108 protein-coding genes, 1 tRNA gene, 1 other RNA gene, 3 pseudogenes and 1 riboswitch (1 of these 114 only partly in view) are annotated in these 110,677 nt (G+C 72.9%); of the genes and pseudogenes, 59 read left to right on the top strand and 54 right to left on the bottom strand.

Annotation, left to right across the window (positions count from 1 at the left end; all coding sequences use genetic code 11):
• The 7 genes and pseudogenes from ACIRFH_RS07980 to ACIRFH_RS08010 form a co-directional block, all read right to left on the bottom strand.
• Positions 1-420 (bottom strand): annotated as a pseudogene (locus tag ACIRFH_RS07980) (hypothetical protein); the annotation flags it as partial.
• The gene (locus ACIRFH_RS07985; protein WP_403517995.1) at positions 417-1,034 is read right to left on the bottom strand and encodes a GTP-binding protein; all 618 of its coding nucleotides are present in this window, start codon (positions 1,032-1,034) and stop codon (positions 417-419) included. The gene ACIRFH_RS07985 and the pseudogene ACIRFH_RS07980, both read right to left, overlap by 4 nt.
• Entirely contained in the window at positions 1,015-1,371 is a 357-nt protein-coding gene (locus ACIRFH_RS07990) for a DUF742 domain-containing protein (protein ID WP_403517996.1), read from the bottom strand. Before ACIRFH_RS07990 ends, ACIRFH_RS07985 begins: the two co-directional genes overlap by 20 nt.
• On the bottom strand, positions 1,368-1,787 hold the full coding sequence (locus ACIRFH_RS07995; protein ID WP_403517998.1) for a roadblock/LC7 domain-containing protein: 420 nt from the start codon (positions 1,785-1,787) through the stop codon (positions 1,368-1,370). Before ACIRFH_RS07995 ends, ACIRFH_RS07990 begins: the two co-directional genes overlap by 4 nt.
• A 117-nt stretch (positions 1,788-1,904) precedes the next feature.
• A complete protein-coding gene (locus ACIRFH_RS08000) occupies positions 1,905-3,734 on the bottom strand; it encodes an ATP-binding protein (RefSeq protein ID WP_403517999.1) in 1,830 nt (609 codons plus the stop codon).
• 1,023 nt (positions 3,735-4,757) lie between these two features.
• On the bottom strand, positions 4,758-5,864 hold the full coding sequence (locus ACIRFH_RS08005) for a M23 family metallopeptidase (RefSeq protein WP_403518001.1): 1,107 nt from the start codon (positions 5,862-5,864) through the stop codon (positions 4,758-4,760).
• Positions 5,865-6,263: 399 nt separating this feature from the next.
• Complete coding sequence (locus ACIRFH_RS08010; protein ID WP_403518003.1) at positions 6,264-6,857, bottom strand: TetR/AcrR family transcriptional regulator; 594 nt, start codon at positions 6,855-6,857, stop codon at positions 6,264-6,266.
• A gap of 121 nt (positions 6,858-6,978) precedes the next feature.
• On the opposite strand from ACIRFH_RS08010, the gene ACIRFH_RS08015 reads away from it, so the two are divergent.
• The 3 genes from ACIRFH_RS08015 to ACIRFH_RS08025 all read left to right on the top strand — a co-directional run bounded on the left by ACIRFH_RS08015 (position 6,979) and on the right by ACIRFH_RS08025 (position 9,583).
• Positions 6,979-8,028 (top strand): zinc-binding alcohol dehydrogenase family protein, encoded by a 1,050-nt coding sequence (locus ACIRFH_RS08015; protein WP_403518004.1) that lies wholly within the window; start codon positions 6,979-6,981, stop codon positions 8,026-8,028.
• Positions 8,029-8,201: 173 nt separating this feature from the next.
• Positions 8,202-8,549: a PadR family transcriptional regulator gene (locus ACIRFH_RS08020; RefSeq protein ID WP_403518006.1), complete on the top strand. Its 348-nt coding sequence runs from the start codon at positions 8,202-8,204 to the stop codon at positions 8,547-8,549.
• Complete coding sequence (locus tag ACIRFH_RS08025) at positions 8,546-9,583, top strand: hypothetical protein (RefSeq protein ID WP_403518007.1); 1,038 nt, start codon at positions 8,546-8,548, stop codon at positions 9,581-9,583. The genes ACIRFH_RS08020 and ACIRFH_RS08025 overlap by 4 nt, the downstream gene beginning before the upstream one ends.
• A gap of 92 nt (positions 9,584-9,675) precedes the next feature.
• On the opposite strand, the gene rnpB is transcribed toward ACIRFH_RS08025, so the two are convergent.
• From rnpB to ACIRFH_RS08050, 5 genes and pseudogenes are all read right to left on the bottom strand, one after another.
• Positions 9,676-10,089: RNase P RNA component class A (gene rnpB, locus ACIRFH_RS08030), an RNA gene on the bottom strand.
• A 70-nt stretch (positions 10,090-10,159) separates the two neighbouring features.
• A pseudogene (locus ACIRFH_RS08035) lies at positions 10,160-10,987 on the bottom strand (DMT family transporter); the annotation flags it as partial.
• A 22-nt stretch (positions 10,988-11,009) separates the two neighbouring features.
• Positions 11,010-11,870, bottom strand: a complete 861-nt coding sequence (locus tag ACIRFH_RS08040; RefSeq protein WP_403518009.1) for an AraC family transcriptional regulator — start codon at positions 11,868-11,870, stop codon at positions 11,010-11,012.
• Positions 11,871-11,897: 27 nt separating this feature from the next.
• Positions 11,898-12,473, bottom strand: a complete 576-nt coding sequence (locus ACIRFH_RS08045) for a Uma2 family endonuclease (protein WP_403518010.1) — start codon at positions 12,471-12,473, stop codon at positions 11,898-11,900.
• Positions 12,474-12,589: 116 nt separating this feature from the next.
• Entirely contained in the window at positions 12,590-12,967 is a 378-nt protein-coding gene (locus ACIRFH_RS08050; RefSeq protein ID WP_403518012.1) for a hypothetical protein, read from the bottom strand.
• A gap of 102 nt (positions 12,968-13,069) precedes the next feature.
• On the opposite strand from ACIRFH_RS08050, the gene yaaA reads away from it, so the two are divergent.
• Together yaaA and eda are read left to right on the top strand one after the other, a co-directional pair.
• The gene (gene yaaA, locus ACIRFH_RS08055; RefSeq protein WP_403518014.1) at positions 13,070-13,852 is read left to right on the top strand and encodes a peroxide stress protein YaaA; all 783 of its coding nucleotides are present in this window, start codon (positions 13,070-13,072) and stop codon (positions 13,850-13,852) included.
• Between the two features lie 72 nt (positions 13,853-13,924).
• A complete protein-coding gene (eda, locus tag ACIRFH_RS08060; protein WP_403518016.1) occupies positions 13,925-14,584 on the top strand; it encodes a bifunctional 4-hydroxy-2-oxoglutarate aldolase/2-dehydro-3-deoxy-phosphogluconate aldolase in 660 nt (219 codons plus the stop codon).
• Here eda and ACIRFH_RS08065 read toward each other — a convergent pair.
• The 3 genes from ACIRFH_RS08065 to ACIRFH_RS08075 are packed head-to-tail and all read right to left on the bottom strand — an operon-like array spanning position 14,559 to position 17,614.
• Positions 14,559-15,956 carry a bifunctional RNase H/acid phosphatase gene (locus ACIRFH_RS08065; RefSeq protein ID WP_403518259.1) on the bottom strand — a complete coding sequence of 466 codons (1,398 nt, stop codon included), beginning with the start codon at positions 15,954-15,956 and terminating at the stop codon, positions 14,559-14,561. The genes eda and ACIRFH_RS08065 overlap by 26 nt on opposite strands.
• 60 nt (positions 15,957-16,016) lie before the next feature.
• Positions 16,017-16,760, bottom strand: a complete 744-nt coding sequence (locus ACIRFH_RS08070; protein WP_403518260.1) for a zinc ribbon domain-containing protein — start codon at positions 16,758-16,760, stop codon at positions 16,017-16,019.
• Positions 16,757-17,614 (bottom strand): Nif3-like dinuclear metal center hexameric protein, encoded by an 858-nt coding sequence (locus ACIRFH_RS08075; RefSeq protein ID WP_403518018.1) that lies wholly within the window; start codon positions 17,612-17,614, stop codon positions 16,757-16,759. The genes ACIRFH_RS08070 and ACIRFH_RS08075 overlap by 4 nt, the downstream gene beginning before the upstream one ends.
• A gap of 198 nt (positions 17,615-17,812) precedes the next feature.
• Between ACIRFH_RS08075 and ACIRFH_RS08080 the strand changes: the two genes are divergently transcribed.
• Together ACIRFH_RS08080 and ACIRFH_RS08085 are read left to right on the top strand one after the other, a co-directional pair.
• Positions 17,813-18,985 carry a hypothetical protein gene (locus ACIRFH_RS08080; RefSeq protein ID WP_403518020.1) on the top strand — a complete coding sequence of 391 codons (1,173 nt, stop codon included), beginning with the start codon at positions 17,813-17,815 and terminating at the stop codon, positions 18,983-18,985.
• Positions 18,986-19,082: 97 nt separating this feature from the next.
• Positions 19,083-19,250: a hypothetical protein gene (locus ACIRFH_RS08085; RefSeq protein WP_225639020.1), complete on the top strand. Its 168-nt coding sequence runs from the start codon at positions 19,083-19,085 to the stop codon at positions 19,248-19,250.
• 128 nt (positions 19,251-19,378) lie between these two features.
• On the opposite strand, the gene ACIRFH_RS08090 is transcribed toward ACIRFH_RS08085, so the two are convergent.
• Positions 19,379-20,269: a MaoC/PaaZ C-terminal domain-containing protein gene (locus tag ACIRFH_RS08090; protein ID WP_403518022.1), complete on the bottom strand. Its 891-nt coding sequence runs from the start codon at positions 20,267-20,269 to the stop codon at positions 19,379-19,381.
• 470 nt (positions 20,270-20,739) lie between these two features.
• Between ACIRFH_RS08090 and ACIRFH_RS08095 the strand changes: the two genes are divergently transcribed.
• The 6 genes from ACIRFH_RS08095 (at position 20,740) to ACIRFH_RS08120 (ending at position 25,927) form a co-directional block, all read left to right on the top strand.
• A complete protein-coding gene (locus ACIRFH_RS08095; RefSeq protein ID WP_403518024.1) occupies positions 20,740-22,479 on the top strand; it encodes an MFS transporter in 1,740 nt (579 codons plus the stop codon).
• 110 nt (positions 22,480-22,589) lie between these two features.
• Positions 22,590-23,240 (top strand): class I SAM-dependent methyltransferase, encoded by a 651-nt coding sequence (locus tag ACIRFH_RS08100; RefSeq protein ID WP_403518027.1) that lies wholly within the window; start codon positions 22,590-22,592, stop codon positions 23,238-23,240.
• Positions 23,241-23,275: 35 nt separating this feature from the next.
• Positions 23,276-23,539, top strand: a complete 264-nt coding sequence (locus tag ACIRFH_RS08105; RefSeq protein ID WP_403518028.1) for a hypothetical protein — start codon at positions 23,276-23,278, stop codon at positions 23,537-23,539.
• Between the two features lie 33 nt (positions 23,540-23,572).
• Positions 23,573-24,562 (top strand): N-acetylmuramoyl-L-alanine amidase, encoded by a 990-nt coding sequence (locus ACIRFH_RS08110; protein WP_403518030.1) that lies wholly within the window; start codon positions 23,573-23,575, stop codon positions 24,560-24,562.
• Between the two features lie 157 nt (positions 24,563-24,719).
• A complete protein-coding gene (locus tag ACIRFH_RS08115; protein ID WP_403518032.1) occupies positions 24,720-25,544 on the top strand; it encodes a hypothetical protein in 825 nt (274 codons plus the stop codon).
• Between the two features lie 95 nt (positions 25,545-25,639).
• Positions 25,640-25,927 carry a hypothetical protein gene (locus tag ACIRFH_RS08120; RefSeq protein WP_403518033.1) on the top strand — a complete coding sequence of 96 codons (288 nt, stop codon included), beginning with the start codon at positions 25,640-25,642 and terminating at the stop codon, positions 25,925-25,927.
• Positions 25,928-25,943: 16 nt separating this feature from the next.
• Here ACIRFH_RS08120 and ACIRFH_RS08125 read toward each other — a convergent pair whose 3' ends face one another.
• The 4 genes and pseudogenes from ACIRFH_RS08125 to ACIRFH_RS08140 form a co-directional block, all read right to left on the bottom strand.
• Positions 25,944-27,032, bottom strand: coding sequence for a prenyltransferase (locus tag ACIRFH_RS08125; protein WP_403518035.1), 1,089 nt, complete (start codon positions 27,030-27,032; stop codon positions 25,944-25,946).
• Positions 27,029-27,763, bottom strand: coding sequence for a class I SAM-dependent methyltransferase (locus ACIRFH_RS08130; RefSeq protein ID WP_403518037.1), 735 nt, complete (start codon positions 27,761-27,763; stop codon positions 27,029-27,031). The genes ACIRFH_RS08125 and ACIRFH_RS08130 overlap by 4 nt, the downstream gene beginning before the upstream one ends.
• Complete coding sequence (locus tag ACIRFH_RS08135; RefSeq protein ID WP_403518038.1) at positions 27,757-29,142, bottom strand: glycosyltransferase family 4 protein; 1,386 nt, start codon at positions 29,140-29,142, stop codon at positions 27,757-27,759. Before ACIRFH_RS08135 ends, ACIRFH_RS08130 begins: the two co-directional genes overlap by 7 nt.
• 243 nt (positions 29,143-29,385) lie before the next feature.
• A pseudogene (locus ACIRFH_RS08140) lies at positions 29,386-29,533 on the bottom strand (aminoglycoside phosphotransferase family protein); the annotation flags it as partial.
• Positions 29,534-29,648: 115 nt separating this feature from the next.
• A riboswitch (cobalamin riboswitch) is annotated at positions 29,649-29,733 on the top strand.
• Between the two features lie 130 nt (positions 29,734-29,863).
• Here ACIRFH_RS08140 and ACIRFH_RS08145 point away from each other — a divergent pair.
• From ACIRFH_RS08145 to ACIRFH_RS08170, 6 genes are all read left to right on the top strand, one after another.
• Positions 29,864-31,111, top strand: a complete 1,248-nt coding sequence (locus ACIRFH_RS08145; protein ID WP_403518040.1) for a prenyltransferase/squalene oxidase repeat-containing protein — start codon at positions 29,864-29,866, stop codon at positions 31,109-31,111.
• Positions 31,108-31,764, top strand: coding sequence for an SCO2322 family protein (locus ACIRFH_RS08150; protein WP_403518041.1), 657 nt, complete (start codon positions 31,108-31,110; stop codon positions 31,762-31,764). The genes ACIRFH_RS08145 and ACIRFH_RS08150 overlap by 4 nt, the downstream gene beginning before the upstream one ends.
• 172 nt (positions 31,765-31,936) lie before the next feature.
• On the top strand, positions 31,937-33,124 hold the full coding sequence (locus ACIRFH_RS08155; protein ID WP_403518043.1) for an energy-coupling factor transporter transmembrane component T: 1,188 nt from the start codon (positions 31,937-31,939) through the stop codon (positions 33,122-33,124).
• Positions 33,121-34,797 carry an ABC transporter ATP-binding protein gene (locus tag ACIRFH_RS08160; RefSeq protein WP_403518045.1) on the top strand — a complete coding sequence of 559 codons (1,677 nt, stop codon included), beginning with the start codon at positions 33,121-33,123 and terminating at the stop codon, positions 34,795-34,797. Before ACIRFH_RS08155 ends, ACIRFH_RS08160 begins: the two co-directional genes overlap by 4 nt.
• Positions 34,798-34,886: 89 nt before the next feature.
• Positions 34,887-35,699: an ECF transporter S component gene (locus tag ACIRFH_RS08165; RefSeq protein WP_403518261.1), complete on the top strand. Its 813-nt coding sequence runs from the start codon at positions 34,887-34,889 to the stop codon at positions 35,697-35,699.
• 254 nt (positions 35,700-35,953) lie between these two features.
• A complete protein-coding gene (locus tag ACIRFH_RS08170) occupies positions 35,954-36,367 on the top strand; it encodes a transglycosylase SLT domain-containing protein (RefSeq protein WP_403518047.1) in 414 nt (137 codons plus the stop codon).
• 311 nt (positions 36,368-36,678) lie between these two features.
• On the opposite strand, the gene ACIRFH_RS08175 is transcribed toward ACIRFH_RS08170, so the two are convergent.
• From ACIRFH_RS08175 to ACIRFH_RS08185, 3 genes are all read right to left on the bottom strand, one after another.
• Positions 36,679-36,903 (bottom strand): type II toxin-antitoxin system HicA family toxin, encoded by a 225-nt coding sequence (locus ACIRFH_RS08175; RefSeq protein ID WP_403518049.1) that lies wholly within the window; start codon positions 36,901-36,903, stop codon positions 36,679-36,681.
• Complete coding sequence (locus tag ACIRFH_RS08180; protein WP_403518051.1) at positions 36,900-37,115, bottom strand: type II toxin-antitoxin system HicB family antitoxin; 216 nt, start codon at positions 37,113-37,115, stop codon at positions 36,900-36,902. The genes ACIRFH_RS08175 and ACIRFH_RS08180 overlap by 4 nt, the downstream gene beginning before the upstream one ends.
• A 156-nt stretch (positions 37,116-37,271) precedes the next feature.
• Positions 37,272-38,309 carry a BtrH N-terminal domain-containing protein gene (locus tag ACIRFH_RS08185; protein WP_403518053.1) on the bottom strand — a complete coding sequence of 346 codons (1,038 nt, stop codon included), beginning with the start codon at positions 38,307-38,309 and terminating at the stop codon, positions 37,272-37,274.
• Between the two features lie 129 nt (positions 38,310-38,438).
• Here ACIRFH_RS08185 and ACIRFH_RS08190 point away from each other — a divergent pair, with 129 nt between their 5' ends.
• Positions 38,439-40,076, top strand: a complete 1,638-nt coding sequence (locus ACIRFH_RS08190) for a hypothetical protein (RefSeq protein WP_403518054.1) — start codon at positions 38,439-38,441, stop codon at positions 40,074-40,076.
• Here the strand turns inward: ACIRFH_RS08190 and ACIRFH_RS08195 are convergent.
• Positions 40,030-42,141, bottom strand: coding sequence for a bifunctional glycosyltransferase 87/phosphatase PAP2 family protein (locus ACIRFH_RS08195; protein ID WP_403518056.1), 2,112 nt, complete (start codon positions 42,139-42,141; stop codon positions 40,030-40,032). The two genes, ACIRFH_RS08190 and ACIRFH_RS08195, sit on opposite strands and share 47 nt — an antisense overlap.
• A gap of 531 nt (positions 42,142-42,672) precedes the next feature.
• Between ACIRFH_RS08195 and proP the strand changes: the two genes are divergently transcribed.
• Both proP and ACIRFH_RS08205 read left to right on the top strand, forming a co-directional pair.
• The gene (proP, locus tag ACIRFH_RS08200) at positions 42,673-44,070 is read left to right on the top strand and encodes a glycine betaine/L-proline transporter ProP (RefSeq protein WP_403518058.1); all 1,398 of its coding nucleotides are present in this window, start codon (positions 42,673-42,675) and stop codon (positions 44,068-44,070) included.
• A gap of 199 nt (positions 44,071-44,269) precedes the next feature.
• Positions 44,270-44,941: an O-methyltransferase gene (locus tag ACIRFH_RS08205; RefSeq protein ID WP_403518059.1), complete on the top strand. Its 672-nt coding sequence runs from the start codon at positions 44,270-44,272 to the stop codon at positions 44,939-44,941.
• Positions 44,942-44,958: 17 nt separating this feature from the next.
• Here the strand turns inward: ACIRFH_RS08205 and ACIRFH_RS08210 are convergent, their stop codons facing one another.
• Entirely contained in the window at positions 44,959-45,351 is a 393-nt protein-coding gene (locus tag ACIRFH_RS08210) for a hypothetical protein (protein ID WP_403518060.1), read from the bottom strand.
• Positions 45,352-45,445: 94 nt separating this feature from the next.
• On the opposite strand from ACIRFH_RS08210, the gene ACIRFH_RS08215 reads away from it, so the two are divergent.
• Positions 45,446-45,853 carry a DUF1992 domain-containing protein gene (locus ACIRFH_RS08215; RefSeq protein WP_403518062.1) on the top strand — a complete coding sequence of 136 codons (408 nt, stop codon included), beginning with the start codon at positions 45,446-45,448 and terminating at the stop codon, positions 45,851-45,853.
• Positions 45,854-45,863: 10 nt separating this feature from the next.
• Here ACIRFH_RS08215 and ACIRFH_RS08220 read toward each other — a convergent pair whose 3' ends face one another.
• Together ACIRFH_RS08220 and ACIRFH_RS08225 are read right to left on the bottom strand one after the other, a co-directional pair.
• Positions 45,864-46,472 carry a hypothetical protein gene (locus tag ACIRFH_RS08220; protein ID WP_403518064.1) on the bottom strand — a complete coding sequence of 203 codons (609 nt, stop codon included), beginning with the start codon at positions 46,470-46,472 and terminating at the stop codon, positions 45,864-45,866.
• 5 nt (positions 46,473-46,477) lie between these two features.
• Positions 46,478-47,143 carry a hypothetical protein gene (locus ACIRFH_RS08225; protein WP_403518066.1) on the bottom strand — a complete coding sequence of 222 codons (666 nt, stop codon included), beginning with the start codon at positions 47,141-47,143 and terminating at the stop codon, positions 46,478-46,480.
• 163 nt (positions 47,144-47,306) lie between these two features.
• Between ACIRFH_RS08225 and ACIRFH_RS08230 the strand changes: the two genes are divergently transcribed.
• Positions 47,307-47,810 carry a GNAT family N-acetyltransferase gene (locus ACIRFH_RS08230; protein WP_403518068.1) on the top strand — a complete coding sequence of 168 codons (504 nt, stop codon included), beginning with the start codon at positions 47,307-47,309 and terminating at the stop codon, positions 47,808-47,810.
• Positions 47,811-47,816: 6 nt separating this feature from the next.
• Here the strand turns inward: ACIRFH_RS08230 and ACIRFH_RS08235 are convergent, their stop codons facing one another.
• On the bottom strand, positions 47,817-49,865 hold the full coding sequence (locus ACIRFH_RS08235) for a DHA2 family efflux MFS transporter permease subunit (protein WP_403518070.1): 2,049 nt from the start codon (positions 49,863-49,865) through the stop codon (positions 47,817-47,819).
• A gap of 199 nt (positions 49,866-50,064) precedes the next feature.
• On the opposite strand from ACIRFH_RS08235, the gene ACIRFH_RS08240 reads away from it, so the two are divergent.
• The gene (locus tag ACIRFH_RS08240) at positions 50,065-51,180 is read left to right on the top strand and encodes a peptidoglycan-binding protein (protein ID WP_403518072.1); all 1,116 of its coding nucleotides are present in this window, start codon (positions 50,065-50,067) and stop codon (positions 51,178-51,180) included.
• 249 nt (positions 51,181-51,429) lie between these two features.
• On the opposite strand, the gene ACIRFH_RS08245 is transcribed toward ACIRFH_RS08240, so the two are convergent.
• Both ACIRFH_RS08245 and ACIRFH_RS08250 read right to left on the bottom strand, forming a co-directional pair.
• Positions 51,430-52,092: an HAD-IA family hydrolase gene (locus ACIRFH_RS08245; protein ID WP_403518074.1), complete on the bottom strand. Its 663-nt coding sequence runs from the start codon at positions 52,090-52,092 to the stop codon at positions 51,430-51,432.
• Between the two features lie 171 nt (positions 52,093-52,263).
• A complete protein-coding gene (locus ACIRFH_RS08250) occupies positions 52,264-52,845 on the bottom strand; it encodes a TMEM165/GDT1 family protein (RefSeq protein ID WP_403518076.1) in 582 nt (193 codons plus the stop codon).
• Positions 52,846-53,244: 399 nt separating this feature from the next.
• Here ACIRFH_RS08250 and ACIRFH_RS08255 point away from each other — a divergent pair, with 399 nt between their 5' ends.
• The 4 genes from ACIRFH_RS08255 to ACIRFH_RS08270 all read left to right on the top strand — a co-directional run bounded on the left by ACIRFH_RS08255 (position 53,245) and on the right by ACIRFH_RS08270 (position 57,400).
• A complete protein-coding gene (locus ACIRFH_RS08255) occupies positions 53,245-53,889 on the top strand; it encodes an HNH endonuclease family protein (protein WP_403518078.1) in 645 nt (214 codons plus the stop codon).
• Positions 53,890-53,991: 102 nt separating this feature from the next.
• Positions 53,992-55,692, top strand: coding sequence for an alkaline phosphatase D family protein (locus ACIRFH_RS08260; protein ID WP_403518080.1), 1,701 nt, complete (start codon positions 53,992-53,994; stop codon positions 55,690-55,692).
• 393 nt (positions 55,693-56,085) lie between these two features.
• Entirely contained in the window at positions 56,086-56,538 is a 453-nt protein-coding gene (locus ACIRFH_RS08265) for a DoxX family protein (protein WP_403518082.1), read from the top strand.
• A gap of 214 nt (positions 56,539-56,752) precedes the next feature.
• Entirely contained in the window at positions 56,753-57,400 is a 648-nt protein-coding gene (locus ACIRFH_RS08270) for a DedA family protein (protein ID WP_403518084.1), read from the top strand.
• A 32-nt stretch (positions 57,401-57,432) separates the two neighbouring features.
• Here ACIRFH_RS08270 and ACIRFH_RS08275 read toward each other — a convergent pair whose 3' ends face one another.
• Positions 57,433-57,660 carry a DUF2277 domain-containing protein gene (locus tag ACIRFH_RS08275; protein ID WP_403518085.1) on the bottom strand — a complete coding sequence of 76 codons (228 nt, stop codon included), beginning with the start codon at positions 57,658-57,660 and terminating at the stop codon, positions 57,433-57,435.
• A 115-nt stretch (positions 57,661-57,775) separates the two neighbouring features.
• Between ACIRFH_RS08275 and ACIRFH_RS08280 the strand changes: the two genes are divergently transcribed.
• Positions 57,776-58,120, top strand: a complete 345-nt coding sequence (locus ACIRFH_RS08280) for a hypothetical protein (RefSeq protein ID WP_403518087.1) — start codon at positions 57,776-57,778, stop codon at positions 58,118-58,120.
• A gap of 76 nt (positions 58,121-58,196) precedes the next feature.
• Here the strand turns inward: ACIRFH_RS08280 and ACIRFH_RS08285 are convergent.
• Positions 58,197-58,271 (bottom strand) — tRNA-Val (locus tag ACIRFH_RS08285).
• Positions 58,272-58,487: 216 nt separating this feature from the next.
• Here ACIRFH_RS08285 and ACIRFH_RS08290 point away from each other — a divergent pair.
• The 3 genes from ACIRFH_RS08290 to ACIRFH_RS08300 all read left to right on the top strand — a co-directional run bounded on the left by ACIRFH_RS08290 (position 58,488) and on the right by ACIRFH_RS08300 (position 61,016).
• Positions 58,488-59,258, top strand: a complete 771-nt coding sequence (locus ACIRFH_RS08290; protein ID WP_403518089.1) for a DUF4097 family beta strand repeat-containing protein — start codon at positions 58,488-58,490, stop codon at positions 59,256-59,258.
• Positions 59,259-59,329: 71 nt separating this feature from the next.
• On the top strand, positions 59,330-60,736 hold the full coding sequence (locus ACIRFH_RS08295; protein WP_403518091.1) for a hypothetical protein: 1,407 nt from the start codon (positions 59,330-59,332) through the stop codon (positions 60,734-60,736).
• 55 nt (positions 60,737-60,791) lie between these two features.
• Entirely contained in the window at positions 60,792-61,016 is a 225-nt protein-coding gene (locus tag ACIRFH_RS08300) for a zinc ribbon domain-containing protein (RefSeq protein WP_403518093.1), read from the top strand.
• Positions 61,017-61,118: 102 nt separating this feature from the next.
• Here ACIRFH_RS08300 and ACIRFH_RS08305 read toward each other — a convergent pair whose 3' ends face one another.
• Positions 61,119-61,763, bottom strand: a complete 645-nt coding sequence (locus tag ACIRFH_RS08305; RefSeq protein WP_403518095.1) for a response regulator — start codon at positions 61,761-61,763, stop codon at positions 61,119-61,121.
• Positions 61,754-62,896, bottom strand: a complete 1,143-nt coding sequence (locus ACIRFH_RS08310) for a sensor histidine kinase (RefSeq protein ID WP_403518097.1) — start codon at positions 62,894-62,896, stop codon at positions 61,754-61,756. Before ACIRFH_RS08310 ends, ACIRFH_RS08305 begins: the two co-directional genes overlap by 10 nt.
• Before the next feature lie 132 nt (positions 62,897-63,028).
• On the opposite strand from ACIRFH_RS08310, the gene ACIRFH_RS08315 reads away from it, so the two are divergent.
• Entirely contained in the window at positions 63,029-63,865 is an 837-nt protein-coding gene (locus ACIRFH_RS08315) for a DedA family protein (protein WP_403518099.1), read from the top strand.
• Here the strand turns inward: ACIRFH_RS08315 and ACIRFH_RS08320 are convergent.
• The 3 genes from ACIRFH_RS08320 to ACIRFH_RS08330 form a co-directional block, all read right to left on the bottom strand.
• Positions 63,783-64,595, bottom strand: coding sequence for an HAD family hydrolase (locus ACIRFH_RS08320; RefSeq protein WP_403518100.1), 813 nt, complete (start codon positions 64,593-64,595; stop codon positions 63,783-63,785). The two genes, ACIRFH_RS08315 and ACIRFH_RS08320, sit on opposite strands and share 83 nt — an antisense overlap.
• Positions 64,595-67,186 (bottom strand): phosphoribosyltransferase domain-containing protein, encoded by a 2,592-nt coding sequence (locus ACIRFH_RS08325; RefSeq protein WP_403518263.1) that lies wholly within the window; start codon positions 67,184-67,186, stop codon positions 64,595-64,597. The genes ACIRFH_RS08320 and ACIRFH_RS08325 overlap by 1 nt, the downstream gene beginning before the upstream one ends.
• 105 nt (positions 67,187-67,291) lie before the next feature.
• Positions 67,292-68,458 carry an HpcH/HpaI aldolase/citrate lyase family protein gene (locus ACIRFH_RS08330; protein WP_403518102.1) on the bottom strand — a complete coding sequence of 389 codons (1,167 nt, stop codon included), beginning with the start codon at positions 68,456-68,458 and terminating at the stop codon, positions 67,292-67,294.
• Positions 68,459-68,678: 220 nt separating this feature from the next.
• Here ACIRFH_RS08330 and ACIRFH_RS08335 point away from each other — a divergent pair, with 220 nt between their 5' ends.
• Entirely contained in the window at positions 68,679-69,641 is a 963-nt protein-coding gene (locus tag ACIRFH_RS08335; protein ID WP_403518104.1) for a TerD family protein, read from the top strand.
• Between the two features lie 108 nt (positions 69,642-69,749).
• Here the strand turns inward: ACIRFH_RS08335 and ACIRFH_RS08340 are convergent, their stop codons facing one another.
• The 6 genes from ACIRFH_RS08340 to ACIRFH_RS08365 form a co-directional block, all read right to left on the bottom strand.
• Positions 69,750-70,487, bottom strand: a complete 738-nt coding sequence (locus ACIRFH_RS08340) for a Tellurium resistance (protein ID WP_403518106.1) — start codon at positions 70,485-70,487, stop codon at positions 69,750-69,752.
• Between the two features lie 149 nt (positions 70,488-70,636).
• Positions 70,637-71,776: a DUF475 domain-containing protein gene (locus ACIRFH_RS08345; protein ID WP_403518108.1), complete on the bottom strand. Its 1,140-nt coding sequence runs from the start codon at positions 71,774-71,776 to the stop codon at positions 70,637-70,639.
• Positions 71,777-71,852: 76 nt separating this feature from the next.
• On the bottom strand, positions 71,853-72,428 hold the full coding sequence (locus ACIRFH_RS08350; protein ID WP_077795968.1) for a TerD family protein: 576 nt from the start codon (positions 72,426-72,428) through the stop codon (positions 71,853-71,855).
• A gap of 129 nt (positions 72,429-72,557) precedes the next feature.
• Positions 72,558-73,133: a calcium homeostasis/redox stress adaptation protein gene (locus ACIRFH_RS08355; protein WP_403518110.1), complete on the bottom strand. Its 576-nt coding sequence runs from the start codon at positions 73,131-73,133 to the stop codon at positions 72,558-72,560.
• 141 nt (positions 73,134-73,274) lie between these two features.
• On the bottom strand, positions 73,275-73,733 hold the full coding sequence (locus ACIRFH_RS08360) for a peroxiredoxin (protein WP_403518112.1): 459 nt from the start codon (positions 73,731-73,733) through the stop codon (positions 73,275-73,277).
• 125 nt (positions 73,734-73,858) lie between these two features.
• Positions 73,859-74,296 carry a DUF3052 domain-containing protein gene (locus ACIRFH_RS08365; protein ID WP_403518113.1) on the bottom strand — a complete coding sequence of 146 codons (438 nt, stop codon included), beginning with the start codon at positions 74,294-74,296 and terminating at the stop codon, positions 73,859-73,861.
• A 377-nt stretch (positions 74,297-74,673) separates the two neighbouring features.
• On the opposite strand from ACIRFH_RS08365, the gene aceE reads away from it, so the two are divergent.
• Positions 74,674-77,421 (top strand): pyruvate dehydrogenase (acetyl-transferring), homodimeric type, encoded by a 2,748-nt coding sequence (aceE, locus tag ACIRFH_RS08370; protein ID WP_403518115.1) that lies wholly within the window; start codon positions 74,674-74,676, stop codon positions 77,419-77,421.
• 120 nt (positions 77,422-77,541) lie between these two features.
• Here the strand turns inward: aceE and ACIRFH_RS08375 are convergent, their stop codons facing one another.
• Both ACIRFH_RS08375 and ACIRFH_RS08380 read right to left on the bottom strand, forming a co-directional pair.
• A complete protein-coding gene (locus ACIRFH_RS08375; protein ID WP_403518117.1) occupies positions 77,542-77,850 on the bottom strand; it encodes a small hydrophobic protein in 309 nt (102 codons plus the stop codon).
• A gap of 245 nt (positions 77,851-78,095) precedes the next feature.
• Positions 78,096-79,712, bottom strand: coding sequence for an MFS transporter (locus ACIRFH_RS08380; RefSeq protein ID WP_403518119.1), 1,617 nt, complete (start codon positions 79,710-79,712; stop codon positions 78,096-78,098).
• Between the two features lie 144 nt (positions 79,713-79,856).
• On the opposite strand from ACIRFH_RS08380, the gene ACIRFH_RS08385 reads away from it, so the two are divergent.
• The 3 genes from ACIRFH_RS08385 (at position 79,857) to ACIRFH_RS08395 (ending at position 82,748) form a co-directional block, all read left to right on the top strand.
• Positions 79,857-80,537: a TetR family transcriptional regulator gene (locus tag ACIRFH_RS08385; protein WP_403518121.1), complete on the top strand. Its 681-nt coding sequence runs from the start codon at positions 79,857-79,859 to the stop codon at positions 80,535-80,537.
• Positions 80,538-80,609: 72 nt separating this feature from the next.
• The gene (locus ACIRFH_RS08390; protein ID WP_403518123.1) at positions 80,610-81,827 is read left to right on the top strand and encodes an alpha/beta hydrolase; all 1,218 of its coding nucleotides are present in this window, start codon (positions 80,610-80,612) and stop codon (positions 81,825-81,827) included.
• Between the two features lie 66 nt (positions 81,828-81,893).
• Positions 81,894-82,748, top strand: a complete 855-nt coding sequence (locus ACIRFH_RS08395) for a DUF4429 domain-containing protein (RefSeq protein WP_403518125.1) — start codon at positions 81,894-81,896, stop codon at positions 82,746-82,748.
• Positions 82,749-82,786: 38 nt separating this feature from the next.
• Here ACIRFH_RS08395 and ACIRFH_RS08400 read toward each other — a convergent pair whose 3' ends face one another.
• Positions 82,787-83,314 (bottom strand): MerR family transcriptional regulator, encoded by a 528-nt coding sequence (locus tag ACIRFH_RS08400; protein ID WP_403518127.1) that lies wholly within the window; start codon positions 83,312-83,314, stop codon positions 82,787-82,789.
• Between the two features lie 96 nt (positions 83,315-83,410).
• Between ACIRFH_RS08400 and ACIRFH_RS08405 the strand changes: the two genes are divergently transcribed.
• Together ACIRFH_RS08405 and ACIRFH_RS08410 are read left to right on the top strand one after the other, a co-directional pair.
• Positions 83,411-83,881: a GNAT family N-acetyltransferase gene (locus tag ACIRFH_RS08405; protein WP_403518129.1), complete on the top strand. Its 471-nt coding sequence runs from the start codon at positions 83,411-83,413 to the stop codon at positions 83,879-83,881.
• Between the two features lie 18 nt (positions 83,882-83,899).
• Entirely contained in the window at positions 83,900-84,721 is an 822-nt protein-coding gene (locus ACIRFH_RS08410; RefSeq protein WP_403518131.1) for a serine hydrolase domain-containing protein, read from the top strand.
• On the opposite strand, the gene ACIRFH_RS08415 is transcribed toward ACIRFH_RS08410, so the two are convergent.
• On the bottom strand, positions 84,687-85,133 hold the full coding sequence (locus tag ACIRFH_RS08415) for an ATP-binding protein (protein WP_403518133.1): 447 nt from the start codon (positions 85,131-85,133) through the stop codon (positions 84,687-84,689). The two genes, ACIRFH_RS08410 and ACIRFH_RS08415, sit on opposite strands and share 35 nt — an antisense overlap.
• Positions 85,134-85,228: 95 nt before the next feature.
• On the opposite strand from ACIRFH_RS08415, the gene ACIRFH_RS08420 reads away from it, so the two are divergent.
• Together ACIRFH_RS08420 and ACIRFH_RS08425 are read left to right on the top strand one after the other, a co-directional pair.
• A complete protein-coding gene (locus ACIRFH_RS08420) occupies positions 85,229-86,077 on the top strand; it encodes a helix-turn-helix transcriptional regulator (protein WP_403518134.1) in 849 nt (282 codons plus the stop codon).
• On the top strand, positions 86,037-86,234 hold the full coding sequence (locus ACIRFH_RS08425; protein ID WP_403518136.1) for a DUF397 domain-containing protein: 198 nt from the start codon (positions 86,037-86,039) through the stop codon (positions 86,232-86,234). The genes ACIRFH_RS08420 and ACIRFH_RS08425 overlap by 41 nt, the downstream gene beginning before the upstream one ends.
• 136 nt (positions 86,235-86,370) lie before the next feature.
• Here ACIRFH_RS08425 and ACIRFH_RS08430 read toward each other — a convergent pair whose 3' ends face one another.
• On the bottom strand, positions 86,371-87,021 hold the full coding sequence (locus ACIRFH_RS08430) for a pirin family protein (protein ID WP_403518265.1): 651 nt from the start codon (positions 87,019-87,021) through the stop codon (positions 86,371-86,373).
• A 62-nt stretch (positions 87,022-87,083) separates the two neighbouring features.
• On the opposite strand from ACIRFH_RS08430, the gene fasR reads away from it, so the two are divergent.
• From fasR to ACIRFH_RS08455, 5 genes are all read left to right on the top strand, one after another.
• A complete protein-coding gene (gene fasR, locus ACIRFH_RS08435) occupies positions 87,084-88,289 on the top strand; it encodes a fatty acid biosynthesis transcriptional regulator FasR (protein WP_403518138.1) in 1,206 nt (401 codons plus the stop codon).
• 89 nt (positions 88,290-88,378) lie between these two features.
• The gene (locus tag ACIRFH_RS08440; protein WP_403518140.1) at positions 88,379-89,290 is read left to right on the top strand and encodes an ACP S-malonyltransferase; all 912 of its coding nucleotides are present in this window, start codon (positions 88,379-88,381) and stop codon (positions 89,288-89,290) included.
• A 15-nt stretch (positions 89,291-89,305) separates the two neighbouring features.
• Positions 89,306-90,337 (top strand): ketoacyl-ACP synthase III, encoded by a 1,032-nt coding sequence (locus ACIRFH_RS08445; protein WP_403518142.1) that lies wholly within the window; start codon positions 89,306-89,308, stop codon positions 90,335-90,337.
• Positions 90,338-90,417: 80 nt separating this feature from the next.
• Positions 90,418-90,666, top strand: coding sequence for an acyl carrier protein (locus tag ACIRFH_RS08450; RefSeq protein WP_403518144.1), 249 nt, complete (start codon positions 90,418-90,420; stop codon positions 90,664-90,666).
• 87 nt (positions 90,667-90,753) lie between these two features.
• Entirely contained in the window at positions 90,754-92,025 is a 1,272-nt protein-coding gene (locus tag ACIRFH_RS08455; protein ID WP_403518146.1) for a beta-ketoacyl-[acyl-carrier-protein] synthase family protein, read from the top strand.
• A gap of 90 nt (positions 92,026-92,115) precedes the next feature.
• Here ACIRFH_RS08455 and ACIRFH_RS08460 read toward each other — a convergent pair whose 3' ends face one another.
• Positions 92,116-92,610 (bottom strand): DUF3145 domain-containing protein, encoded by a 495-nt coding sequence (locus ACIRFH_RS08460; RefSeq protein WP_403518148.1) that lies wholly within the window; start codon positions 92,608-92,610, stop codon positions 92,116-92,118.
• A gap of 255 nt (positions 92,611-92,865) precedes the next feature.
• Between ACIRFH_RS08460 and ACIRFH_RS08465 the strand changes: the two genes are divergently transcribed.
• Both ACIRFH_RS08465 and ACIRFH_RS08470 read left to right on the top strand, forming a co-directional pair.
• Positions 92,866-93,780 (top strand): SGNH/GDSL hydrolase family protein, encoded by a 915-nt coding sequence (locus ACIRFH_RS08465; RefSeq protein WP_403518150.1) that lies wholly within the window; start codon positions 92,866-92,868, stop codon positions 93,778-93,780.
• Between the two features lie 70 nt (positions 93,781-93,850).
• Positions 93,851-94,822 carry an aldose epimerase family protein gene (locus tag ACIRFH_RS08470; protein WP_403518152.1) on the top strand — a complete coding sequence of 324 codons (972 nt, stop codon included), beginning with the start codon at positions 93,851-93,853 and terminating at the stop codon, positions 94,820-94,822.
• Between the two features lie 193 nt (positions 94,823-95,015).
• Here ACIRFH_RS08470 and ACIRFH_RS08475 read toward each other — a convergent pair whose 3' ends face one another.
• From ACIRFH_RS08475 to ACIRFH_RS08485, 3 genes are all read right to left on the bottom strand, one after another.
• Positions 95,016-95,849, bottom strand: coding sequence for an EI24 domain-containing protein (locus ACIRFH_RS08475; protein WP_403518154.1), 834 nt, complete (start codon positions 95,847-95,849; stop codon positions 95,016-95,018).
• 77 nt (positions 95,850-95,926) lie between these two features.
• Positions 95,927-96,346 carry an organic hydroperoxide resistance protein gene (locus ACIRFH_RS08480; protein WP_403518155.1) on the bottom strand — a complete coding sequence of 140 codons (420 nt, stop codon included), beginning with the start codon at positions 96,344-96,346 and terminating at the stop codon, positions 95,927-95,929.
• Positions 96,347-96,468: 122 nt separating this feature from the next.
• On the bottom strand, positions 96,469-97,491 hold the full coding sequence (locus tag ACIRFH_RS08485) for an NADP-dependent oxidoreductase (protein WP_403518157.1): 1,023 nt from the start codon (positions 97,489-97,491) through the stop codon (positions 96,469-96,471).
• 101 nt (positions 97,492-97,592) lie between these two features.
• On the opposite strand from ACIRFH_RS08485, the gene ACIRFH_RS08490 reads away from it, so the two are divergent.
• Positions 97,593-98,033 (top strand): MarR family winged helix-turn-helix transcriptional regulator, encoded by a 441-nt coding sequence (locus tag ACIRFH_RS08490; RefSeq protein ID WP_403518159.1) that lies wholly within the window; start codon positions 97,593-97,595, stop codon positions 98,031-98,033.
• A gap of 295 nt (positions 98,034-98,328) precedes the next feature.
• On the opposite strand, the gene ACIRFH_RS08495 is transcribed toward ACIRFH_RS08490, so the two are convergent.
• Positions 98,329-99,111, bottom strand: a complete 783-nt coding sequence (locus ACIRFH_RS08495) for a hypothetical protein (RefSeq protein ID WP_403518161.1) — start codon at positions 99,109-99,111, stop codon at positions 98,329-98,331.
• Positions 99,112-99,326: 215 nt separating this feature from the next.
• Between ACIRFH_RS08495 and ACIRFH_RS08500 the strand changes: the two genes are divergently transcribed.
• The 7 genes from ACIRFH_RS08500 (at position 99,327) to ACIRFH_RS08530 (ending at position 108,063) form a co-directional block, all read left to right on the top strand.
• Positions 99,327-100,493, top strand: a complete 1,167-nt coding sequence (locus ACIRFH_RS08500; protein ID WP_403518163.1) for a mandelate racemase/muconate lactonizing enzyme family protein — start codon at positions 99,327-99,329, stop codon at positions 100,491-100,493.
• Positions 100,490-101,494 (top strand): zinc-binding dehydrogenase, encoded by a 1,005-nt coding sequence (locus tag ACIRFH_RS08505; RefSeq protein WP_403518165.1) that lies wholly within the window; start codon positions 100,490-100,492, stop codon positions 101,492-101,494. The genes ACIRFH_RS08500 and ACIRFH_RS08505 overlap by 4 nt, the downstream gene beginning before the upstream one ends.
• Before the next feature lie 148 nt (positions 101,495-101,642).
• Positions 101,643-102,614, top strand: a complete 972-nt coding sequence (locus tag ACIRFH_RS08510; protein WP_403518167.1) for a hypothetical protein — start codon at positions 101,643-101,645, stop codon at positions 102,612-102,614.
• A gap of 140 nt (positions 102,615-102,754) precedes the next feature.
• Positions 102,755-103,867, top strand: a complete 1,113-nt coding sequence (gene chvE / locus ACIRFH_RS08515; RefSeq protein ID WP_403518169.1) for a multiple monosaccharide ABC transporter substrate-binding protein — start codon at positions 102,755-102,757, stop codon at positions 103,865-103,867.
• Between the two features lie 31 nt (positions 103,868-103,898).
• On the top strand, positions 103,899-105,449 hold the full coding sequence (mmsA, locus tag ACIRFH_RS08520; RefSeq protein ID WP_403518170.1) for a multiple monosaccharide ABC transporter ATP-binding protein: 1,551 nt from the start codon (positions 103,899-103,901) through the stop codon (positions 105,447-105,449).
• The gene (gene mmsB, locus ACIRFH_RS08525) at positions 105,446-106,690 is read left to right on the top strand and encodes a multiple monosaccharide ABC transporter permease (RefSeq protein WP_403518172.1); all 1,245 of its coding nucleotides are present in this window, start codon (positions 105,446-105,448) and stop codon (positions 106,688-106,690) included. Before mmsA ends, mmsB begins: the two co-directional genes overlap by 4 nt.
• A gap of 224 nt (positions 106,691-106,914) precedes the next feature.
• Positions 106,915-108,063 (top strand): aldose epimerase family protein, encoded by a 1,149-nt coding sequence (locus ACIRFH_RS08530; RefSeq protein WP_403518174.1) that lies wholly within the window; start codon positions 106,915-106,917, stop codon positions 108,061-108,063.
• A gap of 127 nt (positions 108,064-108,190) precedes the next feature.
• Here ACIRFH_RS08530 and ACIRFH_RS08535 read toward each other — a convergent pair whose 3' ends face one another.
• The gene (locus tag ACIRFH_RS08535; protein WP_403518176.1) at positions 108,191-108,649 is read right to left on the bottom strand and encodes an RrF2 family transcriptional regulator; all 459 of its coding nucleotides are present in this window, start codon (positions 108,647-108,649) and stop codon (positions 108,191-108,193) included.
• A gap of 96 nt (positions 108,650-108,745) precedes the next feature.
• Between ACIRFH_RS08535 and ACIRFH_RS08540 the strand changes: the two genes are divergently transcribed.
• On the top strand, positions 108,746-110,677 hold the 5' portion of the coding sequence (locus ACIRFH_RS08540; protein ID WP_403518178.1) for a beta-galactosidase. 810 nt of this gene lie beyond the right edge of the window; 1,932 of the gene's 2,742 nt are visible here — the first part of the coding sequence; the start codon lies at positions 108,746-108,748; its stop codon lies beyond the right edge, outside the window.

Consider the following 110,677-nt stretch of genomic DNA (forward strand, 5'->3'; position numbering starts at 1 on the left):
CTGCGGGCTGTGGTGTCCCCGCTCCCTGTGGGCCCCCCCCCCCCCCCCCGGGGCCCCCCCCCCGCCCCGCGGGGGGGCCCCCCCCCCCGCGCCCACCCCCCCCCACGGCTGGTACCCGACGAAGGGCAGCAGCGGCCAGTCCGGCGGGATGCGGTCCCACTGGTTCCAGCGCCGCGAGTCGCGCGCGAACAGCTCGTCGTGACTGGTCACGTACGTGACCTCGGAGTAGCCCAGCACCAGCCAGGCGGGGATGTCGCCGTCGAGCAGGACCGGCGCGACCGGGCCGTGCTCCCGGCGCAGCGCGCGGTAGAGCTGCGCCGGCGTCTGCTGGTACTCGAGCCCCCCGAGGCGCACCGCCCCGGCGTGGGCGGGGCAGCCCGGGGGCGCCGGTTGCGCGGAGGGGTAGCCGGAGTCGGTCACAGTGTCGCCTCCTGGGCGATGGCCATGTCGTGCAGGTGGTTGACCAAGGTGAGCAGGACGTCCTTGCCGGACTGCCTGACCCGCGCGTCGCAGTCGACCATCGGCACGTGCGCGGGGAGGGCGAGCGCCTGGCGGATCTCGTCCAGGGAGTGGCGGACGGCGTCGTCGTCGAACCGGTTCACGGCCACCACGAAGGGCGTGCGGTGGTGTTCCAGCCTGTCGATCGCGTACCAGGAGTCGTCCATCCGCCGGGTGTCCACGAGGACCACGGCACCCAGCGTTCCCGAGAACAGCCGGTCCCACAGGAACCAGAAGCGCTCCTGGCCGGGCGCTCCGAACAGGTACAGCACCATGCGGTCGTTGAGGGTGATCCGGCCGAAGTCGAACGCGACCGTCGTGGTGGTCTTCGACGTCACCGCACCGGTCTCGTCGACGCCCACGCCGGCCTGGGTCATCACTTCCTCGGTGTTGAGCGGCCGGATCTCGCTCACGGAGCGGACCAGGGTCGTCTTGCCGACGCCGAATCCGCCCACGACGACGATCTTCAGACCGGTCTCCGCGGTGTCGCTCAGCGGTGTGCGGTGGGAGGGCGGCTCAGAGGTTGCGGAGCCCATGGAGCACCTCTTGGAGTAGGGCGGAATCAGGCAGGGAGGCGACGGACGGCGCCGCGCGCGGGTGGCGGACGGTGATGCGTCCCGTGTCCAGCAGGTCGCCGAGCAGGATCCGCACCACCGTGATCGGCAGTCCCAGCTCCGCGGCGATCTCGACGACGGCGGTGGGGTGCCGGCACATCTCCAGGATCCGTGCGAGCTCCGACTGCATCCCGGGCACCGGCCCGCTCTCGCTGACGACGAGGGTGACCAGGTCGAAGGAGTCGTCGGCACGGCTCCGTCCACGGGTGACGGTGTAGAGCCGGTCGGGATCACCCGTGTCGACGGGCTTGCGCATCACGCGGTGCCGTTCGCCCTGGCCTGGTCCCGCGGCTCGGCCCGCAGGTGTTCGCCGATCTGCTCGACCAGCTCCGTCATCTGGTGGCCGACCACTCCGGGATCGGCGTCCTCCCCGGCGACGACGGCGAGGTGCGCCCCCTCGCCGGCCTCCACGATGAACAGCAGGCCGCCGTGGAACTCGGTCATCGACTGCCGGACCCCGCCGGTGCCGTCGCCGAACTCCGCGGAGGCCCCTTGGGCGAGGGCCTGGATGCCGGAGCAGATCGCCGACAGCTGGTCGGCCTGGTCGAGCGTCAGGTGCTCGCTCCAGCAGAGCTTCAGGCCGTCCCGGGAGAGGACCAGGGCGTGGCGGGCGCCGGGGGTCTGTTCCAGGAGACCGTGCAGGAGCCAGCTGAGGCTGTTGTCGGTGGTCTGCATGATGGGTGATGGGACGGTGGTGTCCGGCTGACCGGCCACCGGCCCGTTCCTCCTATCTCACGAGCTCGAGCGGGAAGGGGCGCCGTCGCTCCGGACGCCGCACGGGAAGGGGTGGGACTAGGAAGCCTCGGGCGGCTCGGCCCCGGGCCGGGTGCCCGGTCCGGAGGTGCCGCCCTGGGACTGCCGGGCGCGGTGGAAGGCGCCGAACCGTGTGCCCGCGTCGCGTGCCGGGCGCTGGGCCGACGGTGCGTCACCGGTCTGCCCGGACGCCGAGTGGCGCTGCTCGCGTTCGCGCTCCGCCTCGGCCATGGTGCGGCCCGGGGCCCGCACCGGCAGACCGTTCGGCGTGGTGCCGTCGGGCCGCCGATGGCGCCGCTGTCCGGACAGCTCGGGCCGGGCGGCAAAGGGCTCGGTGGCCGCCGGCAGTGTCGCCGCCGCGGGGCGCTCGGTGGCCGCCGGCAGTGCCGCGGCGGCGGGTGGTTCGGTGGCCGCCGGCAGTGCCGCGGCGGCGGGTGGTTCGGTGGCCTCGGGCACCGGTGCGGGCGCGAGCGCCGCCGGCATGGCCTCGGGCCGTGGGGCCGTCTGGTGCGGGATCAGGTCGCGCTGCTGGGCGAGCAGGTGCAGGGGCAGCAGGACGACGACACCGGTGCCGCCGCGGGAGGAGGGGCGGTAGTTGACGCTGATGCCGTACTTCACCGCGAGTCGTCCCACCACGGCCAGGCCGAGCCGGGTGCCCTGCAGCGAGGCGAGGTCGGTGACGCGGCCGGTCACGGCCTCCTCGGCGCGGCGCATCGCCGCGTCGGCCATCTTCAGACCGCTGTCCTCGATGGTGACGACGATGCCGGCGCTGCGGTCCTCGACGTAGACGTGCACCTCGTCGATGGGCGGGGAGAAGTTCGCGGCGTTGTCCATCAGTTCGGCGAGCAGGTGCATCACGCCCTCGGCGGCGAAGCCGGAGACCGCGGCGCGGGTGGAGCAGTGCAGGCGCACCCGCTGGTAGGCGGCGATGCGGCCGACGGCACCGCGCAGGATGCTCTCCATCACGATCGGCTTGTTCCAGGCACGGCTGGACCTGCCGCCCATGAGCAGCGCCAGCCGGTCGGTCATCAGGCCCAGCTGGGAGGTGCTGTGATCCAGCTTCAGCAGGTCGCCGAAGACCTCTTCGCCGTGCCGTTCCTGCATCTCCCGCAGGTCGGCGAGCATCCGCACGGCCTTGGCCTGGACGCGGCTGAGCGCCTTGGCGGAGGCGGCCTGCGCCGCGGCGGCACGCCGCTCACTGTGGGCGAGTTCGCGGATGAACGATTCGGCCGGGACACGCAGTTCCGACAGCCGGGGCAGGTCGACCTCGGCGAGCACGGTGTCGGCGGACCGGCCTTCGCGCAGCCGGGCGACCGCGGCGGGCAGCGTCTCCTTGACGAAGCGCTCGTACTCGGCCGCCGCCTGGTCCGTCTCGGTGCGCAGCGCGCGGTATTCGCCGTCCAGGGCGGCCACCTGTCGCGCGTCCTCCTCGACGACGGCGGCGAACGTGCGCGTCAGCCGCTGCAGTTGCGGGTCGGACGGCGGCGGCACGCTGGCCAGCACGTCGGCCGCGCTCGCGCCCTCCCGCAGCCGCCCGGCCACGGCCGGCAGCGTCACACCGGCCAGGTGCGAGATCTCGGCCGACAGCCGGGCGGCTTCGGTCCTCAGCCGGCTGCTCTCCGACTCCCGCTCGGCTGCCGTGCCGCGGGCCCGGTGGACGAGCCGGTGGTCGACGAGGAGGGTGACGGCCAGGCACACCCAGCCGGCCACCACCACGGCCAGGATCCACTTGGAGGCGCCGGACGGCGCCAGGGCGACCGTCGCGCCGCCGGCGACGGCGCTCACCCCCAGCACGACCGACCGTGCGACGAACGAAGTGCGCGGCGCCCCCGCCGGATGGTGCGGACGGGGCGAAGCAGGCACAGGCATGGAGCGGTCCCTCGGTCGGTGAGAGCAGGGGAATCGGGGTGGCGGCACGAAGCAGCCGCGGGCCGGGAGAGGGGTCAGCCAACAGGAGGGCGATCTTCCGTCCACATACGGCCCATGCTAATCACCCTGACGTGCGGGAAAACCCCGGTTGTCGCATGGGCCGTCAGCAATCCCACTTCGTCGTGAACTCGTCGCCCGTACGCCCCGCTGTGGTATCCGGGCCGATGCCGGGCGAGCCCGGCCGGAGGACGGGACCACGGGCAGGGACCACGTCGGCGTGACGCCGCATCGCCTCAACCGCTCGGGCTCCACCGACCCCTCCATCCGCACGGACTATCGAATTCCAGCCAACTATACGTACGCCGAACCCCCTTGCACGCACCGGCCGCCGTGACGGCCGGGCCGCCGGAGTGGGGGAATGCTGTTGGTCGTGGAGATTCCGTGACGGCGGCCCGGGGGAGCGGAAGCCGAGTCGGGCTGTGCGCCGGGGCTTCCTGGAGCGCTTTTCTGGCCTGCGGCTTCGCGGGGCGAAGCGGCTGTGATCTGCCGGTGCGGCTTACAGGGGTGATCCGAGGCAGTCGGAGGGAACCCCTCCTCGACCCGAGCCGCTCGGAGCCGGCCGCGGGCAATCGCCCTCGAGCCGGTCCGAGCCGGCCGGGGTCGGGGCGGTGTCGACCAGGCTCTGACCTCGCCGACGACACGTCGAATCGGTCCGGGCCAGGTCCCGATGAAGACGCCTGTCCCCGCTGACGAGTCAGGGGACAGGCAATGCGGGGCGCGCAAAGCAGTCACCGGCAAAGGGCGTCGCCCGTTCTGGGGATCAGTGCCGCACCCAGCCGGGTCGTCGAGCCCCTGGGAGAGATCCGTGACAACGAGTTCGGCCAGGCGTCGGGGCCGGGCGGTGGGGGCGCCTCCGCCCCGTCCAGTCGCACCCCCGAGTGATGTGCCGGCGGGGGCGACGGGGCTCCGTCGCCCCCGCGCCGGGGAGCGGCTCGCGGTCCCCTCCGAGGACGGGTCCGGGGCTCAGCCGCCGCTGTTGAGCCAGGCGACCGGATCCATGTACTGGCCGTCGAAGAGGACCTCGAAGTGGAGATGCGGGCCGGTGGACAGACCTGTCGAGCCGACGAGTCCGACGGGATGACCGACGGACACGCTCTGGCCGGCGGTCACCTGGAGGACGGCGAGGTGGCTGTAGGTGGTCTCCAGCCGTTTTCCGTCGACCGTGCCGTGGTCGATCACCACGCGGTTGCCGTAGGCCCGGGTCATGCCCGCGAACTCGACCCGACCCTCCCGTGCCGCGGACACCTGGGCCCCCTGCGGCGCCCCGAAGTCGACGCCCGTGTGGAGCTTGGTGACCCCGGTCAGCGGGTGCGCGCGCGACCCGAAGGGCGAGGTGACGGTGAGCGCGGTGACGGGCGGCGTCAGCAGCGCGCCGGGGGCCCGGCCGTTCTCCTGCTCGGGGTTCTGCCGGACCAGGGCGTCGTACCGCGGCAGCCGCTTCTTGACCTCGGCGACGAACGCGCGGGCCGGGGCCGGCACCTTGCCGGCCTCCTTGACCTGGTCCGTCCCGGTCCGGTACGCGGCGAGCGTGAGGTCGGCGATGTCACCGTTGACGGTGCCCTCGGTGCGGAGCGCGGTCACCTCCTTCGCCAGGGAGCAGTCCTTCCGCCCCAGCGCCATGATCGCGTCCACCGCGTCGCGCGGCGAGGAGCTGCCGTTGCCGTCCTCGTCCCGGCCCCAGGTCTTCCAGTCGGCGTCCGTGAAGCGGGCGATGCCCTGCTCGGTGAGGCTCGCGGTGTCGCCCTGCCACCCGGAGAGCTGGTCGATGTGCGCGGCGAGGAGTGCGGGGGTGACGCCCGGGCAGTCCGCGGTCGCCCTGCGCAGCCAGGGGACGTAGGAGCCGTCCACATTGCTGACGGACGACTGGCTCGGACCCGGGTCCTGCGACAGGTCCGTGCCGGGGATGCCGGACAGGGCGACGAAGGTGAGGATCCCGGTGAGCGTCACCAGGCCGGGCAGCACGATCAGGACGAAGGGACCGGGGCCGCGGCGACGGCGCGGGGAGGTGCGGGCACCGGCCGCGTCGGCGGCCGACGGGTTCCCGGTCGGCGAGGGGGCGGCCGGCCCCACGACGGGCGGCTCCACCACGGCCGGCCGCGGTCCGGGCCGTGCCGATCGGTGCCCCGCCGGATCGGAGGGCGGTGCCGGAGCGGGGGGCGGTGCCGCGGGATCCGGCCGGAGGTCGTCGTCGTGCCCGGTCGTCCCCACCGCCCGGGGGTACGCCGTGCCTTCCCTGTCCTTGGTCACGCGCCGGGCCGGCTCCATGAAGGCGCCACGGCGGGGCGTGATGTCGGCGGGGTGTATCGGCTCACGCTCGGACGCTAGCGCGCCCGTGACGGGGCGTCACCGGCCTCGGGGACAGGGCCGACTGCCCGATGGGGCACCGTCGGTGCCCGGTGGTCCCGCCCGTGTCCCGTGCCGGGTACCCGTACGCGGCCTTGGTGACCGGAACCGTCGTCCACGGTCCGGCTACCGTTCGGCCGACACGCCCGCGAGGAAGATCCTGATCGCGTCGTCGACGAGCGCCTCGCCCTGGGACGTCGTGATCCGCCGAGAGGTGACGAGCGCGGAGATGCCCTGAACGGTCGCGGACAGCAGCATCGTCAGCCGGCCGACGTCGCGGGCGTCGTACGCGCCCGCCTCGACGCCCGCCCCCATGATGTCGGTCATGGTGCCGAACAGGCGGTCCGCAGCGTTGCGGACCGCCTCCGAGGGGCCGTCGGTCTTCGCGGCGAACATGAGGTCGAGCAGCGCCGGCTCCCGCACCGCGAAGCGCAGATAAGCCGAGGTCGCGGCACCCAGGGCCAGGGCGTGGTCTCCCGGCGCGCGCGAAGCGGCCCCGCGCATCTCGTCGGCGAGCCGGAGGAAGCCCCGCTCCGCCAACGCGTCCAGGAGGGCGCTGCGGTCGATGAAGTGGCTTCGGGGGGCTCCGTGGCTGACGCCCGCCGCACGCGCCAGTTCCCGAAGGGACAGCGCGTCGACCCCCCGCTCCCGCAGCACCGCCTCCGCCTCTTCGAGCAGCACGGCACGGAGGTTGCCGTGGTGGAAAGGCCGATGGGACATGGCGTCATCCTACCCGGAAGTAGACGTTGCCTATTTTCTAGGCAGTGTCTAGTCTGCCGAGCACGGCTCGCGTGACCCGACCGCACGGTCCAGTGAACGAACGGCGGAAAGAGGCCCGGAGATGACCGAGCAGAATGTCGCACTGTGGCTGCCGAAGCCAGGCGCACGCTTCGAGGTGGGCCCCGCCCCCTACACGCCCCCGGCGGCGAACGAGGTCGTCGTCCGGGCACGGGCGATCGCCGTGAACCCCGTCGACGGCATACCGGGCTTCCTGTATCGCGTGGTCGTGCCCTGGCTGACCTTCCCGGCCGTGGTGGGCTCGGACGTCGCCGGCGAGGTCGTCGAGGTCGGCACGGGCGTGACTCGGCTGCGGCCGGGCGATCGCGTCCTCGGGCACGCGTTCGGCGTCGAGAAGTCGCAGAACCGCCCGGCGGAGGGCGCCTTCCAGCACTACGTCGTGCTCATGCAGCACATGGTCTCCCCCATCCCCGACGCATTGTCCTTCACGCAGGCGGCCGTGCTTCCGCTGACGCTCTCGACCGCCGCGACCGGCATGTTCCAGGAGGACCACCTCGGGCTGGCGCTGCCCGGCACCGGCCCCGTCGACCGGTCGGAGACGGTGCTCGTGTGGGGCGGTTCGACGAGCGTCGGGAGCAACGCGATCCAGCTCGCCCGCAACGCCGGCTACCGGGTCGTGGCCACCGCGTCACCCCGCAACTTCGACCACGTCCGGTCGCTGGGCGCGGTCGAGGCGGTCGACCGCGGCAGCCCCACCGCCGTCGACGAGATCGTGGAGCGGATCGGCGACAGCCCGCTCGCGGGCACGCTCGCGATCGGCTCCGGGTCGATCCGGAAGGCGATCGCGATCGCGGCCCGGACCGCGGGCAGCAAGCGGGTCGCCTCCGCGCGGACAGCACCGATCGCGCGCGTCGAGGGGTGGCGGGCGCCGCTGCTCGGCGTGCGGGTGAGCGGCATCTGGGGCGGGACCCTGAAGGACAACGAGGTCGGGCCGGCGATCTACACCGGTTTCCTCCCGACCGCGCTCGCCACCGGCGCCTACCGGGCCGCACCGGACGCGATCGTCGTGGGCGACGGACTCGCGAGCATCCCCGACGCGTTGCGGCGGCTCAAGGACGGCGTCTCCGCGAAGAAGCTCGTCGTCACCGTCTGAGTCGTCACCGTCCGAGTCGCCACCGTCCGGGAGGCCGGTCCGCCGCGAAGCGATGCCGGAGAACGTCAGGGACACCCGGGCCGGGTTGAAGCGCCTGGCCAACGGTCACCGACTCCACTACTCTGAAAACGAACTAGTCGGGATTCACGAGTAGAGGACCGGGGTGACTGTGCGTGCCGGTGAACGAGCCCTCGTCGGGCTGGCTGCGCGGGGTCCTGCCGCTGGCCCTCGCCGCCGTGCTGGAGCAGGCCGACCAGCACGGGTACGCGCTGGTGCAGCAGTTGGCCGCGCACGGGTTCGGCACCGTCCGCGGCGGCGCGCTGTACCCCGTGCTCGGCCGGATGGAGACCGAGGGGCTGGTGGAAGCCCGCTGGGAGCCCGGCGAAGGCGGACCGGGCCGCAAGGTCTACCGGCTCACCGACGCCGGGCGCACCCGGCTGCGGGAGGAGACCGAAAGCTGGCATCGGTTCTCCGACGCGATGGACCGGTTGCTGGACCAGGGGAAGAAGGAGGGGGCATGACGGATGCGGCGACCCGCTGGAACGCCCGGGTGCGGTTGGCGCTGGCGGCCCGGTCGGTGGACCTGGCCACCGCCGACATGGTGCTCGACGAGGTCGCACAGCACTGCGCGGAAAGCGGCGAGACGCCCGAGGAGGCCTTCGGCCCATCGGAGGCGTACGCCGCCGCCGTGGCCCGCGAGCGCGTACCGGACGAGGAACGCGCCGGCCGGCACTGGAGCGGCCTGACGCCCGCGGACAAGGTCTTCTCCGCTCTCGCGCCGATCGCCGTGGTCTTCGCGCTGACCGGTGTCTGCCTGTGGGCGTGGCAGGGCACCATGCTGCCTCTGACCCCCGCCGGGCTGACCGGCACCGCCCTCACCGCCGTCGCGCTGTCGAGCGCGTCCCTCACGGCGACCCTCGCGCTTTCCCGTGCGCGCGGCGCCGCCGCCTGCGCCGCCACCACCCTGGTGTCGGTGCTGCTCGCGGGAGCGGCCTTCGCCACCCTGCCCACGACCGCTGTCGTCCGGATCCCCGCCCCGTTCCTGTGTGCGCTGGGGGCCCTGCTTTTCTGGGCGGTCGCCCGCTCCGAGCCGACCACCGACGCCGACACCGACACCGACACCGATCGAGAAGACCTGGAAGAAGGAGCCACCATGGAGTCCCGGACCGAGTCCGAGAACTGGCTGACCGATCTGCCGCGGCTGCTCGAGGAACGGCACGGACTGCCGCGTGACCGGGCCGCCGAACTCACCCGGGAGGCCGCCCAGCACCTCGCGTCCACCGGGCGCGCCGCCCACGAGGAGTTCGGGCCCGTGGAGTTGTACGCCCTGCGGATCGCCGATCAGGAGACCGCCCCCGGCCCGCGGTGGTGGATGCGCGAGGACGTTCTGTGGGCGGCGGCCGCCGTGCTGACCGCTTTCCTCCTGGTGGCCAACGTCGTCGACGACGGGGAGGTCTGGCTGACCGTACTGGCGGCCGCGGTCCTCGTGGGGGAACTGACGATGGTCGCCACCCACCTCGTACGCAAGCGGCCGGCCGAGACCTCTGCGCGATAGCAACCGGACGCGCACGGCTCATCAGCGCATCGGAGCGGGTGTTCGCGGCCTTTGACGGCCCCGGTCCTCATGGGTGCGGAAACGCGGAGCGACAGACGAGTCGGGCTGTACGCCGGGTTCTGTTCCGGCGGGTCCTCGCGGTCCCGCCGGCGACGGCCATCCATCTAGGACCGGCGTTGCCACCGGCCTCCAGCGGTCTACCCGCGGACTCGGGCGGGCAGCCCTCGAACGTCCGCGCAGGGCCGCCCCCTCGTGCGAGGAGGCGCCCCCTCTTGACCTTGCTCCGGGTGGGGTTTACCTAGCTGCCCAGGTCGCCCTGGGCACTGGTGGTCTCTTACACCACCGTTTCACCCTTACCCGGGACCGGAGTCCCGGGCGGTCTGCTTTCTGTGGCACTGTCCCGCGGGTCACCCCGGGTGGCCGTTAGCCATCACCCTGCCCTGTGGAGCCCGGACGTTCCTCGGGAAGTCCCGCAAGGGACTCCACGCGGCCGCCCGCCCGGCTCGTCTGCCGTGCCGCCCATGGTACCCGGCGGACCTCCCGCCGCGGACCGGCGGCGGCCGTCGCGAGGACCGAGCCCGCCAGGATCAGGGTGAAGGCGACGCCGATGCCGAGGGTCAGGTCCTCGTCCAGGAGGAGGGCGCCCGCGGCGACGGCGACCGCCGGGTTGACGTAGGTGATGACGCCGGCCCGGGTCGGGCCGGCCTCCTTGATCAGCTCCAGGAAGGCCACGAAGGCGATCGCGGTGCAGACGACGCCGAGGCCGGCCAGGGCTGCCAGGACCTCGCCCGAGGGAAGGGTGGCGGGTCGGGTCAGGAAGGCGGCGGGGGCGTAGACGACGGCGGCCAGGGTGAGGCAGGGGGTGACGAGCTGGAGGGTGGGGACGTCCTTGAGGTGGCGGGCGGCTATCAGGGGTGCGGTGGCGTAGCCGACGACCGTCACCAGCACCTCGGCCAGCGAGCGGGCGTCGCCGCCGGTGAGGTGCGGCACGGTGAGGACGGCGACGCCCCCGAGGCCGAGTCCGAGTCCGGTGATCCGGCGGGCGCCGACCCGTTCCTCGGCGCCGAAGAAGCGGGCCAGGAGGACGGCGACGATCGGCACGCCCGCGATCAGCAGGCCGGCGGTGGAGCTGGAGAGGTGCCGTTCGGCGTCGGTCAGGGTCCACCAGGGGCCGATGATCTCGATGACCGCGAAGGCCAGCATCGGCTTCCAGTGCGCCCGGACGGTCCGGGCGAGACCTCCCTGGCGGAGGGCGAACGGAAGCAGGAGGGCGGCGCCGAGCGCGCACCGGGTGAACACGACCACGGACGGGGAGAGGTCCTCCACCGCCACCTTGATCATCAGATAGGGGATGCCCCAGACCACTCCCATCAGGGAGAACAGGGCCCAGCCGCGTGCAGTCATGGCGGCATTCTGCGTGCCGCCCTCACCCGCCGTCTTGAACGCTGTTGCGGCCGGCACCGGCGCTCACCACGCTGTTGCGGTACGCCGCCGGGGTCACCCCGAGGACGCGGCGGAACCAGCGGGTCAGATGCGCCTGGTCGGCGAAGCCCACCAGGGCCGCCGCCTCGGCGGGGCGCACGCCCGCGTCCAGGAGTCCGCGCGCCCTGGCCACCCGGTGCTGGGCGAGCCAGGCGTACGGCGGTATCCCCATCGTCGTACGGAAGGCGCGCAGGAGCTGGTAGCGGGACAGGCCCAGGTCGGTGGCGAGGGCGGCCAGGGAGGGCGGGGCGAGGAGTTCGTCGGCGAGGCGGTCGCGTACGACGCGGGCGATGCGGTCGGCTCCCGGGACCGTGTCGTCGGCCGCGCGGGCCGTGGAGTGGCGCTGGGCCAGGGCCGTGAGCAGCCACGGGATGCGGGACTCGGCCTCCAGGGGGTCGGGGTGGCGGGCCAGGTCCGTGTGGGCGGCGCGCAGGGCGCGGGCGAGTTCGGGGTCCTGGAGGACGGGTTCGCGGAAGTGCGGGAGGGCGTCGCCGCGCGTGCCGTCGGTGAGGAGGGTCGGGGCCGCGTACAGGGCGCGGTAGGAGTAGCCGTCGGGGGCCGCCGGGCCGCCGGTGTGCACCTCGCCGGGTTCCAGGACGACGATGGAACCCGGCCCCGAGTGGATGTGTCCGCCCCGGTAGGCGATGACCTCCAGGCCGCCGACGGTGACGCCGACCGTGAACTCGTCGTGGGCGTGCGGGGCGTAGACGTGGCGGTCGAAGCGGGCGGTGAGCAGGTCGAGGGGCGGGCCGGCCGTCCCCAGCCGGGCCCTGGTCCACCGTGCCTGTTCGCCGCGTGCGTCCACCGCTTCCCACCCCCTGCTCCAACGGGATCAGAGGAAGTCGGCGGTGTCCAGGTCGAAGGAGAAGGGGGCGGGCAGAGTCAGCGGTTTCCCGAAGTCGACCGTGCAGTGCTGCCGGTAGTCGTCGTGGCCCGGATCGCCGAACAACGTGATCGACGATTCCTGACGGTCGACGAGCAGGTGGAACGGGATACCGCCGCGCGCGTACGCACGGCGTTTGGTCTCACGGTCGGCCTCGGGCTTGGTGGAGGTCACTTCCAGCACCAGTGAGACACCGTCGCAAGGCATCCAGTGCTCGGCTCCGCGATAGAGCCTGGACGTCTTGGGCGCGAAGGTGCCGTCAGGGATCACATGGTCCGTCAGAAGGCCGTCGGCGTTCTTCAGCTTGAGGCCCTTGTTGCCCGAGAACTGCATGTCGGTGACGGACCGCCGGTGTACCCGGCTCACGATCAGCCCGATGTCATCCTCATGGTCCCCGTCCGGCGGCGGTGTCACGACGATCTCCCCTTCGATCAGCTCCGCCCGGAACCCCTCCGGGGTGTCCAGGGCGAGAAACCACTCCAGCAAGAGGTCCTGCGTGATCGGTTCGTGTGCCATGGCAGTCATGTCACGCCCCTCCTTCGGCCGCTCGCCATACCGGGACATCAGCTGATCACCTGTCCGAGAGAGCGGGAACCGTTCCCTCGATCGTGGCACAGGATCACCGTCCCCGGGGGCGCGGCTCAGCGGACGTAGGTCTCGAAGCCGGCGTCGGTGCAGTAGGACGCCGCACGGCCCTCGGCGTCGGTGTCCGCGTTGTCGACCGCCAGGGCGGTGTCCCGGAGGACGTGGCTGCCGGACCGGTCGAGGCCCTCCTTGTCGAGCCGTCGCGCGGCGGCGAGGGCCGCGTACCCGGCGACGTCGGCGTTCCCGGACCGGGCCTTCTCCTTCTGCCAGGTTCCCAGCGTGGAGCAGTAGTGTTCGCGTGTCTCGTCGTCCTGCGCGGTGTCGTGGGACGAGCAGCCGCTCGCCAGGCCGACCAGAACGACGACGGTCGTCGCCCATCGCGTGACGGACCGCGTGCTTCCGTGGCCGCGTACGACCTCGCCTCCGCGTCGCATGAGATGCCCTCCCCGGTGATCACCTCCGGTGAGTATGGGGCACCGGCTCCGCCGCGGGGCGCCCCGTACCCTGACCGGGAGCTTGGAGTGAAGGAGTTACGTGTGCTTGTCCTGCTGCCGCCGTCCGAGGGGAAGGCCGCGTCCGGCCGGGGTGCCCCGCTGAAGACCGGGTCGCTGTCCCTGCCGGGGCTCACCGCGGCCCGGGAGGCCGTGCTCGGTGAGCTGGTCGAGCTGTGCGCCGGGGACGAGGAGAAGGCGCGCGAGGTGCTGGGGCTGAGCGAGGGGCTGCGCGGCGAGGTCGCCAAGAACGCGGAGCTGCGGACGGCCGGGGCGCGGCCCGCCGGGGAGATCTACACCGGCGTGCTCTACGACGCCCTGGACCTGGCCTCCCTCGACCCGGCCGCCCAGGCGCGGGCCGCGCGGTCGCTGCTGGTGTTCTCGGGACTGTGGGGCGCCGTGCGGGTGACCGACCGGATCCCGTCCTACCGGTGCTCGATGGGTGTGAGGCTGCCCGGGCTGGGGGCCCTGGGCGCGTACTGGCGGGCGCCGATGGCCGAGGTGCTGCCCGAGGCCGCCGGGGACGGGCTGGTGCTGGACCTGCGGTCGGCGGCGTACGCGACGGCGTGGAGGCCGAAGGGCGAGGTGGCCGGGCGGACCGCGTCCGTGCGGGTGCTGCACGCGCCGACCCGGAAGGTGGTCAGCCACTTCAACAAGGCGACGAAGGGGCGGATCGTACGGAGCCTGCTGGCCTCCGGGAGCGCGCCCGAGGGGCCCGCGGAGCTGGTGGAGGCGCTGCGCGACCTGGGGTACGTGGTGGAGGCCGAGGCGCCGGCGAAGGCGGGGAAGCCGTGGTCGCTGGACGTGCTGGTGGAGGAGATCCACTGACCCCGCCACCCCAGCGTTGCAATATGCGCAACGATAATTGCGGAGGATGCACTCCGAGGGCACGATGAGGCCATGACCTCACCGCTGCCCTCCTCCCCGTCCGCCTCGGTCCTGAATCTCGCGCCCGTCGTTCCCGTCGTGGTCGTCGACGACCTCGCGGACGCCGTACCGCTCGCCCGGGCGCTCGTCGCCGGCGGGCTGCCCGCGATCGAGGTCACGCTGCGGACGCCGGTCGCCGTCGACGCGATCCGGGCGATCGCCGGGGAGGTGCCGGGCGCGGTGGTCGGCGCGGGGACGGTGATCACGCCGGAGCAGGTGGGCCAGGTGGTGGCGGCCGGGGCGCGGTTCCTGGTCAGCCCGGGGTGGACGGACGCGCTGCTGGCGGCGATGCGGGCGTCCGGGGTGCCGTTCCTGCCGGGGGTGTCGACCACGTCGGAGGTGGTGGCGCTGCTGGAGCGCGGGGTGCGGGAGATGAAGTTCTTCCCGGCCGAGGCCGCGGGCGGCACCGCCTATCTCAAGGCCCTCGCCGCCCCGCTGCCGCAGGCCCGTTTCTGCCCGACCGGCGGCATCGGACCGGACTCCGCGCCGGAGTACCTCGCGCTGCCCAACGTCGGTTGCGTCGGGGGAAGCTGGATGCTGCCGAAGGACGCCGTCGCCGGGCGCGACTGGGCGCGGGTCGAGGCGCTGGCCCGCGCGGCGGCGGGGCTCAGCGCAGGTGCGACGTCTCGTTGAACAGGCGGACGCTGGCGCCGCCGTCGGCGTAGTACGCCACGGCCGACAGCGAGGCCGCCGACAGTTCCATGCGGAACAGCGACTCGGGCGGGGCGCCGAGGGCGAGCTGGACGAACGTCTTGATCGGCGTCACGTGCGTGACCAGCAGGACGGTGCGGCCCGCGTAGGCGGCGACCAGCCTGTCGCGGGTGGCGGCGATGCGGGCGCCGGTCGCCGCGAAGCTCTCGCCGCCACCGGTCGGCTCGGCCTCCGGGGAGGCCAGCCAGGCGTTCAGATCGTCCGGGTAGCGCTCGCGCACCTCGGCGAAGGTGAGTCCCTCCCAGGCCCCGAAGTCGGTCTCGCGCAGGCCCTCGTCGACCGTCACCTCCAGGCCGAGGCGGGCGGCGACGACGGCGGCGGTCTCGCGGGTGCGGGCCAGCGGGGACGCGACGATCGCCTGGACCGTGCCGCGTCGGGCGAGGCCCTCGGCGACCCTGGCGGCCTGCTCGCGGCCGACGGCGGACAGCGACGGGTCGCTGCCGCCGCTCCCGGAGAACCGCTTCTGCGGCGTCAGGGGCGTCTCCCCGTGCCGGAGCAGCACGAAGGTGGCGGGGGCGCCCAGGTCGGGCGGGCCCCAGCCGGGCGAGGCCACGGTCCTGGCGGCCCGTACGTCGCCGTCGGCGGAGGCGTCGGCGGCGTCGGCGGCGGCGACATCGGCGGTGGTGGCGGCAGGAGCGGAGGCGCGGGCGCCGGTCGCGGTCCCGGCACCGGTCCGCGCCGCCTGGGCGACGCGCTCGTCCTCGGCGGCACCGGCACCCTGCCCGGCCGGTTCGACGGTCCGTGCGGCGGCGCCCGCGGCAGCCCGACGTCCGCCCGCACCGGCCTCCGCCTCACCCCCGGCGCGACCGCCCCGGACGGTGCGACCGCCGCCGGCGCCCGCCGTGTCCAGTTCCGCCGTCGACGTCGACGGGGACCACCGCTCGCCGCGGGCCCCCGCGTCCATCGCCTCGTTGGCCAGGCGGTCGGCGTGCTTGTTGCTCGCCCGGGGGATCCACTCGTAGGTCACCCGGCCCGGCGGGAAGACGCGCGCCGCCTCGGCCGCGAGCGGCTTCATGTCGGGGTGCTTGATCTTCCAGCGGCCCGACATCTGCTCGACGACGAGCTTGGAGTCCATTCGGACGTGGACGGACGCCGACGGGTCCAGCTCGCGCGCGGCGCGCAGGCCGGCCAGCAGGCCCCGGTACTCGGCGACGTTGTTCGTGGCGACGCCGAGGTACTCGGCGGCCTCGGCCAGGGTCTCCCCCGTCGCCGCGTCGCTGACCACCGCGCCGTAGCCCGCGGGCCCCGGGTTGCCCCGCGACCCGCCGTCGGCCTCCACGACGAACTCCCGCACCGGACCCGTCGCCGGATCTGCCGCCGGATCTGCCCCCGCGCTCGCCACCGGACCGGCCCCCTACAGCCCGGAGTCGGCCGTGCGCACGAGGATGCGGCGGCAGTTCTCGCAGCGTACGACCGTGTCGGGCGCCGCCGAGCGGATCTCGCTCAGCTCGGTGATGGCCAGCTCCTGGCGGCATCCCTGGCAGGTGCGCTGGTACAGCTTGGCCGCGCCGACGCCGCCCTGCTGCTCGCGCAGCTTGTCGTAGAGCTTCAGCAGGTCCGCGGGGATCGTGGCCGCGACGACCTCGCGCTCCTTGGCCACCGAGGCCGCCTCGCCGTCGAGCTGCCCGACGGCCGCGTCCCGGCGCCCGGTGGCGTCGTCGATCTTCGCCTGGACGGAGGCGACCCGCCCGGTCAGCTCGCCGACGCGCTCCTGCGCGGACTCGCGGCGCTCCATCACCTCCAGGACGATGTCCTCGAGGTCGCCCTGCCGCTTGGCGAGGGAGACGATCTCGCGCTGGAGATTCTCCAGGTCCTTCGGGGAGGTGACGGCACCGGAGTCCAGGCGCTGCTGGTCGCGGACGGCGCGCTGGCGCACCTGGTCCACGTCCTGCTCGGCCTTGGTCTGCTCGCGGGCGCAGTCGCTCTCCTCGGTCTGCGCGGCGACGAGCAGGTCGCGCAGCTGGGTGAGGTCCTTGGTCAGCGCCTCGATCTCGGCGTGCTCGGGCAGCGACCGCTTCTTGTGCGCGAGCTGCTGGAGGCGGACGTCGAGGCCCTGGAGGTCGAGGAGTCGGATCTGGTCGGCGGGCGCGGCGTTCAGTTGGGGGCTCCCATGGTGTCGGCTGTGGTGGTGGACGCCGCGTGGGCGGTCCAGGGGTCGGTGACCGTCCTGGAGACGTGGACCCTCAGGTCCCATCCGTTGCGGTCGGAGATCTCGTCGAGCTGGGCTGCGGCCAGCTCGCACCAGGGCCACTCGGTGGCCCAGTGCGCGGCGTCGAGCAGCGCGAGAGAACTGTGGGCGCGGGCCTCCGACGCCGGGTGGTGGCGCAGGTCCGCGGTGAGGAAGGCGTCGACGCCGGCCGCCCGTACGTGGTCGAAGAGGCTGTCGCCGGAGCCGCCGCTGACGGCGACCGTGTGGACCACCGCCTCGGGGTCGCCGGCGACGCGGACGCCCTGCGCGGTGGCGGGCAGCCGCTCGGCGGCGCGGGCGGCGAGTTCGCGGACGGTGAGCGGGTGCTCGGGTTCACAGACGCGGCCCAGGCCGCGGCGGCCCCGGGGGTCGGACGGGTCCGGCACCAGGGGGCGTACGACGCGGAGGTCGAGGGCGCCGGCCAGCGCGTCGGAGACGCCGGGGTCGGCGGTGTCGGCGTTGGTGTGGGCGACGTGCAGCGCGATGTCGTTCTTGATGAGCGTGTGCACCACGCGGCCCTTGAAGGTGGAGGCCGCGACCGTCGTCGTCCCGCGCAGGTACAGCGGGTGGTGGGTGACGAGCAGGCCGGCGCCCAGCTTCACCGCCTCGTCGACGATCTCCTGGACGGGGTCGACGGCGAACAGGACCCGGGAGACCTCCTGGCCGGGGTCGCCCACGACGGTGCCGACCGCGTCCCAGGACTCGGCCCGCTCGGCGGGCCACAGGTTCTCCAGCGCGGCGATGACTTCTGACAGACGGGGCACGCACGCAAGGCTACCTGGAGGTTCTGGGCCGTTGTACCCGCCGCGTGCCGTGCCGGGCGCACCGGCGCCGTGCAGCACACTCCTCGCCCTTTCCTCAGGCGAATCGTTCCTGCGCCACACGTATGTGTGATGGGGGCGGTCTCCGCTCCCCCGGCTGTGCGTACGAAAACTACCTTCATCACCGGAGGTGACCGAACGATGACGGCCTGTGCTATCGAGCCCTCGGCGGACCGGGGGAACGGAGGTCCGGAGAACGACGGGACACCGCGGCCGGCCTGCGCCATCACCGCGGAGGGGGCCTACGCCGCGCGCCTCGCCCCGGCCGGTGACTCCTGGTACCCGGAGCGCTGGACCCTGGACGGCCCGGAGCCGTACGCGGTGCCGTTGCCCGGCGACCAGCCGGAGGAGCCCGGCACCGAGGTGCAGCCGATGGCCGACGGTCGGGTCCTGGTCCACCGCGTCGCGGCCGGGCGGCATCTCTTCGCGCTGTTGTACCCGACCGGTCCGGGCACCGGCGAGCAGCCGCTCGGCGCGATCGAGTGCCCGGACGACGCCGGGCGGCTGCGGCTGCTGCCGCCGGCACCGGGCGGCGAGCGGGCGTACGCCCTGGCCGTCGGCCCGCGCTCGACGGCGCTGTGGCAGGTGGCGGGGGGCGCCTCCGGGCCCGAGCACCTCGCGGAGATCCCCGGCCGCTGCTCGGGCGGGGTCTGGCTGGACCGCGAGGGGCGGATGCTGGCCGTGGACCGGGAGACCGGCGGGTGCACCAAGGCGGTCGTGGTGGACCTGGGGTGCGGCGGCGAGGTGTCGCCGCTGCTGCAGATCGCCGCGGACAGCGACGATCGGATGCTGCTGGCCGACCCGGACAGCGGGCTGGTGCTGATCCGCTCGGACGCGCCCTCGCCGGGACGTGCCCGGCTGGGCTGGGGGGTGCTGGGCAGCACCCTGCCGGTGCGGTTCCCGGAGTGCCTGCGGCTGCCGGACTGCGCCGTGACGCCGTTCGCGGTCCAGCCGGGTCAGATGCTGACGCCGGAGCGCTGCGCGGTGGCGTTGCGGGTGGACGGCGCGCGGGGCAGCTGGGTCGCGGTGTGGCGGCCCGCCGAGCGGCGGGTACGGCACCTCGCGGCGCCCGAGGGCTGGCTGACGGGGGCCGGGCTGTGGACGGCGGGCGGTGAGCTGCGTCTGCCGTACGCCACCCGGGAGTCGCCGTGCGGGGTGGCACGGCTGACGGTGCCCTTCACCGAGGACGAGGAGGCGGACGGCGCGGAGCGCCGGGCCCCGGCCGGAGCGACGGAAGCGGAGGCTCCGGACCCCTCTCCATCACGCCCGGTTCCGCTCCAACAGGCCCCGCTCGCACGGCTTGTAACGAACTAGTGCCGGTTGGCGTGATCGCCTGGATCCGGGCCGTGGTGTGCCGGTTACACTCGCCCGGCTGTAGGAAAGATCATGTTGACGGGGTGAATTCCTTCCGATGAACGACACCAGCACGACCCAGCCGATCCAGGCCGCCGGTGCCGACGTTCGCGAGACCGACACCGGCCACGGCCGGCACCGGGGACCGGTCTCCAGTCAGGACGGCGCGGCCACGCCGCGCGGCCGCCACCGCAAGCCGGTGGAGGAGACCGAGTCGGCGGCCTGACGGCCCGCCGGGACACACGGAGCACAAGGCCACGGCCCCGCCCGTCGCATCCGACGGGCGGGGCCGTGGCCGTCGCCGGTCCTGGCCGTCGCCGGTCCGTCCCGCGGGTGCGTCCCGCCGCCCCGCGGTCAGTCGTGGCGTACGACGGTGTCGGCGAGGACGGCCGCTTCGCCCCGCCCGGGCGCGCTCACGGCCACCCGCACGACGCCCGCGGCACCCGCGCCGTCACCGTCGTCATCGCCGGTCCGCCACATCCGCACCCGCAGCGTCTCCCCCGGGTACACGACGCCGGCGAACCGCGTGCGGTACTCGCGCACCCGGGTCACGTCGCCGTCGAGCAGTGTGTCGACGACGGTCCTGAGGGTGCTGCCGTAGGTGCACAGTCCGTGCAGGACGGGCCGGCCGAAGCCGGCGCGCGCGGCGAACTCCGGGTCGGCGTGCAGGGGGTTGAGGTCGCCGGACAGCCGGTACAGCAGGGCCTGGTCCTCGCGGACGGGGCGCTCCACGACCAGGTCGGGCTCCCCGGCGGGCGGCGGCCCCGGGCGTCCGGACGGTCCCCGCTCGCCGCCCCAGCCGCCCTCGCCCCGTACGAAGACCTCCGCCTCCTCGGTCCACAGCGGGCCACGGGCGTCCGTGACCTCGGTGCGCAGGACGAGTACGGCCGCGGTGCCCTTGTCGTGCACGGCGACGACGCGCGAGGCCGCCCTCGCGCGGCCCCGCACCGGAAGGGGCCGGTGCGGGCGCAGGTTCTGTCCGCCGTGCAGGACCCGGGCGAGGTCGACGTCGACGCCGGGCACGGACAGGGCGCGGATCACGCCCGGGGGGCCGCCGCCGGCGACGGTGGCGAAGCTCGGCAGGACGTGCAGCCGGGACTCCAGCGTGTAGCGCAGCTCGCGCGGATCGGTGGCGGGGACGCCCGCGCCGATGCCGAGGTGGTAGAGCAGGACGTCCCTGGCGTCCCAGGAGATCTCCCGCACACGGGGTCCGGCGGCGAGCGCCTCGGCTGCGTCGATGGGCATGACCCTCCCGGTGTCACCGTCGTGGACAGCCCCGACCGTACGGGACGCCGGGCATCCGGGACATGCGCTCGTCGCGGGCGAGGACGACGTACCGGTGTCGCCCTCGCGCTTGACGCTGATCGTCCTGACCCGGCCGGGCACGGGCCGGTGCCGGTGCACCCGCACGTGCCCGACGCCTTGCAGCCTGACGCGGGTCCGGGTCAGGCGGCGTGCCGCCCCAGCGGCAGCCGTCGCCGCCCCTGCCCTGGGCGAGGCCCGTCGGCAGGGCTGGCTCCAGCCGCGACACCCACCCGCCCCGGCCCTCGGGCACCCGGACGCCCGGACACCCCGGGTACATGCACGCGCAAAGAGAAGGTCAAGAAATCGTTAGGGGCTCGAAGCAACGGAATAGTTGCCTGGGCGCACGAGGTTCAGCCTGCACACATCACGCATCGCATTCGCTCGACTCCTCGGCCTGGAGGCCTCACCCAATGTCCCACACGACGACCGACGAGCCCGCCCGGCGAGTGAGCGGGGCCACCGTCCCGGTGCTCGCCTTCGCGGGCATCGTCGTCGCGGTGATGCAGACCCTGCTCGTGCCGGTCATCAAGGACCTGCCCCGACTCCTGGACACCACGCCCAGCAACGCCACCTGGGTCCTGACCTCCACGCTCCTGTCCGGAGCCGTAGCCACGCCGATCATGGGCCGCCTCGGCGACCTGTACGGCAAGCGGCGCATGCTGATCGCCAGTCTGGCCGTGATGGTGGCCGGCGCGCTCGTCAGCGCCTTCACCGACGCCCTGCTGCCCATGATCGTCGGCCGTACGTTCCAGGGCTTCGCGATGGGCGCCATACCCCTCGGCATCGGCCTGATGCGCGACATGCTGCCGCGGGAGCGGCTCGGCTCGGCGATGGCCCTCATGAGCTCCTCGATCGGCGTCGGCGGCGGCCTCGCGCTGCCCGCCGCCGCACTGGTCGCCCAGCACACGGACTGGCACGCCCTGTTCTACGGCGCCGCCGGCCTCGGCGTTCTCTCCATCGCGCTGACCCTCCTCGTCGTACCGGAGTCCCCGCTGCGGGCGAAGGGCTCCTTCGACCTGCCCGGCGCGCTCGGCCTCTCCGCCGGCCTGGTCCTCTTCCTGCTGCCGATCACCAAGGGCAGCGACTGGGGCTGGGGGTCGGCCACCACGCTCGGCCTGTTCGCCGCCGCCGTCGTGGTCCTGCTGCTGTGGGGCCTGATGGAGCTGCGCGTCGCGGCCCCGCTGGTCGACCTGCGCACCACGGCCCGCCGCGAGGTGCTCCTCACCAACCTCGCCTCGATCATGGTCGGCGTCGCCTTCTACGTCGTCTCCCTCGTCCTGCCCCAGCTCCTCCAGCTGCCCTCCGCCACCGGCTACGGCCTCGGGCAGTCGATGATCGTCGCGGGCCTGTGCGTGGCGCCGCTGGGCCTGACGATGATGTTCACGGCGCCGGTGTACGCCCGGCTGTCCGCCCGCTACGGCCCGCGCACCACGCTGATCATCGGCCTGCTGGTCATCGCGGTCGGCTACGGCGGCGGCCTCGGCCTGATGAGCGCCGCCTGGCAGACCGTCGTCACCTCGGTGCTGCTCGGCGCGGGCATCGGTCTCGCCTACTCGTCGCTGCCGGCGCTGATCGTGGGGGCCGTCCCGGCCTCGGAGACGGGTGCGGCCAACGGCCTCAACACCCTGATGCGGTCCATCGGCACGTCGGTGTCGAGCGCCGTGATCGGCATGGTGCTCGCCAACACCTCGACCACCGTCGGGGGTGTGGCGATCCCGACCATGCACGGTTTCCGGGTCTCGTTCCTGATCGCCACCGGCGCGGTCGCGGCCGGTCTCGTGCTGGCCTTCTTCCTGCCGCGCAGGCGCCCGGAGGCCACCACGCAACTGCGGGCGAGCAGCGAGGAGGACGCGAACCTGGCCCGCGCCGAGGAGGCGCTGCGGGGCTTCCGCGGCCGGGTGCTGGCCGCGGACGGCGCGCCCGTCGCCCGTGCCAAGGTCACGCTGATCGACCGCCACGGCCGTCAGGCGGGCGCGACCCTGACCGCCGGGGACGGCAGCTACACGCTCGCCGTGCCCGCCGAGGGCCCGTACGTGCTGGCCGCCCGCGCCGCGGGCCACGGCCCGCTCGCCCACGCGGCGACGCACGCGGGCGACGAGCGGCCGGTCGACCTGGACCTGTCCCTGCCGGGCGACACGGTCTCCGCCTGATCCGCGCCGGCCGCCCGCCGCGCCTTCCGTCCGCACCCCCTGTCGCGCCGCGCGGCGGGGGGTGCGGCAGCATGGGGCGCCGGCACGCACGTACGACCGGGAGGAACCCCATGCCCGCGGCACCCACACCGGAGATCCTGGCCGCCTTCGACGCCGCGAAGGGGTTCATGCCCGCGCACGAGGGACTGGCGCTGTACGCGGCGGCGGCCGAGGCGGGCGGGCTCGGACTGCCGCTCCTGGAGGTCGGCACGTACTGCGGGCGCTCCACGCTGCTGATCGCCGACGCGGCCCGCCGGGCGGGGGTCACCGCGCTCACCGTCGACCACCACCGGGGCAGCGAGGAGCAGCAGCCGGGCTGGGACTACCACGATCCGGAGACGGTCGACGCCGAACTCGGCGTGATGGACACGCTCCCCGCCTTCCGCCGCACCCTGCACCGGGCCGGTCTGGAGGAGCACGTGGTGGCCCTCGTCGGCCGCTCGCCCCAGATCGCGGCCCTGTGGGACTCCCCCCTCGGCCTGGTCTTCGTCGACGGCGGCCACACCGACGAGCACGCGAACGCCGACTACGAGGGCTGGGCCCCGCACGTGGCCGACGGCGGCCTGCTGGTCATCCACGACGTCTTCCCGGACCCGGCCGACGAGTTCACCGGCCAAGCCCCCTACCGCGTCTACCTCCGGGCCCTCGCGTCGGGCGCGTTCACCGAGGTCTCGGCGACCGACTCGCTGCGCGTCCTGCGGCGGACGGGCACGGGGATCTGAGGGCGCCTGCGGCCGCCGTGTGCGAGGGTTCGGCCATGAGCAGTGACTACGACCGCGTCCGCACCGGCATCGAGTTCATGACCGCCTACGTCTCCGGGGACGACCTGCTGGCCGAGTACGTCGCCGAGCGGCGCCGTGAGGACCCGCTGGCGACGGAGGCCCTGATGGACGGCGCGGCCGCGCTCTGCGCCCAACTGCTGCGCACCATGGCCCGGGTGACGGGCAAGACCGAGCACGAGCTCCTGCAGGAGCTGGCCCGCGGCACCTACCGGCACGAGCAGCAGTCCGGGGACGACTGACCGGACGCCCGGGCGGCCTCTAAGGTGGCTGACGTGTCGTACACAGGCCCGGACCTCGATCCACCCCGACCCCGTCGTTCCCCCCTGCGTCGCCCGCTGATCGTGGCGCTCGCCGCGCTCGTCCCCGGTGCGCTGCTCGGGTGGGGGGTGTACGCCGCGGTCGGCGGTCCGGACGGCGGAGGCGGCGGCACGGGCCGGGCGGCCGGTGCGCCGGCGTCGTCGGCCTCGTCCTCCGGTGGTCCTGCCTCCCCCACCGCGGACGCGAAGACGCCCACCGGTGGCGCCTCTTCCTCCTCGGACGGCAAGCCCTCCGCGCCTCCGCCGACGTCCGCGCCCGCCGCCGGTTCCGGACCGCTGAAGGGCAAGGTCGTCGTCATCGACCCGGGGCACAACCCGGGCAACTTCCGGCACCCGTCCGAGATCAACCGCAAGGTGGACATCGGTACGAACCGGAAGGAGTGCGACACGACGGGCACGTCCACCGACACCGGGTGGCCCGAGGCCGAGTTCACGCTCGACGTGGCCCACCGGCTGCGCACGCTCCTGGAGGCGCAGGGCGCCACGGTGAAGCTGACGCAGGACGACGACCGCCCCTACGGACCCTGCGTGGACGAGCGGGCCCGGATCGGCAACGAGGCGCGTGCGGACGCCGCGATCTCCATCCACGCCGACGGCGCGGGCGCCGGCGACCGAGGCTTCCACGTCATCCTGCCGGGCACCGTGCACGCGGGTGCCGCCGACACCCGCGCCATCGTCGCCCCCTCCGCCGAGCTCGGCCGGCGGATCGCGGGCAACTTCGTCCGCGTCACGGGCACCGCGCCCGCCGACTACCTCGGCGGCGGCACCGGTCTGGTCACGCGCACGGATCTGGGCGGTCTCAATCTGTCAACGGTTCCCAAGGTGTTCATCGAGTGCGGCAACATGCGTGACAGCGAGGACGCGGCGCTGCTGACCAGCGGCAGTTGGCGGCAGAAGGCGGCACGGGGGATGTCCGAGGGAATCGTGGGGTTCCTGCGCGGGTAGTGACAGCCGCCCGGATCTCTGCGGACAGTCCCGGCGTGCGGACGATAGTGTCTCCGTACGATGAGGGGTCACCCCCGCGCTTCCCATCAGGGCCCGACGGCGACATGGTGACAGCGACGCCTCTACCGACGACGAGACGACCTACGAAGGACCTGAAGTGAATATCCGCTCCCTCACTCGAGGCGACGGCGTGGTGATCGGAGCAGCGGTGTTGCTGTTCATCGCGTCGTTCTTCGACCTCTACTCGATCGACGGCGTGCCCGACAGCGTCGACATGCCCAACCTGTGGGAAAGCGGGCCGGTCCTGATGGGGGTCGTCCTCGCGGGCATCATCGGCGCCGTGCTCGTCGTGGTCGCCCGGGGGCTGCCGCAGCCCAAGAAGGTCGCCGGGCTCGACCTCGGGCAGTTCGGCGCCGCCTTCGCGATCTTCGCCGCGTGGAGCGCGCTCGGCAACGTCTTCGACCCGGCCGGCGGCACCGACAACTTCGGGGGCTCCGGCGACGGCCCGGACGCGGGCACGGGCCTGATCCTCGCCCTCGTCGCGACGCTGGTCATGGCCGTCGGCGCCCTCGCCACCCCCCTCGTCCCCGCCCTCAGGGCCGCGCTCGTCCCGGCCCCCCGCCCGGCAGCGCCGCAGCCCTACGGCGCCCAGCCGCAGGGCGGTTACGGCTACCCGGGCGCGGGTGCGCCGCAGCAGCCGTACGGCGCACAGCCGGGCCAGCCGTCGTTCGGCGGCCAGCCGCAGGCCCCGCAGCCGCAGCAGGCGCAGGCGCAGCCGGCCGGGGACTTCTCGCCGTTCTGGTTCGCCGTGCCGGTGCCGCGTCCGCTGTTCGCGGAGGACGGCTCGCCGACGCCGATCGCCGAACTGGCGCCGGGCACCTGGTACCTGGCCGTCGAGCAGCGCGGCGCGAACCTGGTCGCCCAGACGCAGGACGGCCGTCGCGGCGTCCTCCAGGACACCTCGGGCATCCAGCGCGGCTGACCCCCGAACCCCAACGGCCCTCCGTCCGGACGCAGTTCCGGACGGAGGGCCGTTCGCACAGGTTTCCGCTCGCCTTGCGGGGTCATACGCAAGGCATGTCCAGACACCACGGTTCCAGTTCCGCGGGACGAGCCATCGCGATCGTCGCGGACGTCATGGCCCTCATCCTCGGCCTGTGGATACTGATGTACCTGTTGGACGCCAACCGGGCCAACGACCTGGTGCGGTTCGTCCACGACACGGCCGACGTACTGGCCGGCTGGTCACGAGACCTCTTCACGTTCGACGAGGCCTGGGCGCGCGTCGTCGCCGGGTACGGCCTGGCCGCCGTGGTCTACCTCTTCGTCGGCCACGCCATCGCCAACCGGCTCGGCCACCGCTGACCGCTCGAGCAGCCGCTCAGACGCAGCAGTCCGGGTCGAGGCCCCTCGGCAGCCGGTCGCCGGAGAAGACCTGGCAGGTCGCCTCGTGGCCGCCGAGCGCGGCGACGGCGAGCAGCAGGGAACCGGCCGTCCAGGTGGTCAGTTCGCGCGGCCAGACGACCTGGTCGTCGAAGACGTACCCCGTCCAGTACAGGCCGCTGTCCGCGTCCCGCAGGTGCTGGATGGACTGGAGGATCTCCAGGGCGCGGTCGGACTCGCCCACCGCCCACAGCGCGAGGGCGAGTTCGGCCGACTCGCCGCCCGTCACCCAGGGGTTGGGGACGACGCAGCGCACGCCGAGGCCCGGGACGACGAAGCGGTCCCAGCTCTCCTCGATGCGGGAGCGGGCCTCGGTGCCGGTCAGCGCGCCGCCCAGGACGGGGTAGTACCAGTCCATCGAGTAGCGGCCCTTGTCCAGGAACCGCTCCGGGTGGCGCCGGATGGCGTGCCGCAGCGCGCCCACCGCCAGCTCCCAGTCGGGCTGCGGCTCTTCGCGCTGCTCGGCGATGGCCAGCGCGCAGCGCAGCGCGTGGTGGATGGAGGAACTCCCGGTGAGGAGCGCGTCCTTCGTCGGGGTGCCGTCGTCGTCGCGCCGCCAGCCGATCTGCCCGCCGGGCTGCTGGAGCCGCAGGACGAACTCGGTCGCGGCGACGACGACCGGCCACATCCGGTCCAGGAACGTGTCGTCGCCGGTGGCGAGGTAGTGGTGCCAGACGCCCACGCAGACGTAGGCGACGAAGTTGGTCTCGCGGCCGCGGTCGGTGACGTCGGCGAAGTCGCCGTCGGCGTAGGCGGCGTACCAGGAGCCGTCCTCGTTCTGGTGCCGGGCCAGCCACGTGTACGCCCGCCCGGCGGCGTCGTGCTCGCCGGCCGCGTCGAGGGCCATCGCCGCCTCGACGTGGTCCCAGGGGTCGAGGTGGTGTCCGCGGAACCACGGGATGGCGCCGTCCTCGCGCTGCACGGCGAGGATGCCGCGGACGGTGGCGGTGGCCTGCTCGTCGGTGAGGACGCCGGGCAGCACGAGGTGTTCCGCGCGGGGGGTGCGAGGACTCCGGGACGACGTCACGCGGCGTCCACCGGCGGGAGGTGCGGCTTGGTCGCGTAGGCCACGAAGCTCTTGCCGATCAGCGGGTTGAGCGCCTGCTCGGCGACCTTCGTCGCCAGCGGCTTCTTCATGATGTCCCAGACCAGCAGCTTGTGGTACGCCCGCACGGGCAGCGCCTTGTCGTTGTCGACGCCGAAGGCGCACTTCAGCCACCAGTACGGCGAGTGCAGCGCGTGCGCGTGGTGGGTGCCGTAGGGCTTCAGGCCCGCCTCGCGGATGCGGGCGAGGAGTTCGTCCGCCTTGTAGATGCGGATGTGGCCGCCCTCGACCTCGTGGTAGGCGTCGGACAGCGTCCAGCAGACCTTCTCGGGGCCGTAGCGCGGCACGGTGATGGCGATGCGGCCGCCGGGCTTGAGGACGCGGACCATCTCGGCGAGGACGCCCTTGTCGTCGGGGATGTGCTCCATCACCTCGGAGATGATGACGACGTCGAAGGACTCGTCCGGGAAGGGCAGGGCCAGCGCGTCGCCCTCCATGGCGGTGGCGGTGGCCCCGGCCGGTGCCTCACCGGCCTCCTTCATCGCGGCGAACCACTTGGCGACCTCGCGGATCTCCTCGCCGTTCTGGTCCAGCGCCACGACCCGGGCGCCGCGCCGGTAGCACTCGAACGCGTGCCGGCCGGCGCCGCAGCCGAGGTCCAGGACGCGGTCGCCGGGGGCGAGCGGGAACCGGGAGAAGTCGACGGTCAGCACGTGGCCCTGCTTTCGGGGTAGACGCCGGTGTCACTGGTGGCCGGGGTCGCGGACACGATCCTCGGGGTGGTCGTGGCGGAGGCGCCGATGGCCTCGCGGTAGCGGGCGACCGTGCCCTCGGCGGCGCGGGCCCAGGTGAAGTGGCGCAGCACGCGGTCGCGTCCGGCCGCGCCGAGCCGGGCGCGCAGCTCCGGGTCGCCGAGCAGCCGGTTCAGTCCGGCGGCCAGCGCCCCCGCGTCGCCGGGCGGCACGGCGAGGCAGGTCTCCCCGTCGCGTCCGGCGACCTCCGGGACGGCCCCGCCGGTCGTGGCGAGCAGCGCGGTGCCGGTCGCCATGGCCTCGGCGGCGGGCAGCGAGAACCCCTCGTACAGGGACGGCACGCAGGCGACCTCGGCCGAGCGGACGAGGTCGACGAGTTCGGCGTCCGAGATGCCCTTGACGAACTCGACGGCGCCGTCGAGGCCGTACCGCTCGATCGCCTGGGCGACGGGGCCCTCGGCGGGGCGCTTGCCGACGACGACGAGGTGGGCGTCGGGCTGCTCGGTGCGGACCTTGGCCAGCGCCTCGACGAGGAAGACGAGGCCCTTGAGCGGCACGTCCGCGCTGGACGTGGTCACGATCCGGCCCGGCACCTGCGGCACCGAGGGGTCGGGCGAGAACAGGTCGGTGTCGGCGCCGATGTGGACGACGTGGATGCGGTCGTCCCGGACGCCGAGGTGGTCGACGATCTCCTGGCGGGAGGTGCCGGAGACGGTGAGCACGGACGGCAGGCGGCGGGCGACGCGCTTCTGCATGCGGGTGAAGGCGTACCAGCGGCGCACGGAGTAGCGGCGCTTCCAGCCGTCGGCGGCGTCCAGCTCCAGCTGCCGGTCCACGGTGATGGGGTGGTGGATGGTGGTGACCAGGGGGGCGCCGACGTCGCCGAGGAGGCCGTACCCGAGGGTCTGGTTGTCGTGGACGACGTCGAAGTCGCCGCGGCGGGCGCGCAGGTGGCGGCGGGCGCGCAGCGAGAACGTCAGAGGTTCGGGGAAGCCGCCGGTCCACATGGTGGCGACCTCGAGGGCGTCGACCCAGTCGCGGTACTCGTCGCGCTTGGGGGTGCGGAAGGGGTCCGGCTGGCGGTAGAGGTCGAGGCTCGGCAGCTCGGTGAGGGACAGACGGTCGCCGTGGCCCTCGTCGAGCACGGGGTAGGGCTGGGCGCCGATGACCTCGACGCGGTGGCCGAGGCGGGCCAGTTCGCGCGAGAGGTGGCGGACGTAGACGCCCTGGCCGCCGCAGAACGGGTTTCCCTTGTAGGTGAGGAGTGCGATGCGGAGCGCTCGCAAGCCGTCGGCGGCGGGCTCCTGACGGGGTCCCGCCTGACTGGCCTCAGCGGTCACCCTGGGCCCCTCTCTCCCTGCTTCGTCCCGCGACACTATGCCGGGACGTTGATCTGGAACAACTCTCGGACTTGATCGTCAGAGGCTCCGAATCTACCGGCAGGTAGGGGTGCTGTGACGAGTGGATCAGGTGATTCGCGCCACCACGGGACACCCGGCGGGGCATCCCTCGGGAGACCCGCCGGGGCACCCGTCGGGACGTCCCTCGGGCCCGGCGAGGGGAGGACGGCGCCCCGGTCCGCCGGGCCGCACCCGGGGCACCGGCTCAGCCGCGCGCGTGCTCCATCACCGCGCCCTCGGCCACGGCGTCCCCGACGCCTTCCCGGTCGCGGCGCAGCACCCACGCCTCGTCGATCCCGTGCACGTCGGCCGTGCGTCCCGTGCCGAGCAGTCTCCCGGGGGCATGCCCGGAAGGTACTCGAGGCCCGCCCCGCCCCGGGGCCGCCCCTCGGTCCGCCCTTCTTACGGCCGGGTAAAGTGGCGGCGTCGTCATCACACCCGTACGGGGGGAAGCCGGTGCAATTCCGGCGCTGACCCGCAACCGTGAGCCGTCCGCCGAGCAATGTTCGCAGGCGGTGAGCCGGATCGCCCCGGACGGGACCGTGACCGGCTCACGTGCCCGGCGTCCGCCGTGCACGGGCACCGTCGAGGCATACGGGGCCGAGCCGCCGGGGGTGCCCCGTGCTGTCCGGTCCCGCACAGGGAAAGGCACCCGCCGATCATGAACGTCCGCCGTCGCAGCGCCGCGGCCCTGGCCGCCATAGCCGTGTTCGGCGCCGCCGCGCCCGCGGTCGCCGCCGACCCGTCACCGTCCGCCTCCGCCTCCCTGCCCGCCGGGCTGTACGGCAGCGCCGACCCCCAGTACGACGGCGTGTGGCGCCAGTCGCTGACCCTGCTCGCGCAGGACACCGTGCGCATGGTGCCCGCGAAGCAGGCCGTGGACTGGCTCACCGGGCAGCAGTGCGCCAACGGCGCCTTCGCGCCCTACCGGGCCGACACGAGCAAGCCCTGCGACGCCAGGACCATGGTCGACACCAACAGCACGGCCGCCGCCGTCCAGGCGCTGTGGGCCGTCGGCGGGCACGGCGACGTCGTCGAGGACGCCCTCGCCTGGCTCAAGTCCGTGCAGAACAAGGACGGCGGCTGGGGCTACAGCCCCGGCGGCCCCAGCGACGCCAACTCCACCTCCGTCGTCATCGGCGCCCTGACCGCCACCGGCACCGAGCCGGAGAGCGTCACGAAGGACGGCAAGACGCCCTACGACGCCCTGCTGACGTTCGCGCTGCCCTGCTCGGAGGGCGAGGGCGCGGGCGCCTTCGCCTTCCAGCCCGACAAGGCCGGCAAGCTCCTCGCCAACGACGACGCGACCGCCGCCGGTGTCCTCGGCGCGCTCGGCAAGGGCCTGGTCACCGAGCCGGGCAGGACGGCGGGCGGCGGCGACGCCGGCTGCGCCGGTGGCGACAAGCCCACCCGCGAGCAGGCCGCCGCCAACGGCGCCGCCCACCTCGCGCGGGCCGTGGCGAAGGACGGCCACCTGACCTCCGCCCTCGCCGGCGCCGACCCGCAGCCCGACTACGGCAACACCGCCGACGCCGTCGTCGCGCTCGCCGCGCAGGGCGGCGCCGAGAAGGCCGCGAAGCCGCTGGCCTGGCTGCAGAAGAACGCCGGCACCTGGGCGAAGCAGAGCGGTCCCGCCGCCTACGCCCAGCTCATCCTCGCCGCCCACGCCACGGGCACCGACCCCCGCGCCTTCGGCGGCGCCGACCTGGTGAAGCAGCTGAACGCCACGGGGCCCGCCCCCGAGGGGTTCAAGGCGACGGACACCTTGCGGACCACCAACCAGGCCGCCGACGAGGACAAGAAGGACGACTCCCCGTTCGGGGTCTGGTGGTTCGTCGGCGTCTGCCTCGTCTTCGGCATCGGCATCGGCTTCTTCCTCAGCGGACGCAACCGGAAGCGGCAGCCGTGATACGCCGCCTCGCCCTCCTGCTGCTGGCCGGGCTCGCGATCGTCGCGGGCGCGGGCCAGGCGCAGGCCGCCGGTTACCGTTACTGGTCCTTCTGGGACCGCGACGGCGACCACTGGACGTACGCCACCCAGGGCCCCTCCATGGCCCGCCCCTCCGACGGCGACGTCCAGGGCTTCCGCTTCTCGGTGAGCGAGGACTCGGGCGACGCTGCCCGGCCGCGCGGCACGGCGGACTTCGCGGCGATCTGCGCGAAGACGCCCGCGCAGGACGGCACGAAGCGGGTGGCGCTCGTCCTGGACTTCGGTACGGCGCCCGACGCCCCGTCCGGCGAGACCCCGCCCGCAGGCCGTACGGCCTGCGCCCGCGTCTCCCCCGACGCCACGACGGCCGACGCCCTGGCCGCCGTCGCCGGCCCCCTGCGCTACGACACCAACGCCCTGCTCTGCGCCATCGCGGGCTACCCGAGGACGGGGTGCGGGGAGCAGGTGACGGGCGAGCAGGACCCGACGGCCACCGCGGCGCCCGAGCGGAAGCCCGCCCAGGACGACGACGGCGGCCCGTCGGTGGGCATCGTCACGGGCATGGCGATCGTCGCGGCCCTGGCCGCCGCGGCCACCTGGCAGTCGAGGCGGCGCAGGAATGCCGACTCCTGACCCGGCCCAGCCCGCAGCCGAGCCCACGGCCCGGCCTGCGGGCAGTCGTGCCGCCCGGCCCACGGCCCAGCCCGCGAGCAGCCGCGCCACCCAGCCCACCCGGCCTGCGGGCAGTCGTGCCGCCGGGGCGACGGGGGTCCCCCCGCGCGAGCGAAGCCGAGCATGGGAAAGGGTGGGCGCTGGGGGCACCCCCTCTGGAGGAGGCAACCCGTCAGCGCGGGCAAGCGCCCCCACCCCCCGGCACCAGCGCCCCGCCACCACGCGACCGGCGTCCGCGGCACCCACCCCCCTCCACCCCGGCGCCTGGTGGCTGTGGGCGCTGGCCCTCGGCACCGCCGCCACCCGCACCACCAACCCCCTCCTCCTCGCCCTCCTCGTCGCCGTCTCCGCCTACGTCGTCATCGCCCGCCGCCCCCACGCCCCCTGGTCCCGCTCCTACGGCGCCTTCGTCAAGCTCGCCCTCGCCGTCCTGGTGATCCGCCTGCTGTTCACCACGGTCCTCGGATCCCCCATCCCCGGCACCCACACCCTCGTCACCCTCCCCGAGGTCCCCCTCCCCCACTGGGCGCAGGGCATCCGCCTCGGCGGCCGGGTCACCGCCGAGGGCCTCGCCTTCGCCCTGTACGACGCGATGAAGCTCGCCGCCCTCCTCGTCTGCGTCGGCGCCGCGAACGCCCTCGCCAATCCCTCCCGCCTCCTCAAGTCCCTCCCCGGCGCCCTGTACGAGATGGGCGTGGCCGTCGTCGTCGCCCTCACCTTCGCCCCGCACCTCATCGCCGACGTCCACCGCCTCCGCGCCGCCCGCCGCCTGCGAGGCCGCCCCGACAAGGGCGTACGCGGCCTGCTCCACGTGGGGCTGCCGGTGCTGGAGGGCGCCCTGGAGCGCTCCGTCGCCCTCGCCGCCGCGATGGACGCCCGCGGCTACGGCCGTACCGCCGCCGTCCCCGCCGCCGTACGCCGTACCACCGCCGTCCTCACCCTGGGCGGTCTGCTCGGCGTCTGCGCGGGGACGTACGGCGTGCTGACCGCCGCCGGCGGCGCGTACGGCGTCCCCGTCCTGCTCGCCGGGCTCGCCGCCGCCCTCGCGGGGCTGTGGCTCGGCGGGCGCCGCTCCCCGCGCACCCGCTACCGCCCCGACCGCTGGGACGCCCGCGCCTGGCTGGTCACCGCGTCCGGGGTGGCGGTCGCGGCCGCGCTGTCCGTGGCCGCCGTCCGCGACCCGGCGGCGCTGCACCCGGGCGTGGTCCCGCTGGTCGCGCCGTCGCTGCCGCTGTGGCCGGCGGCGGCCGTGCTCGTCGGCCTGCTCCCGGCGTTCGTCACCCCCGCCCCCGCATCCCCACCCGCCAAGGAGCCGTCGTGATCCGCTTCGAGGACGTATCGGTCACCTACGACGGGGTGACCGAACCCACCGTCCGCGGCGTGGACTTCGAGGTCCCCGAGGGTGAACTCGTCCTGCTGGCCGGTCCGTCGGGCGTCGGCAAGTCGACCGTGCTCGGCGCGGTCGGCGGTCTCGTGCCGCACTTCACCGGCGGCACCCTGCGCGGCCGGGTCACCGTGGCCGGCCGCGACACCCGCACCCACAAGCCGCGCGAACTCGCCGACGTGGTCGGCACGGTGGGCCAGGACCCGCTGTCCCACTTCGTGACGGACACCGTCGAGGACGAACTCGCCTACGGCATGGAGTCCCTGGGGCTCGCCCCGGACGTGATGCGCCGCCGCGTCGAGGAGACCCTCGACCTTCTCGGCCTGTCCGACCTGCGCTCCCGTCCCATCGCCACGCTCTCCGGCGGCCAGCGGCAGCGCGTCGCCATCGGCTCGGTGCTCACCCCGCACCCCGACGTCCTGGTCCTGGACGAGCCGACCTCCGCCCTGGACCCGGCCGCCGCGGAGGAGGTCCTGGCGGTCCTCCAGCGCCTGGTCCACGACCTCGGGACGACGGTCCTGATGGCCGAGCACCGCCTGGAGCGCGTCATCCAGTACGCCGACCAGGTCGTCCTGCTCCCGTCCCCGGGCGCGGCGCCGGTCGTCGGCGCCCCGGCGGAGGTGATGGCCGTGTCCCCGGTGTACCCGCCGGTGGTGGACCTGGGCCGGCTGGCGGGCTGGTCCCCGCTGCCGCTGACGATCCGGGACGCCCGCCGCCGCGCGGCCCCGCTGCGGGAACGGCTGGCCGACCGGCGGCCCCCGGAGCGCGTCCCCTCGGGCTCCGCGCTCCCGGCGCCCCGGCCCGCGCCCGCGTCCTTCCTGCGGCGCCGCAGGAAGCAGGCGGACGCCGCCCCCTCCCCGTACGCCGCCGAGGTCCGCTCCCTGGCCGTCCGGCGCGGCCGGATCCAGGCGCTGCGCGACGTCGGCCTCACCGTCTCCCCCGGCGAGACGGTCGCCCTCATGGGCCGCAACGGCGCCGGGAAGTCCACGCTCCTCTCCGCGCTCGTCGGCCTCGTCGAGCCGTCCGCCGGGTCCGTCCGCGCCGGCGACGCCGTACCGCACCGCACGCCCCCGCGCGAGCTGGTGCGCCGGGTCGGCCTGGTCCCGCAGGAGCCGCGCGACCTGCTGTACGCCGACACGGTCGCCGCCGAGTGCGCGGCCGCCGACCGGGACGCGGACGCGGCGCCCGGCACCTGCCGCGCCCTGCTGACGGAACTGCTGCCCGGCGTCACCGACGACACGCACCCCCGCGACCTCTCGGAGGGCCAGCGCCTGACCCTCGCGCTGTCCGTGGTCCTGACCGCCCGCCCTCCCCTCCTCCTCCTGGACGAGCCGACGCGCGGTCTGGACTACGCGGCGAAGGCCCGCCTGGCCGGCGTCCTGCGCTCGCTGGCGGCCGACGGCCACGCGATCGTGCTGGCCACGCACGACGTGGAACTGGCCGCCGAGCTGGCCGACCGGGTCGTGCTGCTCGCCGAGGGCGAGGTGATCGCCGACGGCCCGGCGGCGGACGTGGTGGTGGCGTCCCCGTCCTTCGCCCCGCAGGTCGCGAAGGTCCTGGCACCGCAGAAGTGGCTGACGGTGGCGCAGGTGCGGGAGGCCCTGTCGTGAGCGGCGCCGCCCCGGCCCCCGGGCGCCGCACCCCGGCCCGCACCGCCCCCGCCCCCGCCTCCGCCGCCCCGCAGCGCCAGGCCCGCGCCGTGCGCCTGGGCCCCCGCTCCGTCGCCGCCCTCGTCCTGGTCAGCGCGGTGGGCGTGGCGGGCTTCGGCTGGCCCTTCCTCGCCCCGCCGGACGCCTCCGTGAACGCCCACGCCCAGGACGCGCCGTGGCTGTTCGCGGGCCTGCTGGTGCTGCTGGTGGCCGTGGTGGCGGCGACGATCTCGGAGTCGGGCCTCGGTCCCAAGGCCGTGGCGATGCTCGGCGTCCTGGCGGCGGCGGGCGCCGCGCTGCGTCCGATCGGCGCGGGGACGGCGGGCCTGGAGCCGATGTTCTTCCTGATGGTCCTCAGCGGCCGGGTCCTCGGCCCCGGCTTCGGCTTCGTCCTCGGCTCGGTCACGATGTTCGCGTCCGCGCTGCTCACGGGCGGGGTGGGGCCGTGGATGCCGTTCCAGATGCTGGCGATGGGCTGGTTCACGATGGGCGCGGGCCTGCTGCCCTTCCCCGACCGGCTGCGCGGCCGGGGAGAGCTGCTCCTGCTGGCCGCGTACGGCTTCCTGGCGGCGTTCGCCTACGGCACGGTGATGAACCTGGCGGGCTGGACCTTCATGAACACGCTCGCCTCGAACATCGCCTTCGACCCGGACGCGTCGGTCCCCGACAACCTGGCCCGCTTCGTCGCCTACTGCCTGGCCACGTCCCTGGGCTGGGACGGGGGCCGCGCCGCCATGACGGTCGTGCTCACCCTCGCGCTCGGCACGCCGGTGCTGAAGGCGCTGCGCCGCGCCACCCGCAGGGCGGCCTTCGAGACCCCGGTCACGTTCGAGAAGGCCGACGAGGTGAGGCGCCCCACGTGACCCGGTTCACCTACGAGGCGGGGTCGTAGCCGGCGGGCCGCGCACCGGGCCCTCACGCGACCGCCCGCTCCCCCGCCTACGGCCTTCCTTAGCAAAAGGGGTGATTGCGGACGGATGGCCGGCCTGTTTCTCTGAAGCAGTCGCCAGGCGCCGATGCCCCCACGGGCCACGGCGCCGACGCACGCCCCCGCCGGGCACCACGCGGTCCCGGCCGGTGTGCGCCGACGCCCCTGTCCCCGAAGAAAGGCACCCCGTTGACCGTCGCCTCCCTCCTCCGCACCGTCGCCGCCCCGAAGAAGGCCCTCGCGGGCGCCGCCCTGGCCGCGGCCGCCTGCGGCTCCCTGATCGCCGCCGGGCCCGCCCAGGCCGCGACGCCGGACTCCTCGGCCCGGGCGACCGCGCAGAAGATGATCGGTGACTCGGCCGAGTACCAGTGCTTCTCGAAGATCGTCGAACACGAGAGCGGCTGGAACGTCAACGCCACCAACGCCTCCAGCGGTGCCTACGGCCTGGTCCAGGCCCTGCCCGGCTCGAAGATGGCCTCGGCCGGCTCCGACTGGAAGACCAACCCGGCCACCCAGATCAAGTGGGGACTGGACTACATGAAGGACCGCTACGGCGGCGCCTGCGACGCCTGGAGCTTCTGGCAGGCCAACAGCTGGTACTGATCCCGGCCCCCTGTACCGAAGGCGGCGGCCCCCCGATCCCCGGGGCCGCCGCCTTCGCGCGTCCCGGCACCGCCCGCCGGGGCGGCCCGGCAAAAAGCCCGCGCACCGGACGCGTCGCCCACCATCGGCCTCAGCAGTCCGGAGACCACCGGGACGACCAGCTCCGACGGCGACGCGTCGTCACCCTCCGCCGTCCCCGTCCGCTGTCGTCGCCGTCGGACACGGCCGTTACTCGGCGCCGAGGAGGCGGAGGCCGTGCCGGGCACCCCACGGGGGCGGATCCGGTCACTGCCAGAACCTCCCGGACGGTGCTACTTCAGGTGCTCTTCGAGGTCGTCGACGGTCCAGTCGGCCTGGCGGAGGACGGAGCGGAGGGTGCCGGGTGCGAGGCTGCGGTGGAGCGGCACGATGACGGTCCGCTCGCCACTTCGGTACTTGGTGTGACTGCCGCGGGTGGCGATGTGCTCGAAGCCACCGCGTTCCAGGGCCTTGGCGACGGCCGCGCCGGACAGGCCCGTGGGAACAGCGGGACTCATGCGACGCGCCGCACTTCGATGGGGGCGGTGATCACGTCGGTGACCTCGGGCGCGGGAGCGTCCTCGAAGTAGAGTTCCAGGGCCTCACGCAGGTTCTCCAGGGATTCCTCGATGGTCTCGCCCTGAGAGGTGACCTCGACCTGGAGACAGCGCGCCACATACCACTCGCCCTCACGGGTGATCGCGGCGGTCAGGTGCAGTTCGTCAGCCATGCCGCCAGTCTGGCACGCGCCCCCTCCCCGGACAGCGGCTTTCTCCGGGGTCACCCGTACTCGTACTCGCGTTGACCTGCAAGGGGCTGCCCTCCAGAGCCGTGCCGGCCCGAGCTCTTCCTCGGCTCCTCCTGACCTGCGTCCCGCCCACCCTCCTCAGCACCCGGCAGGGGGTGTCACAGAGCAAGGCACCCGCGCACCCGGCGCCTCCTGGAGCAGGCTGAGCGCCCGCATCGCCTCGCGTTCGATACGGGAGAGCTGGTGGAGGACGGAGCCGGCCTCCACGAGGTGCTTCGCGTCGCCGGATTCACCCGCCGCCGCGACGAGTGCGGCCACCTGCGTCCAGAGGGCGGCGGCCTCGGCGTACAGGCTGTGGCCGGTGCGCAGGTGGCGGCTGTCGATCAGCCGGGCGCACTCGGCGAGGAAGTCCCGGTAGAGGTTGCGGAACAGGGCGCCGCCGGTGCCGGCCCGCTCCATGAGGAGGGCGGCCCGCGGCAGGTCCTCCCGCGGATCGCCGCTGCGCCGCAGCCACTTCGGTACCAGCCCGGCGGCCTTCTCGATGCCCCGGTGGCCCAGGTTCGCGATGGGCGGGTTCAGGAAGGCCTCGGCGCAGGCCCTGATCGCGGGGACGATCCGCTCTTCCGGCGCCGCCTGGCCGATGGGCGCCGTGACGGTGAAGGAGCGGTGCCTGGCGGTCATGGGGCCGCGCTCGGCCCTGGCCCTGGCCAGACTCGCGAGGCCGGTCGTGACGGCGCCGCCCTGCTGGTCGGTGTCCACCAGGTAGGCGTTCTGTTCGTCGTAGCCGTACATGGCCACGACGTGTCCGCCGAAGTGCACCCGGGTGCCGAAGTAGTCCAGGTGGTAGCTGTCGAGCTGCAGGCCGACCGGCCGACCGGCGTCGAGGGGGGCCGTCACGTTCCGCCACGCCTTGCGCGGGGAGGTGGTCTCCTCCACCGCGAGCTCGAGTCCGAGGGTGGCGGCCAGGTTCCGGGTGAGCTGGAACGGCTTGACCCGGCCCCCCAGGAAGGGGAAGCCCATGTTCCTGCTGTCCCAGTAGACGAAGGACAGCCCGGAACCGAGCCCGAACAGCATGGGCTCGGACAGGTCGAGCCCCTCATGCCGCAACAGCACGCCCAGTGCCGTCGTCTCACAGTGCCGCATACCGCGGGCCTCGACGCCTTCCACCACGACCATGCCGCCCAGTCTCCTCCCTCAGGCCGGCTGACCGGGCCCGGGTCGGGGCAACGTTTCTGTTCGATTTATCGTCTTCGCACGTGTGTCCGCACCGGGCACGCCTGACGAAGCCGAACGGAAGCCCCGACCGTGGTCTCTGCCGATCTCACCGTCGCCCCGCCCCGACAGCGGTCGGACGGACGCCGGAACGACGCGCCGCGCGCCTTCTGGCACCGGCATCGCGTGCCACTGCTCGCCACGCTGCCCACCCTGCCCCTGTACGGGGTGTGGTGGGCTTTCCTCGCGACCGGCGGCGGTGACCTCGCCGCGCAGCAGGCGTGGGCGGACTTCGCGGGGCGGCACGGCGGGTCGGCGTACGGGCTGTTCTGGTACGGCGGGATGCACACCGCCAACTACAGCCTGATATCGCCGTACTTGATGGCCGCGCTCGGGGTGCGCACGGTCACCGTGGTGTCCGGGCTGGTCTCCTCCTGGCTGGCGGCCGTGCTGATCACGCGGGCGGGGGTGCGCCGGCCGCTGTGGCCCGCGCTGCTGGCCTCGCTCGCGCTGTGGTGCGACGTCGCCTCGGGGCGGACCACCTTCGCGCTGGGCGTCGCCTTCGGGCTGGCGGCGTGCGTGGCGCTGGTCCGCGAGCGGCGGCTCGTCCTCGCCGCCGTCTGCGCCCTGCTCTCCACCATGGCCTCCCCGGTGGCCGGGCTGTTCGTGGCCGTCGCCGGGGCCGGGTTCCTGCTGGTGCGGGACTGGGGGCGGGCGCTCGTCCTGCTCGTGCCGCCCGCCGCCGTCGTCGGGCTCACCACGCTGTTCTTCCCCTTCACCGGGGAGCAGCCGATGGCGTCGGGGCGGATCTGGCAGCCGGCCGGGCTCGGGCTCGCCGTCGCCGTGCTGGCCCCCCGTACCTGGCGGGTGGCGCGGTGGAGCGGGGCCGTGTACGCGGTCGGGGTCGTGCTGACGTATCTGATCGCCTCCCCGATCGGGACGAACGTCGAGCGGTTCGCCGAGCTGTTCGCGCCCGCCGCGCTGCTCGCCGCCCTGCTCTCGATGGACCGGACGCGGCGGGTCACGAGTGTTCTGCTGGCCGCCGCGCTCGTCTACTCCGTCGGGTGGGTGGGGAAGAAGACCGCCGACGACCTGAAGGTGTCGACCGTGGTGCCCGCCTGGGCCGCCGAGACGGACGGCGTCGTGCGGGCGCTGGAGGGGCTCGGGGCCGACCGCACCCGGGTCGAGGTCGTGCCCGCCCGCAACCACCGCGAGGCCGCCCGGCTCGCCCCGCACGTCAACATGGCCCGCGGCTGGAACCGGCAGCTGGACGTCGAGCGCGGCCGGCTCTTCTACGACGGCAGCTTCTCCCCGGCCGCCTACCGGGCGTGGCTGGACCGCTGGGCCGTCGGCCTCGTCGTCCTGCCGCTCGCCAGGCCGGACGGCCCCGCCGCGGCCGAGGCGGCGCTCGTGCGGAACCCGGAGCGGCGGCCCGAGTGGCTGGAGCCGGTCTGGCGGGACGAGCACTGGCAGGTGTTCCGGGTGCGGGACGCCGTGCCGCTGGTCTCCGCGCCCGGCACCGTCGTGACGACCACCGGCACCAGCCTCGTCCTGCGCGCGGACCGGCCGGGTCCGGTCACCGTGAAGGTCGCCTGGTCGCCGTGGCTGCGGGCCGACGGCGGGTGCCTGTCCCAGGACGGCGAGTTCACGCGGCTGACCGTGCCGGCGGCGGGCGAGTACCGGATCAGCTCGGAGTACCTTCCTTCGCCGACGACGCCGGCCCGCTGCTGACCTCGTCGGCCGGGGTACGCGGGGCGGGGGTCGAAGCCCGCCCCTCCACCGCCGTCGGCGTCGCCGTGACCGTCCGGGCCCGGGGGCCCTGGAACAGGTACGTCAGTCCGAAGCCCGCGGCGACCACGACCGCGCCGCCCACCGCGTCCAGCACCCAGTGGTTGCCGGTCGCCACGATCGCCGAGACCGTGAACAGCGGGTGGAGCAGGCCGAGGGCCTTCATCCAGACCCTGGGCGCGATGATCGCGATCGCCACCCCGCACCACAGCGACCAGCCGAAGTGGAGCGAGGGCATCGCCGCGTACTGGTTGGTGAGGTGCGTCAGCGTGCCGTAGTCCGGCTTGGAGAAGTCCTGCACACCGTGCACCGTGTCGATGATCCCGAGCCCCGGCATCAGGCGCGGCGGGGCCAGCGGGTACAGCCAGAAGCCGACCAGGGCCAGCAGGGTGGCGAAGCCGAGGGAGGCGCGGGCCCAGCGGTAGTCGACCGGACGGCGCCAGTACAGGATGCCGAGCACGGTCAGCGGGACGGCGAAGTGGAACGACGTGTAGTAGAAGTCGAAGAAGTCCCGCAGCCAGCCGACCTTGACCACCGCGTGGTTGACCGTGTGCTCGATGTCGATGTGCAGGAAGCGTTCGAGACCGAGGATCTGGTGGCCGTGCTCCTCCGCCCGCGCCCGGCCGGCCGAGTTGCTGCCGCCGGTCGCCGCGAGCCGGACCTGGGAGTAGGCGGCGTAGGTGACCCGGATGAGCAGGAGCTCCAGGAGGAGGTTGGGGCGGGTGAGGACCCGGCGCAGGAAGGGCAGCAGGGGGACGTGCCGGAAGCGGGTGGGGACCGGCGGTGCGTAGCCCGTCGGGACCGGGGAGCCGTAGTACGGGGAGGTGCGGGGCAGGAACGGCACGGCGACGGCGGCGGCCAGCGCCGCGAGCAGGACGATGTTGTCGCGCAGCGGGAACAGGGTCGCCATGTTCGGCAGCAGCATCTTGGCGGGCAGCGTCATCACCAGGACGACGGCGACGGGCCACACGTACCGGTCGGAGGCGCGCTTGCCGACCCGGCCGACGACCGCGAGCAGCAGCCACAGCAGCTGGTGCTGCCAGGTGGTCGGCGAGACGGCGACCGCCGCGCAGCCGGTGACGGCGACGGCGAGCAGGAGCTGGCCGTCGCGGGCGTAGCGCACGGCGCGGCGCAGGGTGAGCACCGCGACGGCGGCGCCGAGGGCGAGGAAGAGGGCGATCTCCAGGGGGCCGGTCAGACCGAACCGCAGCAGGGCGCCGTGCAGGGACTGGTTGGCGAGGTCGTCCGCCGCGCCGCCGAGACCGACGCCCGCCAGGTGGTGCACCCAGTAGGTGTACGAGTCCTGCGCCATCGCCGCCCAGGCGACGGCCGTGCAGGCGGCGAAGACGGCGGCCGTGGAGACGGCGGCCCGTCTGCGGTCGGTGAACCACAGCAGGGGTGCGAACAGGAGCACGGTCGGCTGGAAGGCGGCGGCGACGCCGATCAGCGCGCCGCCGACGCGTTCGCCGTGCTCACCGCGGACGGCGAAGCAGCCCAGCAGGACGAGCAGGACGGGCAGGATGCTGGTCTGGCCGAGCCACAGCGCGTTGCGCACGGGCAGCGAGAGCATCAGCAGGCTCACGGCGACGGGCGCCGCCAGCAGCGCCGTGAGGCGGCTCACCGGCTGGGGCAGGGCGCGGGCGACGACCAGGCCGAGGGCGACGACCAGCAGCAGTGAGCCGAAGGTCCAGCCCCAGCCGAGGGCCTGTTCGGCGGCGCGGGTGAAGGGTTTGAGGACGAGGCCGACGAAGGGGGTGCCGGTGAACTGCGTGGAGTCGTACAGCGACCCCTCCACGTGCAGGACCCCGTACTGCCCGACCCAGGTCTCCAGGTCCGTCAGCCGTTCCCCGCGCGGGGTGCCGAGGACCGTGGTCAGCTGGCGTACGGCGAGGACGGCGGCGACCAGCCACAGCCCCAGCCGCGCCGCGCGCAGCCGCGCTCTGGTCGCCTCGACGGCCGGTGCCGCGAGAACCTCCGCCGGTCGCCCACTGTGCTCCGCATTCGCCACGCCCCGTCGGCCTCCCGCCCCGCTCGTCCGCGCGCTCGTGTGCGCGGTGCTGTCCCTGCGAACCCTACGAGGCTCGCACCGGCCCCTCGGGAAGACGCAGGCGGCCCCCGTTCCGCCTGACCGCCGTCGGTCACCGGCCGGCCTCGTGACCGCCCGCCGTGTGCCTTGTCCGCCGGCTGTCCGCCTGTGGGATCCGGTTTTGTCCGTCTTCTGCCCGCATGACGATAGTGCGGCCGCGCTCCGGGCGTCTCCCCCGCCCCGTTCCGCAAGTCCGGCACCGGGCCGTGCGGAGCGAGAAGGATCACAGGTCAGAGGCGCGGAACGCACTCCGTACCGACGAGACGTCCCTGCGTGCACGTCATATTGATGCACTGTGCAACGAGCAGCTTACCGGGCGTAAGCGGCGCACCAGCGCCTATGGTCGCTTTTCGGCCTGTGGCGCATTGCCGCGGGTATCCACCGGCCCGGCGACAGTGCCGCCGTGCGGGTCGCGGTGTCCCTGTCCCCGTCGAAAGGTAGGCGAGCGGAGTTTTGTCGGCTGCCACCGTCGCATCCCACCCGTCCCTCGAGAAGCCGGCCCGCGCGGGCGCGCCGTCGTCCGGTGCCGGCGTCACCGCCACCGACCCCGCCCTCGTCAGGCGCGCTGTGAAGGCGGCGGCGCTCGGCAACGCCATGGAGTGGTTCGACTTCGGCGTCTACAGCTACATCGCCGTCACCCTCGGCAAGGTCTTCTTCCCCTCGGGCAACCCGACCGCCCAGCTGCTCTCCACGTTCGGCGCCTTCGCCGCGGCGTTCCTGGTCCGGCCGCTCGGCGGCATGGTCTTCGGTCCGCTCGGCGACCGGGTGGGGCGGCAGAAGGTCCTCGCCGTCACGATGATCATGATGGCGGCGGGCACGTTCGCCATCGGGCTGATCCCGTCGTACGCGTCGATCGGCGTGTGGGCGCCGGTGCTGCTGCTGGTGGCCCGCCTGGTGCAGGGTTTCTCGACCGGCGGTGAGTACGCGGGCGCGTCCACCTTCATCGCCGAGTACGCGCCGGACAAGCGGCGCGGGTTCCTCGGGAGCTGGCTGGAGTTCGGCACGCTCGCCGGCTACATCGGCGGCGCGGGGCTGGTGACCCTGATGACGGCACTGCTGTCCGACGGCGACCTCACCTCCTGGGGCTGGCGCATCCCGTTCCTGGTGGCGGGGCCGATGGGCCTCATCGGCCTGTACCTGCGGATGCGGCTGGAGGAGACCCCGGCGTTCGCCGCCGAGGTCGAGAAGGCGGAGGCGGAGCGGCCGAAGGTGCCGCTGCGCGAGATGGTCACCGGGCAGTGGCGGACGCTGCTGCTCTGCGTCGGCCTGGTGCTGGTCTTCAACGTCACCGACTACATGCTGCTGTCGTACATGCCGAGCTACCTGACGAGCGAGCTGAAGTACGACGAGACGCACGGGCTGCTGGTCGTACTGGCCGTGATGGCGCTGATGATGATCGTGCAGCCGTTCGCGGGCGCGCTCACCGACCGGGTCGGCCGGCGTCCGGTGATCGCGGCGGGCTGCGCCGGCTTCCTGCTGCTGTCGGTCCCGGCGCTGCTGCTGATCCGCCAGGGCAGCCTGCTCGCCGTGGGTCTCGGCATGGCCGCGCTGGGCCTGCTGCTGGTCTGCTTCACCGCGTCGATGCCGTCCGCCCTGCCCGCGCTGTTCCCGACGCGGGTGCGCTACGGCTCGCTGTCGATCGGCTTCAACGTCTCCGTGTCCCTCTTCGGCGGCACCACCCCGCTGGTGGTGACGGCGCTGATCGGGGCGACGGGCAACATGATGATGCCCGCCTACTACATGATGGCCGCGGCCGTGATCGGCGGCGTGGCGGTGTGGTTCATGACGGAGTCGGCCGGACGCCCGCTGCCGGGCTCGGCACCGGCGGTCGAACGCGCCGAGACCACCTGAGCCCGGCCGGGGCCCGGCCGGGGCCGGAGGGACGCTGCCGGGGGACCCCGACGAGACACGGCCGGGACACGGCCCGGGTACCCGCCGGGACACGCCCGGCGGGACCTCGGCCAACTCCGGGACACCTCCTCCCCGCGCGTCTATATTCGTTAGCGCATCTATTTAGAAGCGCTAACCACGCGTACGGGAGGCCCCCGGTATGAGCGACTCGCGGCTCTGGGACGACGTCGACGCCTACTTCACCAGCCACCTCTCACCGGGCGACGACGCCCTGGCGGCCGCCCTGCGGGAGAGCGACGCCGCCGGGCTGCCGCCGGTGGCCGTCACCGCCCCCCAGGGCAAGCTCCTCCACCTCCTCGCCCAGGTCCAGGGCGCCCGCACCATCCTGGAGATCGGTACCCTCGGCGGCTACAGCACCATCTGGCTGGCCCGCGCCCTGCCCGCCGACGGCCGCCTGGTCACCCTGGAGTACAGCGCCCGGCACGCCGAGGTCGCCGTCCGCAACATCGCCCGCGCCGGCCTGGACTCCCTCGTCGATGTGCGCGTCGGGCCGGCGCTGGAGTCGCTGCCGAAGCTCGCCGACGAGAACCCGCCCCCCTTCGACCTGGTCTTCATCGACGCCGACAAGGGCAACAACCCGCACTACCTGGAGTGGGCGCTGCGGCTGACCAGCACCGGCAGCCTGATCGTCATCGACAACGTGGTGCGCGGCGGGCGCGTGGCCGACGCCGCGAGCGACGCCGACGACGTGCGCGGCTCCCGCGCCGCCATCGAGATGATCGGCAGCCATCCGCGGCTGAGCGGCACCGCGATCCAGACGGTCGGCAGCAAGGGGTACGACGGCTTCGCGCTGGCGCGCGTCCTGGCCTGAGCGGTCGGGCGCGGGCCCTACGCCTCGTGGTAGAAGCCGACGTTGACGCTGCGCGGCTCGGTGCGGTCCTGGACGACGATCTCGCCGCTGCCGCCCCGGGGCAGCGACACGGTGCCGCCGTAGACGAGGGACTGCGTGTGCGCGCCGACGGTGAGGCGGACCTCGGAGGACGGGTCCGGCTGCGAGCCGCGCAGCCAGGTCAGCTGCCAGGTGCCGTCGGGGCCGCACCGGAACTCCAGGTGGACCCGGGAGACGAACAGCCAGTCCTCCGGCGTCGACAGCCGGCACACGGACCTGTCCCGGCCCACCCGCAGCACGGCGCCCGGCTCGCTGGGCGCGTCGGCCATCTGCATGCCGGCGGTGGCGCCCGCGTCCGCCGCGGTGACGGCGGCCATGGTGAGTTCGAGCACGTGCGCTCCTTCGAGACGTTCCGGCTGGCATTGGCTTGTTGTCGCCGCCGCATGATAGATCGGCCGGTGATGTGGTGTCCGGCACAATGGGGCCATGACCGAGCGAAAGCCACCCGGGGTGGAGTTCGAGTCCTGGGTCGACAAACAGATCCGCGACGCCCGTGCGCGCGGCGAGTTCGACCGGCTGCCGGGGGCGGGCAAGCCGCTCCCGAGCGACGTGGAGAGCACGTACGACGAACTGTGGTGGGTCAAGCGGAAGATGGCCCGCGAGGGTCTGTCCGTGCTGCCGCCGACGCTGGCCCTGCGCAAGGAGGCGGAGGACGCGCTCGAGGCGGCGGTGGACGCCCCGACGGAGGGGGCCGCCCGCAGGATCGTCGAGCGGATCAACGTCAAGATCCGCGACGTCATGTTCAAGCCGCCGCCCGGCCCCCCGCTGGGTCTGAAGCCCTACGACGTCGACGAGGTCGTGGAGCGGTGGCGGGAGCGCCGGGCGGAGCGGTGACGTCCGCGCGTCAGACGTGCATCAGGCGGTCGGCCAGCTCGCGGTAGTCCCGCAGGGCCAGGCGGAGCTGTTCGGTGTCGGTGCCCGTGGCGCGGGTCTCGTCGCCGGTGTCCTGCCAGGAGGTGCGCAGGGTGCGGCGGCGGTGCGTGACGGCGTCCGTGAAACGGGCGGTGAGCTCCTCCAGGACGCGGTCGGCCTCCTCGACGGAGGCCCGGGGGGCGTCGACGAACTCCGCCACGGCGTGCTGGAGCCGCTGCCCGAGCCTGTCGCACTCCTCGTGCGGCAACAGGCCGCGCGTGCCCGCGGCGCCCTCGGTGCGGGCACCGGCGGCGCTGTCGGTGGCACCGGTGGCGTCGGTCCGCGGGCCGGGGGTGCTCCCGGCACCGGTGGTGTCGGTCCGCAGGCCGGGGGTGACGTCGTCGCGGGTGCCGGCGCCGTGGTCGGCCCGTGCGCCGGGTGCCGGGGCGGTGGTGCCGTCCGCCGGGCCGGCGCCGTGGGTACCGGTGCCGTGGGGGCCGGCCGCCGGGGGCGTGCCCAGGGCGCTCTCTCCGCGGGCGTCGGGGGTCTGCGCGGCTCGCTCGGCGGGGCTGCCGCCGGGCTGCCGGGTCACGTCGGACATGTGCCTCAACTCTCCTTCGGCTGGCGCTTGCTGAACGACCATGCGTGGTGCGCGTGCGCCGGTGCGGGCCGGTCGCCGTCCGCCTCGGCCCGGTTCCGGCCGCCCTCGTGGCGGGCCGGGCGCACCAGGTCCTCGAACAGGGCGCGCGCCTCGACGAGGGCCGCGCGCATCTCCTCCGTGCCCGCACCGCCGTCCTGCGCGCCGTCCACGCGGGCGTGCGTCACGCGGTGCACGCGCCGGTAGCCCTCGACGTGGTGGGCGTGGTGCACGGACAGCGCGGCGAGCTGCTCCTCGTACTGTCCGCCGTCCGGGAAGCCGCGGGCGCCGGCCAGCTCGGCGATCAGCCGGTCCGCCTCGGCGACCGCATCGCGCGGGGAGTCGACGAAGCGTTCCTGGACGGCCGTCCAGCGCGCCTCGAACCGCTCGCGCTCGGCCGGGTCCAGCGGCCTCGGGCGCAGCGACCCGTGCCGCTCGACGCGCTCGGCCAGTTCACGTTCGGCGGCCTTGGTGTCGCCGTCGTGCCGGGCCACGGCCCGGTCGTACTCGGGCCCGAAGCGCCGCTTCAGGTTTCCGCCGTGCTGGGAGCCCCGTGCGCGCGAGGCCAGGACGGCCGCCACGACGAGCACGGCCGCCACGATCACGATCAGAGCGATGATCACGCCTGTGGACATGAGTGCCTTCCGGGTTCTCGGCCCAACCGGCTCTCCGAGCGGCCGGTTCGCACTCCGTGTTGCCGCCCTGTCCCCCCTCAAACGGCGCACGGGGAGCGCCGGCGGCGCGTCGGTGGGAAAATACGCTCGCGCACCGGGCCGGCCGGTCCCGACCATGCGGGTCATGACCTGGACCGTCGACCCGGAACCGTACGACTCCCCCGTCGCCGCCACCCTGTGGCGCGCGTACTACACGGAGGTCAGCGACCGCTGGTACCTGCTGCACGAGGGCCGGCGCACCGACCCGGACGAGCTGGAGCGGGAGATCGCCGCGCGGTCCGGCGCCGACCTGGCCCCGCCCCGGGGCCGGCTGCTGGTGGCGCGGTACGCCGGTGAGCCGGCCGGCACCGCGGGCGTACGGCTGCTGGACGGCGCGACCGCCGAGCTGACCCGGGTGTTCCTCCGGGAGGACCTGCGCGGCCGGGGCGGCGCCGCGCTGCTCGTCGGGGCCGCGGAGGAGGCCGCGCGGGAGCTCGGGGCCGCGCGGGTCGTCCTGGACACGCGCGGCGACCTCGTCGAGGCCCGCTCCCTGTACGCGCGGCTCGGCTACACGGAGACCGAGGCGTACAAGGACGACCCGTACGCCGAGCACTGGTTCACCAAGCCGCTGGTCCGGGCCGTCGTCTGACGGGGCTCAGCCGGCCCGGGTCAGGGTGCGCCGGTCGTGCGGGTGCTCCCGCTCCGAGCCGCACAGCTCGCCGGTGAGCTCCCTCACCAGCCGTACCAGGTCGGTCGGGCGGTCGGGCCCCCACCAGTCGCCGAGCAGCACGGCCAGGGATTCCTCACGGGCCTTCGCCAGGCGCTCGGCGTACTCGCGTCCCCGGTCGGTCAGGACCAGGTCGAGGCCCGCGCGGACGGCGAGGCGCCGTTCCTCCACCTGGCGGGCGGCCGCCATGACGGCGGCCAGCGGAACGGGGCTGCGCTCGGCGAGCACGGCCGGCTCCACCCGGCCGTACCTCCGCATCCTCAGCAGCATCCAGCTCGCCGCCGGCAGCAGGTCGTAGCCCGCCCGTTCGGTGATCCTGCGGTAGATCTCGCGGCGGCCCTCGCGGGTGCCGAGCACCGACAGGGCGCGGCACACCTCGTCGTGCGAGGACCGTTCTACCGGGTTGCTGGCGAAGGTCTGGGCGCCGTCGGGCGCCGTGACCGAGCCGCGCAGCCGGTCCTCCTTCAGGAACCAGGCCAGCAGGAAGCCGAGGAGGGCGACGGGGGCGGCGTACAGGAAGACGTCGGTGATGGCGGACGCGTAGGCGTGCAGGGCCGCCGGACGCAGGGCGGGGGGCAGGGCGCCGATGCCGCGCGGGTCGGCCTTCAGCGAGTCCGCGGAGACGCCGGGCGGCAGCCGCACGCCGCCGAGGACGCCGGTGAGCTTGTCGCCGAGGCGGCTGGAGAAGACCGTGCCGAAGATCGAGACGCCGAAGGACGCGCCGATGGAGCGGAAGAAGGTGGCGCCGGAGGTGGCGACGCCCAGGTCCTCGTACGCCACGGCGTTCTGCACGATGAGGACGAGGACCTGCATCACCAGGCCGAGGCCCACGCCGAAGACGAAGAAGTAGGCGCTCATCTCGGCGGTCGAGCTGTTCTCGTCGAGCCGGTGCAGCAGGAGCAGGCCGAAGGTGGTGACGGCGGTGCCCGCGACGGGGAACACCTTCCAGCGGCCGGTGCGGCTGACGATCTGCCCGGAACCGGTCGAGGCCAGCAGGACGCCGACCACCATCGGCAGCATGTGCACACCGGACAGGGTCGGACTGACACCCTGCACGACCTGGAGGAACGTGGGCAGGTAGGTCATCGCGCCGAACATCGCGAAGCCGACGATGAAGCTGATGACGGCGGAGAGCGTGAAGGTGCGGACGCGGAAGAGCTTGAGCGGCAGGACGGGCTCGGCGGCCCTGCGCTCCACCGCCACGAACACGGCGGCCAGGACGACGCCCAGCACCGCCAGGCCGATGATCTGCGGCGACCCCCACGCCCAGGTCGTGCCGCCGAGCGAGGCGACCAGCACCAGGCAGGTGGCGACGGACGCGATGAGCACGGTGCCCAGGTAGTCGATGACGTGCCGGGTCGCCCGGCGCGGGATGTGCAGGACCGCCGCGATCACGGCGAGCGCGACGACGCCGACGGGCAGGTTGACGTAGAAGACCCACCGCCAGCTCAGGTGCTCGGTGAAGACCCCGCCGAGCAGCGGTCCCAGCACGCTGGTCGCGCCGAACACGGCGCCGAACAGGCCCTGGTAGCGGCCGCGTTCGCGGGGGGAGACCAGGTCGCCGACGATCGCCATCGACAGCACCATCAGCCCGCCGCCGCCCAGGCCCTGCACCGCCCGGAAGAGGATCAGCTGGGGCATGCTCTGCGCGACGCCGCACAGCGCGGAGCCGACCAGGAAGATCACGATCGCCGTCTGGAACAGCCTCTTGCGGCCGTACTGGTCACCGAGCTTGCCCCACAGCGGGGTCGCGGCGGTCGCGGCCAGCAGGTACGCGGTGACCACCCAGGACAGGTGCTCCAGCCCGCCCAGTTCGCTGACGATGGTGGGCAGCGCCGTCGACACGATGGTCTGGTCGAGGGCGGCGAGCAGCATGCCGAGGAGCAGGGCCCCGATCGAGACCAGCACGCTGCCGGAGACCTGTTCGCGGTCCTCGGGCCGTGCCGGCTCCGTCACCTCGCGCACATCCGTTGCCATCGATGACCTCCAGGCGCCGTCCCAGGGGTGCCACCACCCACGCACACTCCATCCTGATCGATGTGACCGGTTATGGCCTGTTCATTCCTGCGGAGGCCGGTGTTCCGGGGGCGTGCGCGCGCGAGTGTGGAGAAGATCTGCATAATCTCTGGAGTTCGCGAGGGGAGTCGCGAGGGGAGTCGCGAGGGGAGGGACGAGCGTGGAGCAGCAGAAGCCGTCGCGGGAGCCGCAGGGGCGGCCTTCGGGGCACCCGTGCCCGGAGTGCGGAGCGCCCAGGGAGGCGGACAACACGCCGTCCTGCGCCTGCGGGCCCCGCGCGGCCGACGCCCTGCGCGACGCGCGTACGGCGCAGGCGGCGGCCGCGGAGGACTTCGACCCGCTGCGGATCCGGCCGTACGTCGAGCTGGGCGGTGCCGGTGAGGCCACGGCACCGCTGCCGGAGACGGACGCGGGTGCGGACGCGGATGCGGATGCGGACGCGGACGCCACGATGACGCTGCGCGCGGTCGACGCCGGGCCGTCGGCCACGGAGGCGACGTCCGTGCTGCCCACGCCGCTGGTGCCCTCGGCCGGTGCGCCCAGCGACCGGGACCTGCGCCTGTTCGACGCCTCGGCGGCGGGCGGCCCGGCGTCGACGGCGCCGCTGGATCCCGTGCCGGACGGCGACGGTGACCGCCGGCCGCGCGGGCGGCGGCGGGGCGTGCTGCTCAGCGCCGCCGGGGCGGTCGTGGTCGTGGTGGGGGCGGCGGGGTACGCGAGCGGACTGTTCTCCTACGAGTCGCCGTCGCGGGACGGCGCCCTGCCGGGCGAGGTCCGGGCGAGCGTCCCGGCCCCGTCGGTCACCACGTCCTCGACGGCACCGGAGCCGAGCCCGCCGTCCACCGGGCCGGCCACCGCGTCCCCGTCCGCATCCGCGTCAGCGTCCGCGTCGGCGAGCGCGAGCCCCTCGTCCTCCCCGTCCCCGTCCCCGTCGGCGTCGGCGTCGAGCGCCTCTCCGACACCGTCCCGGTCGCCCGAGCCGACCGCGACCGCGTCGAGCGCCGCCGCCCCCGGTCCCGGCGACGGGGAGGACGACGACCGCCCCGACGGCGGCGGAACCCTGCACCGCGGCGACCACGGCGCCGAGGTCGCCGAACTCCAGCAGCGCCTGGCCCAGCTCTACCTGTACACGGGCGAGATCAACGGCAACTACAACAGCCAGGTCGAGGACTCGGTCCGCACCTACCAGTGGGCCCGCGGCATCCGCACCGACGCCCTGGGCGTCTACGACGAAGCGACCCGCCGGATGCTGGAATCGGAAACCCGCCGGCCCTGACGTCGGGCGCCCCGCCGTCAACCGCGCGATCCGAGCAATCCGCGCAATCCGCGCAATCCGCGCAATCCGCGGGCAATCGTGCCTCCCCCAGTGCCTGAACGGCCTGGGAGGTGCCCCCGGGGCGGCACGGGTGGGCGCGGCGGCATCCCGCCGGCGCCGGGCCGCGCCCCCTGCCCGCGACCCCGCCACCCGCGCGGGCCCCCTCTCACCGACGCGGCACCCGCACGCCCCCTGGACGCCGCCCACCCGTCAGCCGACGTGCAGCCGCAGCTCTCCGCCCCCGAGGCTCTCCACCCGCACCTCCGTCAGGTCCCGCACCACCACGTCCGGCCCGTGCGCACCGGCCCGCGGCCCGACCCCCACGACCCGCATCCCCGCCGCCCGCGCGGCCGCGATCCCCGCCCCGGAGTCCTCGAAGGCGACGCAGTCCGCAGGATCGACCCCCAGTTCCGCCGCACCCTTGAGGAACCCCTCCGGATCCGGCTTGCTCGCACCGACCGACTCCGCGGTCACCCGCACATCCGGCAGCGTCAGCCCGGCGGCGGCCATCCGCGCGCCGGCCAGCGCGACGTCCGCGGAGGTCACCAGCGCGTGCGGCAGCCCCCGCAGCGAGGCCAGGAACTTCCGTGCCCCGGCGATCTCCACGACACCCTCGGTGTCGGCGGTCTCCTCGGCGAGCATCCGCGCGTTGTCGGCGTGGTTCTGCTCCATCGGCCGGTCCGGCAGCAGCAGCGCCATCGAGGCGTAGCCCTGCCGTCCGTGGACGACCTTCATGGCCTCGTCGCCGTCCAGTCCGTGCCGGTCGGCCCAGCGCCGCCAGACGCGCTCGACGGCGGCGTCCGAGTTGACGAGGGTGCCGTCCATGTCGAGCAGCAGGGCACGGGCGGGGAGGACAGTGGTGGTGGCCGTCATCGGCAGACTCCAAGGCGCGGGGAGGGAACAAGGCGGCCCCGCCCGCCGGTCAGGGAGAACGGGCGGGAGCCACTTTGTTTCTCCACGGTACAAAACGGCCGGGGGATCGCGCCACCGCCCCGGGCGATGTACCCCCGTCCCGGGGTGAACGTTCACCCGCCGTTCGCCCGCTCAGCCGGTGACCGCCTCCCACAGGCTCCACACGCCGAGGCCCAGCATCAGCAGCGCCGCGATCTTGGTGATCAGCGCCAGCGGCACCCGCTTCATCAGGGCCTTCCCGCCGACGATGCCGAGCCCGGCCACCGCCCACAGGGCGAGCATCGCGCCCAGGCCGACGGAGAGCGGGTCGTCGTAGCGGGCCGCGAGGTTGGCCGTCATGATCTGCGTGAGGTCGCCGAACTCAGCGACCAGGATGAGCATGAAGCCCGCCCCGGCGACCTTCCAGAAGGACTGGTCCTCGGGCTTGCGGATCTCCTCGTCCTCGTCGTCCTTCTTCATCAGCAGCACCGCGGCGCCGCCCAGGAACAGCACACCCGTCACCGCGTGCACGATCTGCTGCGGCAGCAGGGTCAGCACGCTGCCGGCCGCGACCGCGAGCACGACGTGCAGCAGGAAGGCGGCGGCGACGCCGGCGAAGACGTACGAGGCGCGGTAGCGGGTGCCGAGGACGAGACCGGCGAGCGCGGTCTTGTCCGGGAGTTCGGCGAGGAAGACGACGCCGAAGACGAGCGCCGTCACGGTCAGGCTGATCAAGGAATCCTCTATCGGTCGGGGCCGCCCCGCCGAGAGTGCTGGTCCTGCGCGAACGACACCTCGGCACGGCAGCACACGGTCGCCCCCGCCGTACGGCACGGGCGTGCACTGCTTGCCGAAGGTCTCGCTGGCGGCCCCGTGACCGGGGTCCGCCTCCGGGCGCCGGCTCAGACGAGCTGAGCAGTATGTCGACGGTCCGGCGAAGAGCTACTCCCCTTCTGCGCCGTCCATAGTACGCGAGCCCCCGGGCGGCCCCGGGGGGCGAAAGTCCCACCGCCCCCATAGACGTGCCATGCACACGTCACTAACTTCTTACCGGCCGCACATCCGCGCGCCATGCGGCGTCGCGAGCATTCCCCCGCTCGCGTCCGACATCCCCACCCCCCCGAGGGAGTTCGCATGCCCAGGTTCTACGCGCGTCGACGCCTCGCCGTCCTCGCCGCGCTCACCGGACTCATAGCCTCCGCCGGGCTGTTCGGCGGCCCGGCCGCCTCCGCCGCCCTGCCCACCCCGGTGAGCGCCGCCACCGCCCGCTCCTACCTCGCCTCCCTCCCCGTGGCCGCCGAGAACCGCACCGGCTACGACCGCTCCCTCTTCCCGCACTGGATCACCCAGTCGGGCACCTGCAACACCCGCGAGACGGTCCTCGAGCGCGACGGCACGGGCGTCGTCACCGACTCCTCCTGCGCCGCCACCGCGGGCAGCTGGTACTCCCCCTACGACGGCGCCACCTGGACCGCCGCCTCCGACCTCGACATCGACCACCTCGTCCCGCTCGCTGAGGCATGGGACTCCGGCGCGAGCGGCTGGACGACCTCCCGGCGTCAGGCGTTCGCCAACGACCTGACCCGCCCGCAGCTCATCGCCGTCACCGACAACGTCAACCAGGCCAAGGGCGACCAGGACCCGGCCACCTGGCTGCCCTCCCGCACCGCCTACCGGTGCACGTACGTGCGCGCGTGGGTGCAGGTGAAGTACTACTACGGCCTGTCCGTCGACTCCGCCGAGAAGTCGGCGCTGCAGAACCAGCTCGCGGGCTGCTGAGGCCGCTCGCGGGCCGCTGAGGCCGCCCCCGCCCCGGCGCGGACACTCCCGCGCGCCCTCCGTCGTTCCGTACCGTACGGGGCGACGGAGGAGGGGATCGCCATGGCGGGACTGCGCCTGGGACCACTGCTGAGGTACAACGACGGCTCGTCCGCGACCGTCTGGGCCGAGACGAGCCGCCCCTGCACCGCCGAGGTGCGCTGCGCCGACGGCGCGGGAGGCAGGGCCCGCACGTTCCAGATCGCGGGCCACCACTACGTCCTGGTCCCGGTGAGCGGCCTGACGCCCGGGACGGCGACGGAGTACGAGGTGCTCCTCGACGGCGCGCGCGTGTGGCCGCCGCCCGACTCGCGCTTCCCGCCCCCGGTGATCGCCACGCCCGCCGGTGACGACGGCCTGCGCGTCGCCTTCGGCTCCTGCCGATGGGCCGCGCCGCCCGCCGGGGGCAAGGACCCGGTGGGCCCGGACGCCCTGGACACCCTCGCGGCCCGCGTCGCGGCCGACCCGCGGGGGGCGCGGCCCGACGTGCTGCTGCTGCTCGGCGACCAGGTGTACGCCGACGAGGTCTCCGACGAGACCCGCCGCTGGATCGCCGGGCGCCGCGACCCGGCGGAACCGCCGGGCGAGCAGGTCGCGGACTACGAGGAGTACACCCGGCTCTACGACGAGTCGTGGAGCGACCCGGAGGTGCGCTGGCTACTGTCCACCGTGCCCTCGTGCATGGTCTTCGACGACCACGACGTGATCGACGACTGGAACACCTCCGCCGCCTGGGTCGCCGACATGCGGGCCACCGACTGGTGGCGCGAGCGGATCCTGAGCGGCCTGATGTCGTACTGGGTGTACCAGCACCTGGGGAACCTCTCCCCGGCCGAACTGTCCGCCGACCCGCTCTACGCGGCCGTCCGCGCGACCCCCGACGGCACCGACGCGCTGCGCGACTTCGCCGCGCGGGCCGACGCCGACCCGGCCGCCGTCCGCTGGAGCTACCGGCGCGACTTCGGCCGCGTACGGCTGGTGATGGTGGACTCCCGCGCCGCCCGCGTGCTGGACGAGGACCGGCGGTCGATGCTCGACCCGGGCGAGGCCGCCTGGCTGCGCGAGCAGGTGCTGGACGGGCGGGGTGACGGCGGGGGCGCCTACGACCACCTCCTCATCGGCACCTCCCTGCCCTGGCTGCTGCCCCACCTGGTGCACGATGTCGAGGCCTGGAACGCCTCGCTGTGCGGCGGCGAACGGGGCGCCCGCTGGGCACGGCTCGGGGAGAGGATCAGGCGCGGGGCGGACCTGGAGCACTGGGCGGCGTTCCCGGCCTCCTTCGACGCGCTCGCCGGTCTGATCGCCGACGCCGGGACGGGTCCGGGGGCGCCCGCGACGGTGAGCGTGCTGTCGGGGGACGTCCACCACGCCTACGTGGCCGAGCCGTCCTGGCCGGGCCGGGGCCCCGACGCCCGGGTCGTGCAGCTGACCTGCTCCCCCGTGCACAACTCCGTGCCGCTCTCGATCCGGCTCGGCTTCCGCTTCGGCTGGAGCGCCCCGGCGCGTGCCCTCGGGCGGCGCTTCGCCCGGCACGGGCGCTGTGCGCCTCCGGCGGTCTCCTGGCGCAAGGCCGGCGGCCCCTGGTTCGGCAACCAGCTCATGACGCTGACCCTGCGCGGGCGCTCGGCCCGGGTGCGCCTGGAACAGGCCCGGTCGGAACGCGACGGGACGACGACGCTGCGGACGATCACGGACAGGGAGCTGGCGCAGGGAGCCGACGCGGGACCCCGGCTCCGCGCTCCGGGCCTCGACGGGAGGCGCTGAGCCCTCGGCAGGGGCGCTGAAGTCCCCGATGGGAGCGAATGTCCCGGCAGAGCGACGCGCGGACGGCGTGACGCCGGGACGTTCGCTCCCATCGCCGTTCTGCGCCGGGATCCGCGTCAGCGTCTCCGAGCCCCGGGCCCCGCGCGGGCTTCGGCCGACCCGCGCGGGCCGGCGGTGTGCGCGGGTTTCGGTCAGCCCGCAGGGCTTGGCGGTGTGCGTGGGACGACCCGTACGTGCGGTGGTTTCTCCTACGAACCAGTAACCCGAAGCCAAGCCGTGGCCAAATGTTGAACTTGCAAGTACTGCTTAGGGTCACCTAACGTGGGCAGCCCACTCGGTTCCGTCCCCGACCGGCCCCCTCACGGGCCGATCCGACCGAAGGAGCTCCCCCACATGACCGAACGCCTCGACAGCGCCCAGCCCTACGCCCTCGGCCTGTTCCGCATCGTCGTCGGCCTGCTCTTCGCCTGCCACGGCGCCGCCTCCCTCTTCGGTGTGCTCGGCGGCGCCCCGGGAAGCGGCGGCACGATGGAGGCCGGCACCTGGCCGGGCTGGTACGCCGCCGTGATCCAGCTCGTCGCCGGCGGTCTCGTCCTGCTGGGCCTCGGCACGCGCGCCGCCGCGGTCGTCGCCTCGGGCTCGATGGCGTACGCCTACTTCAAGGTGCACCAGCCGGGCGCCCTGTGGCCGATGGAGAACGGCGGCGAGGCCTCCGCCATGTTCTGCTGGGCCTTCCTGCTGCTGGCCTTCACCGGCTCCGGCGCCTTCGGCCTGGACCGGGTCCTGTCCCGGCGCACGTCCGAGCCGGAGGAGCAGACCACGGAGCAGACGCCCGTCGCGGCCTGACCCCGACGCAGGGCGGCGCCCACCCCTGTGCGGGGGTGGGCGCCGCCTCGCGTCCGCGGCGGCCGGGTGAACCCTCCGCGCCGTGCGCGCGAGCCCCCTGTGAACCAACTGTCACACCTCAGGCGTACGCTGTATGGCTGTCATCGACCGCTCCTGCCGTTTCCCCGCGTACCGCGGCACGGTCCGGTCCACGGGGGCTTCACGGGAGTGTGTGGTGGTCGAGGGTTTCGGAAATGTCGCGGCACTGGTCAGCAGCCCATGGATCTATGTGCTGGTGGCCCTCTCGGTGCTCTTCGACGTCTTCCTGCCGGTGCTGCCGAGCGGCGTACTGGTGATCACGGCGGCCACGGCGGCGGCCGCGGGCTCGGGTGCGGCGGTGGCCGGAAAGGTGCCGCACGACGTCCCCGACATCCTGGCCCTCCTGCTGTGCGCCACGACCGCCTCCGTCCTCGGCGACCTGGTGGCCTACCGTCTGGCCTGGCGCGGCGGAGCCCGTCTGGACCGCGCGATCGCCCGGTCCCGCCGGCTGACCACGGCGCAGCAACGCCTCGGCGGGGTGCTCGCCCGCAGCGGGGGCGCCCGGGGCGCGCTCGTCGTCCTGGCCCGCTTCGCGCCGGCCGGGCGCTCGGTCGTCTCCCTCGTCGCCGGAGCCGCCCACCGCAGGGTCCGCGAGTTCCTGCCCTGGTCCGCGCTCGCGGGCCTGTCCTGGGCCGCTTACAGCGTCGCCCTCGGCTACTTCGGCGGCCAGTGGCTCGGGGCGAGCTGGCTGGCGACGGGGGTGTCCCTGCTCGCGCTGTTCGGCGCGGGGGCGGGCGCGGCATACCTGATGCGCCGACAGCCACAGGCCGGCGAAGCCTCGTAACGGGCCCGGGGAGGCCGGTCACGGCAGCGGCGTCACCCCTCCCGTCGCGCGCCTCCCCGTACCTCCAGGCCGGCCAGCAGTTCGGCCGTGGCCGCGGTGACGGCCTCCACGGCCCGGTCGAAGGCCTCCCGGTTGTGCGCGGCCGGCGCCCGGAACCCGGACACCTTGCGCACGTACTGGAGGGCGGCGGCCCTGATCTCGTCCTCGGTGGCCTCCTCGGCCAGCACGGGCGGGCGTAGCGTCTTGATGCTGCGGCACATGACTCCAGTCTCCTCCCCCGGCCGGCGCGTACGGCACTCGCGCCAGGGCCACTCGTTCGCATGAACCACCCAAGGGAACGCGCGCCTCAAAATCGAACAGACGTATCATTGAGGCGTGGCTACGACCTATGACTTCCCCAGTGATCTCCTCGCCGGTCAGGAGGAACTGCGTCAGGTCCGGGCCGAGTTGTCGGCCCTGCTGAAGAGGCTCCCCTGGTCCGTCGCACCGTTGGACGGCTTCAGCGACGACAACGGCTGGCGCAAGATCGAGCGCCCCGCCTCGCCCGGCTGGTCGGAGGACGAACAGGCCGAGGTGGACAAGCTCCGGCAGCGCGAGCGCGAGCTCGCCGTCTTCGTCAGCACCCACCGCTACTGGTCCGAGGCCACCGGCCCCGACCGCGTGGACGCGCGCACGGCGCTGAAGCACGTCCACGAGGCCCGGCCGGAGCAGGACGCCTAGGGCCCCCTCGGCAGGCGCACGCGAGAGGCCCCCGGACGATATCCGGGGGCCTCTCGACCGGCGCTGACGCCGGCCCTGGTGGGCGCGGACGGTTTCGAACCGCCGACATCCTGCTTGTAAGGCAGGCGCTCTACCCCTGAGCTACGCACCCGGGACGAGTCGACAGCCTACATGGCCCCGGGCACTGTCCGGCAAACGCGTTCGAGCCCGGGCCCCGGCCGGGGGTTAACCCCACCCCGCATCCGGGAGCGGCCCGGATCCCCGCGCGGAGCCCCGGTCCGTACGGTCAGGAACGTCACCGCACCGAGCCCGGCACCCGGGCAGTCCCGGTGCGGTGCCTCGCCGTCCGTCCCAGGGGGAGATCGTCATGGCCGCCCGTACCGTCACCGCTCGCGCCTTCGCCGCCGCCGGCGCCGTCGCCGTCCTCGTCGCGGGGCTCGGCGCCTGCTCCTCCGCCGAGGAGGACAAGGACCCCGACCACCGGTCCTTCGCTCTCCGGGGCTCCACCCTCACCGTCGACGCCGACGACTCCGCGCTGGAGATCGTCGCCGCCGACGGCAACACGTCCGGCGAGATCGACGTGACCCGGTGGTTCAAGGGCTCGGTCGCCCTCGGTTCCGACCCCGAGGTGACCTGGAGCATGGACGGCGACCGGCTGAAACTGCGGACCCACTGCTCCGGCCTGGTCGCCGACTGCGCCACCAAGCACCGTGTGGAAGTGCCGCGCGGCATCGCCGTCACGGTGAAGACCGACGACGGCAGCGTCCAGGCCCGGGGTTTCCGGGACGCGCTGGACATCCGCACGGCCGACGGGTCCGTGCGCGTCAGCGACACCACCGGGCCGCTGGCCCTGCACAGCGACGACGGATCGCTGCGCGCGAAGGTGTCCTCGCCCCGGGTGGCCGCGTCTACCGAGGACGGCTCGGTCCGCCTCGAACTCGGGGCGGTCCCGGACCTGGTGGAGACCCGCAGCGACGACGGCTCCGTCACGGTCGACCTGCCCCGGGCCACGTACAAGGTGTCCGCCGACAGCGACGACGGCTCCGTCCACGTGTCCGTGCCCCGCGACGACGCGAGCTCCCACGTGGTGACCGCGCGGACCCGGGACGGCAAAGTCACGGTCCGGACCGCGAACTGACCGGCCCGTGTGTTCGTCTCTTACGGGTGGGAGAATGAACCCGGGCAGGACGGACGACACGGGAGAGGGATGTGACGGCGACACCATCGCAGCCGTACTCGCCGATGGTGCCGCGCGCGCCGCGCCTGCCGCACCGGTCCGCGGGGCGGCGCCCGCCCGGCGCGCTCCGTGACACGCTCACCCTGCTGGGTCTGCCGCTGCTCGCCGCGCTCGCCCTGCCCGCCGCGTTCGCCGGCGGCGGCACCCGGCGCTGGTTCGGCGGGCGGGCCGAGAGCCAGCGGGCCGAGGCGCAGGCCGCGAAGGACGCCGCCGCCGCGGCCTTCTACGAACTGGACACCGCCCAGCGGGACCTGCGGATCTCGATCGAGACGATCGCGGCCGTCGACCCCTCCCCCGCCGCCCGGCGCGCCGTCGACCACTTCGCGGCGCTGGGCCGGCGCATCGACGAGGCCAGCGGCCGGTACATCAGCGCCGTCGACGCCCACGACCTGGACCGGGACGACCTGGAGGCGTCGGTCGCCTCCCGGGCCCGCACCGAACTGGCCGCCGCCAAGGACGAGCTGGGCCGGGTCAAGCAGGAACTGGACCGCTTCGCCGAAGGGCTCGGCCCGCTGCTCGGCAAGGCCGAGACCCAGCTGGCCCGGCTCGCCCCCGCCGTCGAGCGGGCCCGGCAGACCCTGCTCGCCGCCTCCGAGGCCCTGGACGCCGCACGGGGCGCCGGCCTGAAGGCGGACGACCTCGCCGCCCGTCTCGCCGCTCTGAGCCCGGAGCTGACCCGGCTGAACCAGGGCGCCGGACAGCACGGTGTGCCGCAGACCCTGGAGCGGGCCGAGCGGGTCACCCGGGAGGCCGAGGCGGTCCGCGCCGAGGCCGAACGGCTGCCCGAGCGGGCCGCCGAGATCGATCACCGCCTCGTCTCCCTGCGCACCCGCGCCCAGGCCCTGACCACCCGCGCCGGACAGGTCGAACCGGTGCTGAGCGAGCTGCGGCGGCGGTTCACGGCCGCCTGCTGGCAGGACCTCCAGCACGTGCCCGACCAGGCCGCCGAAACGGTGCGCCAGGCCGAGCGCAGGCTGGCCGAGGCGCAGCGTGCCCGCGACGAGCAGCGCTGGCCCGACGCCACCGCCCTGCTGTCGACGGTCCGGGCGCTGCTGAACGACACCGACGAGGCCGTCTCCGCCGCCGGCGACCGGCTGCGGCAGCTGAACGCCGTGCAGAAGGACCCCCAGCAGGAGATCGAACGCACCCGGTTCGCGATCCGCGATGCCCAGCGGCTCGCCATGGCGGGACGCAACACCCCCGACCCGCGGCACGCGCGCCCCCTGGACGACGCCGTGGCCCGGCTGGAACGGGCGATCACCACCCTGGAGGGCCGGCACCCCGACTACTGGCACTTCCTGACGGAGACGGACGCGGTCCGCCGAACGGTCGCCGGCGTGGTGTCGCGCATCCGCGAGGAGCGGGGAAGCGGGCACTGAGTCCGGCTTCCGCCACCGGGGCCGCCCGCCCGGGGCCGCCGGTTAACCTGTGCGCATGCCTCGCTACGAGTACCGCTGCCGCAGCTGCGGCGACACCTTCGAACTGAGCCGTCCCATGGCCGAGTCCTCCGCCCCCGCGCCCTGCCCGGCGGGCCACGACGACACGGTGAAGCTGCTGTCTACGGTCGCCGTCGGCGGCTCGTCCTCCGCACCGGCCCCGGCGCCCCGCGCGGGCGGCGGAGGCGGTGGCGGCTGCTGCGGCGGAGGCTGCTGCGGCTGAGAGACTGCGGTCCGGACGCGGCCGGCCCCTGCCCGGTGCGGGGGCGCGGCCCGGTGCGGGGACGCCGGGGTGTCCGACCGGCTCTGCTCCCTTCGGCTCGCGTCAGCTCCCCAGGTACCGCAGCACCGCCAGCACTCTGCGCGAATAGCCCTCGCCCCCGGTCAGTTCCAGCTTTTCGAAGATCGCGTTGGTGTGTTTCTCCACCCCGCTCTGCGAGATGTGCAGCCGACGCGCGATCGCCGCGTTGGTGTGGCCCTGCGCCATCTCCGCCAGTACGTCCCGCTCCCGCACGGTGAGCCGGGCGAGCAGGTCGGTGTGCGTGGTGCGGCCGAGCAGCTGTCGAACGACCTCCGGGTCGAACGCGGCGCGTCCGGCGGCCACCCGTTCCAGCGCGTCCAGGAACTCGTCGATCTGGACCACCCGGTCCTTGAGCAGATATCCGACCCCTTCCGTCTCTCCGGTCAGCAGCTCCGTCGCGTACCGCTTCTCGACGTACTGCGAGAGCACCAGCACCCCGACCTCCGGCCAGCGCTCGCGTATCTCCAGGGCCGCGCGCAGCCCCTCGTCGGTGTGGGTGGGCGGCATCCGGACATCTGCGACGACCACGTCCGGCCGGTCCTCGGCCACCGCCTTCAGCAGCAGCTCCGCGTTGCCGACGGCCGCGATCACCTCGTGGCCCTCCTCCGCCAGCAGCCGCACCAGCCCCTCCCGCAGCAGGGTCGAGTCCTCGGCGAGGATCACCCGCATGGCAGCTCCGCGGCCACGAGGGTGGGCCCGCCCGGCGGACTGACCACGCTGAGGCTGCCGTCGAGGGCGGCGACGCGCCGGGCGAGCCCGAACAGTCCGCTGCCGGCTGGATTCGCCCCGCCGCAGCCGTCGTCCTGGACGCTCACGTACATCCGTTTCTCCTCCGCTCTGACGGCGACTCTTATACGGGTCGGCGCCGCGTGTTTGACCGCGTTCGTGACCGCTTCGCAGACGACGAAGTACGCGACGGTCGCCACCGCCTGCTCGGGTTCCTGGTCGAGGTCGTAAGCCACTCCCACCGGCACGGACGCCCGCTCGGCGACCGTCTCCAGCGCCGCGCGCAGCCCCGCCTCGTCCAGTGTGGTCGGATAGATCCGCCAGGCCACCTCGCGAAGCTCGTCCAGGGCGCGGCGGCTCTCGTCGTGGGCCTGGCCCAGCAGCCGGTCCCGGCGGTCCGCGTCCTGGCTGCGGCGGGCCCGGCCGAGCAGCATGCCGAGGGCGACGAGACGCTGCTGCACACCGTCGTGGAGGTCCCGCTCGATACGGCGCCGTTCATCGTTCACCGCGTCGACCACCGCGGCCCGGCTGGCGGACAGCTCGGCGATCCGCCGCTCCAGCTCCTCCTGGTGGCGGGGGCCGAGGAAGTGACGCGCCAACTGCCGCTCCAGTCCGACCACGCCGAACATCCCCTGCACGGCGAGGAACACGAGGAAGAAGCCGCCCAGACTGCCGAGGACGAACGACCCGGGGTCGCGTATGTCGTCCAGCAGGAGCCAGCCGTACAGCCCGAAGGTGCCGTATCCCAGGCCGATCGCCGCCGTCAGTATCACCACGCCGCCCAGGACGCCCAGGGCCCCGCGGCAGGCCACGTACCTCAGCGCCCGCGCGTCCTCGTACGCGGGCGGGACACGGAGGCCGAGCCACATCCCGAGCCGGCCCCGCTCCAGCTCCGCCAGTCTCCGCGCGCCCGCGTGGACCGGACGCAGCACGGCACGACGTCCCGACGGCCAGGCCACCACCGGCAGCAGGGCCGCACCGGCCAGCAGGGCGAAGAGCAGCTCGACGACGGCCGCGGCGGTCCCCATGATCAGGCCCACCCCGCACCGCACTACGCGTCGCGCCATGTCTCGCATGATCGCGAGGCTAGTCGGGCGCGGCAGCGGCGCGCACTGCGGAAAACCTCAATTCCCGCTTCCGGTACACCGCATGCGATCCTGCGGTCTTCCTCAGGGCCCCTTCAGCTGCGATTTCCTAGCGTGGTCGTCATGACAGCCATCGCAGCGCAACCGGCCGCGGACAGCGGTGCGGCACCGCAGTGGATCAACGACCTCATGGACGCGCTCGGCGCACCGGGCGCCGGCCTCGCCATCGCTCTGGAGAACCTGTTTCCTCCACTGCCGAGCGAGGTGATCCTGCCGCTCGCCGGGTTCGCGGCGAGTTCCGGCCGGATGAACCTGATCGCCGTCCTGCTGTGGACGACGGCGGGGTCGGTGATCGGCGCGCTCGCCCTGTACGGGATAGGCGCCCTGCTCGGCCGGGACCGCACGGTGGCGATAGCGGCGAAGCTGCCGCTGGTGAAGGTGTCCGACATAGAGAAGACGGAGGCGTGGTTCCTCAAACACGGGACCAAGGCGGTGTTCTTCGGCCGGATGATACCGATCTTCCGCAGCCTGATCTCCGTGCCGGCGGGTGTCGAACGGATGCGGCTGCCCGCCTTCCTCGCCCTGACCACGCTGGGCAGCGCGCTCTGGAACACCGCGTTCGTCCTCGCGGGCTATGCGCTGGGGGACAACTGGTCCGAGGTCTCCCGCGTCGTCTCCGCCTATTCGAAGGTGGTGCTCGCGCTCGCCGTGCTGGCGGTGCTGGTCTTCATAGGGATGCGTCTGCTGCGGCCGGGAGCCGGCCATCGCAGGCGGGGCCGCGAACGCGACGGCGGGCAGGGCATACGGCCGCCGGCCGGTGACGACGACGGCCGTCCCGGCACCGGAGGCGGTGCCGGGCGTCCGGACGCCGGCGGAGTCAGCGAGCCGGGTTCGCCGCACGCAGGAACTCCCGCAGGATCCGCTCCCCCGCCAGCACCCCGCGCTCGGGCAGAGCGCTGATCGCCGGTGCCGTCCAGCCGGAGTCGGCCAGCTCGCCGTGGCCGGGGCGCCATCCCCGGTCGACGGCCAGCAGCAGGTCGGCGTCGAGGAGGGAGTCGCCGGCGGCCAGGGTGAGTTCGGCGCCGGTGCGGCGGGCGACCTCGCGCACGGCGGCGCTCTTGGTCAGCGGCTTGGGCACGGTGTAGATCTTGCGGCCCTGGAGGGACACGGTCCAGCCGCGGTTCTCGGCCCAGACCGCGAGTTCCTTCACCCAGTCCTCGGGCAGCAGCTCGCGCTCGACGACGAGGTAGGCGAACAGGTCCTCGGCGACCCGCTGCTTGCGCACCCACACCGGGTCGGCGGCGCTCATGAGGTGGTCGCGGATCTCGTCCAGCGAGGCGCACTCGTCGGCCAGCCGCGCGGTCACCCGTGCGTGCCAGTCGGGGTCGGACACGCCGTCCACCAGCAGGTGGCCGCCGTTGGCGCAGATCGCGTACGGGGGCGGGGGGCCGGGCAGGCTGATGCGCTGGTACTGCTCACGGGTCCGGGTGGTGGTCGGCACGAAGACCGCCGTGCCGCCGAGGTCGGTCAGCAGTCCGGCGGCCGTCTCGGTCATGTAGGAGAGGGGCTTGCCCTCGTAGACCTCCACGCACAGCAGCCGGGGCGCCCGCTCGTCGGGCATGGTCAGGCCGAGGGCGGCGGCGGAGTAGATGAGCGTGCGGTCGAGGTCGCTCGCGACGAGCACCGGCATCAGCGCGTCACCGCCCTGCCGTCGGCGCCGGTCGCACCCCGCGTGTACTTCGGGTGGATCAGTCCGACGCAGGTGTAGGGCAGGTCGGCGACTTCCTCCACGGGGACGCCCCGCTGCTCGGCCAGGAGCCGCACATGGTCCAGGTCGGCGCCCGCACCGGCCCGGGCGAGCACCTTCCAGGGCACCCGGCGCAGCATCACGCGGGTGGTCTCGCCGACGCCGGGCTTGACGAGGTTGACGTCGTGGATGCCGTACTCCTCGCTGATGCGCTCGACGGCGGCCCAGCCCTCCCAGGTGGGGGCGCGGTCGGCGGTGAGGAGTTCCTTGGCCTGCGCGTCGACGGTGTCCGCGACCTCCGGGAAGCGGGCGGAGACGGCGTCCAGGAAGGCCGCCGAGAGGTCGGCGCCGGCGAGGTCGCGGTAGAACTTCGCGCCGTGGTAGTCGTGCGGGCCGACCAGGTCGGCGCGGAGCACAGTGCGGGATATCAGGCCGGAGACGGTGGAGTTGAGGCAGGCGGAGGGGATGAGGAAGTCGTCGCGGGTGCCGTAGGTGCGCACGCAGGAGCCCGGGTCGGCGAGGACGGCGATCTCCGGGTCGAAGCCGGTGATGCCGTCGGAGGCCTCGAAGTCCCGCAGTGCGGCGGCGAGTTCGCGGGTGATGGCGCCCTTGCCGGTCCAGCCGTCGACGAAGACGACGTCGGCGGGATCGTGGTCGGCGGCCAGCCTGCGCAGCGCGTTGGCGTCGATGCCGCGGCCCCGGACGATCGACACGGCGTAGTGCGGCAGGTCGAGGCCGTGGCGGTACTGGGCCCAGCGCCGCATCAGGATGCCGACCGGCGTGCCGGCGCGGGCGAGGGAGACCAGGACCGGGCGCGGAGACCGCTCGGTGAGCACGATCTCGGTGACGGCGCCGACGGCCCGTGCGAGGCGGGCGGCGGACGCCTCCAGGGCCGCGTGGAACAGTTCCTGGTACTGCTCGCTGGGCTGGTACTCGACGGGCAGCGACTCCGCGTAGTGGGCGCCGCCTCGCTGGATCGCCTCCTCGCGCTCCTCGGTCGGCGCCTCCAGCGTCACCTCCGAGAGGTCCTGGAGCAGCCAGCCGACCTCGTCGGGGGCGTACGAGGAGAAGGCGGGGCCGCGCAGGGGCTCGGGCAGCATCGGGGGCCTTTCGGGAGCGTGCGGAAAGCCGGGAGGTCCGGGCTCGTACGACGGGACGACCGCGAGCAGGACGTGCGGGACGTGCGCGGCGAGCCGGGCCGTCAGTCCATCGGGGGCGTGCAGGGCGGGGGTGTCGGCGGCCGAGTCGACGACGGCGACGACGGCGTCGAACCCACCGCCCGCGACGTTGTAGGCGTAGCGCTCGCCGGGGCCGTCGGCGGGGTCGTCGTGGGCGGGGAAGACCAGGCGGGTGCGTATCGCGTACCCGGGGTCGTCGACCGCGAGGACGGGCGAGCGGGTGGTGGTGGAGTAACGCACCTCGGCATCGACGGTCCGCTCCAGTTCGCAGGCCAGTCGGAGCGGGGCGTACATCAGTTCCTCGAAGCCGAGGACGAGGACGCGGCGCGCGCCGGTGGGCAGTGCCTCGGCGATCCGGGCGGCCATGGCGGGCAGGGCCGCCTCGAGCCGGTCGCGCTGGGCGGGCGTGAAGCCGTGCCGTCCTCCGTCGGGCACGCCACGGGGCCAGCTCAGCTCGACACGGGGCACGGCGCCGGTTCCCACCGGGCCGGGACGTGCGGGCACGTCGGATGCCGGGGCGGCGGAGTCGGGCGCGCCGGGCACGTCGGATGCCGGGGCAGTGGGGTCGTCGGCCGCCTCGGGTCCTGCCTCCGCCCCCGGACGCCGGGAGGCTTCCGCCGCCTCCGTTTCGTGGTGGGCGACCAGCGCCTGTCCCCGTTCCAGGACGTCCGCCGGCAGGCGCACCGTGCCCGAGGCTGCCGTGACCAGGTCGACGCGGGCGCCGATCTCGCGGGCGAAGTCCTCCAGGCGCCCGGCGTCGGCGGGTGAGCGCATGTCGACCAGGGCCACCACCACGTACCGGTCCCGCGGGTAGCGCTCGTGCAGGGCGCGGACGGTGTTCAGGACGGTGTTGCCGGTGGAGAACTCGTCGTCGACCAGGACCAGGGGCCCGTCGCCGGCCAGCAGCGCCGGGTCCTCGGGCAGCAGCAGGTGGGAGGTGGCGTGCGAGTGGGACTCCTCGAAGCCGCCCGCGCGGGCGACACCGGTGACCGGGCGGCGGGTGGAGTGCAGGTACGGGGCGTCGCCCAGGCCGTCGGCGACCGAGTGGCCGAGGCCGGTGGCGGTCTCCGCGTAGCCGAGGACGACGGCCCGGCCGGTCTCCTCGGCGCCCAGCAGGTCGCGGACGCGGTGGCCGAGGGTGAGACCGTGGCCGTACACGACGGACGGGGACTGCGGGACGTGCTTGCCCAGCACGTTGGACACGAGCAGGTGGGCGCGCTTGGGGTTGCGGCGCAGGGCGAGTCCCAGCATGCCGGTGAGGGCGTCGTCCCCCGCGAGTTCGACACCGAGCCGCTCCGCGACCCAGCTGCCGGACCAGACGCCGGCGTGCTCCCCGGCACGCGCCGCCTTCCCCATGTGCTCGTCGCTCCCGTGGTCCACTGCGTCGTTCATCGGTTCCTTGTGTTCGGTCGGACAGATTCGGTCGGGCGGGTCCGGTCGGGCGGGTCCGGTCGGACAGGTTCAGTCGGACAGCCCGGCGGCGAGGAGTTCCACGAAGCCGACGTCCTCGTTGGCCACGCCGAAGACCTCGGCGCGCAGCAGGGTCCGCTCCGCCCAGGCGCGGTGCGGCTTCACCTCGTTCATCTTGTTCGTGTACGCCGACCGCAGCACGCCTCCGCCACCGCGTTCGGGGCGCAGGATGTCCTGGGCGTCGCTGAACTCCTCGCGGCTGACGACGGACAGGGCGTGCACCGGCAGCACGTGCGAGGGGTGGATGCAGGTCTTGCCGAGCAGGCCGTTGGCGTGGTCCAGCGCGATCTCCCGCAGCAGGCCGTCCATGGAGTGCTCGATCAGCTTCTGGCGCAGCTCCACGGCCTGCACCTCCAGGAACGGGCTCTGCCGCAGTTGCGGTTTGAACATCCTTTCCTGGACCCGGAAGTACTCCCACACCGGCCCGGTCACGGTGAATCCGGTGCCGTCGGCCCGGCCGAGCATGTTCACCACGTCGGCGATCACGGAGGCGACGACCTGGACGTCGTAGGCCGTCATGTCGGGGGCCCGGCGCAGCCCGTAGGAGGAGCAGAAGTCGGTCACGCCGAGGCGCAGGGCGAGCACCCGGTCGCGGTACTTGTCGACCGCGCGGAAGATGCCCTCCAGCGTCTGCACGCGCGACTCGCGGTACAGCAGCTCCGGCGACTCCAGCACCGGCATGGCGAACAGGCGCCGTCCGCTCGCCGCCTCGGCCGCGGTGAGCGCCTCCAGGAAGGCCGTGCCGCGTTCCTCGGTGAACTTGGGCAGGACGAATCCGGACAGCAGCCGTACCGCCGGGCCGAAGCGCCGCACGAGGTCGGGTATCTGCCCGGGGGTGCGGACCCGGACGAACAGCAGCGGCACGTCCGCGTCGGGGAGGCCCGCCAGGTGCGTGAACTGCCGTACGAGGTTCTCCTCGCCGGCCGCCACGTCGGCGTCGTCGATCGAGTCCTCCAGGCACAGCACCATCGACACCACACCGCGCGCGCCTTGCTTGAGGACGTCGTCGGCGAGCTTCGGCCGGGTGGCCGGGCTGTAGAGCGTGGCGCCCAGGGCCGCGGACAGCAGCCGGGCCGGGGAGTCCGCGGTGAAAGCGCAGGGCTCCCGGTGGAAGAGGCGCTCGCGCACCTCAGGGGCGATGTGCCCGAAATGACGCATGAATACTCCCCCGCGGTGTCTGGGCGATGGTCCGGGTGATCGGTGAACAGTCCAAGGTGGCCGGTAATAGTACGTAGGTCTTCATGTCGGCGGTTCCCCCCGGGCATGAATTCCGGGTGACCCCGCCGGGTCGGCGGCGGGCGTCCGGGGCCTCGCGGGCACGGCCCGGGTACCCGCCCCCGCGTTGTCGTGAGCAGGACCGAGAGGGCAGGATGACGGCATGACGCACGCGATGCTGAAGGGATCGAACGTCCCGCTGCAAGCCACCACGGTACGCGCCGTGCTGCGCTGGTCACCCGGGCAGGGGGTCCCCGACGTCGATGCCTCCGCGTTGCTCCTGGGCCCCGAGGACCGTGTGCGTTCCGACGAGGACTTCGTCTTCTACAACCAGCCCCGGCATCCGTCCGGGCAGGTCTGGCGGCTCGGCAAGAAGCGGGTCCCCGAGGGCCTGACCGACACGATCCAGACGGATCTCTCCGGTGTCGAGCCCTCGGTGGGCCGGATCCTGCTGGTCGCTTCGGCGGACGGCGTCGCCTTCGACCGGGTGCGTGAGTTGCGCATCCTGCTGTACGACGCCGCGGTCACCGGCGGGGAGCCGCTGGCGTACTTCGACGTCAAGCCGGAGACGGGCCAGGAGACGGCGCTGATCTGCGGGGAGCTGTACCGGCGCGGGGAGGGCTGGAAGTTCCGGGCGCTCGGTGAGGGCTACTCGAACGGGCTGGAGGGTCTGGCGACCGACTTCGGCATCTCGGTGGACGAGTCCGAGGCGGCCGAGGAGCCGGAGGCCGCGCCCACGCCGGAGCCGGCCGCGCAGGCTCCGGCCGCGCAGGCTCCGGCCGCGCAGACGCCCGCCCGTCCCGTGGTCGACCCGGAGCAGCCGACGACCGTGCAGCCGCTGCCCGTGCCGGCCACCCCCGAGGTCTCCCCCCCGCTGCCGCCGGAGCAGCCCCCGGGAGTGCCGGCCCAGCCCGCGTACGGCTACCCGCAGCAGCCCCCGGCCGCGCAGCCCGCCTACGGCTACCCGCAGCCGGCCGCCGCGACCTACGGCTATCCGCAGGCACCGCCCGCCACCGCCGGGGTCGCCGCCGCCCAGCCCGGCTACGGCTATCCGCCGGCCGCCGCGGGGGCACCCGACCCGGACTTCCGGCTGCCGCCGCAGGGTCCGCAGTTCATCGGCCGCTAAGACCTCTCGTCCGGATCAGGCCGCGGGAAAGCAGCAGGACCTGTCGACCCCGCGTCCGCGGCATGATCCGGACGAGAGGCTCCCGTCACGGCGGGGCCGGCGCGGGACTCATCGCTCGACCTTGGTCTTGTAGCCCCGCCCCCACTGCAGCCCCCACCCGTAGAGCCGGTCCAGCTCTCCCTGGAAGCCGTAGACGAACTTCACCTCGCGGCGGACCAGGATCTCGCCCTTGACGTTCTCGATCATCACCACGGCGCAGGACCGGGCCTGCGGGTGGCGCTCGTCGAGGCCTATCTCGATACGCGGCCCGTTGCTCGGGTACAGCGTGACGATGGCGTGCGTACGGTCGAAGGCCGGTGTCTGGTCGTAGATGTAGGCGAAGAGCAGCAGACGTTTGATGGCGTCCCGGTGGTCGAGGTTGACGTAGATCGTCTCACCGGAGGCCGAGCCGAACCGGTCGTCGCCGCTGAGCTTGACGTAGGGCGGGGCGTTGACGTCGCCCAGGTAGCCGCCGAGCGGCTGGACGACGCCCCGGGTGCCGTCCTGGAGCTCGTAGAGGCAGCCGAGGTCGAGGTCGACGTTGACCATGCTCTGGCTGTGGCCGACGACCTCGGGCGGCTTGAGCGCCTTGAGGGGGTGCCGCAGCAGGCTCTCGCGCTGCGCGCCCGTGATGTCCGAGGTCCGCATCCGCCAGGTGAGGTTGACGCGCAGATGCCCGGTGGCCGCACCCTGTCTGGTCAGGGAGACCTGGCTGTGCCGTTTGGTCAGCTGGATGGAGTTGGTGGCCGCGCTGCCCGAGTCGAACTCGCTCTCGCGGCCGCGCCACAGCCCGTCCAGGAAACCCATTCCCGCCCCCACTTCCCGTCACCGCCGACGGGGCGGCCCCGAGGAGTCGTCCTCGTCGGCCGCCCCGCACAGAGCGTTCCTCGTCCGGGCCGGGTTCACACCGGGGCGCGGGCGCACCGGGGGCGCACCGGCCCGGGACCGTCAGGGTGTCACACCCCGGAGGCGATCTCCGTCTTCTCTCCGTCGCCCGATCCTCCGGCTGCCGCGATCGCCTTGTTGCGGCGCACGGAGGACCAGAAGGACCAGCCGATCAGGACCACGCCGACGAGGCCGGTGATGAACTCGTTGATCTCGTACTGGATGGTGACGAGGAGGATGACGGCGAGGGCGCCGATGGCGTAGTGGGCGCCGTGCTCCAGGTAGACGTAGTCGTCGAGGGTGCCCTCGCGGACCAGGTAGACGGTCAGGGACCGGACGTACATGGCGCCGATGCCGAGGCCGAGGGCCATCAGGACGATGTCGTTGGTGATGGCGAAGGCGCCGATGACGCCGTCGAAGGAGAACGAGGCGTCCAGGACCTCCAGGTAGAGGAACATGAAGAACGCGGCCTTGCCGGCCAGCGCGACGGCCGACTTGGGCTTGCCGGTGCGCGCGGCCTCCTCCTCGGCCTCGTGCTCGCGCTCCTCCTCCTCTTCGAGCTTGTCCTCGAAGTAGCCGGAGAGGCCGCCGACGACCAGGTAGGTGATCAGACCCGCGATGCCGGAGATCAGGACCGTCTCGGCCTTGTCGGCGTGGCCGGCGTGCAGGTGGGCCTGGGTGGCGAAGGTCATCGAGGAGACGAGCAGCACGATCAGGGCGATGCAGACCGACAGCATGTCGACCTTGCCGAGCTTGGCCAGGGGCCGCTCCAGCCACTGGAGCCACTTGATGTCCCGGTCCTCGAAGATGAAGTCGAGGAAGATCATCAGCAGGAACATACCGCCGAAGGCGGCGATCGACGGGTGGGCGTCGGTGACCAGCTCCTGGTAGCGGTTCTTGTCGGTGAGGGCGAGATCGACGGCCTCGATCGGTCCGAGCTTGGCGCTGATGGCCACGATCACGACCGGGAAGACCAGGCGCATGCCGAAGACGGCGATCAGGACGCCGACGGTGAGGAAGATCTTCTGCCAGAAGGCGTTCATCTTCTTCAGGATCCCGGCATTGACCACCGCGTTGTCGAACGACAGCGAGATCTCCATGATGGAGAGGATCGCCACGAGCCCGAAAGCGGTCCACCCCCCGTAGAAGACCGCCGCGACCAGGCCGAGCGCGGTGACCGCGAACGACCAGCCGAAGGTTTTCAGAAGCACTGGCTACCCAATCGTGTGTTGGGGGTCCCTCCCAGACGAAGTCTGGGGGAGGGGCTCCCCCGCGCCGTACTCGGCTTTACGAAACGTTGACTCCGAAGTCTAGAGCGATGCCGCGGAGCCCCGATGCATACCCCTGCCCCACTGCACGGAACTTCCACTCGCCCTGGTAGCGGTAGAGCTCGCCGAAGATCATCGCGGTTTCCGTGGAGGCGTCCTCGCTGAGGTCGTAGCGGGCGAGTTCCTGGCCGTCGGCCTGGTTGACCACCCGGATGAAGGCGTTGCTGACCTGGCCGAAGGTCTGGCCGCGCTCGTCCGCCATGTGGATCGAGACCGGGAAGACGATCTTGTCGCAGTGGGCGGGCACCTTGGAGAGGTCGACGAGCAGCGACTCGTCGTCGCCCTCGCCCTCGCCGGTCAGATTGTCGCCGGTGTGCTCGATGGAGCCGTCCGGGCTCTTGAGCTGGTTGTAGAAGACGAACCACTCGTCACCGAGCACCCGGCCCCCACTGCACACCAGGGCGCTCGCGTCGAGGTCGAAGGGTGCTCCGGTGGTGGAACGCGCGTCCCAGCCCAGACCGACCAGCACCTGCGTGAGGTTCGGTGCGGCCTTGGACAGGGAGACGTTGCCCCCCTTGGCAAGAGTGACGCCCATGGTGATGGTCCCTCCCCGGGTGATGGTTCTTGGGTTACTTGCGCGTCCGGCGCCGCACGTAAACCGTGCGGCGCCGGACGATCGCGGCCGTCGCCCCGGACCGAGCGGTGACTCGGACCTGGCGGTGGCTCAGACGTTCACTCCGAAGTCCTGGGCGATGCCGCGCAGGCCGGAGGCGTAGCCCTGGCCGATGGCCCGGAACTTCCACTCCGCTCCGTGCCGGTACAGCTCGCCGAAGACCATCGCGGTCTCCGTGGAGGCGTCCTCGCTCAGGTCGTAGCGGGCGATCTCGGCGCCGCCGGCCTGGTTGACGACGCGGATGAACGCGTTGCGCACCTGGCCGAAGGACTGCTGGCGGTTCTCGGCGTCGTAGATCGAGACCGGGAAGACGATCTTCTCGACGTCCGCCGGGACGGTCGCGAGGTCGACCTTGATCTGCTCGTCGTCACCCTCGCCCTCACCGGTGAGGTTGTCACCGGTGTGCTCGACGGAGCCGTCGGGGCTCTTGAGGTTGTTGAAGAACACGAAGTGCGCGTCGCTGGCGACCTTGCCGGAGCTGTTCAGCAGCAGCGCGCTGGCGTCGAGGTCGAAGTCGGTGCCGGTCGTGGTACGGACGTCCCAGCCCAGACCGACGATGACCGCGGTCAGTCCCGGGGCCTCCTTGGTCAGCGATACGTTGCCGCCCTTGCTGAGGCTGACTCCCACGAGTCCTCCCTTGGTGTCCAGGGGCCGGGAAGCCCCGTAGTGCGTTGGATGACGTGCTGTGGCTGTCGGATCAACGATCCGATCCTAGTGACGGGTTCCCGCCCGCCGCGGACCCCGAGCCGGCGAATCGCGGGGTGCCGGTCAGAGGGCGTCGAGCGCCTTCACGTACGCGGACAGGTCGCGGGCGTCCGGCAGGCCGTTGACGACGGTCCAGCGGACGACACCCTCCCGGTCGATGATGAAGGTGCCGCGGACGGCGCAGCCCTTGTCCTCGTCGAAGACGCCGTAGGCGCGCGAGACGTTGCCGTGCGGCCAGAAGTCGGACAGCAGGGGGTACTCCAGACCCTCCTGCTCGGCGAAGACGCGCAGCGTGTGGATGGAGTCGTTGGAGACGGCGAGCACCTGGGTGCCGCGGTCGGAGAACTGCGGCAGGTTGTCCCGCACCTCGCACAGCTCGCCCGTGCACACGCCGGTGAAGGCGAACGGGTAGAAGAGCAGCACGACGTTCTTCCGGCCGTGGAAGTCGGACAGCCGCACGGTCGCACCGTGGTTGTCCTTGAGTTCGAAGTCGGGGGCCTTGTCGCCGACCTGGATCGCCATGGTCCTGTTCGTCCCTTCGAGGGTGGTTCTCGCTGGAAACACCCTACGCAGGGATCGGCACGGACCCGCGGACGGGCCGACGGCGGTCGGCCCGTCCGGGGTCGGGTGGTGCGGAGCCGGGCCGGCTACCGCTTCGACTTGGCCGCCTTGGGGGTCGCCAGCCTGCTGCCGCTCCAGTCCTTGCCGACGCTGACGCTCTTGGACGCCGTCAGCCCGGCCGTCGTGGCGGCCTCCGAAATGTCACTGGCCTCGACGTACCCCGGACGGCCGGTCTTCGGCGTGAGGAGCAGGATCGCCCCGCCCTCCTCGATGTACGTGGTGGCATCCACCAGCGCATCCGTCAGGTCGCCGTCGTCGTCACGGAACCACAGCACGACGGCATCGGCCACGTCCTCGTAGTCCTCGTCCACCAGCTCGCCCTCGACGGCGCTCTCAATGGCCTCGCGGAGCTCCTGGTCGACGTCGTCGTCGTAGCCGATCTCCTGGACCACCTGCCCGGGCTGGAAACCCAGCCTGGCGGCAGGGTTCGTCCGCTCCTCCGCGTGGTCCGCGGTCGCGCTCACGGGTTGCCTCCTGATCATGTCTTGAGTGAATGTCTCAGCCACGCGCGTGCGCGAAGCATTGGCCGTAGTCCACACGGGCGGGACGGATCGCGCAAGTACCCGGCGACTGGGACCGCCGAAACGGTGACGATCCCGGCCGTGTCGCCGCAACTTCAGCCGCGCCCTCCGAACCAAAGGTGACGTACACCACACCCTTGTGCCCCGTTTGCGTATTTGGGAATCATGTGTGGGTACGAGACTCGAATGGACGTGCCCCCGACTCTCATGGGAGAACCGGTTACCCCACGGTACAGATGACGTTTGCCTCCGCGAGGTACACGATGGGGAAACGGCGCAGACACCCGGCACAAACGGCCCTCCGACAGCGAAGGAACAGCGTGGCTTCCGCATCCGATCGCAATCCGATCATCATTGGCGGCCTGCCGAGTCAGGTTCCTGACTTCGACCCCGAGGAGACCCAGGAGTGGCTCGACTCCCTGGACGCCGCCGTCGACGAGCGCGGCCGGGAGCGGGCCCGCTACCTGATGCTGCGGCTGATCGAGCGGGCCCGCGAGAAGCGCGTGGCCGTGCCCGAGATGCGCAGCACGGACTACGTCAACACGATCGCCACCAAGGACGAGCCGTTCTTCCCCGGCAACGAGGAGATCGAGCGCAAGATCCTCAACGCCACCCGCTGGAACGCCGCCGTGATGGTCTCGCGCGCGCAGCGGCCCGGCATCGGCGTCGGCGGCCACATCGCCACCTTCGCCTCCTCCGCCTCGCTGTACGACGTGGGCTTCAACCACTTCTTCCGCGGCAAGGACGAGGGCGACGGCGGCGACCAGGTCTTCTTCCAGGGACACGCCTCGCCGGGCATCTACGCCCGCGCCTATCTGCTGGACCGGCTGACCGAGCAGCACCTGGACGGCTTCCGTCAGGAGAAGTCCAAGGCGCCGTACATGCTGTCGTCGTACCCGCACCCGCGCTCGATGCCGGACTTCTGGGAGTTCCCGACCGTGTCGATGGGCCTCGGCCCGATCGGCGCCATCTACCAGGCGCGGATGAACCGCTACATGCACGCGCGCGGCATCGCCGACACCTCGAAGTCGCACGTGTGGGCGTTCCTCGGCGACGGCGAGATGGACGAGCCGGAGTCGCTGGGCCAGTTGTCCATCGCCGCCCGCGAGGGCCTGGACAACCTGACGTTCGTGGTCAACTGCAACCTGCAGCGCCTGGACGGTCCGGTGCGCGGCAACGGCAAGATCATCCAGGAGCTGGAGTCGATCTTCCGGGGCGCCGGCTGGAACGTGATCAAGCTGGTGTGGGACCGCACCTGGGACCCGCTGCTGGCCCAGGACCGCGACGGCGTGCTGGTCAACAAGATGAACACCACGCCGGACGGCCAGTTCCAGACCTACGCCACCGAGTCCGGCGCCTACATCCGCGAGCACTTCTTCGGCGACGACCACCGGCTGCGCGCGATGGTCGAGAACATGACCGACGACCAGATCCTGCACCTGGGCCGCGGCGGTCACGACCACCGGAAGATCTACGCGGCCTACAAGGCGGCCGTCGAGCACAAGGGCCAGCCGACGGTCGTCCTGGCCAAGACGATCAAGGGCTGGACGCTGGGGCCGAACTTCGAGGGCCGCAACGCCACGCACCAGATGAAGAAGCTGACGGTCGACGACCTCAAGCGCTTCCGCGACCGGCTGCACCTGCCGATCTCCGACAAGGAGCTGGAGTCCGGCCCGCCGCCGTACTACCACCCGGGCCGGGACACGGAGGAGATCCAGTACATGCACGACCGCCGCAGGAACTGCGGCGGCTATGTGCCGACCCGTGTGGTGCGCTCCAAGCCCCTGCCGATGCCGAGCGAGCAGACGTACGCGACCGTGAAGAAAGGGTCGGGTCAGCAGTCCATCGCGACGACGATGGCCTTCGTGCGGTTGCTCAAGGACCTCATGCGGGACAAGGAGCTCGGCAAGCGCTTCGTGCTGATCGCGCCGGACGAGTACCGGACCTTCGGCATGGACTCCTTCTTCCCGAGTGCGAAGATCTACAACCCGCTGGGCCAGCAGTACGAGTCCGTGGACCGGGATCTGCTGCTCGCCTACAAGGAGGCGCCGAACGGGCAGATGCTGCACGACGGCATCTCGGAGGCCGGCTGCACGGCCTCGCTGATCGCGGCGGGCTCGGCCTACGCCACGCACGGCGAGCCGCTCATCCCGGTCTACGTCTTCTACTCGATGTTCGGTTTCCAGCGCACCGGCGACCAGTTCTGGCAGATGGGCGACCAGCTGGCGCGCGGTTTCGTACTGGGCGCGACCGCGGGCCGTACGACGCTGACCGGTGAGGGCCTTCAGCACGCCGACGGCCACTCGCAGCTGCTGGCCTCCACGAACCCGGCGTGCGTGGCGTACGACCCGGCCTTCGGTTTCGAGATCGCGCACATCGTCAAGGACGGCCTGCGCCGGATGTACGGCGCGGACGAGCAGCATCCGCACGGTGAGGACGTCTTCTACTACCTCACCGTCTACAACGAGCCGATCCGGCACCCGGCCGAGCCCGAGAACGTGGACGTCGAGGGCATCCTCAAGGGCATCCACCGCTTCAGCGAGGGAACGGGCGGTGCGATCCCGGCGCAGATCATGGCGTCCGGTGTCGCGGTGCCGTGGGCCGTCGAGGCACAGCGGATCCTCGCCGACGAGTGGAACGTGCGGGCCGACGTGTGGTCGGCGACCTCCTGGAACGAGCTGCGCCGCGAGGCGGTGGCGTGCGAGGAACACAACCTGCTGCACCCCGAGGAGGAGCAGCAGGTGCCGTACGTGACGCGGAAGCTGGCCGGCGCTCAGGGGCCGTTCGTGGCGGTGTCCGACTGGATGCGGTCGGTGCCGGACCAGATCGCGCGGTGGGTGCCGGGGACGTACCAGTCGCTGGGCGCCGACGGCTGGGGCTTCGCGGACACGCGCGGTGCGGCACGGCGCTTCTTCCACATCGACGCCGAGTCGATCGTGGTGGCCGTGCTGACCGAGCTGGCCCGGGAGGGCAAGGTCGACCGGTCGGTGCTGAAGCAGGCGGTCGACCGGTACCGGCTGCTGGACGTGACGGCTGCCGACCCCGGGGTCGCGGGCGGCGACGCGTAGCGCGGGAGCGACAGCGGTACGGCAGGGGCCCCGGGTGTTCACCCGGGGCCCCTGCCGTACCGCTGTCGCGCTTCCCGCCGTGGTGCCGCCGACTGCCGCGCCGGGTCGGAGCAGGCCGGGTCAGAGCAGGCCGTTGCCGACACTCGCCGCTCCGGCGAGCCAGAGGAGCGCCTGGAGGGTGTCGACGGCGCCCAGGACCACGGCGACCACGGCCGGCACCGGGCGGGAACCCGCCCAGCTGCGGCCCATGGCGAGCCAGCCGCAGACGACCGCGACGGGGCCGAGGACGATCCCCAGGGTGAAGAATCCCGCGACCGCGCAGATGACTCCGATGATGCCGAGCGTCGCACGGTCCGGCCCGGTCCGTGACCACGTCCGGCCATGTGAGCGGGGGTGTCCGCGCGTTCCCTGTCCGAAGCTCGCCATCATCAACTCCCTGAACCACTCGTAGAGTTGGGTTCTTCTCGGGTTCGATGTGCGAGTACCCCCGTACGGCCCTTCATGCCTGCCGCGAACAGGCTGCCTGCGCGCTGCCCCCCTCCAGCAGCGCGCAGGCAGCCCCTCGTCCCCCGTGCCCTGCGGAGGACTTGACCCACTGTGACCTGGGCGGTCCGGCGGACGGGACGGTTCGCCGGACCTGTCACCCTGATAGGCGAACGGGGGCCGAGGCCCCGTCAGATGTGGCCCACGCCCGCACCGGCCTCGGCGTTGGCACCGCGCTTGGTGAGGAACGCGACCAGCACCGCCACGACGGCGACCCCCGCGGCGACGAGCGACGCCAGGCTCATGCCGGAGATGAAGGTGTCGTGCGCGACGTCCGCGATCTTCGCGGCGATCGGTGCCTGGGTGCCTCCGGGCACCGGGGCGACCCCCTGCTGCACGGCCTGCGCGGCCAGCTCCTGCTGCTCGGGGCCGAGCTTCGGCAGACCCGCCTCGGCCCAGTTCCCGGGCAGGTCGCTGTCGACCTTGGACGCCATGACGGCACCCAGCACCGCCGTGCCGAGGCTGCCGCCGATCTGCATCGCGGCCTGCTGGAGGCCGCCGGCCACGCCGGACAGCTCCATCGGCGCGTTGCCGACGATGACCTCGGTCGCACCGACCATGACCGGCGCGAGGCCGAGGCCGAGCAGGGCGAACCAGACGGACATCGCCAGGCTGCCGGTGTCCGTGTCCAGCGTGGACATGCCGTACATGGCGACCGCGGTGAACGCCATGCCGCCCGCGAGCGGGATGCGCGGGCCGACCTTGGTGATCACCGCGCCCGCCAGCGGAGAGCCGACGATCATCATGCCGGTGAGCGGCAGCAGGTGCAGACCGGCGTCGATCGGACTCATGCCGTGCACGTTCTGGAGGTAGAACGTGACGAAGAAGAGGCCGCCCATGAAGGCGATGGCCATCAGGACCATCAGGACGACACCCGCCGACAACGGCACCGACCGGAACATCGCCAGCGGGATCAGCGGCTCCTTGACCCTGGTCTCCCAGACGGCGAACAGGCCGAAGCCCACGACCGACACCACCACGAACAGCCACGTCCGGCCGGAACCCCAGCCCCAGTCCGGGGCCTTGATGAGCGCCCAGACGAGGCAGAACATCGAGGCCGACAGCAGGACGATGCCGGGGATGTCGAAGGAACGCGGGGCGTTCTCGGCCCGGTGGTCCAGCAGGATCAGCACGCCGAGCACCAGGGCGAGGACGCCGACCGGCACGTTGATGAAGAACACCGACTGCCAGTTGACGTGCTCGACCAGCACACCGCCCAGGATCGGGCCGCCCGCCGTGGAGGCGCCGATGACCATGCCCCAGATGCCGATGGCCATGTTGAGCTTCTCGGCCGGGAAGGTGGCCCGCAGCAGACCGAGCGCGGCCGGCATGAGCAGCGCGCCGAACAGGCCCTGGAAGACACGGAAGGTGATGACCATCGCGATGCTGTCGGACAGCCCGATGGCACCCGAGGAGGCGGCGAAACCGGCCACGCCGATGAGGAAGGTCTGCCGGTGCCCGAAACGGTCGCCGAGCTTGCCCGCGGTGATCAGGGAGACCGCGAGGGCGAGGAAGTAGGCGTTGGTGATCCACTGGAGCTGGGGCCAGCTGGCGCCCAGGTCCTTGCCGATGGCCGGGTTGGCGATGGCCACGATGGTGCCGTCGAGGGCCACCATCATGACGCCTACCGCGACGGTGACGAGGGTGACCCACGGGTGGCCGCGCAGCCCCGAGGCAGGCGTCGCGTCCGACGGCGTGGACGGTCCGCCCCCCGGCCCGGTCTTGTCGATGGTGGTCTGACTAGTCATACCTTCGAGGCTAATGACAGCCACTGACAGTTGACAAACAAATTCAGCAGTCAGTAACTGACATGTCGTGTCCGTATAGCCTGAACATAGCCTGATCTGCGGAAACGGGAGCCACAGGAGGCACGGGAGACGAGGAGACGGCTTTTGAGGACGGCGGACACGCCGACGGCGGCGGAAGACGCCCCGGCGGCTCCCCGGCCGGGCCTGCGCGAACGCAAGAAGCGGCGCACCCGGGACACGCTGCTGCGCTCCGCCCTGGAGCTGTTCACCGAGCACGGCTACGAGGAGACGACCGTCGACGACATCGTCGAGGCCGCCGACGTCTCGCAGCGCACCTTCTTCCGTTACTTCGCGAGCAAGGAGGAGGCGGCGTTCTTCGTGTCGCGGCTCGCCGAGTCGCACTTCGTCGACGCCCTGCGCCGCCGCCCGCCGGGCGAGGCACCGCTGGACGCGCTGCGCGGCGCCCTGGTGGAGAGCTGGGACACCATCGGCGACGCCGTCGAGCAGCTGGTGCCGCTCGACCTGCACATGCGCTTCTACCGGGTGATCGAGTCGACGCCCGCGCTGCTCGCCGCCCACCTGCGGCGCTCGACCGAGCTGGAGGAGGAGATCGCCCGTGTCGTCGCCGCCCGCGAAGGCCTCGACCTGGACGCGGATCCGCGGCCGCGCGTGGTCGTGGCCGTCTTCGGTGCGGTGATCCGGGTGACGGAGCGGATCTGGTCGGAACGGGACGACGCGGGCATCGCGGCACTGCGTGATCTGACGGCCTCGTATCTCGACCAGGTGGAGCCGGCGCTCACCGGGAGCTGGCGGAGAACCCCATAGCACAAGGCCGAAACGTGATCCGTGTCACTCGGTTCACGCGAGTCCCCGCCGTTCTCCTAGTGTGTCCTCCCAGTGACTTCCTTCGACACCTCCCCGCAATTGAACGTCTCGCGCGCTCTGCTCGCCCTGGCCGTGGTGTTCGTGATGCTGGCGACCACCGGCTGGACCGCCCTGCGCGACCAGCGGGGGCCCACGGCGCTCGAAGCGTCGGTCACGGCCTGGGAACACGGCCGGGTGGACGGACACCGGCTGCCCGACGCACAGGCGGCTCCCGCCCGGCTGTCCCGCTTCTTCGCCTCGCTCACCGCCGCTCAGCGCGAGAGCCTGGCCCGCCGCTATCCCCTGGCCGTCGGCAACATGAACGGCGCGCCCGTCGAGCTGCGCTACCAGGCCAACCGCGCGGCGCTCCGCACGGCACGCGCGGTCGAGCGGCAGCGCATACACGACCAGCGCCTCTCCCCCTCCGGGCAGCGGGAGGCGGGCCGGCGCATGCACCGCTACGAGTCGCTGCTCGCCCCCGACCGCCGCGTCCTCGCCTTCGACCCGGCGGGCTCGGGCCGGGTCGCCGAGGTGTTCGGGGACCTGGACCACGCCGACCGCGTGTCCGTCGTCGTCCCCGGCGTGGACACCGAACTGCTCACCTTCCAGCGCACCGACCGCAAGTACTCGGCGCCCGCCGGCATGGCCGAGTCGCTGTACGCGGCCGAACGCGCGGCGAGCCCCGCCACGCGTACCGCGGTGATCGCCTGGGCCGACTACACGTCCCCCAGCGGCCTCGGCGTGGAGGCGGCCACGGCGACGCGCGCCGCGCAGGGCGCCGTACGGCTGAACACGCTGGTGCGGGCGCTGCCCGGCCGCGCGCCCGTCTCGCTGTTCTGCCACAGCTACGGCTCGGTCGTGTGCGGCGTCGCCGCCGACGACCTGCCCGGCCGGGTCAGCGACATCGCCGTGGCCGGCAGCCCCGGCATGCGGGTCGACAAGGCCTCCCAGCTGCACACCTCCGCCCGTGTGTGGTCGATGCGGGACGCCGACGACTGGATCCAGGACGTGCCGAACCTGGAGTTCGGCGGGCTGGGACACGGCGCCGACCCGGTGTCCGCGGGGTTCGGGGCGCGGGTGCTGTCGGCGCGGGGCGCCCAGGGGCACGCCGGGTACTTCGTACCGGGCACGGAGAGCCTCGAGAACTTCGCCGGGATCGGCGTCGGCGCGTACCGCACGCTGGCCTGCGCCCACGAGAACGACACATGCCGGGCGGATTTGTCCGCAGAGGCGACGGCCGGACGCGCGTAGAGGAGCAGAAACTCCGGTTTGCACGGGGAGGGGACGAAGAAGCGCGTGCCGCATACGATGAGCCGCATGGGTGACGTACTGGCCGGATTTCATGCCGCCTGGGAGTTCGAGTCCGACTCCGTGCTCATCCGTTACGAACGGGGGATTCGAACACCCAAGTTGTTCCAGGCTCTGGGGGAACGCCGCGTCCCGCTGGAGGCGCTCGCCGGGGTGACGCTGGCGCCCGGGAAACGCGGCACCGTCGTGCTGCGCGCCGAGCCGCGACCCGGCGCCGATCCGCTGCTGGAGGCGGCGGCCGGTCAGCTCAAGGAGGGCTGCGACCCGTACCGGCTGGTCCTGCCCGCCGAGCGGGAGACCCTCGCGGAGCACTACGCCGACGAGCTGCGCGGGCTGCTGGGCGAGTCCGGCAAGTCCGAGCGGTTCCTGGTGGCGGCGCCGAAGGCACCGCTGCAGTTCAAGGCGTACGACGGGAAGGCGTCCTTCGACGGTACGGCGGTGACGTTCCGCTGGTCCTGGACGGGCGCGTCGTCGGCGAAGTGGAAGGCCGGCGACCAGGTCTTCCCGGCCGCCGGCCTCGGCGGGGTGGAGTGGCGCTCCCCCGAGGCGTTCGAGGGGTACCTGCGGCTGCTGCCGCGGAACGCCACGGCACTCGCTCCGCAGCCCGACCAGGACCCCGCGTCGGTCGTGTTCGGGCTCGGGTACGGACCGGTGCACGAGTCGCTGCCGTTCGCCGCGGCGGTGCTGGCGGCGGTGCGGGAGCAGGGCGCCGGGACACCGGTGCCGGTGCCGGTGCCGGCGCCCCGGCGGGACCCCGCGGACATCGCCGAGCGGATCCGGCACCTCGGGGAACTGCACCAGGCGGGGCTGGTGACGGACGAGGAGTTCTCGTCGAAGAAGGCGGAGCTGCTCGCGGAGCTCTAGCCGCCGGGGCCCCTGCTCGCGCCCGGCCGGCGTGGACGTCAGGCCCGGTGCCGGTCGCCCGCCGTCTCGCCCGCCGTCTCGCCCGCGACGGACTCCCCTTCGCGGGCGCGTTCCGCGTCCCCGTAGAAGCTGATCTTGTGATCGAGCACGGCGAGGGTGTCCTGGAGCTCCGCGATCCGCGCCAGGACGTCGCGGCGGGTCGACTCCAGGAGCTCGCGCCGGTCGGAGTACGTGCTCTCGCCCTCGCGGACCAGCTCCGCGTACCGGACCATGTCGGCGACGGGCATGCCGGTCATGCGCAGCTTGCCGACGAAGTCGAGCCAGTCGAGGTCGCGGTTGTTGTAGCGGCGCTGCCCGGTGTGCGAGCGGTCGATGGTGGACATCAGACCGATCCGCTCGTACCAGCGCAGGGTGTGGGCCGTCAGCCCGGTGAAGGCGGCGACCTCGCTGATGGTGTAGCGGTCCTGGCCGTCGGGGCGCGGGTGGCGCCGGGGCCGGGCGGAGCAGGTGTCCGTTCTGGTGGTGTTCGGCCGGACCGTCCCGGCCGTGGTCTGCATCACCGTCATGACCCCCACGCTATGGCCCTGGAGTGCACTCCAGGCAAGCACGGCCGACGGGAAACGGGCAGACAGCCGGCGGGGCCGGTCGTTAGCGTGCACGGCATGAGTCTCGTACGCCGCGCACGGCCCGGGGACGCGGAGGAAGTGCTGCGTCTGCGCCAGGTGATGATCGATTCGTTGGCCCTGTCCGATCCCTCCACCGAGTGGCACGCCGAGTCCCTGCCCGTACTGCGCGGCAAACTGGCCGAGCCGGACGGCGCCTTCGCGGCGTTCGTCGTGGATCATCCGGAGCGGCCGGGGGCGCTCGCGGCCCTGGTCGCCGGCACGCTCGACTACCGCATCGGCGGCGCGCGCAATCCGCTCGGCACCGACGGCTACGTGTTCAGCGTCGCCACCGACCCGGACACGCGCCGCCGCGGGTACGCGCGCGCCTGCATGGAGGCCCTGCTGGAGTGGTTCCGCGAGCACGGCGCCCGGCGGGTCCGCCTCACCGCGTCCTCCGAGGCCGAGCCGCTGTACATCTCGCTCGGCTTCCGGCCCCGGCCGGACCCCTTGCTGGAGCTGACGCTCTGAGCGCTTAGGCTCGACGGCATGTCGCTGAAGAGCCTCGCCCTGATCGAGAACTGGCCGGTCCCCACCGCGGCGGCGGGTGTCGTACGCGCCGACGGCACGGTCCCGGGAACCCACGGCCCGGTCACGCACCGCTTCCCCCTCGCCTCGGTCACCAAGCCGCTCGCGGCGTACGCGGCGCTCGTCGCGTACGAGGAGGGCGCGATCGAGCTGGACGAGCCCGCCGGTCCGCCCGGTTCGACGGTCCGCCACCTGCTCGCGCACACCTCGGGGCTGGCCTTCGACGAGCACCGGACGACCGCCCCGCCCGGGGAGCGCCGGCTGTACTCCAACGCCGGTTTCGAGCAGCTCGGCGACCACATCGCGAAGGCGACGGACATCCCGTTCCCCGAGTACGCCCGGCAGGCGGTGCTGGAGCCGCTGGGCATGGCGGACACCACGCTGGAGGGCTCCCCGGCCAAGGACGGGGTGTCCACGGTCGAGGACCTGCTGCGGTTCGCCGCCGAGGTGCAGGCACCGCGGCTGCTGGATCCGCGCACGGTCGCCGAGGCGATGACGGTGCAGTACCCGGGCACCAAGGGCGTGCTGCCGGGCTACGGCCACCAGAACCCCAACGACTGGGGCCTCGGCTTCGAGATCCGCGACGGGAAGTCCCCGCACTGGACGGGCACTTCGTCCTCGCCGCGCGCCTTCGGGCACTTCGGCCAGTCGGGCACGTTCCTGTGGATCGACCCCGACGCCGGTCTGGCCTGCGTGGCGCTGACCGACCGCGCCTTCGGCCCGTGGGCGGTCGAGGCGTGGCCGCCCTTCACGGACGCGGTGCTGGCGGAGCTGCGCGGCTGAGGCACTCGAACCACACCGTCTTGCCCCGCCCGTCGGGGCGGACGGTGACGCCCCACCGGTCGGTGACCGCGTCCACGATCACCAGCCCGCGCCCTCCCTCGCTCTCACCGATCCCGTCCTCGGCCGCCCGGACGGGCAGTTCCGGACAGTGGTCGGCGACCTCCACCCGCACTCCACCGGGCCGGAGCAGCAGGCAGACGCGACAGCGGCGATCGGGAACGTGCCGTACGACATTGGCGACCAGCTCTGTGAGCGCCAGCTCGGCCGCCTCGGTCACATCGCTCAGGCCCGAGCGTACGAGGTAGAGGCGCAGGATGCGGCGCAGATGCCGGGCCGAGTGCTCGCTCACGGCGAAGTCGGCGCGGTAGTCGCTCTTCACGTCCGCCGTCTGCGGACCAGTTGTGTGATTCACGCCACCACACTGCAACGCGCTGCGTACGCTCGACTACCCAGTGAAGTGAACGCCGCGAGGCGTTGCCGCCCGCCGTCCCGGAGTGAGGTGCCGCCGTGGCCAACATCCAGTCGCTCGACCCGACCGCTTCCCCGCTCGCCTACTACGGCTGGGAGCTGCGCCGCCAGCGCGAGGCGCACGGCCTCAAACAGGGGCAGCTCGGCGAGATCATCTTCTGCACGGGCTCGCTGATCGGCCAGATCGAGACCACGAAGAAGGTCCCCACCCGCGACTTCTCCGAACGCGTCGACGCGGCCCTCGGCACGGACGGCCTCTTCTCCCGCCTGATCGGCCTGGTCCTGCGCAGCCAACTCCCCACCTGGTTCCAGCCGTACGCCGAGATGGAGGCACGGGCCACGTACATCTCCACGTACCAGGCACAGTTGGTGTACGGGCTGTTGCAGACGGAGGAGTACGCGCGGGCGGTCCTCGCCACCGGCATGCCGGACGACCTGGAAGGCCTGGTGGCCGCACGAATGGAACGTCAGCGCATCCTGGAGCGGGAGCGCCCGCCGCTGGCTTGGGTGGTACTGGACGAGGCCGTACTGCACCGGCCGATCGGCGGCCCCGAGGTCATGCGGCGGCAACTGGCCCGTCTGTTGGACTTCACCGGCCACCGGTGGATGCATGTGCAGGTGCTGCCGAACGAGGCCGGTGAACACGCGAGCCTCGCAGGTTCGTTCAACCTTCTCCGCTTCGAGGACGACCCGGACATCGTCTACACGGAGGACCTCATCTCCGGCCACATGACGGCCAACTCCGAAACCATCAAGGAAGCCGCGCTTCGTTACGCTCGCTTGCAGGCCACCGCCCTCTCCGTGGAGGATTCGGCGGAACTGATCATCCGCGTGATGGAGGAACGCTATGGACACCGCTCCCAGTCAGAGGAACATCCAGTGGCGTAAGTCCAGTTACAGCGGAAACACCGGCGGCGACTGCGTCGAGGTCGGCGCCGGCTGCCCCACCGGGGCCGTTCCCGTGCGCGACAGCAAGAAACCGTCCGGTCCCGTCGTGACCGTGAGCGCGGGGGCGTGGAGCGCGTTCGTCGACGGTCTGCGGTAACGGGCCGTCGGGTCACGCGGGTAGGGCAGGAGGGCCCCCTGGAAGTGTGAGCAGTGGGCAGGACCGCAGGCGGTCTACGGGCCTGAGGAGCTGCTCGGTGCGTGGCAGCGGTCCTGACCGGGTGGCGCCGCTGCGGTCAGGTCATCTCCCAGGCCAGGAACTCCGTCTCCGTCTCCGCCGTCGCTTCCATGTCCTCGGGGTGCGTCAGGCGGGCCGCGTCGCCCGGGAGCAGGTTCTCCTCGGCGATCCGGAGCTCGCCGCGCACCACGTGGACGTAGACGTGCGGAGCCTTCGGGAGTGCCGTCCGCTCCCCCGCCGCCAGGCGGCGCACGTGGAGCATCGCGCCCGCCTGCGGGAGGGCGTACGGGGTGGAGTCGGCGATGCCGCGGACGATCTCGTAGGACGGGGTGCCGCCGGGCTCGCGCGGGGCCAGCCACATCTGGACGAAGACCAGGGGGGCGGAGCCGTCGTTGCGCTCGACGTGGCGGACGCCGGCCGCCGAGCTGAGGCGCTGCACGTCCCCGGCCCGTACGACGCTCTCGTGGCCCGCGGTGTCCCGGTGGGTCAGCTCGCCCTCCACCACCCACGTGACGATCTCGGTGTGGCTGTGCGGGTGCTCGTCGAAGCCCGCGCCGGGGGCGAGGCGCTCCTCGTTGCAGGCGATCAGCGCGCCGAAACGGAGGTTGTCGGGGTCGTAGTGGGGGCCGAAGGAGAAGGCGTGGCGCGACTCGATGCCGGCCGACCGGTCGCCGCCTGGGTAGCGCTCGTCCGCGCGCCGTACGTCCATCACGCCGTCCACGGTAGACCCGGCGGCACGCCCGCCCGTCCCGATGAGGCACCCTTGTCCCCGTGCCCGAACCCGAAACCAGCAAGCCCGAGCCCGCGGCGCGCGCCGTCCATCCGCATGCCGCGACCCTGAAGCGGCTGGAGCGGTCCTCCGGATCGCTCGCCGCGCAGGCGATCGCGCGGATGGACGAGACGCTGCCGTGGTACCGGGCGATGCCGCCGGAGAACCGTTCCTGGATCGGGCTCGTCGCCCAGGCCGGTATCGCCGCCTTCACCGAGTGGTTCCGGCGCCCGGACGCCCCGCAGGCCATCTCCACCGACGTGTTCGGCACCGCGCCGCGCGAGCTGACCCGGGCGATCACGCTGCGGCAGACCGTGGAGATGGTGCGGACCACGATCGAGGTCATGGAGTCCGCGATCGACGAGGTCGCCGCCCCGGGCGACGAGTCCGTGCTGCGCGAGGCGCTGCTGGTGTACGCCCGGGAGATCGCCTTCGCGACCGCCCAGGTGTACGCGCAGGCCGCCGAGGCACGCGGTGCCTGGGACGCGCGACTGGAGTCCCTGGTGGTGAACGCCGTGCTCAGCGGCGAGGCCGACGAGGGGGCCGTGTCCCGGGCGGCGGCGCTGGGCTGGAACTCGCCCGAGCACGTGTGCGTCGTGCTGGGCACCGCCCCCGACGGGGACTCCGAGCTGACCGTGGAGGCCATCCGGCGCGCGGCCCGGCACGCCAAGCTCCAGGTGCTGACCGGGGTGCTCGGCGACCGGCTGGTGGTGATCGCGGGTGGCAGCGACAATCCGCTGGCCGTCGCGAAGTCGCTGATCGGGCCGTTCGCGCAGGGCCCGGTGGTGGCCGGTCCGGTGGTGCCGGACCTGCTGGCCGCGACCCGGTCCGCGCAGGCCGCCGCGGCCGGGCTCAAGGCCTGCTCCGCCTGGCAGGACGCTCCGCGCCCGGTGCTGGCGGACGATCTGCTGCCGGAGCGGGCGATCGCCTCCGACCCCTCGGCCCGCGAGCAGTTGGTGGAGGAGATCTACAGACCGCTGGAGGACGCCGGGGCCGCGCTCCTGGAGACGCTCAGTGTCTATCTGGAGCAGGCGAGCAGTCTCGAAGGCGCCGCGCGGATGCTCTTCGTTCACCCGAACACCGTGCGCTACCGGCTCCGACGTGTGACCGACGTCACCGGCTGGTCACCCTCTGATGTACGGTCTGCGTTCACCCTGCGGATCGCGCTCATCCTGGGGCGTCTGGCCGATGGAGATCCGCAACTCTAGCTTTTTGTCGGAGCCCCACAAAACCCCCTCGTGTTCTTCGTCCCTGTCCCCACGGGCGGTCGCGCCCGTCCTCAAGAGAGAGTGTGAGAGTGCTCGTACTCGTCGCTCCCGGCCAAGGTGCCCAGACGCCCGGCTTCCTGACTGAATGGCTCGACCTCCCCGGCGCCGCCGACCGCGTCGCCGCGTGGTCCGACGCCATCGGACTCGACCTCGCCCACTACGGCACGAAGGCCGACGCGGACGAGATCCGCGACACCTCCGTGGCGCAGCCGCTGCTGGTAGCCGCCGGACTCCTCTCGGCCTCGGCACTCGGTGCCGTCACGCCGGGCGCGGTCGCGGGCCACAGCGTCGGCGAGATCACCGCCGCCGCCTTCGCGGGCGTCCTCGACGACACCGCCGCGCTGACGCTCGTACGCCGTCGGGGCCTGGCCATGGCCGAGGCCGCCGCGGTCACCGAGACCGGCATGTCGGCGCTGCTCGGCGGCGACCCCGAGGTGAGCGTGGCGCACCTGGAGAAGCTCGGCCTGACCCCGGCGAACGTGAACGGCGCGGGCCAGATCGTGGCGGCCGGCACCCTGGAGCAGCTGGCCGCGCTGAACGAGGACAAGCCCGAGGGCGTCCGCAAGGTCGTGCCCCTGAAGGTCGCCGGCGCGTTCCACACGCACCACATGGCGCCCGCGGTGGACAAGCTGGCCGAGGCCGCCAAGGAGCTCACGCCGGCCGACCCGAAGGTGACGTACGTCTCCAACAAGGACGGGCGGGCCGTCGCCACCGGCACCGAGGTGCTGGAGCGTCTGGTCGGCCAGGTCGCCAACCCGGTCCGCTGGGACCTGTGCATGGAGACCTTCAAGGAGCTCGGCGTCACCGCGCTGATCGAGGTGTGCCCCGGCGGCACGCTGACCGGCCTGGCCAAGCGCGCGCTGCCCGGCGTGAAGACGCTGGCCCTGAAGACCCCCGCCGACCTCGACGCGGCCCGCGCGCTCGTCGCCGAGCAGGCCTGACAAGGAGCCCGAGGCATGCCGAAGATCAAGCCCAGCAAGGGCGCACCGTACGCGCGCATTCTCGGCGTGGGCGGCTACCGCCCGACGCGGGTCGTGCCCAACGAGGTGATCCTCGAGAAGATCGACTCGTCCGACGAGTGGATCCGCTCGCGCTCCGGTATCGAGACGCGGCACTGGGCGTCGCCCGAGGAGACCGTCGCGGCGATGTCGATCGAGGCGTCCGGCAAGGCCATCGCGGACGCCGGGATCGACGCCTCGCAGATCGGCGCCGTGGTCGTGTCGACCGTGTCGCACTTCAGCCAGACCCCGGCCATCGCCACCCTGATCGCGGACCAGCTGGGTACGGACAAGGCCGCGGCCTTCGACATCTCCGCGGGCTGTGCGGGCTTCGGCTACGGCCTGACCCTGGCCAAGGGCATGGTCGTCGAGGGTTCGGCGGAGTACGTCCTGGTCATCGGCGTGGAGCGGCTGTCCGACCTGACCGACCTGGAGGACCGGGCCACGGCCTTCCTGTTCGGCGACGGCGCGGGCGCGGTCGTGGTCGGCCCGTCCCAGGAGCCGGCGATCGGTCCGACCGTCTGGGGCTCGGAGGGCGACAAGTCCGAGACGATCAAGCAGACGGTCCCGTGGGACCGCTTCCGGAGCGGCGACGTCTCCGACCTGCCCCTCGACAGCGAGGGCAACGTCAAGTTTCCTGCGATCACGCAGGAGGGCCAGGCGGTGTTCCGCTGGGCCGTGTTCGAGATGGCGAAGGTCGCCCAGCAGGCGCTGGACGCGGCCGGGATCAGTTCGGACGACCTGGACGTCTTCATCCCGCACCAGGCCAACGTGCGGATCATCGACTCGATGGTGAAGACACTGAAGCTGCCGGAGCACGTCACGGTCGCCCGTGACATCCGCACCACCGGCAACACCTCGGCCGCCTCGATCCCGCTCGCGATGGAGCGGCTCCTGGCGACCGGTGAGGCGAAGAGCGGCGACACCGCGCTCGTCATCGGCTTCGGGGCGGGTCTCGTCTACGCCGCGACGGTCGTTACTCTCCCCTAGGCACTCCGTGCCGGATCATGCGGTCCGGGGCGGAGAACAAAGAGCCACACCCTCTGGAACATCTACGAAGGAGCGCCATCATGGCCGCCACTCAGGAAGAGATCGTCGCCGGTCTCGCCGAGATCGTGAACGAGATCGCCGGCATCCCGGTTGAGGACGTCCAGCTGGACAAGTCCTTCACCGACGACCTGGACGTCGACTCGCTGTCCATGGTCGAGGTCGTCGTCGCCGCCGAAGAGCGTTTCGACGTCAAGATCCCGGACGACGACGTCAAGAACCTCAAGACCGTCGGCGACGCGACCGACTACATCCTCAAGCACCAGAACTGATCGACCGATCGCTGCTTCTGGGCTGACTGCCCCGCCACCCGGCGGTGGCGCCGTACGAATCCGTATCCCGTTGGAGAAAGAATTCCCGTGAGCTCGACCAATCGCACCGTGGTCGTCACCGGTATCGGCGCAACCACACCGCTGGGTGGCGACGCAGCCTCTACCTGGGAGGGCCTGGTGGCCGGCAGGTCCGGCGCCAAGCCCCTGGAGCAGGAGTGGGCCGCCGATCAGGCGGTCCGCATCGCGGCCCCGGCCGCCGTGGACCCCTCCGAGGTCATTCCGCGGCCCCAGGCCCGCCGGCTGGACCGCTCGGCGCAGTTCGCGCTGATCGCGGCCCAGGAGGCGTGGAAGGACGCCGGCTTCACCGGCAAGGCCGGTGAGGACGGTTCCATCGACCCCGACCGGCTCGGTGCGGTCATCGCCTCCGGCATCGGTGGCGTGACGACCCTGCTGGGCCAGTACGACGTGCTCAAGGAGAAGGGCGTCCGCCGCGTCTCCCCGCACACCGTGCCGATGCTCATGCCGAACGGTCCCTCCGCCAACGTGGGTCTGGCCGTGGGCGCCCGGGCGGGCGTGCACACGCCGGTCTCCGCCTGCGCGTCGGGCGCCGAGGCCATCGGCTACGCCATCGAGATGATCCGTTCCGGCCGTGCCGACGTCGTCGTCGCGGGTGGCACGGAGGCGGCGATCCACCCGCTGCCCATCGCCGCGTTCGGCAACATGATGGCGATGTCCAAGAACAACGACGACCCGCAGGGCGCCTCGCGCCCCTTCGACACCGCCCGGGACGGCTTCGTCCTCGGCGAGGGTGCCGGCGTCCTGGTGCTGGAGTCGGCCGAGCACGCCGCCGAGCGCGGTGCCCGCGTCTACGCGGAGGCGGTCGGTCAGGGCATCTCCGCCGACAGCCACGACATCGTGCAGCCGGAGCCCGAGGGCCGCGGGATCTCCGCCGCCCTGCAGCACCTGCTGGACGGCACCGACCTGAACCCGGCGGAGATCGTGCACGTCAACGCGCACGCCACCTCGACGCCGGCCGGTGACATCGCCGAGCTGAAGGCGCTGCGCAAGGTCCTCGGCGACGACGTGGACCACATGGCGGTCTCCGGCACCAAGTCGATGACCGGTCACCTCCTCGGCGGCGCGGGCGGCGTGGAGTCCGTCGCGACCGTGCTCGCCCTGTACCACCGGGTGGCGCCGCCGACCATCAACGTCGAGAACCTCGACCCGGAGGCGGAGGCCAACGCCGACATCGTCCGCGGCGAGGCGCGCAAGCTGCCCGCCGAGGGCCGTATCGCCGCGCTGAACGACTCGTTCGGTTTCGGCGGGCACAACGTGGTGCTGGCGTTCCGGACGGTCTGAGCGACGTCCGTACGTGCCGGGAAGGGCCCCCACCGGACGGTGGGGGCCCTTCCCCGTGCGATCGCGTGCACCGGGCCGTCGGGCGCGGGGTCACACCACCTGGTGGAGCCAGCGCACCGGGGCACCCTCACCGGCGTACCGGAAGGGCTCCAGTTCGTCGTCCCAGGGCTTGCCGAGGAGCTTGGCGATCTCCTTCTCCAGGTCGGTCTCGCCGCCCTGGGAGCGGGCGAGGGCGGCGCGCAGCCGGTCCTCGGGGATCAGGATGTCGCCGTGGATGCCGGTGACGGCGTGGAAGATGCCGAGGTCGGGGGTGCAGCTGTAGCGCTCGCCCTCGGCCCCGGCGGACGGTTCCGCTGTGACCTCGAAGCGCAGCATCTGCCAGCCGCGCAGCGCGGAGGCGAGCTTGGATGCGGTGCCGGCCCGGCCCTGCCAGGAGAACTCCGAACGCCAGGTGCCCGGCGAGGCGGGCTGCCGGATCCAGTCCAGGCCGACGCGTGTGCCGAGCACCCCGGCGACGGCCCACTCGACGTGCGGGCAGAGCGCGCGCGGCGCGGAGTGCACGTACAGAACTCCACGGGTCGTCACCGGAACCTCCGGGCTGAGCGGGACATCTCGGAACGGGTGGAACGGCCGTGACCGGGCGGGCCGCATGAGGGCGAGGCTACCGTGCGACGGCGCAAGGAGTGTGACGTACCGTCGGTCCCGGTGCCGGGAAACTCCCGGCATTCACCCGGCAGGACGCCTGTGCGGATGTGAGCCGTCGCATGGCCGCCCCGGGAACCCCGGCGCGGTGTCAGGGGTTGAGGACGGTGGAGGCACGAGGCGAGGGACGGTGTCGGCATGGGGCAGGGGACGGACCGCGGGACGCGGGACCGACGGCGCCGTTCGCGTACCGTGCTCGCCGTTCTGACCGCCGCCGTCCTGGGCGTGGCCGGCTGTGACGCCGCCGGTGGCGACTCCCCCGGCGCGTCCGGCACCGGGGCCGGGAGGCCGTCCCCGAAGCCCTCCCCGGCCTGGGACACGAGCCCGGGGTCGGTCGCCGCGGTGGGCGACTCCATCACGCGCGGCTTCGACGCCTGCGCGATCCTGTCGGACTGCCCCGAGGTGTCGTGGGCGACCGGGAGCAGTGCCGAGGTCGACAGTCTGGCCGTACGGCTGCTGGGGAGGAAGGCGGCCGGGCACAGCTGGAACTACGCGGTCACCGGGGCCCGGATGGCGGATCTGACGGGGCAGGTGAGACGCGCGGCGGCACGGAAGCCGGAGCTGGTGACGGTGATGGCCGGGGCGAACGACGCCTGCCGGACCACGGCCGACGCGATGACGCCGGTGGCCGACTTCCGGGCCCAGTTCGAGGACGCCCTGCGGACGCTGCGCAGGGAACTGCCCGGGGCGCAGGTGTTCGTGGCGAGCATCCCGGACCTGAAGCGGCTGTGGTCCGAAGGACGCAACGACCCGCTGGGCAAGCAGGTGTGGAAGCTGGGCATCTGCCCGTCGATGCTGGCCGACGCGGACGCCGTGGACCCGGCGGCGACGCTGCGGCGCAACACGGTGCAGGACCGGGTGGAGGACTACAACGAGGTCCTGCGGGAGGTCTGCGCGAAGGACCGCAAGTGCCGTACCGACGGCGGCGCGGTGCACGCCTTCCGGTTCGGCACCGGGCAGCTGAGCCAGTGGGACTGGTTCCACCCGAGCGTGAACGGGCAGGCCCGGCTGGCGGAGATCGCCTACCGCGCCGTCACCGCGGAGAACCCCTGACGGGACCACGTTCCCGGGGTGTTCCCGGCGTGTTCCCGGGATGTTCCCGGCGTGTCCTAGAGTTCCGCACATGAACGAACTATTCGGCACACTTTCCGACGGCACCCCGGTCCACCGCTGGACCCTGGAGCGGGCCGGCGTGCGGGTGCGGGTCCTGTCGTACGGCGGGATCGTGCAGTCGGTGGAGGTCCCGGACCGGGACGGGCACACCGCGGACGTGGTGCTGGGGTTCGCGGACCTGGACGGCTACCTGACGCACCCGGAGCCCCACTTCGGCGCGCTCGTCGGGCGGTACGCCAACCGGATCGCGGGCGGCCGTTTCCCGCTGGACGGGCGGACGTACGCGCTGGCGCTCAACAACGGGCCGAACTCGCTGCACGGCGGCGAGCGCGGCTTCGACAAGCGCGTGTGGGACGCGGAGCCCGTCGCGCACGGCGTCCGCCTCGGCCGGGTCAGCCCGCACGGCGAGGAGGGCTTCCCGGGCCGCCTGGAGATCTCCGCGACGTACACGCTGGAGGAGTCCGGGGCGCTGCGGATCGCCTACGAGGCGGTCACCGACGCGCCGACCGTGCTGAACCCGACCAACCACAGCTACTTCACCCTGGGCGGCTCCGGTCACACGGGCGGCCACGAGCTGCGGATCGCCGCGTCCCGGATCACGCCGGTCGACGCGGACCTGATCCCGGCGGGCCCGCCCGCCGAGGTGGCGGGCACGCGCTTCGACTTCCGCGAGGCCCGCAAGGTCGGTGCGGGCTACGACCACAACTTCGTCCTCGACAAGGGCGTGACGGACACCGCCGTGCCGGTCGCCGAGCTGTACGACCCGGTGTCGGGGCGCGTGCTGACGGTGGCGACCACCGAACCCGGTCTCCAGCTGTACACCGCGGACCACCTGGGCGAGCCGTTCGCGCCCGGGGACGGCATCGCGCTGGAGACGCAGCACTTCCCCGACTCGCCGAACCGGCCGGACTTCCCGAGCACGGTGCTGCGGCCGGGTGAGGTGTTCCGTTCGGAGACGGTGTACGGCTTCTCGGCGCGGTAGCCCGGGGTGGTGGCCGGTGCCGGGTGGTGACGGACGACCGGTGGTGGTCCGCGTGAGCCCCGGTCCGGCCGTCAGGTCCCGGGCCGGGGCTGCCCCGCGGGGGACGCGAGGAACCGTCCCGGTTCGACGGTAATCGCCGCGGTGGTCCGAAGACCCGCGCGGGAGCCTTCGGCGGGCTGTTCGTACGAACCTTTCACAAACGCCGGTCGCGTCCGGCGGGGTCGGTCAGCGCTCCGCCGGACACCGGGTCCTCGCCGGAGGGCTCGGTGGCGCCCTCGCGGGTCTCCTCGCCCAGCAGCTCGCGGGCGAGGAGCGTGGCGCCCGCGACCGCGCCCGGCATCAGGAACACCGCGACGAACGGCACCAGGAAGGCCAGGCCCAGCGGCGTGCCGAAGCCCCAGACCAGCGTCTTGCGGGAGCGGAGCAGGGCGAGGCGGTCGCGCAGCTCGACCCCGCGGCGCTGGAGGGCGACGGCGGTCAGCTCCTCGGTGAGGAAGAAGCCGGTGACGAAGAAGCCGATCACCGGTACGACCGTCTGGCCGACGACCGGGACGAAGCCGAGCGCGAAGAGCAGCACGCCCCAGACGGCGGCGCGGACGAGGATCCGGAGGCTGTCGCGGCCGGAGATCCACAGCTCGCGCCAGAGCGGCAGGTCCGACTCGGGTGCGGTGCCGTCCGGGGAGACGTCCCGGTCGACCCGCTCGGAGAGGGCCTCGTAGAAGGGCTGCCCGACCAGCAGCGTGACCGCGGTGAAGGTGAGGACGGCCAGGAGCAGGGTGAGGGCGAACAGGACGGCGGTGAGGAAACCGCGGAAGAGGCCGAGCCAGGGGCTCGACCAGTCGTCGGCGAAGGGGGTCGCCCAGGCGACGGCGTCCTCGCCCCACAGCGCCAGCGCGACCAGCACCCCGACGTACAGGACGAGGGTGATCAGGCCCGGGACGAGCCCGAAGCCGTAGCTCTTGCCGTGTCGGGCCACCCAGCGCTGGCCCTTCAGGAGATGACCGAATCCCGCCCCAAGATCACGCATGGACGGAACTCTACCGGCCGGCGAAGGCCGCACCCCTGGCTCGGGGGTGCGGCCTCCGCCGTACGCGAGGGGCCCGGTCAGACGAGCGTCACGGTGATGTTGCCGCGGGTCGCCTTGGAGTACGGGCAGACCTGGTGGGCCTTCTCCACCAGGGACCGCGCGGTGGCGGCGTCCACGGCCGGGATGTCGGCGGAGATCTCGACGATGATGCCGAAGCCGTCGTCGTTCTTGCCGATGCCGACCTTCGCGGTGACGGTCGATCCGGAGACGTCGGCGCCCTCCTGGCGGGCGACGACGGCGAGCGCGCCCTGGAAGCAGGCGCTGTAGCCGGCGGCGAACAGCTGCTCGGGGTTGGTGCCGGCGCCGCTGCCGCCCATCTCCTTGGGCGGGTTCACGACCACGTCGAGCTTGCCGTCATCGGTGGCGACGCGCCCGTCGCGGCCGTTCTCGGCGGTGGCGACGGCGGTGTACAGGACCTCGGACTGCTGGATGGGCATGCGGGTGTCTTCCTCCTCGGTCCGCCGTGACTCGCGCCCACGATCACGACGGATTTCGGAATGACGCTACCGCATGCCGGAAACTCCGTGAAGGTCAGTCCTCCGGCCCCGCCTTTTCCGGCTCACAGCTTGACGATCATCTTGCCGGTGTTGTCGCCGCGCAGGACGCCGAGGAAGGCCTCGAGGTTGTTCTCGATGCCCTCGACGACCGTCTCGCGGTACTTCAGCCGGCCCTCGCGGACCCACGGGCCGACCTCCTGGACGAACTGCGGCTGGAGGTCGTAGTGGTCGCCGACGAGGAAGCCCTCGATGCGGCCGCGGGTCTGGATCAGGCGGGCCAGGTTCTTCGGACCCGGGGCAGGCTCGGTGTTGTTGTAGACCGAGATCATGCCGCAGATCGCGATGCGGCCGCCCTGGTTGAGGGAGCCGATGGCGGCCTCGAGGTGGTCGCCGCCCACGTTGTCGAAGTAGACGTCGATGCCGTCGGGGGCGGCGGCGCGCAGCTGCTCGCCCACCGGGCCCTTCTTGTAGTTGAAGGCGGCGTCGAAGCCGTACTCGTCGGTGAGCAGCTTGACCTTCTCGTCGGAGCCGGCCGAGCCGATGACGCGCGAGGCGCCCTTGAGCTTCGCGATCTGCCCGACCTGGCTGCCGACGGCGCCGGCGGCGCCGGAGACGAACACCGCGTCGCCCTCCTTGAAGGAGGCGGTGCGCAGCAGGCCGGCGTAGGCGGTCAGGCCGGTCATGCCGAGCACGCCCAGGTACGTCGACAGCGGCGCGGCCTGCGGGTCCACCTTGACGGCGTTCTTGGCGTCCACGGCGGCGTACTCGCGCCAGCCGAAGAAGTGCAGGACGTGGTCGCCGACGGCGATGTTCTCGGCGTTGGAGGCGACGACCTCGCCGACGGCGCCGCCCTGCATGACCTTGCCGAGCTCGAAGGGGGCGACGTAGGACTTGGCGGCGCTCATGCGGCCGCGCATGTACGGGTCGACGGACAGGTACAGGTTGCGCACCAGCACCTGCCCCTCACCCGGGGTGGGGACCTCCGCCTCGACGAGGGCGAAGTCCTCCGGCTTGGGCCAGCCGACCGGGCGGCTGAGCAGGTGCCATTCGCGGTTGACGGCGGGGAGAGCGGGGGAGTCGGCCATGGGGGGTGCCTTCCTGGTACATGCGGGGAATGTTTCAGGTCCTGAAACAACCATGCGACTGAACATTTCAGGTTGTCAAACGACTGGGTACCCTGGATTCCATGCCCACACCACGCGACACCCCCCGTCGGCCCGACGCGCTCACCCTGGAAGTCGTCGAGCTGATCGGCGAGGTCGTGGCCCGTTTCCACGCGGACTACGAGGAGGCCGCGGCGGAGCGGGCCCTCACGGGGGCGCAGGCCAAGCTGCTCAGCCTGCTCACGCTGGAGCCGCTGCCGATGCGGAAGCTGGCGCAGAAGCTGAAGTGCGAGCCGTCGAACGTCACCGGGATCGTGGACCGGCTGGAGGCGCGGGGGCTGGTCGAGCGGCGTCCGGACCCGGCCGACCGGCGGGTGAAGGTGGCGGCGGCGACGGAGGAGGGGCGGCGGGTGGCGCGGGGGCTGCGGGAGTCGCTGCGGTTCGCGCGGGAGCCGCTGGCGGGGCTGCCGGAGGCGGAGCGGGTCGCTCTGCGGGATGCGTTGCGGAGGATGCTGGGGGAGTGAGCGCGGGGCGGGGTGAGCGACGTCGCGGCGGTGCGGTGAGCGCGGGTTCGCCGGTGGTCCGGCGCCGCCGGCCGGGGGTGGGGCGCGCGGCCCGGAGCTGACGGGGCGCCCCCAGCCGAGCCCCCTGGCGCCCACCCGCGCCGCCCCGACAGCCTGCGGCTACGGCGGCGCAGGCGCCCGCGGCCGGGGCGGCGCAGGCGCCCGCGGCCGGGGGTGGCGTGGGGGCCGTGGCCGGGGGTGGCGTGGGGGCCGTGGCCGGGGGTGGCGTGGGGGCCGTGGCCGGGGGTGGCGCGGGTCAGGTGCACCACCACAGGAAGCGGTCGCAGGTTTTCGTGGGGGCCGGGGCCGGTGAGGTCGCCGGGGCGGAGGGTGCGGTCGCGGGCGGGTCGTCCGGAGGCGGGGGCGGCTGGTCCGGGGCCGGGGTCGTCTCCGGTGCGAGCGGGGCCGACGGGGCCCCGGTTCCGGTCGCCGGGTCCTGCTCCTCCGCGTCCGGGGACCGCGACGCCGACGCGGACGCCGACGGCGCGGCCGAGGCGGAGGCCGAGGAAGAGACGGAGGCCGAGGCCGATGCGGAGACGCCGGGGGACGAAGCGGCCCCGGACGGCGCCGGTCCCGACGCGTCGCCGACCGGGATCGCCGACGCCTCCCCCACCTCGCGCGTCGACGTGCCGTCCGCCGTCTCGTCGCCGGCACTCGTCGGCGTCGCCGGGGAGTGCGGGGCGTCCGTGCCGAGTTCGGCCAGGCTCAGGCCGCCGGCCGCCAGGACGAAGCCCGCGGCGACGAGCAGGGTCCGGCGGCGGCGCCTGCGGTGCGTGGCGGCCTTGCGGTCACGGCGGCTGGACCGGGCGCCGGGTGTGGCGTCGCCCGCGCCGTCGTCGGGGTCCTCGTCGAGTCTCTCCCCCGGGTCCTCCGGGAGGCTGCCGCCGGCCGCCGCCGCCCGGGCCCCGAATCGGGGCTCGACCCCCTCACCCCCCGCCAGGGAATCGCCCGACGCGCGGAGTTCGTGGGCGGGAGTGCCGCACCCCGGGCAGGCGAGGGCGCCGTTCAGGTGCCGTCGGCACGGGTGACAGTAGTCCATGACGCGGGCAGGTTAAGTTCCGCGACGGCCGCGTTCCTAGTGATCTTGGTGAAGGTTGTGTGCGGAAGCCTCCGGGCCGCCGCGCCCCCGCACCGCCGAAGCTGCCGAAACCGTTATGTGTCCGACCCATTGACACCCCCGCCGCCCCCTCCTTACTGTCACGCCAGCATTTCGAACGAGTGCCGAAATATCGAACAGAGCGAAGGGCAACCGCCGTGCGCATCACCGGAATCAGCACACACGTGGTCGGGACGCCGTGGCGCAACCTGACGTACGTTCAGGTGCACACCGACGAGGGCATCACCGGAGTCGGTGAGACCCGGATGCTGGGCCACACCGACGCGCTCCTCGGCTACCTGAAGGAGGCCGAGGTCAACCACATTCTCGGCTCCGACCCGTTCGCTGTCGAGGACCTGACCCGCCGCATGAAGTACGGCGACTACGGCCGCGCCGGCGAGATCGTGATGTCCGGTATCGCCGTCGTCGAGATGGCCTGCTGGGACATCAAGGGCAAGGCCCTCGGCGTCCCGGTCTGGCAGCTGCTGGGCGGCAAGGTCACCGACAAGGTCAAGGCGTACGCCAACGGCTGGTACACCACCGAGCGCACCCCGGAGGCGTACCACAAGGCCGCGCAGGGCGTGATGGAGCGCGGGTACCGGGCGCTGAAGATCGACCCCTTCGGCACCGGGCACTTCGAGCTCGACCACGAGCAGACCCTGTACGCCGTGTCGCTGATCGAGGCCGTGCGCGACGCCATCGGCCCCGAGGCCGAGCTGATGCTGGAGATGCACGGCCGCTTCTCCCCCGCCACCGCCGTACGCCTCGCCAAGGAGATGGCGCCCTTCAAGCCGGCCTGGCTGGAGGAGCCGGTGCCGCCGGAGAACCTGCGCGCGCTGAAGAAGGTCGCCGAGAAGGTGGACATCCCCGTCGCCACGGGTGAGCGCATCCACGACCGGATCGAGTTCCGCGAGCTGTTCGAGGACCAGTCCGTCGACATCATCCAGCCCGACGTCGGCCACATCGGCGGCATCTGGGAGACCCGCAAGCTCGCCGCGACCGCCGAGACGCACTACATGCTCGTCGCCCCGCACAACGTGGGCGGTTCCGTGCTCACCGCCGCCAGCCTCCAGGTCGGCTTCACCTCGCCGAACTTCAAGATCCTGGAGCACTTCAACGACTTCGCGGACGCGGAGATCAAGAAGGTGGTGAAGGGCGCGCCGCAGGTGAACCCGGAGGACGGCTGCTTCCACCTGTCGGACGCCCCCGGGCTCGGCGTGGAGCTGGACACCGACGCGGCGGCCGAGTTCCCGCAGCAGCAGGCCCGGTTCGACCTGTGGGCCGAGGGCTGGGAGCAGCGCAACCCGAAGGGGACCAAGGCATGAGCAGCGCGGTCGTCGTCGAGGCGCCCGGCGAGCACCGGCTGGTGGCGCACGAGCCGCGCGAGCCCGGTGCCGGCGAGGCGCTGGTGCGGGTGCACGCCGCCGGGATCTGCGGCAGCGACCGCGAGGTCTACCAGGGCAACCGGCCCGAGGGGTACGTGCGTTACCCGCTGACCCCCGGCCACGAGTGGTCGGGGACCGTCGAGGCGGTCGGCGCCGGGGTTCCCGGGTCCCTCGTGGGCCGCAAGGTCGTCGGCGAGGGCTTCCGCAACTGCCAGGTGTGCGACCGCTGTCACGCGGGCGAGACCACCCTGTGCGGTGCCGGGTACGAGGAGACCGGGTTCACCCAGCCGGGCGCCATGGCGCCCACGCTGACCCTGCCCGCCCGTCTCCTGCACGTCCTGCCCGACGACGCCGACCTCACGGCCGCCGCCCTGCTGGAGCCGGCCGCCTGCATCGCCGCCGCCGCGCTCAAGGCGAACGCCCGTCCCGGCGAGCGGGTCGCCGTCGTCGGCACCGGCACGCTCGGCATGTTCGCCGTGCAGTTCCTGCGCGCCGCCTCCCCGGCCGAGCTGCTGGTGGTCGGCTCGCGCGCGGACCGGGAGGCGCTGTCGCGGCAGTACGGGGCGACCGACTTCCGCACCAAGGACCAGCCGCTGCCGGACGACTTCGACGTCGTGATCGAGACCGCCGGGTCCGCGGACGCGGCCCGCACCTCCGCCGCGCTGCTGCGCAGGGGCGGACGCCTGGTCCTGACCGGCATCCCGGCGCCGGGCGCCGACGGGCTGGATCCGACCGACCTGGTGGTGCGCCAGCTGGAGGTGCACACCGTCTTCGGCGCGCCCCCGGACGCCTGGGCGCACGCCGTGCGGGTCTTCGCCGCCGGTCTGCTCGACCCGCTGCCGCTGGTGACGCACGAACTGCCGCTCGACGAGTTCGCGCAGGCCATCGAGCTGGTGGGCAGCGGCGACCCGAAGGTCGGCAAGGTGCTGCTGCATCCCTGAAGCCGTACGCCGGTACGGGAGCGACCTGACGGCTTCCGTACCGGCGTACATCCAACCGAACCGAGCTTTTCATCCCCTTCGCCGCGAACCTTGTCCGGTATACCGAACCGGCGCATCGGGGCGGCCCATCGAACACGAAGGACAGCCCGTGACCGACTCTTCCGCCCAGGCAGCCGTCCGCCGGCCCGGCGAGCAGGCGCTCACCGACCTCGGCCTCGCCGCGCCCGCCCTGGACCCCGCCGACGCCTCGCCGCACTCCTTCCCGGGCGGTGGCCGCTGGCGCACCGAGATCCCCTCCTGCGAGGGGCCGGAGGCGCTGGCCGTGGTGCTCAAGGAGTCCTCGCGGCTCGACGTGCCGATCCACCGGATCAGCCAGGGCAGCGGCGTGTGGATGCTGACCGACGCCGAGATCACCGAGATGGTCGAGTCCACCGCCGAACGTGACATCGAGCTCTGCCTGTTCACCGGCCCGCGCGGCACCTGGGACATCGGCGGCTCCACCCGGACCGACTCCGGCGGCGCGGGACTGAGGGCCCGCGGCCACGACGCGGTCGCCGGGTGCGTCGAGGACGCCGTGCGGGCGACGGAGCTGGGCGTCAAGTGCCTGCTCGTCGCCGACGAGGGCGTGCTGTGGACGCTGCACCGGGCGCGGGCGGCCGGCATCGTCCCGGCCGACACCACGCTCAAGCTCTCCGCGCTCGTGGGCCCCGTCAACCCGGCCTCGTACGCGGTGTACGAGCAGCTGGGCGCCGACTCGATCAACGTGCCCAGCGACCTGACGCTGGATCACCTGACCGAGATCCGGCGGGTGTCGGCCGCGCCGATGGACATGTACATCGAGGCACCGGACGACCTGGGCGGCTATGTCCGCATGTACGAGGTGGCCGAGCTGATCCGGCGCGGCGCCCCGCTGTACCTGAAGTTCGGCCTCTCCAAGTCGCCGGGGATCTACCCGTACGGGCACCACCTGCGGGAACTGACGCTGGCGACCGCCAAGGAGCGGGTGCGGCGCGGCCGACTGGCCCTGGATCTCCTCGAACGGCACGGCGCCGGCGGGGACATGGCGCCGCTGGGCTCGCGGCTGCCGGGCACGCTCAACCGGTTCGAGATTCCGTCATAACGTTACGGAAATACTCTTCACAAAAGAAGACAGGTCCGCGCACAATCCCACACACCTGCTCTCGGTCGACCTCCTCTCAGCGTTTCCAGCGTGTCGGCACCACCAGACCGAGCCCTGCACCCACATCAAGGATGATGACCATGCGCAACCGCAGAGCCGCACTCGCCGCCATCGCCTCGGCCGCCACCCTCGCCCTCACCCTGACCGCCTGCGGCCAGAACAGCGAGGGTGGCAGCGAGGACAAGAAGGGCGGCGCCGAAGGCGCCACCGTCGGCATCGCGATGCCGACCAAGTCCTCCGAGCGCTGGATCTCCGACGGCGCCAACGTCGAGAAGGAGCTGAAGGCCAAGGGCTACAAGACCAAGCTCGTCTACGGCGAGGACGACCCCGACCAGCAGGTCTCCCAGATCGAGAACATGATCACGCAGGGCGTGGACGCCCTGGTCATCGCCGCGATCGACAACAAGTCCCTGAACAACGTGCTCCAGCAGGCCAAGGACGCCGACATCCCGGTGATCTCCTACGACCGGCTGATCCTGGGCACCGAGAACGTCGACTACTACGCCTCGTTCGACAACGAGAAGGTCGGTGAGCTGCAGGGCGGCTACATCGCCGAGAAGCTCGGTCTCAAGGACGGCTCCAAGAAGGGCCCGTTCAACATCGAGCTGTTCGCCGGCTCCAACGACGACAACAACACCAAGTACTTCTTCCAGGGCGCGATGAACGTCCTGAAGCCGTACATGGACAAGGGCCAGCTCGTCGTCCGGTCCAAGCAGACCGCCCTCAACCAGGTCACCACCCTGCGCTGGGACGGCGGCACCGCGCAGAAGCGCATGGACGACCTGCTCACCTCCAGCTACCGCAGCGCCCGGGTCGACGCGGTGCTCTCGCCGTACGACGGCATCTCCATCGGCATCCTGTCCGCCCTGAAGTCGGACGGCTACGGCTCCGCGAGCAAGCCCATGCCGGTCGTCACGGGCCAGGACGCCGAGGTCGCCTCGGTGAAGTCGATCATCGCGGGCGAGCAGACGCAGACCGTCTTCAAGGACCTCCGCCAGCTCGCCAAGGTCGCCTCGAACATGGTCGAAGCCTCCCTCAACGACAAGAAGCCCGAGGTCAACGACACCAAGTCGTACGACAACGGCGCCAAGGTCGTCCCGGCCTACCTGCTGCAGCCGGTCAGCGTCGACAAGACCAACTACGAGAAGGTCCTCATCGGCGGCGGCACCTACTCCGCGAACGACCTCAAGTAACCGGGCCCCACAAGGATTGGAAGGCACGACCATGGCGGGACCCGTCCTGGAAATGCGCTCGATCGTCAAGACCTTCCCCGGTGTCAAAGCGCTGTCGGACGTCACGCTGACCGTTCACCAGGGCGAGGTCCACGCCATCTGCGGCGAGAACGGCGCCGGGAAGTCGACCTTGATGAAGGTGCTCTCCGGCGTCCATCCGCACGGCAGTTACGAAGGGGAGATCCTCTTCGAGGGGGAGACCTGCCGGTTCAAGGACATCCGGGCGAGCGAACAGCACGGCATCGTGATCATCCACCAGGAGCTGGCGCTGGTGCCGTACCTCTCCATCGCGGAGAACATCTTCCTCGGCAACGAGCACGCCAAGCGCGGGCTGATCAACTGGAACGACACGCTCAGGCACGCCACCGAACTGCTGCGCCGGGTCGGACTCGACGAGCACCCGGAGACCCGGGTCGCCGACATCGGCGTGGGCAAGCAGCAGCTGGTGGAGATCGCCAAGGCGCTGTCGAAGAAGGTGAAGCTGCTCATCCTCGACGAGCCGACGGCGGCGCTCAACGACGAGGACAGCGGTAAACTCCTCGACCTGCTCCTTCAGTTGAAGGAACAGGGGATGACCTCGATCATCATCTCCCACAAGCTCAACGAGATCCGCCGGGTCGCCGACTCGGTCACGATCATCCGCGACGGGCGCTCCATCGAGACGCTCGACGTGAGTTCGGCGGAGACCACCGAGGACCGGATCATCTCCGGGATGGTCGGCCGCGACCTGGAGAACCGCTTCCCGGAGCGGTCCCCGCACCAGCCGGAGGCGGGCACCGCACCCGCCCTGGAGATCCGCAACTGGACCGTGCACCACCCCCTCGACCAGCAGCGCAAGGTCGTCGACGACGTGTCGATCCAGGTCCGGCGCGGCGAGATCGTCGGCATCGCCGGTCTCATGGGCGCCGGCCGCACGGAACTGGCGATGAGCGTGTTCGGCCGCACCTACGGCCGGTACGCGGGCGGCACCGTCCTGCGCGACGGCGTCGAGGTCCGCACCAAGACCGTCCCGGAGGCGGTCAAGCACGGCATCGCGTACGTCACCGAGGACCGCAAGCACTACGGCCTCAACCTCATCGACACCATCAACCGGAACATCTCGCTGACCGCGCTGAGCAAGGTCTCCAAGCGGGGTGTCGTCGACGAGCACGGGGAACGGCAGGTCGCCGAGGACTTCCGCAAGTCCATGAACATCAAGGCGCCGACCGTCTTCGAGCCGGTGGGCAAGCTGTCCGGCGGCAACCAGCAGAAGGTCGTCCTCAGCAAGTGGATCTTCGCGGGCCCCGAGGTGCTGATCCTGGACGAGCCCACCCGCGGCATCGACGTGGGCGCCAAGTACGAGATCTACACGGTCATCGACCAGTTGGCCGCCCAGGGCAAGGCGGTCGTCTTCATCTCCTCCGAACTGCCGGAGCTGCTCGGCATGTGCGACCGCATCTACACGATGGCCGCGGGACGGCTGACGGGTGAGTTCTCGCGGGCCGAGGCGTCGCAGGAAGCGCTGATGCGTCAGATGACGAAGGACAAAGAGGTAACCCGATGAGCACGGACGTGACCGCCAAGACCCCGGCCCCCGCACCACCGGGCAAAGGCGCTTCGGCCGATGGGGGCGGCCTGCTGCAGCTGATGCTCGACGGCATGCGCCGCAACATGCGGCAGTACGGCATGCTGATCGCCCTCGGCCTGATCGTGGCGCTGTTCGCCGTCTGGTCCGACGGCGACCTGCTGCTGCCGCGCAACGTCTCCAACCTGGTGCTGCAGAACAGCTACATCCTGATCCTCGCGATCGGCATGATGCTCGTCATCATCGCGGGCCACATCGACCTGTCGGTCGGCTCACTGACGGCGTTCATCGGCGCGATGGCCGCCGTGCTGATGGTCGAGCACGACATGTCCTGGCCGCTCGCGGTGGTGCTGTGCCTGGCCATCGGCGCGGTCGCGGGCGCCCTGCAGGGGTTCTTCATCGCCTATCTCGGCATCCCGTCGTTCATCGTGACCCTCGCGGGCATGCTGCTCTTCCGCGGTCTGACGGAGATCTTCCTGAAGGGCCAGACGCTCGGCCCGTTTCCGAAGGACCTGCAGGAGATAGCCAACGGCTTCCTGCCCGAGGTCGGCCCGAACACCAACTACCACAATCTCACCCTGCTGCTCGGCTTCGCGCTGATCGCCTTCGTGGTCTTCCAGGAGGTCCGGGACCGCAAGCGCCAGCAGGAGTTCTCCCTGGACGTCCTGCCGGCCAAGCTGTTCCTGCTCAAGCTGGTCGCGCTGGTCTCCGCCGTCCTCGTGGTCACGCTGCTGCTGGCCAGCTACAAGGGCGCCCCGATCGTGCTGCTCATCCTGGGCGTGCTGGTCGTCGGCTTCGGCTACCTGATGCGCAACGCGATCATCGGCCGCCATATCTACGCCATCGGCGGCAACCTGCCCGCGGCCAAGCTGTCGGGCGTGAAGGACAAGAAGGTCACCTTCCTGGTCTTCCTGAACATGGGCGTGCTCGCGGCCCTGGCGGGGCTCGTCTTCGCCTCCCGCTTCAACGCGGCCTCGCCCAAGGCCGGTCTCAACTTCGAACTGGAGGCCATCGCGGCCTCGTTCATCGGCGGCGCGTCGATGAGCGGCGGCGTCGGCACGGTCCTCGGCGCGATCATCGGTGGTCTGGTCCTGGGCGTGCTGAACAACGGCATGAACCTCGTCGGCATCGGCACCGACTGGCAGCAGGTCATCAAGGGCCTGGTCCTGCTGGCGGCGGTCGGCTTCGACGTGTGGAACAAGCGCAAGGTCGGTTCGTAACGGACCGGGCCCCGCCGGGTGGCGGGGCCCGATGTCCTGAGCGGACTCGGCTTCCCGAAGTACAGGAGCCGCAGTGACTCCGCCCGCCTCCGAAGGAGGCCGGCTTCCAGCTCGAAGACTGCGGTCCAGCCCGAACCGGCCCCATCGGGGCAACAGAAAGAAACCGCACGACTACCGAACGCGTACACCGAGAGCGGATTCTCTCCCTCGCCAAGGAGCGACCCATGGATATGAGCAGACGCACGGTCATCGCATCCGCCACCGCGGCGGGCATCGCCGCCACCACGCTCGGCGGCACGGCACACGCCACAGGAGGCAGGAAGCCGGTGAAGGAGCTCTTCGGCAGGCTCGCCGACGGCACGAAGGTGTACCGCTGGTCGCTGGAGAACGGCGGCACGCGGATGAAGGTGCTGTCGTACGGCGGCATCGTGCAGTCCCTGGAGATCCCCGACCGCCGGGGCCGCTACGCGAACGTCTCCCTGGGCTTCGACAACCTCGACGACTACGTGACCCGCAGCCCGCACTTCGGCGCCCTGATCGGGCGGTTCGGCAACCGCATCGCCAAGGGCCGCTTCACCCTGGACGGCAAGCAGTACCAGCTCAACGTCAACGACGGCGAGAACTCCCTGCACGGCGGCGCCCTGGGCTTCGACTACCGCGTGTGGGACGTCGAGCCGTTCACCAGGGGCACCGACGTCGGCCTGGTCCTGCACTACACCAGCGTCGACGGCGAGATGGGCTACCCGGGCACGCTCAAGGCGACGGTGACGTACACCCTCACCCGGCGCGGCGAGTGGCGCATCGACTACGAGGCCACCACCGACAAGGCCACCGTCGTCAACCTCACCAGCCACGTCTACTGGAACCTGGCCGGCGAGGGCAGCGGCACGATCGAGGACCACGAGCTGTCGATCGCCGCCTCCCGGTTCACGCCCACCGACGCCGGGCTGATCCCCACCGGCGAGCTGGCGAAGGTCGCGGGCACCCCGTTCGACTTCCGCCGCGCCAAGCCGATCGGCCGGGACATCCGCGACGGCCACCCCCAGCTGGTCACCGCCAAGGGCTTCGACCACAACTGGGTGCTGGACAAGGGCATCACCGCCCGCCCCGAGCACATCGCCACCCTGCGCGACGGCGCCTCCGGCCGCACCCTGCGCATCGCCACCGACCAGCCGGGGCTGCAGTTCTACTCCGGCAACTTCCTCGACGGCACGCTGACCGGCCCCGGCGGCTCCGTCTACCGGCAGGGCGACGCGCTGTGCCTGGAGACCCAGCACTTCCCGGACTCGCCGAACAAGCCGTCGTTCCCGTCGACCGTGCTGCGGCCCGGGCAGACGTACCGGACGACGACGGTGCACTCGTTCGACGCGTGAGCCGTGACACCGTGAAGGCCGCGCCTCCTGTGAAGAAGGCACGCTTTCTTCACAGGGGTTGAACGGCCTCCCGCCGGTCTCCGCCGGAAAGGGCGGCCCGCGCTCCCCCGGCGCGGGCCGCCCTTTCCTACGGGTTCTCCCACGCCGCCGGCTCCGCCGCCAGCTCCCGTACCGGCTCGGGCAGCGCGTCCGCCGCCAGGTCCGCGATGGTCACGCCCTCCAGGATCCGGCGGACGTTGGCGCGCAGCGCCACCCACAGGGGCAGCAACGGCCCCGCCGTGCCCGTGTACACGAGGCCCGTCGGCCGCTCGCCGCGCACCGAGACGATCGGGCCGTCCACCGCCCGGATCACGTCCGCGACCGTGACCGCGGACGCCTCGCGCGCCAGCCGGTACCCGCCGCCCCCGCCGCGCCGGCTCTCCACGATGCCGCCGCGGCGCAGGTCGCCGAGGATGCCCTCCAGGAACTTGTGCGGGATGTCCTGGGCGCCGGCGACCTCCTCCGCCTTCACGGGGCTCTCGCCCTGCCGGACGGCGAGTTCCAGGACCGCCCGTACCGCGTAGTCCGCCCGTGCCGAGATCCTCATACGCCCATTGTGGGGGGCGTTGTGGACAATGGGCCCGGCACAGGTGTCCCGGCCGACGCGCCGGCACCAGCGGTACAGGCAACAGGAGAGGCTCCCTTGGAGCTCAGCAGACGAGTTTTCAGCGCCCTCGCGGGCACCACCGTCCTCGGTCTCGCCCTCGGCGGCAGCGTGAGCGGCGGAGCGGTGGAGGCCGCCGGGGCGCCCGGCCCCGTACCGACCGGTCCGCCGCCCGCGCCGCCCCGCGCCGACGGGGTGCGCCACCGGATCGCCTTCGACCGGTACTCCCTGCTGGTCGACGGCCGGCGCCTCGCGCTGTGGGCCGGCGGGCTGGACCCCTTCCGGCTGCCGAGCCCGTCCCTGTGGCGGGACGTGCTCCAGAAGATGCGGGCGTACGGCTTCAACGCGGTCGACGTGCGCCTCGCCTGGAACCAGCACTCCCCCGCCCCGGGCCGCTACGACTTCACCGGCGTCCGGGACCTGGACCTGTTCCTGCGCACGGCCGCCGAGACCGGTCTGTACGTCGTCCTGCGACCGGGCCCGTCCGTCGGCGCGGACGTCGACGCCGGCTGTCTGCCGGGCTGGCTGACGGTGACCGGGGGCGCGGCCCGGCCCACCGACCCGGCGTTCGTGCGGCACGCCGACGAGTGGCTGACCCGCGTCAACGCCATCGCCGCCCGGCACCAGTACACACGCGGCACCGGCACCCTCCTGCTCTACCGGGTCGACGCCCCGCGGCCGGGCACGCCGGACCGCCTGCGCCGGAAGATACGCGCGGACGGCATCGAGATACCCCTCCTCGACGACATCCCGCTCGCCCGGGGGGAGGCGCACCGGACCGCGGACGCGGCCGAGGCGCGGCGGGTCCATCTCACCCACCTCGCGCGCGGCGTCACGCTGCACGACACGGGCACGGCGTTCGGCGGCACCTCGTGGGGCCGGCCGGCCGCGCCGTCGGCGCCCGCGCCCACGTACGACCCCACGGCGGCGATCGACGAGGCCCGCAGGCCCACCGCCAAGCTCGCCCCGCTCCACCAGATCGGGCACCTCCTGCGCCACGTCCCCGACGTGGTACGGCTGGAGGCGGCGCCCGCGGTCCCGGCCGGCGACGCCCGGCTCCAGGTGCGGCACCTGGCCAACCCGGACACCGGCGCCCACGTGTACGTCCTGCGCAACGACTCCGCCCGGGAGGTGACGTCCACGCTGCCGCTGGACGGGACGGACGTGCCGGTCACCGTGCCCGCGCGGGACGCCAGGCTGCTCGCCGCCGGGCTCGACCTGGGCGGGGGACGGAAGCTGGCCTACGCCACCGTGCAGCCCATGCTGACCATGAGCGTCGGGCGGCTGGACATCGCCGCCTTCGTGGGCCGGGCCGGCGAGATGGCGCACCTCGTGCTGGACTGCCCCGAGGATCCGTGGCCCGCCCGGCTGGACGCGGCGGCCGCCTGGGCGTACGACAAGGACCAGCTGCACGTGACGGCGCCGCTCGGGGCGGCGGGCCTGATCCGGGTGCGGGTGCGCGGCGCCGGATCCGACCGCACGCTGCTGCTGCTCTTCGCCGACGACGCCGCCTCCCTGCGGCTGTGGCCGTACGAGACCCCGTCGGGCAAGGGGCTCGTGTACGGCCCGGCGCTGCTGCGCGGCGCCGCCCTGGACGGCGACACGGTGCGGCTGACCGGTGACACGGTCGACGCGTGCGAGCTGGAGGTGTGGGCGCCGCGCGGCATCACCGGCGTCACCTGGAACGGCCGCCCGGTCGCCACGACGGCCGGCCGGGCGCAGAGCCTGCGGTCGGTGCGGCCGCTGCCCGGTGCGCCGGAGCCGGTGCTGCCCGCGCTCGACGGCTGGCGGCGCCGGGACGAGAACCCGGAGGCCGACCCCGGTTACGACGACTCGGGCTGGACGGTCGCCGACCGCAGGACCTCGTACAGCACGACGCCCGTGCCCGCCGAGCAGCCCGTGCTCTTCGCCGACGACTACGGCTTCCACTACGGCGACGTCTGGTACCGGGGCCGGCTCACCGGCGCCGCC

It is taken from the genome of Streptomyces sp. NPDC093586 (assembly GCF_044764905.1).
Taxonomy (GTDB): Bacteria; Actinomycetota; Actinomycetes; order Streptomycetales; family Streptomycetaceae; genus Streptomyces.

Coding starts and splice junctions, on each gene's coding strand:
- ACIRFH_RS08360 (WP_403518112.1), bottom strand. CDS start 73,733: ATGGCGATCCAGGTCGGCGACAAGGCCCCCGACTTCGAACTCAAGGAC.
- ACIRFH_RS08335 (WP_403518104.1), top strand. CDS start 68,679: ATGACGCACGCGATGCTGAAGGGATCGAACGTCCCGCTGCAAGCCACC.
- ACIRFH_RS08305 (WP_403518095.1), bottom strand. CDS start 61,763: ATGCGGGTGATCCTCGCCGAGGACTCGACCCTGCTGCGGGAGGGGCTG.
- ACIRFH_RS08175 (WP_403518049.1), bottom strand. CDS start 36,903: ATGAGTCCCGCTGTTCCCACGGGCCTGTCCGGCGCGGCCGTCGCCAAG.
- ACIRFH_RS08490 (WP_403518159.1), top strand. CDS start 97,593: ATGCCCACACCACGCGACACCCCCCGTCGGCCCGACGCGCTCACCCTG.
- ACIRFH_RS08225 (WP_403518066.1), bottom strand. CDS start 47,143: ATGTCCACAGGCGTGATCATCGCTCTGATCGTGATCGTGGCGGCCGTG.
- ACIRFH_RS08235 (WP_403518070.1), bottom strand. CDS start 49,865: ATGGCAACGGATGTGCGCGAGGTGACGGAGCCGGCACGGCCCGAGGAC.
- ACIRFH_RS08535 (WP_403518176.1), bottom strand. CDS start 108,649: ATGAGGATCTCGGCACGGGCGGACTACGCGGTACGGGCGGTCCTGGAA.
- ACIRFH_RS08495 (WP_403518161.1), bottom strand. CDS start 99,111: ATGGACTACTGTCACCCGTGCCGACGGCACCTGAACGGCGCCCTCGCC.
- ACIRFH_RS08045 (WP_403518010.1), bottom strand. CDS start 12,473: ATGACTGCCATGGCACACGAACCGATCACGCAGGACCTCTTGCTGGAG.
- ACIRFH_RS08395 (WP_403518125.1), top strand. CDS start 81,894: ATGGGTGACGTACTGGCCGGATTTCATGCCGCCTGGGAGTTCGAGTCC.
- ACIRFH_RS08475 (WP_403518154.1), bottom strand. CDS start 95,849: ATGCGTGATCTTGGGGCGGGATTCGGTCATCTCCTGAAGGGCCAGCGC.
- ACIRFH_RS08080 (WP_403518020.1), top strand. CDS start 17,813: ATGACGGCCTGTGCTATCGAGCCCTCGGCGGACCGGGGGAACGGAGGT.
- ACIRFH_RS08120 (WP_403518033.1), top strand. CDS start 25,640: ATGTCCAGACACCACGGTTCCAGTTCCGCGGGACGAGCCATCGCGATC.
- ACIRFH_RS08430 (WP_403518265.1), bottom strand. CDS start 87,021: ATGGACGTACGGCGCGCGGACGAGCGCTACCCAGGCGGCGACCGGTCG.
- ACIRFH_RS08485 (WP_403518157.1), bottom strand. CDS start 97,491: ATGGCCGACTCCCCCGCTCTCCCCGCCGTCAACCGCGAATGGCACCTG.
- ACIRFH_RS08450 (WP_403518144.1), top strand. CDS start 90,418: ATGGCCGCCACTCAGGAAGAGATCGTCGCCGGTCTCGCCGAGATCGTG.
- ACIRFH_RS08290 (WP_403518089.1), top strand. CDS start 58,488: ATGGCCGCCCGTACCGTCACCGCTCGCGCCTTCGCCGCCGCCGGCGCC.
- ACIRFH_RS08300 (WP_403518093.1), top strand. CDS start 60,792: ATGCCTCGCTACGAGTACCGCTGCCGCAGCTGCGGCGACACCTTCGAA.
- ACIRFH_RS08265 (WP_403518082.1), top strand. CDS start 56,086: ATGACCGAACGCCTCGACAGCGCCCAGCCCTACGCCCTCGGCCTGTTC.
- ACIRFH_RS08480 (WP_403518155.1), bottom strand. CDS start 96,346: ATGCCCATCCAGCAGTCCGAGGTCCTGTACACCGCCGTCGCCACCGCC.
- ACIRFH_RS08015 (WP_403518004.1), top strand. CDS start 6,979: ATGACCGAGCAGAATGTCGCACTGTGGCTGCCGAAGCCAGGCGCACGC.
- ACIRFH_RS08260 (WP_403518080.1), top strand. CDS start 53,992: ATGGCGGGACTGCGCCTGGGACCACTGCTGAGGTACAACGACGGCTCG.
- ACIRFH_RS08320 (WP_403518100.1), bottom strand. CDS start 64,595: ATGCCGGTGCTCGTCGCGAGCGACCTCGACCGCACGCTCATCTACTCC.
- ACIRFH_RS08145 (WP_403518040.1), top strand. CDS start 29,864: ATGAACGTCCGCCGTCGCAGCGCCGCGGCCCTGGCCGCCATAGCCGTG.
- eda (WP_403518016.1), top strand. CDS start 13,925: ATGACCTCACCGCTGCCCTCCTCCCCGTCCGCCTCGGTCCTGAATCTC.
- ACIRFH_RS08445 (WP_403518142.1), top strand. CDS start 89,306: ATGCCGAAGATCAAGCCCAGCAAGGGCGCACCGTACGCGCGCATTCTC.
- ACIRFH_RS08400 (WP_403518127.1), bottom strand. CDS start 83,314: ATGACGGTGATGCAGACCACGGCCGGGACGGTCCGGCCGAACACCACC.
- ACIRFH_RS08405 (WP_403518129.1), top strand. CDS start 83,411: ATGAGTCTCGTACGCCGCGCACGGCCCGGGGACGCGGAGGAAGTGCTG.
- ACIRFH_RS08025 (WP_403518007.1), top strand. CDS start 8,546: ATGACGGATGCGGCGACCCGCTGGAACGCCCGGGTGCGGTTGGCGCTG.
- ACIRFH_RS08275 (WP_403518085.1), bottom strand. CDS start 57,660: ATGTGCCGCAGCATCAAGACGCTACGCCCGCCCGTGCTGGCCGAGGAG.
- ACIRFH_RS08380 (WP_403518119.1), bottom strand. CDS start 79,712: ATGACTAGTCAGACCACCATCGACAAGACCGGGCCGGGGGGCGGACCG.
- ACIRFH_RS08255 (WP_403518078.1), top strand. CDS start 53,245: ATGCCCAGGTTCTACGCGCGTCGACGCCTCGCCGTCCTCGCCGCGCTC.
- ACIRFH_RS08425 (WP_403518136.1), top strand. CDS start 86,037: ATGGACACCGCTCCCAGTCAGAGGAACATCCAGTGGCGTAAGTCCAGT.
- ACIRFH_RS08205 (WP_403518059.1), top strand. CDS start 44,270: ATGAGCGACTCGCGGCTCTGGGACGACGTCGACGCCTACTTCACCAGC.
- ACIRFH_RS07995 (WP_403517998.1), bottom strand. CDS start 1,787: ATGCAGACCACCGACAACAGCCTCAGCTGGCTCCTGCACGGTCTCCTG.
- mmsB (WP_403518172.1), top strand. CDS start 105,446: ATGAGCACGGACGTGACCGCCAAGACCCCGGCCCCCGCACCACCGGGC.
- ACIRFH_RS08050 (WP_403518012.1), bottom strand. CDS start 12,967: ATGCGACGCGGAGGCGAGGTCGTACGCGGCCACGGAAGCACGCGGTCC.
- ACIRFH_RS08245 (WP_403518074.1), bottom strand. CDS start 52,092: ATGACGGCCACCACCACTGTCCTCCCCGCCCGTGCCCTGCTGCTCGAC.
- ACIRFH_RS08230 (WP_403518068.1), top strand. CDS start 47,307: ATGACCTGGACCGTCGACCCGGAACCGTACGACTCCCCCGTCGCCGCC.
- ACIRFH_RS08220 (WP_403518064.1), bottom strand. CDS start 46,472: ATGTCCGACGTGACCCGGCAGCCCGGCGGCAGCCCCGCCGAGCGAGCC.
- ACIRFH_RS08340 (WP_403518106.1), bottom strand. CDS start 70,487: ATGGGTTTCCTGGACGGGCTGTGGCGCGGCCGCGAGAGCGAGTTCGAC.
- ACIRFH_RS08100 (WP_403518027.1), top strand. CDS start 22,590: ATGCCCGCGGCACCCACACCGGAGATCCTGGCCGCCTTCGACGCCGCG.
- ACIRFH_RS08375 (WP_403518117.1), bottom strand. CDS start 77,850: ATGATGGCGAGCTTCGGACAGGGAACGCGCGGACACCCCCGCTCACAT.
- ACIRFH_RS08350 (WP_077795968.1), bottom strand. CDS start 72,428: ATGGGCGTCACTCTTGCCAAGGGGGGCAACGTCTCCCTGTCCAAGGCC.
- ACIRFH_RS08185 (WP_403518053.1), bottom strand. CDS start 38,309: ATGGTCGTGGTGGAAGGCGTCGAGGCCCGCGGTATGCGGCACTGTGAG.
- ACIRFH_RS08010 (WP_403518003.1), bottom strand. CDS start 6,857: ATGTCCCATCGGCCTTTCCACCACGGCAACCTCCGTGCCGTGCTGCTC.
- ACIRFH_RS08330 (WP_403518102.1), bottom strand. CDS start 68,458: ATGCGTCATTTCGGGCACATCGCCCCTGAGGTGCGCGAGCGCCTCTTC.
- ACIRFH_RS08105 (WP_403518028.1), top strand. CDS start 23,276: ATGAGCAGTGACTACGACCGCGTCCGCACCGGCATCGAGTTCATGACC.
- ACIRFH_RS08325 (WP_403518263.1), bottom strand. CDS start 67,186: ATGGGGAAGGCGGCGCGTGCCGGGGAGCACGCCGGCGTCTGGTCCGGC.
- chvE (WP_403518169.1), top strand. CDS start 102,755: ATGCGCAACCGCAGAGCCGCACTCGCCGCCATCGCCTCGGCCGCCACC.
- ACIRFH_RS08180 (WP_403518051.1), bottom strand. CDS start 37,115: ATGGCTGACGAACTGCACCTGACCGCCGCGATCACCCGTGAGGGCGAG.
- ACIRFH_RS08505 (WP_403518165.1), top strand. CDS start 100,490: ATGAGCAGCGCGGTCGTCGTCGAGGCGCCCGGCGAGCACCGGCTGGTG.
- ACIRFH_RS08410 (WP_403518131.1), top strand. CDS start 83,900: ATGTCGCTGAAGAGCCTCGCCCTGATCGAGAACTGGCCGGTCCCCACC.
- ACIRFH_RS08095 (WP_403518024.1), top strand. CDS start 20,740: ATGTCCCACACGACGACCGACGAGCCCGCCCGGCGAGTGAGCGGGGCC.
- ACIRFH_RS08085 (WP_225639020.1), top strand. CDS start 19,083: ATGAACGACACCAGCACGACCCAGCCGATCCAGGCCGCCGGTGCCGAC.
- ACIRFH_RS07985 (WP_403517995.1), bottom strand. CDS start 1,034: ATGGGCTCCGCAACCTCTGAGCCGCCCTCCCACCGCACACCGCTGAGC.
- ACIRFH_RS08470 (WP_403518152.1), top strand. CDS start 93,851: ATGAACGAACTATTCGGCACACTTTCCGACGGCACCCCGGTCCACCGC.
- mmsA (WP_403518170.1), top strand. CDS start 103,899: ATGGCGGGACCCGTCCTGGAAATGCGCTCGATCGTCAAGACCTTCCCC.
- ACIRFH_RS08465 (WP_403518150.1), top strand. CDS start 92,866: ATGGGGCAGGGGACGGACCGCGGGACGCGGGACCGACGGCGCCGTTCG.
- ACIRFH_RS08315 (WP_403518099.1), top strand. CDS start 63,029: ATGACAGCCATCGCAGCGCAACCGGCCGCGGACAGCGGTGCGGCACCG.
- ACIRFH_RS08000 (WP_403517999.1), bottom strand. CDS start 3,734: ATGCCTGTGCCTGCTTCGCCCCGTCCGCACCATCCGGCGGGGGCGCCG.
- ACIRFH_RS08215 (WP_403518062.1), top strand. CDS start 45,446: ATGACCGAGCGAAAGCCACCCGGGGTGGAGTTCGAGTCCTGGGTCGAC.
- ACIRFH_RS08090 (WP_403518022.1), bottom strand. CDS start 20,269: ATGCCCATCGACGCAGCCGAGGCGCTCGCCGCCGGACCCCGTGTGCGG.
- ACIRFH_RS08310 (WP_403518097.1), bottom strand. CDS start 62,896: ATGCGAGACATGGCGCGACGCGTAGTGCGGTGCGGGGTGGGCCTGATC.
- ACIRFH_RS08530 (WP_403518174.1), top strand. CDS start 106,915: ATGGATATGAGCAGACGCACGGTCATCGCATCCGCCACCGCGGCGGGC.